Below are 112936 nucleotides of genomic sequence, written 5' to 3'. Positions count from 1 at the left end.
ACCCGAATGCGCGCCAGGTCGCGGTCGCGCAGGCCGATGCTGGCGCCGGTCTGGCGACCGACGACGAGGATCGCCCGGTCGAGCCGCATGGCCGCCACCGATACCGTCCCGTGCGCTTCTTCGGCACGAGCCGCGGGCGCCGCGGCGAGCATGGACAGCAGGACGGGAAGGCTAAGGCTGCGCACTGTTCGAACGAAACAACATCCAGCCGTCGCCACTACGCCGCGCGGAGGCGCCCAGCAAGGGCGCCAGTCGCTCGACCGCATGCGCGCGATCGCCGGTCACGGCGAGTGTACCGGTGAAGGGCGTGCTCGCCAGGTCCGGAGACACCTGCACCGATACGCCGAGACTACGCTCTAGCGCATCCGCCACCTCGGCGATCGGCGCTTCGTGGAATACCAGCATCCCGTGCCGCCAACTGCCGATATCGGCCGCCGCCACGTCGCGCACGATGATCTGGTCGCCCGTCACCCGCATTTCCATGCCGGCGTCCAGTCGCACCGCCTCGGCCTTAGGATTGTACAGGACGGCGCCCTCCGCCACGGCCACGCGCAATGCGCCGGCGTCGCCCGTGGTCACGTCGAACGTGGTGCCGACATCGACCAGCCTGGCACCGGCTACCTTGACCACGAAGGGGGCGTCCGCGTCGTGGCGCACCCGGAATATCGCTTCACCGCTCGCGAGCGTGGCGAGGCGCGGCGTGTCGGGATCGAGGATGAGCCGCGTATCGCCATTGAGGATGATCCTGCTTCCGTCCGCGAGCGTCATCGTCCGCTGCACGCCGGGCCGGGTTTCGATCGTGCGGGCGGGCGCGCCGCCATCCCACGCCGAATAGCCGAGAACGGCGGCCAGCATCGCCGCCGCGCCGCCGCCGAACGCGATGCGGCGCCAAGCCGGCCGCGAACGGCGATCGGCAATCGGCGCGGCGAGCGGAATGGCTTCGCGGTCCTCAACTGCGAACAGCGCAGCAATCGCCTCGTCGGTGTCGCAGGCGACGTCATAGGCGCCGGCATGGTCGGGATCTTCCTCCAGCCACCGCGTGAAATCCTCCCAATCGCTGAAATCGGGATCGCGCACCCGGATCGCCCAGCGCCGCGCCGTTTCGCGCACGGCCCCGGAATAGGGTTCGGGTTGGATCGCTTTCATGGGCATGGTCTCCGATAGACGCAGACGTTGCCGTCATTCCGCATCGAACCGCTCCTGCAACTCGGCCAAGGCGCGATAGGCCTTCTGCAATTCCTTCTCGACCGTGCTCAGGCTCACGCCCTCCTGCCGCGCGATCGCCGCCTGGGTCTCGCCTTCCAGTCGGTAGCGACGGAAAATGCGTTCGCAGCGACTTCCCAGTTGTCCCAGCACCCGCTCTGCCTCGCGCAGCCGTTCGCGGGCGATCAGGGCTTGCTCGCCGGAGGGGCGTGCCGCGGGCTCGCCCGGTCCGGTCTGCCACGCCTCTTCTCGCTGTTCGCGGCTCGTCGCGGCGCGGCGTCGATCCCGCAAGAGGTTCTCCGCCGCGCGAAAAAGATAGGGGACGGGGTCAGCCACCGGACCGGGCGGCCGGGATCCGATCCGGTGCCACAGATCCTGGAAAACGTCTTCCGCATCGTCGCGGGCACCACGCGCTGCAAGGAATCGCAGGAATCGATCCCTGTTCTGCAGCAGGATTCTATTCAGACCGGTGCTACCGTCGTCCGCCATGGCGTCCGCGCATATGTCAGAAGGATGACCACCCGACCAGCCAGGTAACGAGATCGCCGGCAGGCGCGCCCATCGGCGCCGCACGGACAGGCCCGGTCCCACATTGAAACGGTTTTAGCCCGCAATCGCCGTTTATACCCAAGATGGTAGATGTTCGCACCATGGTTAACCGCTATTAAACAAAGACAACTTGGCCGATGATCGAAGGGGGAGGTCGCAGTGCCAACGCCTGCCGTTCCGCGCCATATCGCATGTGCGAGCAACAGCGAACAACTCTTCAACACAGCCCTGAAATGGCTGGAGCAGGACGCGACACCGCGTGTGATCGTATCACGCAACCTGCAATTGCAGTGGGCGAACGAAGCGGCCAAGGCGCTCCTGGACACCGGCGCCGACATCGCCCTTCGCGACGGGGCATTGGCCCTGGACGGCCAATACCAGCAAAAGCAACTGGCCGATTTCGTCGAAACGTTGAGCAGTCACATGCGGACGCTGGCGGTCGAATGCCCGTCCGGCGGACACTTTCTCTTCCGTGGCTGGGCGTTCGAGGCCCGAAGACTCGCCTGCCTGTGCTTCGTGCGGGACGCCCCCGAGTTCACGCCGCACTATACCGATGTCGAAAAGGTATTCGGTCTTACCCATGCCGAGCACGGCGTGCTCGGCCTGATCCTGCACGGCAGCACGGTCGCCGACATCGCGCAGAGCCAGAATATTTCACCCGGCACCGTCAGGACGCACATCCGGCGGATTTATTCCAAGATCGGCGTTTCTTCCCGCGAAAGCCTTTTGTTCCGCCTGAGCGCCTTTCGCGTCCTCTGACCACAACGGCGCAAACGGGCAGGTCTCGACTGCGTGGGGGAAGCGGGGACATCCGCTCGACGGCCGATGCGCTCGTTGGTGGCCAGGTGCCCTCGCCAACGATATCATCGCGCGAATATAGGCGAAGGGGAAATCGGGGATGCGCGCATGAATCATTCGGGCGAACGAACCATGCGCAGCATCATGTTGCGGCTCGTGCCACTCCTCGGGCTGATCTACATGATCGCCTATATCGACCGTCAGAACATCGCTTACGCCAAGCTGCAGATGGTCAGCGCGCTGGGCCTCAGCGAAGCAGCCTATGGCTTGGGCGCCGGATTGTTCTTCATCGGCTATTTCCTGTTCGAGGTTCCGAGCAATCTCCTGCTCGAACGGGTCGGCGCGCACGTCTGGTTCGCGCGGATCATGGCTTCCTGGGGCCTTGTCACGATCCTGCTGGCCTTCGCCAAGAGCGCGGCCGCCTTCTATCTGCTGCGCTTTCTGCTGGGCGTCGCGGAAGCGGGGTTCTTTCCCGGTGTGTTGTACGTGCTGACCTTGTGGTTTCCGCAAGCGCATCGTGCCCGGGCGGTGGGCGTGTTCATGTTGTCGAGCGCCCTGGCGAACGCCGTGGGCGCCGCGATCGGCGGATTGCTGCTCGATCAGGACGGTACGCTGGGCCTCGCCGGATGGCAGTGGGTGTTCGTCGCCACGGGCATACCGGCGATCCTTATGGCACCGGTCGTCTATTTCCTGCTGCCGCCGACGCCCCATCACGCCAAATGGCTGGAGCCCGGCCAGAAGCAGTGGCTGGCGCACGAACTCGAGCGATCGGCCGAGGATGTGGCAGACGAAGGCAGCGCCTGGAAGACACTGATGGATCCGCGGGTACTGCTGCTCAGCGTGATCTATATCGGCTTTCCGCTCGCGGCCTATGGGTTGAGCTATTGGCTGCCGACGATCGTCCAGGGCTTCGGGGTGTCCAACACCACGAACGGGTTTCTGAACGTGATCCCCTGGTTGCTCGTGGCCCTGGCGCTATGGGGCGTCCCGCGCCACGCCGCACGCTTTCGAAACCAGACATGGCATGCCGTCGGACCGGCGCTGCTCGGTGCTCTCTGCCTCGTCCTGAGCGTCGTCATACCGGGAAACGCGGCGAAATTCGTCATCCTGTGCATCGCCGCGGCCGCCATCTTTTCCGGCCAGCCCGTATTCTGGTCCCTGCCGCCGCGATTCCTCACCGGCGCGCGGGCCGCGGCCGGTTTCGCCGCGATCAACTCCGTCGGCAACCTCGGCGGATTCGTCGCCCAGGCGGTGGTGCCGGCGATTCATGACCGCACCGGCAGCGATCTCGCGCCCATGCTGTTTCTCGCCACATGCCTGACGGCGGCTGGGTTCGGCGTACTCGCCATCGAGCGGCGCCTGCCACCGGTGCGCACGGTGCAGTCGCAAGAAGATTGAACCGGTGCATTGCGCAGCCGATCGCCGTCAGCGGCGCCATCCGTTGATGCGCAGCGGCAGACGCAGCACCCGGTCGGTCGCCGTCAGGAACAGCGTTGCGCCGCTTTCTCCGAAACAGCAATTGGGGATGGCGCGACCCGCTTCGATCCGGCCCAGCGGTTCCGCTTCCGGGGTCAGGATCCACATGCCGCCCGGCGCCGAGCAGAATAGCGTTCCGTCGGCCGCTACCTTCATGCCGTCGGGAAGCCCCGGCGCATCGGACCCCATCAGCGGCTTCGCATCGAAGAAGACCCGGCGCGCGACAGCCCCGCCCCGTGCATCGAGATCATAGGCCATGATCCGGGGCGCCTGCTCGTCGGACACGGAAACATAGAGCCGCCGCTCGTCGGGCGACAGAGCCACCCCGTTCGGCCGGCTGAGATCGCCGTCGATCAACAAGACTTCGCCGTCCGGGCTCCAGCGATAGACACCATTGAACCCGAGTTCCTTGAGCGGCGAATCGTCGCCGTCGATCAGGCCATAAGGCGGGTCGGTGAAATAGACGGCGCCCGACCGGGCGATGCACAGGTCATTGGGGCTGTTGAACCGTTTGCCGCGATAATGACCGACCAGAACCAGCTTCTCACGGCTGACCGGATCCAGCCGGGTCAACGCACGCATCCCGCTGTCGGCCACCATCACCGTGCCGGCGGCCTCATAGGCCATGCCGTTGGAGCCCGGCTCGCGAATGGTTGCCGGATCGGGATCGGCAACCCCCGAAGGCCACAGGAACCGCGACGCGCCGTCTGCCGGAGACCAGCGACGGATCATGTTTGCAGGAGGATCGGAAAAGAGCAGACACCCCGAATTGCGCAACCAGACCGGACCTTCGGCCCACCGGATGCCGGTGGCGATCGTGTCGATCGCCGCAGCGGGATCGATGATCGCGTCCAGTTTCGGCGAGAGCCGGCGCACCGACGCGCGCCCTTCTGCCGCCAGCGCCGGCGATGCCGCAAGCATCGCTGCGCCGGCCATAAAATTACGACGATCAAGCTGCATCCGTTCGCTCCACTGCCATTCCGGTCGGCCAATCACGCCTGGGTGCGAAATGTGCAACCGCAAGTCCCGTAAAATGATACCGGCCGCCTGCATATGCTCAAGGAGCGTGCCGCCTATATCTGGGCCGCACCCGGGGTATGCCGCTTCCTGCGGGCGGATATCGCTGAACGTGCAAGCAGCATCGCCGTCACGATGCAACCGCTGAAGAGAACGCCTTCCCCCACCCCGCTCACGATCGGGAAAATGCTCCCAAATCCGCCACTGAATCCATGCGCCGGATATATGCGGAGCCGGGAAGTCGGGAAGGTGCTTGCGAGCAGATCAAGGCTACCGCCCATCAGGCGCCCGCCCGCGAAGACGATGAGGAACGCGCCCGCCCCTCCGGCAAGCGCCGCAATCGCGATCTGTTGCCGCATCCGCATCGGCCGGCCGGCCCCAGCAACGAGCCATGCCGCCGCACCGACGGCGCCGCCGAGCACCAGTCCCTCCGGTGCTCCCGTGATGTCACCCGGCGACCGTCCGAGCAGCAGATCGAACGCGTCGATCCCCAGCAGCTTCACCATGCCGCCGACGAACGCTCCGCCGGCGGCGCCGCCAACGATCGTCCAGGCACGATTGCGCAGGAAGCCGGCGGCCGCGATGCCGAAGCTGACGCCTGCGCCCCCCGTGGCGGCGACCATGATGGTCAACCACAGCAGCACCAGCAGCGCCGAAATTCCTCCGGCTCCGGCGCCAGCGCGAGACGCGGCGACAAAGCCGTAAGCGATGCCGCCGATCAGTCCGGAAACCGACGCGCCGGCCGTTCCGGCGCCGCCGAGCAACAGAAAGTCACGCAGCGCATAGTCCGGGCGCGCGGTATCTTCGCTCGCTTCGATACCCGTCGGCGTGGCGGGCGGATCGTCCCGGTCGACCGCCGCGATGAAGCGATAGCCGTACTTTGGCACCGTTTCGATGAACCGCGGGCGGGCGGCATCGTCGCCCAGTTGCCGCCGGATCGTCCTGACGCACTGTGTCAGCGCCTCGTCGGTAACGGGCACGCCGCACCAGACCTCGTCGAGGAACCGGTCCCTGGAAATCAGTGTGCCGGGGTGGCGCAGCATCAGTGCGAGCGCGTCGAAATAGCGGCCGGTCAGTTCCACCGGCAGACCGTTGCGGCGCAGATGCCGTTCCTCGCAATCGAGAACGAATCCTTCGAACCGGAAGCTGCCCGAGGTCATTTTCAGGAATTCCTCATGAACTGCTCATGCCTTCAGCCGGTTTTTCACGCCTTGTGACCAGCCACATTGAACCATGGAGGCAGGACGATGGCAAAGCAAAGAACGGGGCGGCACGTGCGGTGGCATGTCTGGCGGGTGACGGGCTGGGGAACCGCCTGTCTGCTGCTGGCGCTCCCCCTGGTCGCGATGCGTTTCACCGATGAAGTCGCCTGGACCGCCGGCGATTTCGTCTTCGCCGCGTGCCTGTTCGGCGGCATCGGCGGCGCCTTCGAGCTGGCGGTGCGCCGATCCGCAAACCCATGGTATCGCACCGGCGCCGCGATGGCGCTGGCGACGATACTGCTGATCATCTGGATCAACGCCGCGGTCGGCATCATCGGCGACGAGGAAAACCCCCTCGACCTGCTCTACGGTTGCGTGATTCTCACCATCGTCGCCGGCGCGGCCGGTGCCGGCCTGCACCCGGCGGGGATGGCCCGTGCCTTGGCGGCCGCAGCGGTCGCGCAAGCCGCCATCGGCGCTATCGCGACAGTTGCGGGAAGAAGCGAGCCGCCGGGCCCCCTCGGCCTGATGCTGCTCAACGGATTCTTTCTGGCGCTCCTGCTCTGCTCGGCCCTCGCATTCCGGTCGGCAGCCAGACAAGATATGATAGCGAACCGTTGAGCGGACCGCCCCGGCCGTACCGCGCCGCCTGAGGACACATTCCGCCGGATGCGGAATGCTGTGAGGTCCAGCACGAGTTGCAGGCCGCTTCTCATGCGCGGTGGCGGCGGTTCACACCGGGGCAGTTTCCGTAGGCGATTCGAGCAGTCATCCGGCCAGCATGTCGAGCGACGATGTTTCCGATGCCTTCACCCGGCCGGCTTGTATTTCGGCAGCGTCGCCATCCAGTTGCGCAGGCGTTCGACCAAGCTCTTGCGCTTCGCTGTGCGATCGTCCGACGAATCGTGCAATTCGGTTGGGTCGGCCTGGTCCCGTCCGCGCCGTCGGGAACCGCAAGACCGGTGGCGTCGGCCACGGTCGGCAACAGATCGACGCCCTGGCCGACGCTTTCCTCGTCGCGGGTTCCCGGTTTCATATGGCCGCGCCAATACATGATCAGCGGCTGACGGATACCGCCTTCGTACAGGCTGGACTTGCGGCCGCGCAACGTTTGGACGCTGCCGGGTGCGGTGTGATCGCCGTTGTACTGTGACCTTGCGGGCCGATGCGGACGTGTAGCTCAGAATTCAAAGAGTTTCGCCGAAGAATACGGCGGCTTCGGAGGCTCTGGGCAGTCCCGACATCAGGCCAGTGGCTGGGGCGGCAGGACACGGCAACCCGCGCCCCAGACACTTTCGCTTGCAAGTGATGATTTAACCAGGGATGGTCGACGCCCTCGGCGCCCTGCTCGCACAAAACTCGGAACACTACGAGTCACATTCGTCACACCCCCTTTTGACCTGATGAGCGAAAGGCACGGAGCAGGGTATCGGCGGTCACGCAATCTGGCGATGAACCGATCTGGTCGTCGGCTTCGCCCCCGCATCCCGGTTATTTGAGACCATTTTTCGACTGCCCGAAACCGGACACCAGCCTGCGGAAGTTCGAACGGCGGAGGTTGTAAAAGCACTGCTCTTTCTTTCAGGATGCCTCTGCGAAATCCATTCTCGTCTCCCCGGCGGAGGCCGGGTCCACCGAGCCGCTTAGCTTAAGCGTTTGCTATTGCAGCCAGGTGGATGCTGAAAAGGTCAGCATGACGAAAGAGGCGTCCGTTTCACGCCTTTTGCAGAAGTCTCCTGAAAGGGGTGGAGGGGTGATCCCGGTAGCTGCGGCAAGCGCCGGCGCAAATACGCGCACCGCGATACCCCTCCACCATGCTGCGCATGGTCCCCCTCCCCCTCCGGGGGAGGATTAGGCCGCTTCCTTCGAACCGCCGCCGTGACAATAGGGCGAGGCAGGCCCCGGTCCCCCTACTCCCTCGCCACCGGCAGCAGGACCGCGCTCCGGCCCGGCCCGTGGACGATGCTGACCGTGGCCTTCCGGTAATCGTCCGGCTTGGCGTAGAAGATGTTGTCGACATATTTCTGCGGATTGCGGTCGTAGAGCGGGAACAGGCTCGACTGGATCTGCACCATGATCCGGTGACCGGGCTTCACCGTATAGTTCACCGTCGGCAGGCGGAATTTGTATTCCTGCACCTCGCCCGCCGGGATCGGCGACGGGTCGGCGAAGCTGTTGCGATAGCGGCCGCGGAAGATGTCCATCGCGATCGGTAGCTGATAGCCGCCCAGTTCGGGCTGGTCGGGATAGGTCGGCGGATAGACGTCGATCACCTTCACCACGAAATCGCCGTCGGTCCCCGTCGTCCTGGCGAAGATGTCGGCGACAGGCGCGCCTTCCAGCTTCACCGCCTTGGTCAGCACCGGCGTGCGATACGATACCACGTCCTGCCGATCGGTGACGAAGCGCTGATCCTGCACCAGCCAGGTACGCCAGCGGTCGTTTTCCTGCGGGATGGGCCGCGACAGGTAGGGCACCGGCTTGGCCGGGTCGGAGACATAGCTGTCCTCGCCCGCGGCCGCCTGCTGGAAGGCGAGCCCCTTGTCGGCCTGAAGGTAGAGCGGCGTGAGCGTCTTCGCCCCCGGCCAGTCGGCGAAATGATCCCAGTGATCCTCCGCCGGGTCATAGATCATCGCCGTGGGCAGCGGCTCATCCATCTTGGTGCCGCGCAGATGCTGGTTGAAGAACGGGATCAACCAGTTCCGGCGGAAGTTCGCGGTAGTGTCGCCGTTCCAGGTGAACGGCCCCATGGTGCGCCCTTCGCGGTTGATCTGGCTATGCCACCAGGGGCCGATGACGAGGTGGTTGTTCTCCTCATAGCCGGCCTTCTTCAGCGCCTCCCACGCGTGCACCGCGCCGTATATGTCCTCCTGGTCCCAGAAACCCTGCAGCCAGATGGTCGGAATCTTCGACGGATTCGCGACCAGCATCCTGTCCACCGCCTGATACTGCCAGAAGGCGTCATAGGCCGGGTGGGCGGACAGACGGTTCCACCACGGCAACTGCTTGAAACCATGCGCCTCGGCATAGGCGCCGGCCGAACCCGCCTTCAGGAAGTTGGAATAATCGTCATAGCCTTCGCGCGGGACGCTGGGGCCGCTGCCCGCGGCCGTGGTCTGGCCGGTGAAATAGTCGAGATTGACCTGGCGGAATGCGCCGTAATGGAACCAGTCGTCGCCCATCCAGCCGTCGACCATCGGGCTTTCCGGCGCCGCGACCTTGAGCGCCGGATGCGGATCGAGCAGCGCCATCGTGACCGTCCAGCCGTCATAGGACGACCCGATCATCCCGACCCTGCCGTTCGACTGGTCCAGATTCTTCACCAGCCAGTCGATCGTGTCATAGGCATCGGTGGTGTCGTCGGTCTTTTCCGGGTTGAGCGGCCCCATTGGCGGGCGCGTCATCACATAATCGCCTTCCGACCCGTATTTGCCGCGAATGTCCTGCCAGACGAGGATGTAGCTGCCGTCCGCCCAGTCGCGATTGCCGGACCAGACCGCGTCTTTCATATGCGGGCTGTTGTTCGGCACGAACCCGCTGGCATTATAGGGCGTGCGCTCCAGCAGGATGGGCAGGTCGTGCGCGCCCTTCGGGACCATGATGACGGTGTGCAGCTTCACGCCGTCACGCATGGGGATCATCACCTCGCGCTTCACATAGTCGAAATTACCCTCCGGCTGCTGCCAGTCGGTGGCGATGTCGGTGCCGGTCTGCACCATGTCGGGCGTGACCTGCGGCGTTTCCTGCGCCAGTGGCGCGGCGGAAACGAGCATGCAGGCGAAACCACCCAGCAGCGACGCGCGGAAACGATGAACCATGTAAATGCTACCCCCTTTTGCTCTCGATCGGATCACTCAGCTTAACCACAAGCCCGGCATTTGGCGAAACCGACAAGAAAAGGCCCGCCCCGTTGCGGAGCGAGCCCTCCATCATCCTTTGCCGTGCCGGATCAAGCCTGCCGCGTACCGGTCAGCGGGAAACTGCCGAAGGCACCGGCCGTCACCGTGCCGCTCATGGCGTCGCCCTCGACCGTCGCTTCGCAGTCGAGCGTCATGGGCATGGGGACGGTGATCGACACCTTCCAGGTCAGCCTGTTGCCGTCGACCCTGCCTTCGGAGATGTCGGTCGATCCCATCGCGCCGGAATAGCTGCCGGTGAAGGTGTCACCCGAACGCACCACGGTGAGCGTCGCCTTCTGATCGCCCATGGGCGATTTCGTAACCGTGTCCCAGGTGCCGTCCACTTCCGCCATGATCGTCTCTCCAATCGTTCCTCGCATCCGGCCGCCACGCGCCCGGACCGCCTGCACCTCGCCCCGGCGCCGGTCCCCTGTCAAGCGTCAGCGATCGACCCCGCACGCGGCATCCACCGGCGCCGGCCGTGCCGCAGCGTCCGGGCGGGCACGGAAATTTCCCGCACCCGCCGGTGCGGCATCACTCGGGCGTGCCGGCGCCCGCGCTGCCCTGGACCTCCACGGGCAAGCCGAGCTTCTCCAGTTGCGGCTTCACCGACGCGGCATCGCCGATCACCACCCAGGTCAGCTTGGACGTATCGATCACCTTGCGCGCCGCCGCATCGAGTTCATCGGCGCTCAGCGCGCGCAAGCGGCTGGCCAGCGTCTCGTAATAATCGTCGGGCCGGTCGAATCGCGCATTGGCCTCCAGCCCGTTCAGCACATCGGCGGCGGTTTCGAACTGGCCCGGCAATTCGCGGATCGACCCGTTGATGGTGCGCTGCAACTCGGCCTGGGTAACGCCCTTTTCGGTCAGGAACTGGTTGATGTCCTGTGTCATGGCGGCGATCGACGGACCGGTCTGGTTCGCCTGCACCGGCGCATAGATCAGATAGGGCACCTGCTTTTCCACCCGGTTGATGAACCCCGACACGCCATATGCCCAATGCTTTTCCTCACGCAGGTCGCTGTTCAGCCGCGACAGGAAGCTGGACCCGAGAATGTCGTTGGCCTGTTCCAGCGGCAGGATGTCGTCGGTCCCCTGCACCGGCAGCAACTCGCCGCCGAAGATCAGCGACTGCGGCGAATTGGGCCGGTCGATCAGCAGAACGCGGTTCTGCGCCGCAGGGGTTCCGGCGGCGAAATCCTTTTTCGGGACCGCACCCGTACCTTTCCAGTCGCCGAAGCTCGATTCCAGCAGCGGCATCACCTGATCGAGCGTCGTATCGCCGACCACATAGATCCGCGCCTTTTCCGGCCGGATCCAGGCATTGTGGAACTGCGCGATCTCCTGCGGCGTCAGCTTCGACACGACCGCGGGGTCGCCGGTGCCGCTGAACGGCACGCCATAGGGATGACCGTCGCCGTACAGGATCGGCGGCAGCGTGCGGAGCGCGATACCCACCGGCTGCTTCGCCTCCGACGCGATCCGCGCAAGCTGCTGGTCCCGCACCCGCTCGACATCGGACGGCCGGAAGGCGGGATTGCGCACGATATCGGCCATCAGGTCAAGCGACGGCGCAAGGTTCGGCGTCAGCGCCGTCATATAGACGCCGCTGCGATCCATGTTGGATCCGACACTGATGGTCGCGCCCAGATTTTCCTTTGCCTTGGCGATCTGGGCGGAATCATACCTATCGGTGCCTTCGTCCATCAGCGTCACCATGAAGGCCTGCAACCCCGACTTGCCGGCCGGGTCCGCCGCCGCGCCGGCATCGAAATCCATCGCCACGCGCACGATCGGAACGCCCCCGCGATGGGCGAAGACGACGGGAATGCCGTTGGACAGCTTCGCCCGCTCGATCGTCGGGAAGTCCAGGTCGGCGATGGTGCCGACCTCCGGCAGGTGCGACCGGTCGACGCCCTGCGGCGCGGGCGCAGGGGCGACGCTCGCACGCAACGATGCCGCACGCTCCGCCGGTGTGGCGAAATGCGCGGGCTTGCGCGCCAGCGGATGCTCGCTCGACAGCGGCGCGCGATAGTAACTGGGCGCGCCGATCTGCGCGGGCTTGCCGACGGCGCTCGCGGCCTCTTGATATTCGCCCCGCTCGCCCGGCGACAGCGTGTAGGAGAAGACGGGCCGTGACAGCCATTTCCGCGCCGTTTGCCGCACCTGCTCCGGCGTCAGCGCAACCTTCTGGCGGAGTTGCTTTTTATAGTAACCGGGATCGCCCGCATAGATCGCGCCCTGCGCCAGCGTCACCGCCTTGCCGCCGAAGCCGCCGACGGACTCCAGCCCGCGAATGGTGCCGGCGACCGTCTGCGTCTTGGCCCGCGTCAGTTCGGCCTGGGTCGGCCCTTCCTTCAGGAAGTCGGCGATGATCCGGTCGACGCGCTGCCCGACCTTTTGCGGATCCACGCCCGGTTTCACCACGGCGTTGACCTGGAACAGGCCGACGCGCTCGAACTGTTGCGCGCCCGCCGACACGCTGACGGCGATCTTCTCGTCCCGCACGAGTTGATTGTCGAGCCGCGAACTCGCCAGCCCGCCCAGCACGCTCGCCGCCAGATCCAGTGCCGGCGCGTCCTCCGACGTCATACCGGGAATCGCCCAGACCCGTGAGACGGTGGTGTTGGCAACCTGGTCCTTGAAATCACGGTGAACGGGCGCGTCGAGCGTCGGCACGCTTGCCTCTGCCGGGTGCGATTGCGGGCCGCGGGGAATGTCGCCGAAATATTTCCGCACCAGCGTCTTCGCGGTCGGCACGTCGATATCGCCGGCCAGCACCAGAACCGCGTTGTTCGGGCCGTAATGATTGCGGAACCAGTCCTTCACCGTTTCCAGGCTGGCGGCGTCCAGGTCCGCCATCGAACCGATCGTGGTGTGGTGATAGGGGTGCCCCTCAGGAAAGAGCGTGCCATAGATCTCGTAATCGATCAGGCCGCCGGGCTGGTTGTCCCCCTGCCGCTTCTCGTTCTGGACGACGCCGCGCTGGATATCGAGCTTTTCCTGCGTCACCGCGGGCAGCAGGTGCCCCATCCGGTCGCTTTCGAGGAACAGCGCGGTATCGAGCGCACCGCGCGGGACCGTCTCGAAATAATTGGTACGGTCGAAATAGGTCGTGCCGTTCATGTCCGTCGCGCCGATGTCCTGCATCGGCTTGAACCAGCTCTGATTGCTGTTTTCGGAGCCGCCGAACATCAGATGCTCGAACAGGTGGGCAAAGCCGGTCTTGCCCTTCGGCTCGTCCTTCGAGCCCACATGATACCAGACCGACACCGCCACCACCGGCGCCTTGTCGTCGGGGCTGACGATCACCTGCAACCCGTTGTCGAGCGTGAACGTCTGGTACGGGATGTCCACGTCGTCGACCAACTGCTGCACCGGCGCCGCCGGCTGCGGCAGCGCGGCATCCGCACCCTGCTGCGCGCCCTGCGCCGTGGCCATGGCGACCGGCGAGACGCCGAGGCTCAGCCCGGCGATCGCGAGCGCTAGACAATTGCGAAACATGAAAATTCCCCCAGATATTGGAACGAGCCGGAACGGACTGCAGGGACCATACCGGATGAGACCGCATTGACAATGATGCAAAGATTCGCACGCGCGCCCCTTGTGTTGTATATCTGCAACACTACCTTTTGGGCGAAACGAGCAGGGACATTCATATGAACCTCGAAAAATTCACCGACCGCGCAAAGGGATTCCTCCAGTCGGCGCAGACCGTCGCGATTCGCATGAGCCATCAGCAGATCGCTCCGGAACATCTTCTGAAGGCGCTGCTCGAAGACGATGAAGGCATGGCCGCGGGGCTGATCCAGAAGGCCGGCGGCGACGCCGGGCGCGCGACGAGCCAGGTCGACGCTGCACTCGCCAGGGTGCCGGCGGTTTCCGGGTCGGGCGCGCAGGCGACGCCCGGCCTCAACAACGACGCGGTGCGCGTGCTCGACCAGGCCGAGCAGGTGGCGACCAAGGCGGGCGACAGCTATGTCACCGTCGAACGGCTGCTGCTCGCGCTGGTGCTTGCGAAGAATAGCGCCGCCGGCGAGGCGCTCGCCGATGCGGGCGTGAAGCCGGAAGCGCTCAACGCCGCGATCAACGATCTGCGCGGCGGCCGCACCGCCGATACCGCCTCGGCCGAGGACCGCTACGACGCGCTCAAGAAGTTCGCCCGCGACCTCACCCAGGCGGCGCAGGACGGCAAGCTCGACCCCGTCATCGGCCGCGACGAGGAGATCCGCCGCACCGTCCAGATTCTCGCCCGGCGCACCAAGAACAATCCCGTGCTGATCGGCGATCCCGGCGTCGGCAAGACCGCGATCGCCGAGGGGCTCGCGCTGCGCATCGCCAATGGCGACGTGCCCGACAATCTCAAGGACCGGCAGTTGATGGCGCTCGACATGGGCTCGCTGATCGCCGGCGCCAAATATCGCGGCGAGTTCGAGGAGCGCCTCAAGGGCGTGCTCGACGAGGTGAAGGCCGGCGAGGGACAGATCATCCTGTTCATCGACGAGATGCACACGCTGATCGGCGCGGGAAAATCCGAAGGCGCGATGGATGCCGGCAACCTCCTGAAACCCGCGCTCGCCCGCGGCGAGCTGCACTGCATCGGCGCGACGACGCTCGACGAATATCGCAGATATGTCGAAAAGGACGCGGCACTCCAGCGGCGATTCCAGCCCGTTTTCGTCGACGAGCCGACGGTCGAGGACACCATCTCGATCCTGCGCGGGCTGAAGGAGAAATACGAGCTGCACCACGGCGTGCGCATCACCGACGCCGCGATCGTGGCGGCGGCGACGCTGTCGAACCGCTATATCTCCGACCGCTTCCTGCCGGACAAGGCGATTGATCTGATGGACGAGGCGGCGAGCCGCATCCGCATGGAGGTGGAATCGAAGCCCGAGGAGATCGAGGCGCTCGACCGCCGCATCATCCAGCTCAAGATCGAGCGCGAAGCGCTGCGCAAGGAAACCGACGAGGCTTCGCGCGACCGGCTCGGAAAGCTGGAGGACGAACTTTTCGAACTGGAGAGCGAGTCGGCGCAACTGACCGAGCGCTGGCAGGCGGAGAAGGTCAAGATCCAGTCGGAAGCGAAGCTGAAGGAGCAGCTCGACGCCGCCCGGCTCGAACTCGAACAGGCACAGCGTTCGGGCGACCTCGCGCGCGCGGGCGAGCTTTCCTACGGCACCATCCCGCAGCTCGAAAAGCAGATGGCGGAGGCGCAGGGCGCGACCGAAGGCGCGATGCTGCGCGAAGAGGTCGTCGCCGACGACATCGCCGCGGTCGTCAGCCGCTGGACCGGCGTGCCCGTCGACAGGATGATGGAGGGCGAGCGCGAAAAGCTCCTGCACATGGAAGACGCGCTGCGCCAGCGCGTCATCGGCCAGGACGACGCGGTGAAGGCGGTTTCGACCGCAGTGCGGCGGTCACGCGCCGGCCTGCAGGACCCGAACCGGCCGCTCGGCAGCTTCCTGTTCCTCGGCCCCACCGGCGTCGGCAAGACCGAGCTGACCAAGGCGCTCGCCGAATTCCTGTTCGACGATGCGAACGCGATGGTGCGCATCGACATGAGCGAATTCATGGAAAAGCACGCGGTCGCGCGTCTGATCGGCGCGCCTCCCGGCTATGTCGGCTATGAGGAAGGCGGCGTGCTGACCGAGGCGGTGCGCAGGCGCCCCTATCAGGTCGTGCTGTTCGACGAGGTCGAAAAGGCGCACGGCGACGTGTTCAACGTGCTCCTGCAGGTGCTCGATGACGGGCGGCTGACCGACGGTCAGGGGCATATGGTCGATTTTTCGAACACGATCATCATCATGACGTCGAACCTGGGGTCGAACTTCCTCACCAACCTGACCGACGAACAGAAGGTCGAGGATGTCGAGCCGCAGGTGATGGAGGTGGTGCGCGGCCATTTCCGCCCCGAATTCCTCAACCGGCTGGACGAGATCATCCTGTTCCACCGGCTGGGCGCGGAGCATATGGCGCCGATCGTCGACATCCAGGTCGGCCGGGTCCAGCGCCTGCTCGCCGACCGCAAGATCGTCATCGACCTGACCGACGCCGCAAGGAGCTGGCTCGGCCGTGTCGGCTACGACCCCGTCTATGGCGCCCGTCCGCTGAAGCGCGCGGTGCAGAAATACCTACAGGACCCGCTCGCCGACATGATCCTGTCGGGCCAGGTCAAGGACGGCGCGACGGTGAAAGTGGATGAGGGGGATGGACGGCTGGAACTCGGCGTGGATTGAGAACATCGGTTTGCGCATGCGGCGAAAAGGCGCCACGCGCCGACCAAGCCCTTCATGACGCAAATGGTTCAGGCGTGTTCCGATAGGAGCAATCGGTCGCGACTATTCTTGATGTTCCGGCCTGCTCGGTCGCGTAGCCCTTCGCACGTCGAGGCAGTGGGAAGCGATTGGTCGACTCAGCCTGGACCGCGCCATTTGGATAAACTGGTAACAAAAAAAGAGGCGACCTTCCGGGGAAGGCCGCCTCCTTTTTCAGCTTTCGCAACCGGATCAGAAATTAACCCGCGCACCGACGCGGAAGAACCGCCCCATGATGTTCGGCCCGGCCCAAGCGGGGTTGTACTGATTGATGCTGTAGCCACCGCTCGGATCGAACACCGGATCGATATCGAACACGTTGAGAACGTCCATGTACAGCGAGAAGCGATCGTTGACCTTGATGCTTCCCGACATGTCGACGTTCCACTGCGCACCGACTTCGCACTTCACCGGCGTGCCGTCGGAATAGGTGACGACCGATCCACCAATGCTGGCTTCGCAATCGCCCTTTACGCCACCGTAGTCGATCGATGCCAGATCGTATCCGTCGGTATAATACACCGTCGCAGAGAGCGAGAAGTGTTCCGTCTGCAGGGTGTTCTGCCAGTTGGCGCGCCAGCGCGGCGAGCCCGAGCAGGACGTGATGTTACATGGGCTCAGCGTGCCTGCATAGCTTTGCACGGTTCCATCGTCGAACACCTTCTCCAGCTTCTCGAGATAGGAGGCCGTCGCGTTGCTGATGAGCTGAATGTTCGGCCCGAGGTCGATACTGGCGTTCATGCCAAGATCGACACCCGACGCGATCTGGCTATCGGCATTCTGATAGGAATATTCAATGAAGCCGATGAGCGGAAGCGCGTTCGGGAACTGCGGGTCTTCCAGACCCGGACGAACCGTGATGCCTTCGACGTCGACGTTGCCATTATTGGCATAATAGAGATCGGGAATGTCGGAGTAGTCGACGCCGCCGATCAGACCCTTGATCTTGATATGCCAGTAATCGACGGTGAAGCTGAGGTTTGGCTTCGGCGAGAACACCGCACCGGCCGTCCAGCTCGTCGACTTTTCTGGGTCGAGCTCGGGATTGCCCGTCGACGTCAAACCAATCGAGTAGTTGCCCGTCGCATATTGGTTGGCGTCCGCCGCATCACCGGTAGGCGAGTGTGCTGCGCAGAACTCCACGAACTGCTCGCAGTCCACCTGCCGCGTAACATACCCGGTCGTCGGCAGACCATACGCCTCGTTGAAGCTCGGAATCCGGAAGCCCTTGGAGAAAGTGCCACGGATCGCCAATTCGGGGATCGGCTGGAACTTCGCACCGATCTTCGGCGAAAAGTTCTCCTGGCCCGACGAATAGCTGTCGAAGCGGCCCGAGCCGTTGATTTCCAGCGAATCGATAACCGGCGCGTTGATTTCAAAATAAGCCGAACGGACGTTGCGGCTTCCTTCCGCACCCACCGAGTTGACGCCGTAATAGCGATCATAGGGCGACGATTCGTTGGCCGGATTGGCGCTCGGATTATCGATCGATTCGTGACGGTAGGAAACACCCACCGCCGCCTGGAGCGGACCACCGGGCAGCTCGAACAAGGACTTGCTGAGCGTTGCATCGACCTGCCACAGGTTCGATTCCGACCGCGTCCTGTTCAGCGGCGCGATATAGTCGCGAACTTCTTCCGAATTCTGCGACTGATCGATAAAGTTATACGAACCGTCGGCGATGACGTCCTGCAGGCGGCCGGGGATCAGGTAATTGCCCTGCTCGATCGTCAGCTGGGTGTTCGATGCCACCGCCTTGACCGAGTAGTTCCAGTCGTCGCCGAACGAGCCGTCGACCCCGAGAGCGCCGCGCAGCGCGCGCGACTTGGAATAGATGCTGCGCGGTCGGTCATAGCGACCGATCAGACGTGCAAGATCGCCGTCCGCCGCATAGGGGTTATTCGGGTTGAGCCGTCCATTTTCCGCCGTGCAGCCGTTGTCGACGGGATTATCGCGATCAGTGAACGCACCACCTTCGCAAACATAGGCCGGCAGGAAAACCGGGTTGTAAGCCACAGCACCCGGAGGCGTGGTCTGGCTCGCGAAAGCCATCGGCGACAATTGGGTCTGCGTGCGAACCTGGTAGTAGTTAGCCGACGCATAGACCTGCGTCCGATCGTCGAGATTAGCGGTGACGCGACCGGCAAAGCCGAGACGCTCCTGCTCCGGCAGCAACTGGCTGTATTTATTGCGGTAGTCAGTTTGGCACTGGTCCGCACCATAAACGGGCCCGGAGTAATTTGCCCCGCTGAACTCGTACCCGTCTTCGGCATTGCCAGTGAACGGGCTGGTGCTGCTCTGCTGATCCCCGTTGAGCGTCACAGAGGTCAACGGCCCACAGTTGCCAATGAGTTCGTACGGCGAAAGAGCCGCCTCGCCCGGTGCCAGCGTCGTCGTCTCGCCCAGCGGATCGGTTACCGAAATGCCGGAGCCGTTATAGCGCCGGAAAACCGGCACAACCGTCGAGCCGAGACCGTTGAACGTGCCGTCGGCACCGATGCCGTTGGTCACATAATTCGGCATACATGCGCCAGCATCGTTACAAATGCGGCTCAGGTCGTCGGTGTTGAACGGATAACCGCGGTCGCGCGCATAGAGCGCCTGCGTCTTCTGATATTCGCCGGCGACGTAGACGTTGAAGCCTTGCTCGTCGAGGTCGCCGTAGCCGGCCTCACCCGAAATCCGGTACTCGCCACCGTCGCCACGCTGCGAAATGCCGCCCGACGCGTCGAGATGAACACCCTGAATCTGCTTTTTGGTGATGACGTTGATGACACCGGCAACGGCGTCCGCACCATAGGTCGAAGACGCACCGTCCCGCAACACTTCGATGCGGTCGATGATCCCTTCAGGAATGGTGTTGAGGTCAACGAAATTGCGCTGCCCGTCGTCCGCGAGCGGATAGGGAGCCATACGAAGGCCGTCGAACACGGTAAGCGTCGACTGCACGCTCAGGCCGCGCAACGACGGCGCGTTGGCACCCGTGGCGAAGTTGCTGCCGGTGTTCCATCCCTGGGCGATGGTGCCGGCGCCGTTCGCTGAAAGTCGTTGAACTGCATCCGACACCGTATTGATCCCGCGCTGTTCGAGAGATTCCGAGGACAGCACAGTTACGGGCGACGCGGTTTCGGTATCGGTGCGACGCAAAATCGAGCCCGTGACGATGATCTCATTGGCGCCCTGCTCCGGAGAGTCTTGGGTCGCCTGCGGGGCAACCGTCGCCTGTTCCTGATCCTGTTCGACAGGATCATCGGTGGCGCTTTGCGTCGACTGCGCAAGAGCCGGATTCACTCCCGACAGAAGGCCGGCGCCGATCAGCGCCACCGCCTGCAACGCCGTGGTGGCACGAAGTCGTTTGCGTGCGAACGTCTGGTAGGTTTTCACAGGTAGTTATCCCTCGCATTTATCCTTCCGGGCCCCCAAGGCTGGGTGGTGATCCGTCCGGATGTTTCCTTGGTCGCCTTCATCCGAATGCTGCACGGGCAAACGCGACATTGCTCCTTGATGAACGGGCCAGCATTGCGATGTAAAGCTCCGACTGAGCGCGGTCGGCATTCAGATTTAGAACTGTGCCAAAATTGCCACAACGAGTAATTCTGCTTCTGCCCTCGGGATAGATTTCAGTGCTCGTGCCCCTCGGCGTCGTTTTCCGATGGATTTGGGGGACAAATGCGCGTGCGGATACGGATACACTGCCGGCTTCGGCTACGCCGAATCGTCTATTCTGTTGAATAGTCCAGCGCGCCAACCCAGGGATCGAGTTTTTCTTCCGCCGCCTCGAAAGCGAACGCATATCGGCGCCATTTTCCCACGGATCGCCCATGAAGCGCCTCCTGGATCTGGGCATAGCTCGCCGTGGCGATCATCCCGCGCCCGTGCGCGGCCGGGCGGTGATCCAGGACATCCGCCACCCAGTCCACGCAGAGATGATCGAGAAGGCGGCGGAGGACCGGTTCGGGGTCGCCGACCAGCGATTCATAGCGCACGACATGCGGCGTGACGTCCAGCATCGCCACCGCCCGGCTCCAGCACCGCAATATCGCGTCATACAGAGTGGCGGTATCCTCGATCGTCAGGCAGTTCGCAGTGGCCCGGTTCCACGCGAAGTTCGCCATGAATGCGCTCAGCACCGCATCATAAGGATGGCGCTGCATGAAGATGACACGTGCGTCGGGAAACAGACGCCGAATGATCGGAAGCCGGGCCGCGTTGAACGGGGATTTGTCGATGATGATGCGGTTCTGCAGATCCGGCTTGCTTTGCCGCGCCGCCTGGAAATACGCGGCTCGCGCTCGGTCGAGATCCTGCCGGGCCGGCTCCCGGCGCCAGGGCGGGTCGCCCAGTTGCGCCTCGGCCGCGTCCAAGATCGGCATTTCTTCGAAAACCGCCAGTCCCGGATGCCGCATCAGCATCGTATCGAGCAGCGTGGTGCCCGATCGGGGAAAGCCGACCAGAAAGACGGGTCCCGCCGCCTGCCCCGTAACGCGCGGTGGCGCAGCCTCGGGCGGCGGGCCGATACCGGCGATGGCCTCGATCTCCTGTCGATAGGAAGCCGCTTGCTCGGCCGCCCGCGGGTGCGCGGCGGCGATGTGCCGATTGCGGTCCAGGAAGAAGCCGAAGGCCTGTCGCCACTCCCCCCGCCGATCGTGCAGGCGCGCCAGCACGTCACAGCGCCGCATCGCCGCGATCTCGTCTCCGCTGGCCCGTGCATGCTCGAGCGCAGCCCCGGTGTCTCCGCGCCGCATCAGCATGAGGGCCTTTGGATAATGCAGCTTGTCGGCCGGAACGCCGGCAGCATCGGCCGCCGCCATCAGGCTCGCCAGCCCCGCTATGTCGTTGTGCCGCTCCAGCAGGATCGCCAGTTCGACATAAGCGGCGGGATCGCCCGGCGCGCCGGCAATCACGTTGCGCAAAGCCTGTTCGGCCTCGTCGGCGCGGCCGGCATCCGCCAATGCAAGGCCCAGCTCCAGCAGCATGGAAGGATCACGCGGAAAGCGCGCCACCGCCCTGCGCAGGACATCGACCCGCCGCTCCGACAGGCCTGATCGCGCCAGTGCTTCGGAAAGATTGCGATATAGCGGACCGGCATCCGGATTGGCCGCCACGCCGTTTTCGAAGGCCGCGACTGCCGCCGCCGTATCGCCAAGCGCGGACAGACAATTGCCGAGATTGTTCCAGCTCTCGAAATCGTGCCGATGCGCCGCGAGCACGGCGCGATACAGGTCGGCTGCCGCCGCCGGCGCACCGATTTGCTGCAACGCATAGGCCCGCAGGCGCATGAGCCGCGGATCGCCCATGTCGGTCGCGCAGGCCTCGGCCGCTTCGGCCGGCCGCCCCGCGGCGATCAACGCCCGCGCCAGATTGGCACGCATCGCCGGATCGTGCGGCATCGCCTCGCTCGCACGCTGAAGATATGGTATCGCGGCGACGAAATCCTCCCGCCGGGCCGCCACGATTCCGGCCAGCGCGAAAAGCTGCGGCGCATCCTGGCCCGATCCGATCGCGGCCTCCAGCGCCGCATAGGCCTCGCGCAGGCGCCCCGCCCGCAATTGGGCGAGCGCCTGGCGCAACACCCCATCGACGCGCGCCTCGCCGCTCATCCCGGCGGCCGCGCGACATCGAAGGCGACCGTCAGGCGTTCTCCCTTCGCGAACGGCCGGGTGCCGTGCCACATGGTCGATGGAAACAGGACGAGCCGGCCGGGCTTCGGTTCGATCCTGCGTAACGGCTCCAGCGCCAGCCCCAGTTCGGTCGGCGGTTCGCCCAGCGTCAGCCAGCCGCTGTCCGCAGCCTCACCCGGCTGGCGCTCCGGTAGCGCGACATACAGTGCCGAACTCAGCCAGCCGGCGGGATGGACATGGTTCGCGTGGTGCCCCCCGCCCGCCAGTCGGACCGACCAGGCCCCCGAAAAGCGCACCGGCAGATCACGCCGGACGCCCAGCACCGGATGCTCTGCATCGACCGCCGGCAGGTCCGCGACATGGTCCGAAACGGCCGACGCGACGGCATCGCGAAGCTGCCGGATTATGGGGTCGATACGCTGAAACAGGTTGCCGTCCGTCTGCGATCCGCCGCGCACCGACTGGTCCAGATGCCGGCTACGCGCCCGGTGCAGGGCCTGCAGATGCGTGGCGACGTCGTCCAGCGAGGGAAGGTGCGGAGCCAGATCGACAACGCGCACCAGCTCCGCCCGCGCTTCAAGCCAGGATATCCGTTCATCCCCCGTCAGCCGCCAGGCGGCCGCAGCATAGGGATAGAATTGCAGGCCGGCGGCAGTGTCGAGCCACGGGTCGATTGCTCGCGTCGCCTCCGCCGGTCGCCCGGTGCGCAACAGATGGCGAACGTGGCGCAGCGCGATCGACGGATCGGGGCGGGCACCCGCCAATGCCGCGAACGCCGCGTCCGCTGCTGCATGGCGGCCGGTTTCGGAAAACAGAACGGCCTCGAAAACCAGCAGATATCCCTTGTCTCCAACCGCATCCCTTGCGGCGGCGATTGCCGCTTCCAGGGGCTCGTACAGCTCGGCCTGGACGAAAAGCTGCAACAGGGTGCTCCAGAGCGCATCGTTGGCCGGCCTTGCACGCAACGCTTCATAGGTGGCGTCGGCGAAGTCGCGGTGCTCGCCCATCATCCAGCGCAGTTCCGCCAGGCGCCGATGGCCGTCCGGCCATGCCGGCGAGCGCGCCACGATCGCGGATAACCGGGCAATGGCATCGCTGGACCGCCCCTCGGCAATCTCCGCTGCCGTCAGGCCCAGGATCAGGTCGGGGTCTTTCGGCTTCAGCGCACAGGCCCGTGCATATAGCGCGGACGCCGGCAATCCCGCCTCGAAGGCGATGCGGGCGCGACCATGCGCAATTCCCGGATCTTCGGGGGCTATGTCGGCCGCCCGCGCAAACGCTTCCAGCGCCTTGTCATGCGCGTCCAGTCCGCGGTGCAACAGGGCCGTCCATTGCCATAGCCGCGCGCTGCCGCTGCGGCGGGCTTCCGCCTCCACCGGCCCGATCGCGTCGGCTTCGCGCCACGCGGGCAGGGCCGCCCGCGCCAGCGCCTCCAGCGCGGCATGGCCCCGCTTGTCGCGCTTCATCGCGCTCCGGGCGCGCTCGAATTCAAGCTCCGCGGTCATGGCTCCCCAGCAGCGACGGTGATGGCTGCGATCCTAGGAGGCTTGCGGGGCGACGGGCAAGCACCAAGAAAAAGGGCGGCGGACTCGCGTCCACCGCCCCATTTCCCGGTTATTCGCCGATGGCTCAGAAGTTGAGCGTCACACCCGTGAAGATGTAGCGGCCCAGCGCATCGTACACGACCGGATAGGTGTTGCCGTTGCAGAAGCCGGCCGGGCAGGCCGAGCTGCTGACGAGCGGCGGATCGCGGTCGAGCAGGTTCTGAACGCCCAGGCGGAACTGATAATGTTCGGCGATGGACGCGGTCAGCGTCAGGTCGAAATAGCTCTGCGAGCCGATGCGACGGTTGAACTGCGAGAAGTCGCCGGACAGCGTCGGATTGTCGCTGGACGCGTCGACATGGACCGGTCCGAAATACCGCCATGCCGCCGTCAGGCCGATGCCGTCGGGAAGCGTGAAGCTGGCATAGAGCCGGTGGCGCCATTCGGGGATCGGCGTGCCGCACTGGTTGCCGTAATATCCGACACAGTCATACGGCGTCGAAACCCCGTCATTGACTTCGTAGGAATCGAGCCATGTGCCGTTGAAGCTCAGCGACAGCATGCCCAACGAACCCAGTTCCTTGGCATAGTTCGCACCGACGTCGACGCCGGCCGTTTTCAGGCTGCCGATATTCTGCGTCAGATCGGTCACGTAACCGTTCGGCGACCGCCACAACGAACCGGTCGAATCGCGATTGATCAGGTCGCAGAAGGGCGAATTCGGATCGTTGGTGCATTGGTTGAGGATCGTGTCCTGGCCGATCTGCGACACCAGGTTCTTCACCTTGATGTTGAAATAGTCGACCGTCAGCGAAAAGCCGTTCAGCGCCTCAATGAAGCTGGGTTCGATCACCACACCGACGGTGTAGGTGTCCGACTTTTCCGGGGTCAGATCGGGGTTGCCGCCGATCAGGCCGTTATACTGTTCGGACGGGTTCGGAATGATGTTGTCGCCAACTTCCAGGCCCTGCGCGATACAGCCGGTGTCGGCCGCGGTGATGTCGAAGCCCGCACACGGATCGGTCGAACCGTTGAGCGCGACACGCTGCGGCGCGAAGAACTCCTGGATGTTCGGCGAACGGACCGCGCGGTTATAGCTGCCGCGGAACCGGACACCCTGAACCGGCGCCAGTTCGCCACCGACCTTGTAGGTGTCGGTGTTGAACGAGCGATCGCCGACTTCATAGTGCGAATAGCGATAGCCGCCTTCCAGCGTGAAGTCGTAGATGAAGCTGTCGCGAACGATCGGAAGGCGCGCTTCACCAAAGGCTTCATAGACCCGGAACGAGCCGTTGACCGGCAACGTCGCCGCGCCCTGGCCGGCAAGGTCGCCGGTCTGGAAGGCGGTATCGGTGTCCAGGTTCAGCGCTTCCTTGCGATATTCCGCGCCGACGTTGATGCCGACACCCTCGTCCGACCAGGGCGAGATAACGCCATATTCGCCGAGCAGCGCCGTCATCGTCGCCGATGCGACCTGTTCCTCAACCTGCGCCCGCTGGAAGCCGGGAGTGGTGAGATAATTCACTGCTGCGTCGCTGACGCCGCCCTGGGTGAAGATATCATACGGTACGCAGTTCGGGTCGGTGCCGTCGAGTGCCGTGCGGCACACCGCCTCGCCCGTGGTCGGGTCTGTCACAACGTCCAGTGCGCGGCCCAGACGGTTGATCGAGAAGTCGTTGAAATAGGTCTCGGAGAAATTCGTCCGACCATATTGATAATAGGCGTCATAGGACAGACCCGTACCGATATCACCGCGCGCACCCGCAACGATGCGATAGGACGTGTGCTGCAGGTCGTCCTGGCGCGGGCCGCCCTCGACATTGCGGCGCAGGATCTGCAACGCACCGCGATTATAGGTGGCACCGGTCGTCGGATCGATGAAGTCGTACGCCGGCAGCGTACCGTCCCCGACCACATCCGGCGCGCCGCCCGTCATCGACGGCGGAGCCACCAGCGCACCCGTTACCGGATCGGTCGACGCCGTTACCATGTTGGTCGGCGAACAGACGATCGCCTGCTGCTGCGCGGACAGAAGCGGATTATCGCAGTTGATCGAGAAGGTGTTGCCGAAGTCGCCCGACGGCGCGATCTGGGCGACCGTGCGGTCGTCCATGAACATGCCTTCCATATAGGGATGGAACGCATCGCTGACCTCGTAATCGGCGAAGAAACCGGCCGTGTACCGTTCATCCGGGCGCTGGTAATAATTGGTCGGCGCATAGTTGTACGGCGTATAGCCCGGAATGAAGTTCCGGCCCTGCCCGGTCTGGTAGGTGTTGTTCGCGTTGCCGCTCGTGAGGAACGTGCCCCCCTGCGAAGTGGCCGATCCGCCGCACGACAGGGCGCCCGCCGTGTCGGACTGCAGCGCGCAGGCCGAATAATCGCGATTGTCCTGGGTGACGGCCTTGATCTTGCGATAGCCGAGATAGGCGGTGATGTGGCCGCGATCGTCATCGAAACCGGCGCCCATCACGCCCGTCACGTCGACTGTGCCGCCATCCGCGACATTGCCGTCGGGATAACCGATATCCGCGTCGTTCAGCGCGCCGCGGACGCCGCTGCCGGCACCGTTCTCATGCTGATAAAAGCCGTATTGCGCGTCCAGCTTCACACCGGTGAAGTCGGTGTCCATCACGAAATTGACGACACCGCCGACCGCGTCGGCACCATAAGTCGAGGACGCACCACCGGTCAGCACGTCGACCCGCTCGATGAGCGCGGACGGGATGAAGTTCACGTCCGCCGCGGAATCGGTGGGGTCGCCGGGAACCAGGCGCCGGCCGTTGATCAGCACCAGCGTGCGATTTGCGCCCAGGTTGCGCAGGTTGATCGTCGCGGTGCCGGTCGCGGCGTTCGACACGCTGCTGCCCTGATCGGCGAAGACCGAGGGCATTTCGTTCAGCAGGTCTTCGACGCGCGTCGTGCCGGTGCTCTGGAACTGTTCGCCGCTGACGACGGTGACGGGGCTGACATTTTCCAGGTTCGGGCGGGGAACGCGCGAGCCGGTGACGATGATCTCACCGGCGCCTGCCGGCGGCGACGCGGCAGGCTCTTGCTGCGCGGGCGTCGTCGCACTGGTCTGATCGCTCTGCTGGGTCGCATCGGTCGTCTGAGCGTAGGCGGGCGACGACAACAGCGCCACGCCGAGCACCAGCGACGCCGAACCGCCTTTTAGCGTTTGCAGCATCTTGGTTTTCATCATTGAAATGTCCCTTGCTGGATTCGGCATGACCGCAAAGGCACCGAATCGACTTCCCTGAACATCCGGACGGGGGAGCCCGGAATTTTTGAGGAAATGCGCCATTTTCCGGGACTCTGTAAACGGGCAATCGACGCGGGTGCGTGATTTGGGTGACCGCTGTCGCACAATTGCAACACGGCCCTGCTTGACAGCCATGCGATAAAGGCCCCTAATTTCCGCGTGATAGGACGGAGAAGCCCCATGACCCTGCGTTTCCTGCCGTTTCTGCTCGTTTCCGCAGCGCCGCATGGCACGCTTGCTGCAGCGCAAGAAAATGGTGGCCGTGCCGATATTCTTCGTGACGTCGTGGCCTGTCGGAACATCTCGGCCGAAAGCGGGCGGCTGGCCTGTTACGACCGCGCGGTCGAGCGTCTCGACCGGGCCGAACGCGCGCATGATGTCGTGGTGCTCGATCGTGAACAGATCGAGGCGCGCCGGCGCGCGAATTTCGGCCTGGCAGACAAGCCGGACCTCGCCGCCCGTGCGGGGGAAGCGGATCTCGACCGCATCGAAACCGTCGTCCGCGGCATCGGGTCCGACGCGAACGGAAAGCTCACCTTTTCCACCGATGCCGGCGGCCGCTGGGTCCAGATCGACAACCGCCCCAGCTTCGCCGTCGAAAACGGAATGAAGGTCGTGATCAAGAAGGCGATGTTCGGCAGCTATTTCGCCGATTTCGACGGCGCGACACCCCTGCGCGTCAAGCGCCGGGACTAGGACTGATCACACCGGCGGCGCAATCGCGACGCCCCGGCTCGCCCCGCAGCAGCGGATACAGGCCCGGCGCGGCATTCGGTCCCGTCGGCGGATTGCACCGCTTTCGGCGGATCGCCGCGCGATCAGCCGCCCGGCATCGGCCCGGTCAACAGCATCGGATCGATGCGCGCGTCGCGCCATTTGACGCTCCAGTGCAGGTGCGGGCCGGTCGCGCGGCCGGTCGCGCCCGTATGCGCGATCACCTCGCCCCGGGTCACATGATCGCCGACATCGACGGCGATGTCGGACAAATGGAGGAACGCGCTGTTCAGGCCCATGCCGTGGTCCAGCATCAGCAGCTTGCCCTCCAGCGTGAAGGGATCGCGCGCCGCCAGGATCACCGTGCCGTCCGCCGGCGCACGCAGGGGCGTGCCCGCTCCGACCGCGACATCGACGCCGGAATGATAGGAGCCGCGTTCGCCGCCCTTGTAGATGCGCTGCGATCCGAACACGCTGGAAATCCGGCCGGTCACCGGCCAGACGAAATCCTCGCGCCAGCCTTTGGCCCCGGTCCGCATCGCACGCGCGGCGTGGATCCGTTCCAGTTCCGGCTTGCGCAGGCGCAGGAATTCCGCGCTCGGCCGGCTGTGCTTGGGCAGGCTGTTCAGCCGCTGCAGGTCCCATTCGCGCTTGCCGATGGTCAGGTCTTCGGTCACCGTGCGGCCACCCTTCAGCGTGGCGACGAGTTCGGCGGCGCTGTCGGCATTGCGGTCGAAACCGACGAAGAACGTGCCGTCCGGCGCGACCGGAATTTCCTTGCCGTCGAAGGTCAGCGACACGGTGTCGCTGGGCGCGGTGCCGATCGCGGATCCGCCCTGCACCATCGTGCCGTCCAGTGTGAAGCCCCGGCGCACGGGAACGGCGGGCGGCGCCGGCGCAGTGGGCGTCGGCACCGGCGCGGGGGTGGGCACCGGCGCGGGGGTGGGCACGGGTGCCGGGTTCGCTGCCGATGCGCTGCGCCCGGCCGTCACCGCGCCGCCGGGCGGAACGACGGCGCACCCGCCGAGCAGGACGATCAGGACAGCGGTGACAGCGCCGTTCGCGCCCGCCATTACGGCCGCATCGCCTTGGTCGCGATGGCGGCGGAGGCATAGGCTTCCTGCTTCTCCACGCTCCAGTAGCGCAGATCGTCGAGCGCGATGGCATCGCCCGACACCCCGCACAGGACATGATCGCCGGGCTTCAGGACGCGAAAACCGTTCGCCATGAAGTGCAGCTTGGCGGTTCGGGCGCTGTTGGACATCAACATTTCAGGAACTCCCGATCAAGGTAGGCTGGGGACTGTCAGAGCAGGTTGGGCTGCTCCGGCTTCGTCGCCGGTTTCGGCTTTTTCCTGTCATAGGAGGTCGGGCCGGAGCGCTCAACCCGGGCATCGACCGTCCCGTCCTTGAAGTGCAGGCGCAGCGCCGCCGCCTTGCGCGCGTCGTCGGCCGTGGTCGCGACCGTGCCGCTCTCGCGCGCCTCGACCCAGGCATAGCCGCGCTCCAGCGGCTTTTCCGGATGCGCCGCCTCGAGCAGGCGTCCCGCGCTCGCCAGCCGGTCCTTCGCCGCCGCCAGCCGCTGGGCCAGCATCGCCGGCCGCAGCGCGCCTGCCGCGCGGTCGAGCTGCCGGTGCCCCAGCGCCAGCCGCCGCTCCAGCGCCAGGCCCAATGCGCGCGCCGCCTCGTCCGCGCGCTGGCGCTGCGGCCCCAGCAGCGCGTCGCGCTTCGGCAGCACGCGGACCAGCGCGTCCAGCCGCTCGCGCCCGCGTTCGTGATAGCGCCGCGCGCACCGCTCGCTCCTCAGCGTCATCGTCGCGAGCATGTTGCGCAGCTCCGCCAGCACCGGCACCGCCAGTTCGGCGGCAGCCGTCGGCGTCGGCGCGCGCAGGTCGGCCGCGTGATCGGACAGGCTGGTGTCGGTTTCGTGCCCCACGGCAGAAATGAGCGGGATCGAACAGTCGGCGATGGCGCGCACCACCACCTCCTCGTTGAAGCTCCACAGATCCTCGATCGAGCCGCCCCCGCGCGCGACGATCAGCAGGTCGGGCCGCGGCACCGCCCCGTCCGCGGGCAGCGCGTCGAACCCGCGGATCGCGCGCGCCACCTCCTGCGCCGATCCCTCGCCCTGCACCTTGACCGGCCAGACCACGACATGCGTGGGGCAACGATCCTCCAGCCGGTGCAGGATGTCGCGGATCACCGCCCCGGTGGGAGACGTCACCACGCCGATCGTGCGCGGCAGGAACGGCAGCGGCTTCTTGGCGGCGGTGTCGAACAGCCCCTCGGCGCCCAGCGTGGCCTTCAGCTTTTCGAACAGCGCCATCAGCGCGCCTTCGCCGGCCAGTTCCATGCGCTCTATGACGATCTGGTATTTCGACCGGCCCGGATAGGTGGTCAGCTTGCCCGTCGCGATCACCTCCAGCCCGTCCTGCGGCGCGAAAGGCACGGCCGACGCCACCCCGCGCCACATCACGCCGTCGATCACCGCCTTTTCGTCCTTCAGGCACAGATAGACATGACCCGACGCCGCCCGCTTGAAGCCGGAAATTTCGCCGCGCAGCTTCACATGGCCGAACTCGCCCTCCACCATCCGCTTGAGGCGGCCGGATAATTCGCTGACGGTGAACGCTGCGGCGTTGTCGCCGGGCATCGTCTCGGCTACCAGTCGGCGCGAAACACTATCGTCTGAAGGGGGGCCGGGCATGAATGTCCTGTTGATCGGTTCGGGCGGGCGTGAACATGCGCTTGCCTGGAAGCTGGCGCAATCACCCCGGCTCGACAAACTCTATGCCGCGCCGGGCAATCCCGGCATCGCACGCCACGCCGAACGTGTCGACATCGCCGCCAACGATCATCGCGGCCTGATCGATTTCTGCCTGCGCAATTCGATCGAATTCGTGGTCATCGGCCCCGAAGCGCCCTTGGTCGGCGGCCTGGCGGACAATCTGCGCACCATGGGCATCGGCGTGTTCGGCCCCGGCAAGGATGCGGCGCAACTGGAAGGATCGAAGGGTTTTACCAAGGATCTGTGCCGCCGCGCCGACATCCCGACGGCCGGCTATGCCCGCGTCGGCTCGCTCGACGGCGCACGCGCCGCGCTCGACGATTTCGGCCTGCCGGTGGTGATCAAGGCCGACGGGCTGGCCGCCGGCAAGGGTGTCACCATCGCCTATTCGCGCGAGGAGGCGGAGGCGGCGCTGGAGCCGATGTTCGGCCGTTCCGGCGGCGATGCGGTGATCGAGGAATTCCTGACAGGCGAGGAAGCGAGCCTGTTCGTCGTCACCGATGGGCACACCATCCTTCCCTTCGGCTCGGCGCAGGATCACAAGCGCGTTGGCGAGGGCGATACCGGCCCCAATACCGGTGGCATGGGCGCCTACAGCCCCGCCCCCGTCCTGACGCCCGAGCTGGAGCGCACCGCGATCGAGACGATCATCCGCCCCACGATCGACGCGCTGGCGGCGATGGACATGCCCTATTCGGGCGTCCTCTATGCCGGCCTGATGCTGACGGAGGCGGGACCGAAGCTGATCGAATACAATGTCCGGTTCGGCGATCCCGAGGCCGAGGTGCTGATGCCCCGGCTGGAGGACGATCTGCTCGATCTGATGATCGCGTGCGCTGCGGGCAAGCTCGCCGGCCGCCCGGAACCCGTCTTTTCGGACCGCACCGCATTGACCGTGATACTTGCCGCGAAGGGATATCCCGGCACGCCGGAAAAGGGCGGCGTCATCGCCGGCATCGACGCCGCGGAAGCGACCGGCGCGATCGTGTTTCAGGCCGGCACCAGCGCCGCCGACGGCGCGCTCACCGCCAGCGGCGGCCGCGTGCTCGCCGTCACCGCCATGGGCGACAATGTCACGCTGGCGCAGGGTGCGGCCTATGCCGCGATCGATGAAATCACCTTCGACGGCTTCCACCGCCGCGATATCGGCTGGCGCGAGGTGGCGCGCGAGGCAAAGTGAACGCCCGCTTGCATGTTCGGGGCGTCCGGCGGCGAATGACCATCTGAGGGCTGGACGCGGCGGTCATGGGCGCTAGGCTTGCGGGATTGTTCGCGTAGCGCCGGAGGCGGCATATGGACCGCAGTCTGCAATCGACATCACCAATGGGGGCAGCCGAACGAATGCTACCGATAACCATCACCCATCTCATCCTGATCCTCATCGTCGCGATCCTGGCGATCATCGGTCTCTGGTGGGGCGCGCGCCGGCGTCGCGAGCGACTGGCCGCCGACCGCAAGATGCAGGAGGAAGAGCGGCTGCAGTCCGTCCGCCCCGACGCGCCGGTGCCCCCGCCGTCGGTCGCGGAGGAAAAGGCTGCACACGAAGATGCCCCCGCCCCGGAAACGCGGACGCCGGCACCGCCGGTTTCTCCACCGCCCCCGCCGGCCACCGATACGGGCGCGGAAACGCCGGCCACCCGTCCGGAACCCGTTGCGGAACCGACGCCGACGCGGGCGGTGCCCGCCCCTTCCCCGGCGCCTGCGCCTGCGCCCGCACCAGCTCCGGCCGCGCCCGCGGCATCATCGGAAGGCGACAATCTGCTGCTGATGAAGGGCGTGGGACCGAAGCTGGCGGCGCGCCTCAACGAGCTGGGCATTACCCGCTTCGAACAGATCGCCGCTCTCTCAGAGGGCGATGCGCAGGCGCTCGACGCGCAGCTCGGCACCTTCAAGGGCCGCATGGCCCGCGACCGCTGGATCGAGCAGGCGGCGTTCCTCGCCAAGGGCGACCGCGCCGGATACGAAGCGAGGTTCGGCAAGCTGAGTTGAGGCCGGCCCCGGCTCGTCTCAGCCTCGCCGGAACGCGGCGAGAAAGAACGCCGCCGAGATCAGCCACAGCGCCGCGAAGAATCCGCTGGACGACAGCGCCCTGAACGAAGCGCCCGGCACCGCCACGACGGACGGTGCGGTTGCGATGGCGATGCCCAGCAGGATCTGCATGATCGCGACGCCCAGCATGGTCCGGGCCATGCCCGCGGGTCGGAACCAGGCGGCGAAGCTACCCAGCGCCGCCGCCATGATCAGCAGGAAGAAGCCGATACCGTTACCGTCGTCGCGAACGATCGTGGTCCAAACCGTCAGGAAGGCGGTCACGATCGCGACGGCGGCGCCCGCGCGATAGGCGCGGCTGTCGTTCGCCCGTTCGACCAGTTCGTAAAGCAGCCCCATCCCGCCGATCACGATCCCTGCGGCGACGAAGCTGCCGGCGGTCCAATGCCAGCCGTCGCTGATTTGCATCATCACCAGCGGTATCAGCAGCAACACCAGTGCCGCGCCCCATCGCACGATCCGCCAATGGTTTCCCGTCATCGCACCGGTCCGGTCGCTCGATCCAGTCATGTCGCTCCTCCCTGAAAGACCGCCGTCCGGTCTGGTATAAACGGGGATGAAAGGCATGAGCGCGATGCGAGGAATACCTGAGCAATGGCACCGATGCGGGCCGTGAGAGGGACTATGCCTCGTCGGCCGCTTCGCTCACCAGGATCTTGTCGATCTTGCGCCCGTCCATGTCGACGATTTCGAACCGCCAGCCCTGCTCCGTGAAGGTCTCCCCTTCGTCCGGCAGGTGCTTGAGCACTGCCAGCGCCAGACCGGCGACAGTGGCGTAATCGCGGTCCTCGCCCAGTTCGATGCCGAGCTTGTCGGCCAGCGCGTCGGCGGCCATCTGGCCGGACACGAGATAGGACCCGTCGTCGCGCTCGATCAGGTTCGGGGTCTCGCCCGGATCGGCGTCGGACCGAAAATCGCCGGCGATCGCGATCAGCAGGTTGGCCGGCGTGACGATCCCTTCGAAATGGCCGTATTCGTCGTGGACGAATCCCATCGGCACCTCCGCCTCGCGCAGGGCCGTGAGCGCATCCATGGCGTCGACTTGATCGGGCAGGATCGGCGCTTCGCGCATCAGCTTGCGCAGGTCGAGCGGCTGCTGGCGGAACAGCGCCGCCACGATGTCGCGCGCCTGGACCACGCCGATCACCGCGTCGACCGACCCTTCCGCCACCGGCAGGCGGGTGTGCGAGGTGTCGAGCAGCACCTGGCGGATATCCGCCTCTTCCAGGTCGACATCGATCCAGTCGACATCGGTGCGCGGCGTCATCACCTCGCGCACCGGCCGGTCGGCCAGCCGCACCACGCCCGAGATGATCGAGCGTTCATGCTCCTCGATAACGCCGGACCGGGTCGCCTCGGCCACGATCAGTTGCAGTTCCTCGGCCGTCACCCGGTCTTCGGAACCCCGGCGCATACCGAAGATGCGGAACAGCAGCGTGCTCGTCGAATCGAGCAGCCAGACGATCGGCGCGGTCAGCCGCGCCAGCCACAGCATCGGCACCGCGACCAGCGCCGCGATCGGCTCCGGCGAACGCAGCGCCACCTGTTTCGGCACCAGCTCGCCGATGATCAGCGAGACATAGGTGGTAAGGCCGATCACGATGACGAAGCCCAGCGTCTCGGCCGTATCCGCCGCCAGCCCCAGCCCTTCCAGCCGCTCGGCCGTCGGCATGCCCAGGCTCGCACCCGAATAGGCGCCCGCCAGAATTCCGATCAGGGTGATGCCGATCTGCACCGTCGACAGGAACTTGCCGGGATCGGCAGCGAGCTTCATCGCCGTTTCCGCTCCCCGCCTGCCGGTACGCGCCAGCGCCTCCATCCGCGCCCGGCGCGCGGAAACGATGGCGAGTTCCGACATGGCGAACACACCGTTCAGCGCGATCAGCGCGAGGATGATCACCACGTCGAACCAGGGATAGGGAGAGGTCGCGTCCATCGGCGTGTAATCCCCATAGCCGCATTCCTGTCGGTTCGACAACCGCCGCAACAGCATCTGTTCAGTGCGCAGGCGGAACAATCACGGTCATCCTCTCGTTTCCGTGGGGATTTCTGCACCTTGGTTGAGGGAGACTGTGCAAATGCGTATCGCTTCGAAACTGCTCGCCGCCGGCGCCCTGTCGTCGCTGGTTCTGACGGGCGCCTGCGTCACCGATCCCGTCACGGGCCAACGGCACATTTCAAAGGCGGCGATCGGCGGCATCGGCGGCGCCGTCGGCGGCTATCTGCTCGGCGATCTCGTCGGCGGCCACAGCGACCGCACGGAAAAGATCCTCGGCGCCGGCATCGGCGGCCTGGCCGGCGCGGGGATCGGCGCGTACATGGACAAGCAGGAACGCGAACTGCGCGAGCGTACCGCCGGAACGGACGTACAGGTGGTGCGCCAGGGCGACGACCTTCTGCTGCGCATGCCGTCGGGCATCACCTTCGCCACCGACAGTTCCACCGTCCAGCCGCAGTTCAAGCCGACGCTGGATCAGGTCGCGCAGGTGCTGGACCAGTATGAAAAGACCTATGTCGACGTATACGGCCATACCGATTCGACCGGCAGCGAAGCCTATAACCAGGCGCTGTCCGAACGCCGGGCGCAGTCGGTGGCCGACTATCTCTCGGCCGAGGGCGTCAGCCGCGCGCGGATCGGAACCCGCGGCTACGGCGAGACCCAGCCCATCGCCTCCAACGACACCGAGGAGGGACGCGCCTCCAACCGCCGTGTCGAAATCAAGCTGGTGCCGATCACCGAAGAGGATCTCGGCCAGCCCTGACACGGCTTGTCCGCTGGTCGCCCGCGCGCCTGTGTTCCTACCGGCGCGCGGGCAGCACGGGCACGCTATACCCCCGGCTTGCGGCCGTAGCGGCCCCAGGTGAAGCGCGACGACAGGGCGAAGTTCCACACCGCCGCGACGAGAATGCCGGCAAGCGCGGAAACCGCCCACGACCCCTGCTCGACATCGTGCAGGAAGGCGGCGATGCCGACATTGGCAACCGCGCCGACCGAACAGACGACGCAGAAGGACACCCAGCCGTCGATCAGCTCGCGCGCGCCGCGCAGCCGCCGGTCGCGATAGGTCAGGCTGTTGTTGAGGAAGAAGTTGAACGTCATGGCCACGACCGTCGCGATGATGGTCGCGGGGACGAAGGGCATCGGCGTGGCCGTATAGAGCAATCCCACCACGGCCATGTGCACGGCCGCGCCCAGCCCGCCGACGGCGGCGAACATGGCGAAGCGCACCGGCACGATCCGCCCGAACAACCCGTCATACAGCGCGATCAGGAATTCCAGCGCCACGACATGATCGAGCTTGCTTTCGCCGCGCACCCGCGTCTCGAAGATATAGGGCAGCTCGCGAAAGCGCAGGCGCCGCGGGCTTGCCGTCATGATGTCGAGCAGGATCTTGAACCCGATTCCCGACAGCTTCGGCACCAGGTCGCGCACGATCTGCGTGCGGATCATGAAGAAGCCGCTCATCGGATCGCTCAATTCCGCCTTCAGCACCGATCGCGACAGCTTCGTCGCCAATGCCGATTTGGCCACCCGGTCGCGGTCCCAGGCCCCCGTGCTGCCGCCCTCGGCGAAGCGCGAGCCGATCACGAGGTCGAGGCCGGGATCGGCCTCCAGCGCATCGGCCATGTCGCCGAGCAGCGTCTCGTCATGCTGCAGATCGCCGTCCATCACCGCCACCAGTGGCGCGGCCGTGGCGCACATCCCTTCCAGGCAAGCGGTCGCCAGCCCGCGCCGCCCGATCCGCTGGATCACCCGCACGCGCGGATCGTCGCGGGCCAGGTCGCGAATGGCGTCGGCGGTTCCGTCCGGGCTGTCGTCGTCGACGAAGATCACCTCCCAGCTACGCCCGTGCAGCGTCGCCTCCAGGTGATCGACGAGGATGGGAATATTTTCGCGCTCGTTGAACACCGGCACCACGACCGCGAATTCGAGCGGGCCGGTCATCCCAGCGCGTTCACGACTCTATCGCCCATCGCTTCGGTCGACAATTCCCCGCCCAGATCGGGCGTCCGCGCACCGTCCGCGAGCACGCGCGCCACCGCCTGCTCGACACGGCCGGCATCTTCTCCGCGCGCCAGCGAATGACGCAACAGCATCGCCGCCGACAGGATCGCGGCGCACGGATTGGCCTTGCCCCGCCCGGCGATGTCGGGCGCCGATCCGTGGATCGGTTCGTACATGCCCTTGCCGTCGCCGTTCAGCGCCGCGGACGGCAGCATCCCGATCGAACCGGCGCACATGCTCGCCTGGTCGGACAGGATGTCGCCGAACAGGTTGCCGGTCACGATCACGTCGAACTGCCCGGGATCGCGCACGAGCTGCATCGCGGCGTTGTCGACATAAAGGTGCGACAGCGCCACGTCGGGATAGTCGCCCGCCACCTCGTTCACCACGTCGCGCCAGAGCTGCGAGGTTTCCAGCACATTGGCCTTGTCGACCGAACAGAGCTTGCCCCCGCGCGTGCGCGCCGTTTCGAACCCGATCCGGGCGATGCGGCGAACCTCGTCCTCACCATAGGACATGACGTCATAGCCCTGGCGGCGGCCGTCTTCGGTCCGGCGCTGGCCCTTCTCGCCGAAATAGACGTCGCCGGTCAGTTCGCGCACGATGATCAGGTCGATCGCCTCGGCCACCTCGCGCTTGAGGGTCGAGGCGTCCTCCAGCCCCGGAAACAGCTTCGCCGGACGCAGATTGGCGAACAGTCCCAGTTCCTTGCGCAGTCCCAGGATCGCCGCCTCCGGGCGGAATGCCCGTGCCAGCGCGTCGAACTTCGGATCGCCCACCGCGCCGAACAGCACCGCATCGGCACGCTTGGCCAGGTCCAGCGTCTGCGGCGGCAGCGGCAATCCGGTTTCCAGATAGGCCGCGCCGCCCACCGGCGCCTCCTCGAACTGCAGTCCGGCATCCACCGCCTCCAGCACGCGCCGCGCCTGGGCGGTTACTTCCGGACCGATCCCGTCACCGGAAAGAACAGCGATCAACGTCATCGAAGGCCATACCCCTTGCTCGTTTCGCGTGCAGCCATGCCGCGCCGCCGGCGCTCACGCAACCGCCCTTTTCAGCCGCGTCACCAGCCGTTCGCGCGCCGCCAGTATCTCCGCCCGCCGGTCGATCAGCAGGTCGCGCGCCAGGAAGTGCCCGGTCAGCCGCAACCCGTCCAGGATCGCGGTCCAGTCCGCCTCACCGCCCTCGCGCAGGAACGCAGGACAGGGCAGCAGCCGCGCCTCATACCCCCGCGCCGCCGCCGCGCTGACGGCGGCGCCGCTTTTCGGGCTGACATAGAAGAGATCGTCCGCCGATCCGGTGACGGTGCAGCGGTCGAGCGAAAGGCCGAAACCAAGCTCCGCCAGCACCAGCAATTCATACCGCACCAGCGCCACCGCCCATCCGCGCGCGGCGGGTGCCGCCTCGACCGCGTCGAGCATCGCCGAAAGCGCCGAATAAAGCCGCGGATAGGGATGACGCTCCGGCAGCACTGCCGCGGTCAACACCGTCACCCAGTCGATCGCCGCCGCCGCCAGCGGCTCGCCATAGAGCGGCGCCCGGCTTTCGATCAGCTCGACCGTCAGGCCGGCAAGCTGTTCCTCGCTGCGCGCCCGCCACTCGCCCAGGACCGCGTTGCCGGGCTGGAGGACGGGCCGCAACCGGCGCGAATGGCCGCCGCGGATATAGCCGGCGAGCATCCCGGCATCCTCCGTCAGGGCCCGCACGACCGCATTGTGCTCGCCATGGGAGCGGACCGACAGGATGAGAGCGGGTGCGCGAAGCTGCATGGGGTGCCCGGATCGGGAGGCCATCCGAATATCACCCTCGTTTAGCCGCGCGGATCGCGCCCGTCACCCTCTGCGCAGCTTCGCGGCGAACCGCCGCATTCCGGACGCATGCACCGTCCGCTTGCCTCCCGCCACGGCCCCGTCGAACACCCGCAGCGCCGCCACCGCAGCCCGGTTGCCAAGCGTCGGGCGCAGCAGCAGCAGGTCGACGCACGCAATGCCCCCGCTCGCCATCTGGCGCTTGTGCTGCCCCTCGCCTTCGGTGAAGTCGAAGGCGGAAAAGCGCCCCTCGGCGAAAAGGTCGCGCAAAGCCTCGACCTGCAGCACCGCGCCCGGCGACAAGGCGTTGAAGGCGGGGTCGTGACCGACATATTCGTAGATCACCGTCCGTCCCTCGACCGGGCAATAGAGATAGGCCGCCGGCGTGTCGCCGACATAGAGCAGCCAGGCCCGCACCCGCCCCGCCGCCGCCATGCGCGCCATGCCATCCCGAAACGCCGTGTCCCCGGGCAGCCCGGCGTCGAGCAGCCGCTCCTGATAGGTGCGACGCGAAATCTCCCGGGCGGCGGTATGGAAGCGCTCGAGTTCCGCCGGCGTGCGGAAGCGGCGGATGTCGAGCGTACCGCCCGATGCCGTGGCCAGCTTCTTCGCCTTGCGCCGCGCCTGCGAGCGCGCATTGCCGGAAAGTCCCGCAAACCAGGCGTCGAAGCCCGCTTCGAGGTCGATGAAGTGCCGCATATATCGCTGCCGCACATGGACGATGCGCCCTTGCGCCAGCGACCGGAGCGCCGACACCCGATCCTCCGGCAGCGACGTGATGAAATGGCCGTCCGCCTCCGTCGGCAGCGCCGGCAGGGCGGGCAGGTGCTTCGCGCGCGCCATCTCCAGCGAAAAGGGCACGCGAACAAGCCGCCGCGGCAGCGTCAACAGGGTACGCGCGCCGATCTGGAAGCGCAGCGGCAATGCCGTCGCCGTCGTCACGACGCCCGCTCGGCCACCAAGTTGGACCAGAGCTGTTCGGCGCGGCGCAGACTGGTCCGCACCAGATTCGGGCCGAGCGGGCGATCGTCGCCGTCAAGCGGCAGGGACGGCCGATCAGCGAAAAAGGTCGTCGGCGCGACCATATGCCGCTCCGCCAGCATCGCGCACAATGCCTCGAATCGGCGGACATGCACCTTGTTCGGCGCCGTGCCCGCGCGGTTGGCGAGTTCGAAGCCATGTCCCACGATCGTCACCGCCGCATGTTCCTCGCGCACCGCATGGTCGAGCGCCGAACGCATCTCGACGGCGGACAGCGCACAGATCTGGAAGTGGCGGAGATTGCCGCGGCGGTCCTCGATCAACGTCACCGGCACCTCGGTGACGCCGCGGTGCCGCACCGGCGCAATCTGCCTTTCAGGAAGCGCGACCGCGCTCGGCCAGGGATGTTCGGAGCCGTTATGCGAGCTGTCGTAGCGAAAGCCGAGTTCGCCCAGCGCCCGCAACGTGTCGTCGGAGGCCGAATAGCTGCCGGAGCGAAAGGCGATGGGCGGCGGCGCGCCGGCCTGTTTCAGCAGTTCCGCGGCATGGGCGATCAGGTCCCGCTGCTCGGAAAGATCATGGTCGATCAGCTCGAACCGTCCGTGCGACGCCCCGCGATCCCCCGCCCGCGCACCCGCCCAATTGGGGTGGAGATGAAGCTGCACTTCCTGTCCGGCGTCGAGGATCGCGGCGACGATGCGGCGAAAGGGATCGAGGCCATAGACCAGCGCCGGCATGGGATCGACGAAGAAGCAGGCCTTCAGCCCGTGTTCGGCGAGCCGCGCCAACTGCCACGACACCCCCACGCCGCCCGGCTCGAACGATCGCCGGCAGATGGCGTCGAGCGGCAGCCCGGCGGCATGCTGGCGCCAGGAAAATTCGGTATCGACCGTCAGAAAGACGCGCGTCGCCATGCTGCCCGGCCTAGCGGCCGGAGGTGAAGATTATGCAAATGGCGAAGGTCGACCTTGAATCAGGGCTTCACGCCGTATTTGGCGTAGCGTTCGTCGATTCGCGGCGACATCAGCCGCGCCGCCGCCAGATCGGCCTCGCCCGCTTTCCTGTCGCCCTGCCGCAATTTGATGATCCCGCGCATGTACATGCTCGCGGGAAAGTCGGGCACCAGGTCGAGCGCGGCGTTGAGATCGGCCAGCGCGTCGTCGTAGCGATTCATCTTGAAATAGACCATCGCCCGGCTGTCGAGCTGTCCCGCGGGGGATTCGGCCAGCTCGATCGACTTGGTGCAATCCTTCAGCGCCGACGGCAGGTCGGTCGATGTCCTGCCCTTCACCCAGCATCGCTCGTTCAGGAGCTGCGTATTGCCGGGTTTCCTGGCGATCCGTTCGTCGATCGCGGCGATCGCGTCCTCCGGCCGGCCTGCCGTCGCCAGGATGTCGGCCTTCTGGGTGACGAGATTGTCCTTGTCGTCACCGCCCGACGCGATCCGTTCGTCGAGCAGCGCCACCGCCTTGTCGGTTTCCCCCATTTCGGAATAGACCGAGGCGAGCTGCATCGCGGCATTCGCATCGCCGGGCTTCAGCGCCTGCGCCGCCTCGATGTCCTTCAACGCCGCCTCGTGCTCGCCAAGGATCGAGTGCAGCCCGGCGCGCGCCAGATAATTGTCGGCGGTCGCGTTGCGCTCGATGACCGCGTCATAGTCGGCCAGCGCCCCCTTCCAGTCGTAGATGCCCCAGCGGAACCGCGCGCGGTTCAGGTAGGGCGGCGCCTCGTCCGGGTCGTTCGCAATCGCCTTGGCATAGGCGGCCTTCAGCGCGTCGAGACCGCCATCGGCCCGGTCCTTCTCGACCACCTGCCAATGCGCCGGATAGTCGGCGGGCGCGGTCCCGCGCAGCAGGTTCGCCTTCGCCTTGGCAAACGCCGCGCGCACGCTCGCAATGTCCGCCGGGGCGATTTCGCCGCCGCTCGAAAGGCTCTTCTCCTCGACCGTCATCACGCCGTTTTCGATGCTGGTGGTGCGGAGGAACTGCGTGTTGGCAATGTGTTCCGGCAGCGTCCGGTCGCCTTCGAAGGCGAATCCCTTGCCCTTGTCGGGCAATTTAACCGTCGTCCGCACGACCATGCTCGCCGGGCTGCCCAGATTGACCGGAAGGTCGCGCCAGTCCTGCCTGGCGCGGTCGACATCGAACGAGAATCCCGACACCGCATGGTCGAGATCCATCTGGTAGCGATTGTCCTTCTTGTCCCAGGGACTGCCGACGATTCCCGCAGCATGCACCGTCGCGATCGCGGCATCGGCGTCGTAATCGATCGAATGATCGGTCATCACCGCGTCGCCGACATAGTCGGAGATGATCGACTGGACCATCTGCTCGTTCTTGTCGTCGTCATTCTGCGTTTCGGCGGCATGGACCATATCGGCGATCGGACCGCGCAGCTTCACCGCGATCGCATAGACCGCCGGCAGGCCGAGCCCGGCCGACTGGTCGTAATCGATCGCCGCCTCGACCGCCGGACGCGCATCGGGGTGCAGTTCGATCGCGAGCAATCCCGATCCTTCGGTGCGCAGCGGCAGGACATGGTCGAAATCGGGCGTATCGGTCAGATCGGCGATCCGGTCGCCGGTGCGCGTCCCGTCGAGCCACAGCGTTTCTCCGCCGACCTGCGCGCGCACCAGCACATGGTCGAACGCCGCCGCGCTCGGCAGCCGCCTGCTGACGAGATCGCCGAGCTTGCTGCTGGCGAGCACCGGTTCGGCCTCGATCCCCATCTTGTGCAGCATCGCCAGCAGCAGCAACGACTTTGCCTTGCAGTCGCCATAGCGGAGCTGCCACGTCTTCGCGGGCGATTGCGGCGTGTAGTTGCCGCCGTCCATGCCCTTGAACAGATAGCGCACCTTGTCCTGCACCAGCCGCAACGCGGCCGCGGCGCGGACCTTGGGATCGCTGCTCGCCTTCTCGATCTTCGCCACCTCGCCCGCCAGGTCGCCGCCGTCGGCGATGGTGCCGTCGGTCATAAAGCGGCGCCATCACCCCGGACACCTGCGCCCAATCATCGAAGGTGCTGGCTTCCAGCAAGGGCACGCGATGGAAGCGCATCGGCGCGTCGTCCGGCATCTCCTTTTCCTTGGCCAGCGGCACCGGCATGTCGAGCACGTCATAGCCGTCCTTTTCCACCGGCTTGGCCTCTATCCCGTCAGCGAGCGACTTCCAGTGCAGGTCGAGCGTCTTCGGCCAGGACAGCCGCGTCCGCGCAAAGCGGATCGGCATCGGTTTTGCCATCATCGGCATCAACGCCTGCGCATTGCCGCCCAGCGCGTCGTCCTCGCGCGTGGTCGAAACGACCATGTGCAGCACGTCGCCGACGCGCAGCCCCTCGACCGTCATCGTCGCGGTCAGGACACCGTCCAGCATCAGCTTCTCCATCTGCTCCTCGCGGTGCAGGACGGAGAATTTCCCGCCCTTGGCGAGCAGGTCGATATGCTGGTCGCCGCGGATGATCTCGGCCTTGTGAACGATCAGGTCGCCCTGGTCGGGCTGCCACGGCAATTGCACGGTGCCCGCCTGGTTGAGCATCTGCATCGAATTGATGCGGATCGCGCTGTCGCGATATTCCCAGACCCTGCCGTCCTCGATCCGGTCCTGCTGATCGAAGGTCTGGAAGATCGGCGAATTGTCGTCGAGCGATGCCCCGTCGACCGGCGGCGCCGGCACGACCCAGTCGGGCGCGGGCGCATATTTGGGCGCATCGTCGGCCAGCGCCGCATGCGAAGTCGATACCAGCAGCAGCGCCGCCGCAACCCTGAGCTTCACGAACAATTCCCCCCGATGCGTTCGTCAGACAGCGTAGCGAAACCCTGCCGGGGGACAAGCGATTCGTGCGGCCAAGATGCTCAGCGCGCGTGATAAAAATCGTAAACCTGCTGCGCGACCGCGGTGCTGACGCCCGGCGCGCGCCGCAGATCCTCCAGGCTCGCGCCCCGCACCGCCCGCGCGGTGCCGAAATGCATCAGCAGCGCCTTCTTGCGCGCCGGGCCGATCCCCGGCACCTCGTCCAGGGGGCTTGCGCCCATCGCCTTTGCCCGCTTCTGCCGGTGCGCGCCGATGGCGAAGCGGTGGACCTCGTCGCGCAGCCGCTGGAGGTAGAACAGAACCGGCGAATTGGTCGGCAGCGTCAGCTCGCGCCCGTCCATCAGGTGAAACACCTCGCGCCCCTCGCGGCCGTGATGCGGCCCCTTGGCGACGCCGACCAGGCAGACATCCTCGATCCCCAGATCCTCCAGCACCTCGCGCGCGGCGTTGAGTTGTCCGCGCCCGCCGTCGATCAGCACCAGATCGGGCCAGTCGCCGGCATCGCGGTCGGGATCTTCCTTCAGCGCGCGGGCGAAGCGGCGCGCGAACACCTCGCGCATCATCGCGAAATCGTCGTCGGTCGCCGCCTGCCTGATGTTGAACTTCCGGTACTGGTTCTTGCGGAACCCTTCCGGCCCCGCGACGACCATCGCGCCCAGCGCATTGGTGCCCTGGATATGACTGTTGTCGTAGATTTCGATCCGGTCGGGCGGCTCGGCAAGCTCGAACAATTCGGCGACTTCGCGCAGCAGTTTCGCCTGTGTCGTCGATTCGGCCAGCCGCCGGTCGAGCGCCTCCTCGGCGTTGCGCTTCGCCTGGTCGAGCAGCCGCTTGCGCGCGCCGCGCTGCGGCACCGACAGCGCGACCTTGTACCCCGCGCGCTCGCCCAGCGCCTCGCCGAGCAGTTCGCGCTCCGCAAGCGTGCGGTCGAGCAGGATCGTTCTCGGCGGCGGCACCTGTTCGTAGAACTGGGTGAGGAAGCTCGCCATCACCTCGTCTTCCGGCACGTCGTTGGTATGCGCGGGAAAGAAGCTGCGATGCCCCCAATTCTGGCCGCCGCGGATGAAAAAGGCCTGGATGCCGATCGTGCCTTGCCTGGCGCCGAGCGCAAAGATGTCGGCATCGCCCACGCCCTCGGCATTGATCGCCTGGCTGCCCTGGATGAAGGTCAGCGCGCGCAGCCGGTCGCGCAGGATCGCCGCCAGCTCGAAATCGAGCGCTTCGCTCGCCGCCTCCATCTGCGCGCCGAGCTTCGCCTGCACCTCGGTCGATTTGCCGGCGAGGAAATCCTTCGCGTCGCGCACCAGCTCGGTATACTCCTCCTCGCCGATCCGCCCGACGCACGGCGCCGAACAGCGCTTGATCTGATAGAGCAGGCAGGGCCGGTCGCGATTGCTGAAGAAGCTGTCGGTGCAGCTCCTGAGCAGAAACAGCTTTTGCAGCGCGTTGAGCGTGCGGTTGACCGATCCCGCGCTGGCGAACGGTCCGTAATAATTGCCCTTCGCGCGCCGCGCGCCGCGATGCTTCTGGATGCGCGGGAAATCGTGATCGGCGCGCAGCAGGATGAACGGGAACGACTTATCGTCGCGCAGCAGGACGTTATAGGCGGGGCGGTAGCGCTTGATGAGCTGCGCTTCGAGCAGCAGTGCCTCGGCCTCATTGTTGGTCGTGACGATCGTCATGCTGCGCGTCTGCGCGACCATGCGCTGCAACCGCCTGGGCAGGCGACTGACCTGGGTGTAATTGTTCACCCGGTTCTTCAGTGCGCGCGCCTTGCCGACATAGAGCACGTCGCCGCGCGCATCGTGCATCCGGTACACGCCCGGCCGCGCCGGCAGCGTCTTCAATACGTTGCGGATCGCCGCAACCCCCGCCTCCAGGTCCGGCTTGCCGACGCCGCGCACGGTATAGGTCTGCTTTTCCTCGTTGAAACGCGACGAGGCATTGGGAAGGTCGGGGCGGTCGGCTTTGCTGCGCGGCATGGACGCTAATGTAGGAAGGAAACCGGCGTCGTCACGCCGTTTCCCTTATTCGTCTGCAAAGTCCGGGTTCAGCGGCTTTCGCCGTCGCGCGCACCCGTTCCGATCGCGTGCAGATCCTTGCCGACCTTCGTCAGCAGTTCGTCTGTCAACTGCCCGCCGGTCTTCGGCTGCAACTCGTGCAGGCTCATATCCTTGAAATCGTCGAAATTCTCGTCGGAACTCAGACCCGGCATATCCTTGTCCAGCACGGCCTTGGCGCGCGGGTCGGCGACGAGCACCCGGATCGGCGTATCGAGGTCGAACCCGGCTTCCGAAGCCTTGGCCTCGGCCTTGACTTCGGCCTGCATCGCGCTCTGATCGTCGGGGATCGCTTGCGCGGCAAGGGCGGGGCCGCCCGAAACGGAAAGAAGGGCGGCGGCTGCAGCGGCAAATCGCATCATGTCACTCATTCGGTCGGGACCGCTCGCCGGGTGGCTCACCCTTGTGCGGTCAATTTCATTCCAACGATGCCCACTACCGTAACAGCCATGAACATGGCCTGCACGGGGGAAATCTTGTCCCCGAAAAGGACGACGCCGCCGATGATGACGCCGATCGCGCCCAGCCCCGTCCAGATCGCATAGGCCGTGCCGGCGGGAATGCCGCGCATCGCGAGGGCGAGCAGCCCCATGTTCACGAAGGACAGAATGATCGGCACGGACGAGGCCTGCCACGTCGCCTGCATCGCCGCCCATTTCAGGCTGAGCGCCCAGCAGATTTCGGTGAACACCGCGATGAAGAGGATGGCCCATGCCATGGATTTCGTCTCCTGACACGGGCTCGAAAACCGTCACAGCGCCGGAAACCCGTAAAGAGACGCTGCAAAAAATTCCTCCCCTGCAAGGGGGAGGTGGCGGCCCGAAGGGTCGACGGAGGGGTGTGGCCATCGGCGGGAACGCCTCTCACCATGCTTCGCATGGTCCCCCTCCCCTTACCGGGGAGGATTCGCGATCAATTGAGGCGGTTCAGGCCCGCGATTGTCCGGTCGACCAGCGCCCGGTCGGCGTCGGTGCCGTGCTTTTCGGCAATGATCCGGCCGGCAGCGGCGGTCGCCGCCTCCACCGCCTTGGCGCGGACGTCGGCGATCGCCTGCCGCTCGGACGCGGCGATCTTGTCCTCGGCCATCTTGGCGCGGCGCTCGGTCAGTTCGGCCGCATCCGTTTCCGCCTTGGCGAGCATGGCCTTGGCCTCTTCCTGGGCGTGCGCGACGATCGCCTCGGCATCGCCCGCGCTCGCGGCGTGACGCGCCTTGGCATCGGCCAGCAGCGCCTCGGCTTCGGCCCGGATCGCCTTGGCCTCGTCCAGCTCCCGCCTGGTTTGGGCGATCTTGTCGTCCAGCGCCCTGGTCAGCTTCTGCGGGAACTTGAACACCGTCGCGGCAAGGATCAGGAAGATCGTGATGCCGACATAGACCCAGCCCTCGGCGCTGAGGCCGAGCATGGTGGGGCCGTGCTCGCCATGCGCCACGGCGCCGTCGGCTTCGGTGGTCGCGACTATGTGTCCGGTTTCGGCCGTCATTGCTTCCTCAAGCCAGCGCCGCGCGCGCCGCCGAATGGGCCTCGGCCTCGGCGGGGCGGGTGCCGGTCAGTTTTTCGACGATGGATGCCGCCGCGTCGGCCGCGACCGCCTCGATCTCGCCCACGGCACGGTTGCGCGCTTCGTCGAGCGACGCCTCGGCGGCTTCCATCTTTTCGTTGAGCACGGCGTTCGACCTGGCGAGTTCCGCCTCGATCGTCTTGGCGGCCGCCTGCCGTGCCTCGGCCAGCCGCGCGCGCGCCCGCTCCTGCGCGGATGCGACGCCGGCTTCATATTCGGCCTGCATCGAATCGGCATCCGCCTTCGCCCGCTGGGCCGAATCGAGGTCGCCCATGACCTTGTTCTCACGGGCGTCGATCGTGCGGCCCAGGCGCGGCAGCGTCGTCTGCACGATCACGAAATACAGAATCGCGAACGCAACGACCAGCCACACCATCTGGGGCAGGAAATTTGCCGGTTCAAACTGAGGCATGGGTCAGACCTCTATCCTTCGGTTCTCGCCCGCCTCAGCCCGCGAAGGCGAGGTAGAGCGCGACGACCGCGGCGATCAGGCCCAGCGCCTCGACCACGGCGAAGCCCAGGAACAGACGGCCGGCGATGCGCGGCTCGGCGTCCGGATTGCGGAATGCGCCGAGGACGTGCGAACCGAAGATGTAGCCCACGCCGATGCCGGCGAGACCCGCACCCATCGCCGCAAGGCCGGCGCCGATATATTTTGCTGCTTCTGCGTCCATTTTCGATACCCTTTTCGTGACGTCGGTTAGTGGAAACCAGGAAATTAGTGAAGATTGATCGCGTCGTTCAAATAAATTGACGCAAGGAGCGCGAACACATAGGCCTGGATCAGCGCGATCAGCAGTTCAAGCGCCGACAGCGCCACATTCACGCCCAGCGGAACGATGCCGAAGACATAGGGCAGCGCCCCGAACGATCCGAGCGACACGACGAAGGTGCCGAACACCTTCAGCAGGACGTGCCCCGCGGTCATGTTCGCGAACAGCCGGATGGCGAGCGTGAACGGACGTACCAAGAAGCTGACCACCTCGATCGGCATGATGAACAGCGCCAGCGGCCAGGCCATGCCCTTGGGCCAGAAGAAGGTGAGGAAACGCAGGCCGTGATTGATCAGGCCGACGAGCACGACGATCGCGAACACGATCAGCGCGAGCGCAAGCGTCACCGCGATATGGCTGGTCGGCGTGAACGACCCCACCCACGGGATCAGGCCCAGCAGGTTGCAGGCCAGCACGAACACGAAGACGGAGAAGATCAGCGGGACATAGGCCTTGCCCTTCGGCCCGACATTCTCGTCGACCACGCCGACGACGAAGTCATAGACATATTCGAGCGCGGCCTGCCAGCGGCCGGGCACGAGCTGCGGCTTCATCGTGCCGACGACGAGAAACACCGCGATCACCCCCAGCGCGATCAGCATCCACAAGGCGGAATTGGTGAAGGACACGTCCTGACCGAGCACGCTGATCGGGTGCAGCGTCTTGATCGCGAACTGTTCCATCGGATTGTTGGCGGACATGGGTCGTTATGGCCCTATTGTTCGTCGTTGGTGAAATCGGTGTCGAACTGCTTCGACGTGGTGAACGCACGGCGCAGCCCGGCGGCAAAGCCCAGGGCGAGGAACACGATCATCAGCCAGGGCGCGGTATTCAGCCATTTGTCGAGCAACAGGCCGATGACCGCGCCGACGATGACCGCCCCGACGAACTCGATTCCGACCGCCCAGCCGCGGGTTTCCGCGTTTCCTTCGGCGGCGGTGTGCGTGCGGCCATGGCGCTGCTTCGCCTTTGCCTCGGCGATGCGCTTTTCCAGGTCGTCCGGTCCGTTCTGGCGCTCGTCAGCCAACGTTCGCATTCCTGATATGAAAAAAGCCGCCGCGGCGAGGCGGCGACAACATTCATCGCGGGGATCTCCCCTCGACGCCGTAACCGTTTAGAAAGGGCGGAAAGCCAAGTCAACCGGCAGGCGCTTCACCGCCGCAACGCGGCGCCTTGCCGCTACGGCCGCCGGACCCGCGCGGTTCAACCGACGATTCGCGGGCTGGCGGGCGGAAATCGCCCCGGCGTCAGACGCAGCGGGAATCGCGCTCCGGCGCGCCGCTGCCGCGTTCTTTCCATGCGCCGCCCGGCGTCATGTACATCTCGCCCGGCTTGGTCCGCTCGATCAGGTTGCAGCCGGCGACGAACGCACGCTGCTCCACCGTGCCGCCGCCCTGTTCGGCCTGCTTGGTGTAGACCGCCTTGCGCTGGATGTTGATGCTGCTGACGATCTTCTGCAACTCGGGCGTGGGCGCGCCGACGATACCGACATAGCCGTCCGGTTTCTCGCCGATCTTTCCGGCCGCGCGCGCCTGGGCATAGGCCGGATTGCGCTGGGCATAGGCCGACGTCGCCATGCCGCCGACGGCGGATGCGGCGGCCAGGCCGATAATGATGTGTTTCGCGATGCGCATGATCAGAAAATCCCCGGATGGTCCTGGATGAGGTCCTTCGCGTCCTGGTCAAGACGATAGACCACTTCCTGCGTGATGTTGATGTTCAGATTGATCTCGATCGGCTTTTTCGGCGCGTTCACGGTCACGCACGCGCTCAGCAAAGCCGGGCCGGCGATGAACGCGGCCATCGATATCGGTCTCCACATGGCGCCGACCGTTGCCCGGCCGAGGCGATTTTTCAACATTATCTCGATCATGGCATGGCCTCGCTTTCGGTGGGCTGAACGGCTCCATCGTCGTTTTCGGACGACGGTCCGGCTGTGTTTTTAGGGTCTTGCGCCTGATTTTTCTGCTCTTCGATCAGGCTGGGCAGATTGCGTTCGATCAGGCGCTCGGGCTCGTAATAGGACTGGACCGAATCGATCAACTGCCGGAACGGCGCCTTGATGCGGATGTTGAAGCGCAGCGGCAGCTTCGCCAGCCGGTCGACGATGAAATTGCCCTCCGCCCCCTCGCCCTGATGCACGCCGGCGAAACGGATGCGCGTCACCATCTCGCCCGCCAGCGGCCCGTCCAGCGTGACGGTGAGCGAATCGTAGCGGATCGACTTCAGTGCATTAAACGCCAGGTTGCCCCAGGTGCCGAGATCCTCTTCGCTGACTTCCCCGATATAAGCGAGCGTCCCGCCCGCGCGCGTTTCGAGATGCCCGTCGACGATCCGGCCGCCGGATTCGTCGAATACCATCGGCAGCACGCCGTCGAAGGTGCCGGTTGCGTTGATATTGTCGAAGTCGAACTGCTGCAGGAACTGCGCCGCTTCCACGCCGCGCAGGCGGAAGGTCAGGCGCCGCTGCTGCTTCTCGCCGAAATCGAGCACGGTCGGCTCCAGGATCAGCGTTCCCCCGGCGAACGGCCATTCCCCGCCCTCGATCCGCACCCGCTCGCTGTCCAGCACCTGATAATGGATGACGCCGCCAATGGCGGCGATGCCGGGGTTCACCTCGGCAATCGTCGCAAGCTGGTCGGGCGCCGTCTTCAGGTTCAGCAGATCGGTGAAGTGAATCGTCGTCGACAACCCGGTGACGGTGCCGAACGCGGCGGACAGGTCGGTCCCCGTCGTTGCGAACGTGCCCGTGCTGGTGACGTCCTCGCTCGTCCACTCGATCCGCCCCTTGCCGGAGACAGCGCCGCGCACGTCCGCGATCACGCCGAAGGTCAGCCGGGTGAGCCTTTCGGGTTGGAAATCCTCGTCGAAGGCAATCCCCGGCACGTCCAGCACGGCATGGCCGGTTCCGGTGCCCAGGTCGTGCGCGATCGTGACGTCGCTCACCTTCACCCCGCCCTCCGGCGTCTTCAGCGTGCCGGCGGCGTCGATCCGGTTGCCGTCCAGCGTGAAGTGGAAATCGTCGCTCGCCAATTGCTCGAAACGGGGGTCCTCGGCCGCATCGTCCACCTTCAGGGCGCCGTCGAGCGTCAGGACGCCGTCCGCCAGCCGCCATGCGCCCGCAGCGTCGGACATCAGCAGGGGGACGCTCCCGATCTGTCCGCTCCCATCCGAAAAGCGCCCCGCGACGTCGCCGTCTCCCACGCGGCCGGTCAGGTCGGCCGCGATCCGCGTCACGCTTTCCCCGCCGATCCGCGCCGCGACATTCTGCAACCGGAACCCGTTGTCGGTCAGGCGGAATTCGGAGGCATCCGCCGTCAGCGCGAGTGGTGTTCCGCCGATGCGCCCGGTCAGGTCCGCATTCGCGATTTGCGCGCCGCCGCGCACGCCGGCGCCGGTGATGCGCAACAACGCCGCATCCTCGGGACACAGGGCCAGGCGCGTCGCGTCCAGCTCCAGCCCCGACACGGCCAGCCGGTCGAAGGACAGCGGCACGCAGGTGCGATTGATCACCAGCCGGCCGCCCCCGTTCCACCGGGCCGATACCGGCATCGTCAGGCCGGAGACGCGCCCGTCCGGGCCGATCGGACCGCTGATCGTCGCGCGCGTGGTGAAGCGGGTCGACCCGTCCGCCGCCGCCTCGAAATCGACCGGCGTCAGGGCCAGGCGGGCGCCGTCCGCGGCATAGGGCCGGAAGAGCGCCGTGCCCCTCACCGGCGCGCCCGCGCGCGCCTGATGCAGCCGGATCGCCGCCTCCGGCAGGTCGCCGCCGGCAAAGGCCAGCATTCCGTCGAGGGTCAGCCCCGCATCAGGCCAGCGATAGCGGATGCCGGTGCCGCCCGACAGCGTCGCGCGGGCGCCGCTCCGCGCCGTCATCGTCATCCGCGACACGCCGATGTGACCGCCTTCGTCTGTCTGCTCGGCGGAAAGTTCGGCCCGCACGTCCATTGCGCGCCCCGCGAGCACTGCGGCACGGACCAGCTTGTCGACGAGCGGGCCCGCCGGCGTACCATCGGCCGCCCCCGCCAGCCCGGCGACGCGCTGGATGGTCGCGCGCGACAGGGCGACGCCGCCGCCGTGCACGGCGCCGCCGAACCGGTTGCCCTTGGTCCCGGCGGCATAGCGCCCCGCGATCCGTGTCTCGCCGGCGTGCAGCCCTTCGCCCGCCAAGGCGTCGGAGGCCAACTCGACCGTCCCCGTCGTGCGTTCCGGTCCGCCCTCGAAGGTCACGGTGCCGCGCACGCGGTCCGCCGTCGCCGCCGCCACATCCGCCTTCGCGATCGTCAGGTCCGCACTGCCCTTCCACCGGTCGAGCGCCTCGCCCAGCGTGGCGTCGAGCGCCAGCGCCGGGTGGCTTGCCGCAGCGCCCTCGCACTGCGCCGCGGCGGCGCGCACCGGCCCTTCCAGGCTCGGCCGGCCGTCGCCGATCGTGACGTGTACGGCGGCGGCCAGTCGCTCGACAGTGCAGCCCGCGACGGCGAGTTCGGGCGCAACGGCGGCCAGCGTGCCGGAAAACCCGTCGTCCAGCTTGCCGGTGCCCGCGACCTTCAGCCCGACCACGCCATAAGGCGTGTCCAGCCGCATCCTGGCATCCTCGACCGCGACATTCAGGCTCGGCAGCGCAAAGGGCTTGCCCGTCGGCGGCGGCAGCAGGCGATCGATCGCGCCCAGCTTCAACTGTCCGTCGACCAGCCGCCCGCGCAGCCGCACATGGCCGGCGCGCAAGGCGGTGACGCTCGCCCCGCGAAGCGAGATGTCGGTCGACACCTCCACCCAGTCGGCGACGAGATCGGGATGATCCGGATCGCCGATCACCACGTCGGTCAGGCGCTGGCGGCTGAGCCCCAGATCGGCGATATGATAACGCGCCGGCACACCGCGCCTGGCCAGTTCGTCGCGCACGATCCGGTCGGCGATCGGTTTGCGCTGGAGCCAGACCCCGGCCAGCACGATGGTCAGGAACAGCGCGATCAGCAACAGGATCCGGACCGCCCGCGACGGCTTTCGGACCGGGCGTGCGAACGGCTCCGCGGCGCCGTCCTCCGCCTCCTGTGCCGCCGTAGCGTCGTCCTCCACGCAATCCCCTTATCTGTCGCGACCGCTTGTCCGCCGAAACGACAAAGCCTTACCGGCAGCGTGCTCGCACGAAAAGCCCGGCTTCGTTGCACGAAAGACCCGGCTGGCTTAATCGAGCATGACCATGGGGGGACAGGCGACCGATCATCAAGGGCATCGCGCCCGGTTGCGCCAGCGTCTGCTGGAACGCGGCAACGACGCGCTGCTCGATCACGAGCTGGTGGAATATCTGCTGGCGCTCGCCATTCCGCGCCGGGATACGAAGCCGCTGGCCAAGGCGCTGCTCACCGAATTCGGCGGCATCGGCGGGCTGCTGTCGGCCGATCCGCAGGCGATCGCGCGCGTGCCCGGCATGGGCGACAGCGCCACCGCCGCGATCAAGATCGCCCATGCCGCCGCCATCCGCCTGGTCCAGGCGCGCGTCGCCGACCGGCCGGTCCTGAGCAACTGGCAGGCGCTGCTCGATTATCTGCGCGCCGACATGGCGCACCATCCGATCGAGCGGGTGCGGGTGCTGCACCTCAACACCCGCAACATGCTGATCCAGGACGAAGTAATGGGCGAAGGGTCTATCGACGAGGCGCCGGTCCATGTGCGCGAGGTGATCCGCCGCGCCATCGATTTCGGCTCCGCCGCGATCATCCTGGTCCACAACCATCCCTCCGGCGATCCCTCGCCCAGCCGCGCCGACATCGAACTGACGCGTGCCGTGCTGGAGGCGGGAAAGCGCCTCGGCATCGCCGTGCACGACCATGTCATCATCGGCACCGAGGGTCATGTCAGCCTGCGCGCCCAGGGCCTGCTCTAGCGGCAGGTCCGACCAACTCCGAACGCCGCTCCCTTGTGCTCCCGCGAAGGCGGAAGCCCAGCCTGGGTCCCCGCCTTCGCGGGGACACAAGACGCCTTCGCCTCCAGGATGCCTCTGCGAAAGGCACGAAATGGAAACCTCTTTCGTCATGCTGAACGTGTTTCAGCATCCACTTGGCTGCAATATCAAATGCTTAGACTGAGCGGCTCGGTGGACCCCGGCCTTCGCCGGGGTGACGAGAATGGGTTTCGCAGAGGCATCCCTCCAGGATCGAGGATCATAGCAACCGGCACACGCAAAACGGCCGCCGGGAAGGCCGGCGGCCGCCTGCGACCCGAACGGTCGGCCTTACCTGGCCGAACCCGCCAGGAATGTCGTAAGCTCGGTCTTGCTCACGCCGCCGTCATGGTCGGCATCGGCCTGAGCATAGGCCTGCGTCATCCATTGCTGGCTGGACGCCGCACTGGGATCGAAGCCGGGCTCGCTGGTCGAACGCAGCGACGCCATCCAGTTGTTGAATTCGGCGGCATTCAGATCGCCCGAACCGTCGGCGTCATAGGTGCCGAACTGCGAATCGATCATCGCACCGACCTGGTCGGCCGTCGTACCGCCCTGGCTCTGCGTGTCCGCGCCGGTCGTGACACCGGTGCTGTCCTGCGTGGTGCCATCCTGCACCACTCCATCCTCGCCGGTGCTGTCCTGCGCGGACATGTCGCCCTGGGTGGCGGTGTCGACGCCGGTCTCGGTCGATTGCGTCGTATCGGCCGACGGATCGGCCGGCGGCGTTTGCGGCGCGCCCTGCGACATCGTGTCGGCCGCCGGGCTATCCTGCCCCTCGGCCGGCACATTCTGGGCCGATGCCGGCGCCGAAATCATCATCGCGCCCGCAAGAAGAGCATATTTCAACATCGTCAATCTCCTGGTCATCTTTCACGAAAGCCGAAAATGACGCATCGATTTAACCGATACTTCTATTTCGGCTCGACTACGGAACATCAACGATGGATTGCATCTATCTATTCTTCTACTTGTCATAAAATCGTGCCGCTTCGTCGTGATGCGTGCCGATCGTGCGACGAACGGAGGCGCCGGTCGCGATTGAAGCCTTCGCCGGGCGGTGCTAGCGCGCCTTCACCCCGAACTCCTTACAGGAAATCCGAATGGTTCCCCGCTACGCCCGCCCCGACATGACCGCGATCTGGTCGCCCGAATCCAAATACGCGATCTGGTTCGAAATCGAAGCGCATGCGACGCAGGCGCTCGCCGATCTGGGCGTGGTGCCGCAATCGGCGGCCGGGGCGCTGTGGGACTGGTGGGCGACCGGGCCGCAGATCGACGTCGATGCGATCGACGCGGTCGAGGCGGTGACCAAGCACGATGTCATCGCCTTCCTGACCTGGGTCGCCGAACAGGTCGGCGACGAAGCGCGTTTCATGCACCAGGGCATGACCAGTTCGGACGTGCTCGACACCTGTCTCGCGGTACAGCTTGCGCGCGCCGCCGACATCCTGCTCGCCGATCTCGATACGCTGCTCGCAACGCTCAAGCGCCGCGCCGAGGAGCATAAATACACCCCCACCATCGGCCGCAGCCACGGCATCCACGCCGAACCCGTCACCTTCGGCCTGAAGATGGCGCAAGCCCATGCCGAGTTCGCGCGTAACCGCGACCGGCTGAAGGCCGCGCGCGCCGATGTCGCGACCTGCGCGATCTCCGGCGCGGTCGGCACCTTCGCCAATATTGACCCGCGCGTCGAAGCCCATGTCGCCGAAAAACTCGGTCTCACCGTCGAGCCGGTGTCGACGCAGGTCATTCCGCGCGATCGCCACGCGATGTTCTTTGCCACATTGGGCGTCATCGCCTCGTCAATCGAGCGCCTCTCGGTCGAGGTCCGCCACCTCCAGCGCACCGAGGTGTTGGAGGCGGAGGAATATTTCTCGCCTGGTCAGAAGGGCTCGTCGGCGATGCCGCACAAGCGCAACCCCGTGCTGACCGAGAATCTCACCGGCCTTGCCCGCATGGTGCGCGGCTATGTCACGCCCGCGCTCGAAAATGTCGCGCTGTGGCACGAACGCGACATCTCGCACTCCTCGGTCGAGCGTTATATCGGCCCCGATGCGACGATCACGCTCGACTTCGCGCTCGCGCGGCTGAACGGGGTGATGGACAAGCTCGTCGTCTATCCGGCGCGCATGCAGAAGAATCTGGATCGCATGGGCGGCCTCGTCCATTCGCAGCGCGTACTCCTCGCTTTGACCCAGGCCGGCGTCAGCCGGGAGGACGCGTACAAGCTCGTCCAGCGCAACGCGATGAAGGTCTGGGAATCGGATGGCGCGCTGTCGCTGCTCGATCTGCTGAAGGCCGACGAAGCGGTGACCGCCGCCCTCCCGCCGGCGGAGATCGAAGCCCGATTCGACCTCGACTATCATTTCAAGCACGTCGATGTGATCTTCGACCGGGTGTTCGCCTGAACGCTGCGCATGAGGCGGATTCCCTTGCCCCGATCGGCATCGGTCGGATCGCCTCCAGGCCCGCGCCGAACGCGTGTCCGGTATTCGCCGGAACGACGCGATAGCGCGACTCCGGTCTACGACATCCGGTAAAAAAAAGGGGCGCGGAAGCCTTCGCCTCCGCGCCGCTTTCGCTTCGGCGGGAAAGCGGCCTCAGCCGCTCATCGCCTGCTTGATCTTGGAAAAGAAGCCGTCCGCCTGCGGACATTCCTCGCCGGTTTCCGTCTCGCGGAACGCCTCGAGCAGTTCGCGCTGCTTCGCCGACAGCTTGCGCGGCGTCTCGACTTCCAGATGCACCACCATGTCGCCGCGGCCGCGCCCCTGCAGCACGGGCATGCCCGCGCCGCGCTTGCGGATTTCGCGGCCCGATTGCGTGCCCGCCGGAATCTTGATGACGTGGTCCTCGCCGTCGAGGCCGGGGATCGCGATCTCGCCCCCCAGCGCCGCGGTGGTGAAGCTGATCGGCGCCCTGGCGTGCAGCGTCGTGCCGCTGCGCTCAAACAGGGAATGCCGCTTGACGTGCAGGAAGATATAGAGGTCGCCCGACGGCGCACCGCGCGCGCCGGCCTCGCCCTCGCCCGACAGCCGGATGCGCGTGCCGTCGTCCACGCCCGGCGGGATGTTGACGGTCAGCGTCTTGGTCTGGTCGACGCGTCCCTCGCCCCGGCAATCGGGGCACGGATCGGCGATGATCTGGCCCGCCCCGTGGCAGTTGGGACATGCCCGCTCCACCACGAAAAAGCCCTGCTGCGCCCGCACCGCGCCCGCGCCACCACAGGTCGGACAGGTCTGCGCCCCCGTCCCCGGCCGCGCGCCGGAGCCGTCACATGTGTCGCAGATGCCGGAAACATCGACGGTGATCTCGGTGGAATCGCCGTGGAATGCCGTGTCCAGGCTGATTTCCATGTCATAGCGCAGATCGGCGCCGCGCCGCTGTTGCCGGCGGCCTCCGCCGGCGCGGCCGCCGCCCATGAACTCGCCGAACACGCTTTCGAAGATGTCGCTGAACGCGCCGAAATCCTGCGCGCCGCCGCCTGCGCCGCCACCGCCCATGCCCTGCTTGAACGCGGCATGGCCGAACCGGTCGTACGCGGCCCGCTTCTGCGGGTCCTTCAGAACCTCATAGGCTTCGCTGACGGCCTTGAATTTCGCCTCGGAATCGGGGCAGCCGCCATTCTTGTCCGGATGATATTTCATCGCGAGCTTGCGATAGGCGGATTTGATCGTCGCCTGGTCGGCGCCCCGCTCACAGCCCAGCAATTCGTAATAATCGACTTCAGTCATAATACCCCGCCCGGAAGCGCCCCTCGACTTCGCTCGGGACGAACGGGAGGAGGAGAGTCCCCGTCCCGTTCGGTTCGAGCGAAGTCGAGAACCGCTTCACGGCCTCTTACGACTTGTCGTCGTCATTCACTTCGGAGAACTCGGCATCGACGACTTCCTCGTCGCCGCCTTCGCTCCCCGCGGCCGCGCCATCGGTCGCGCCTTCGGCGCCGCCCTCGGCCTGCTGCTTCTCATAGATCGCCTGGCCCAGCTTCATCGCCACCTGGGCGAGCGCTTCCGACTTCGTCTTCATCTCGTCGGGATCGTTGCCTTCGACCGCGGTCTTGGCCTCGGCGATCGCCGCCTCGATCTCGGACTTGAGGCCCGCATCGACCTTGTCGCCATTGTCGGCGAGCTGGCGCTCGGTGGTGTGGATCAGGCTCTCGGCGTTGTTCTTCGCCTCGGCGCCCTCACGCCGCTTCTTGTCCTCTTCGGCGAACTTCTCGGCGTCCTGCACCATCTGCTCGATGTCGGAATCCGACAGACCGCCGGAGGCCTGGATGCGGATCTGCTGTTCCTTGCCGGTGCCCTTGTCCTTGGCCGACACGTTGACGATGCCGTTGGCGTCGATGTCGAACGTGACCTCGATCTGCGGCACGCCGCGCGGCGCGGGCGGAATGCCGACCAGGTCGAACTGGCCGAGCAGCTTGTTGTCCGCCGCCATTTCGCGTTCGCCCTGGAACACGCGGATCGTCACCGCCTGCTGGTTGTCGTCGGCGGTCGAATAGGTCTGCGACTTCTTGGTCGGGATCGTCGTGTTGCGATCGATCATCCGGGTGAACACACCGCCCAGCGTCTCGATGCCGAGGCTCAGCGGCGTCACGTCCAGCAGCAGCACGTCCTTGACGTCGCCCTGCAGCACGCCCGCCTGGATGGCGGCGCCGATCGCCACGACCTCGTCCGGGTTGACGCCGACATGCGGTTCCTTGCCGAAATAGTCCTTCACGACCGAACGGACCTTGGGCATGCGCGTCATGCCGCCGACCATCACGACCTCGTCGACCTCGCTCGCCTTGACGCCGGCATCGGCCAGCGCCTTCTTGCACGGGTCGAGCGTGCGCTGGATCAGGTCCTCGACCAGCTTTTCCAGGTCCGAACGGCTGATCGTCTTGACCAGGTGCTTCGGACCGTTCTGATCGGCGGTGATGAACGGCAGGTTGACCTCGGTCGACTGCGCCGAGGACAACTCGATCTTCGCCTTTTCGGCGGCTTCCTTCAGCCGCTGCAGCGCCAGCTTGTCCTTGGTCAGGTCGATGCCTTCGGCCTTCTTGAATTCGTCGGCGAGGAACTGGACGACCTTGGAGTCGAAATCCTCACCGCCCAGGAAGGTGTCGCCGTTGGTCGCCTTCACCTCGAACACGCCGTCGCCGACCTCCAGGATCGAGATGTCGAACGTGCCGCCGCCAAGGTCATAGACCGCGATCGTCTTGTTCTCGTTCTTGTCGAGACCGTAAGCGAGCGCGGCCGCCGTCGGCTCGTTGATGATGCGCAGGACTTCCAGCCCCGCGATCTTGCCGGCGTCCTTGGTCGCCTGGCGCTGCGCGTCGTTGAAATAGGCCGGCACGGTGATCACCGCCTGCTCGACCGTTTCGCCCAGATAGCTCTCGGCGGTTTCCTTCATCTTCTGCAGGATGAAGGCGCTGATCTGCGACGGCGAATAATCCTCGCCGCCCGCCTTGACCCAGGCGTCGCCATTGCCGCCCTTGACGATGGTATAGGGCACCAGTTCGGTGTCCTTCTTCGTCACGGGATCGTCATAGCGGCGGCCGATCAGGCGCTTCACCGCGAACACCGTGTTATCGGGATTGGTCACCGCCTGGCGCTTGGCCGGCTGGCCGATGAGCCGCTCGCCATCCTTGGCGAATGCGACGATCGAAGGCGTGGTGCGCGCGCCTTCCGCGTTTTCGATCACCTTGGGCTTGCCGCCCTCCATCACTGCGACGCAGCTATTGGTGGTGCCGAGATCGATACCGATTACTTTAGCCATAGTCCCTCTTGTGGCCCCCGGTTGAAACAAAAATGTCCGTGACGCGCCCCGAAATCGCGGCGCGCCATGATGTCAGGGGGCGATATAGGTGGGGTAATTCTTGCCGCAAGATCGCACCGCCGTTACTGACCGGCAGATCATTCCCAAAACGGGAGATACCCCCCTTGCCCCGCCTTCCCGCCCTGTTCGCCCTCGCCCTCGCCCTCGCGGCCTGCCACCGGCAACCGGAAGAGGTTCGCGCCGGCGATGCGTGGCTGCGCCTTCCCGCGGTGGCCGATCGGCCGGGCGCCGCCTATTTCAAGGTTACCGGCGATGCGCGGGACCATGTCCTGGTCAATGTCAGCACGCCGGTCGCGCGGCGCACCGAATTGCACGAAAGCATGAAGACGGGCGAAGGCGCCGCCGCCATGTCGACGATGAAACCCATCGACAACGTGCCGCTGCCGCCCGGCGGCACGATCCGCTTCGCGCCCGGCGGCAAGCACGTCATGCTGTTCGGCCTGGAAAAGGGCCTGCATGCCGGGGACCGGGTGCGGCTGGTGCTGGGCTTCGGCGACGGCACCGATCTGGAGACGGAGGCGAAGATCGTCGGCCCCGCCGACCCCGCGCCTTATTGACCGGTTCGCGGCGCAGGCGCGGGCAGCCGGCCCCGCCGCACCGCCAGCCACAACAGCGCCGCCCCCACGCCGCAACCGACGATCAACCCGGCAAGCGATGCTTCCGGCCCGAATGCGCCGCCCGACAGCCATTCCGGCGCCCCTTCCCTCGCCTGCGTCAGAAGCGGCCCGCCGGCAAAGCCGCCGGTGCCCGAAACCGCCGCGCCGAACAGCCAGCCTTGCGTGAAGTTCCAGCCGGCATGCACGCCGACCGACACCCAGGCGCGCCCCGTCAGGATATAGAAGGTGGCGAGCATCACGCCCGCTTCCACCGCGATGCACAGCGCCGCGAACCAGCTCGCATTCGGGTTGGACAGGTGCACCAGCCCGAAGACGAAGGCGGAGATGCCCAGCGCCCACCACGGGCCGAAGGCGCGCCACAGCAGCCGGAACATGATCAGGCGAAAGGCCAGTTCCTCCCATGCGCCCGACTGCACCGAAAGGCCGATCGCGCCCCAGATACCGGTTACCGGCTGGGCGGATATATCGACCCAGCCGCCCAGGCCGAGAATGGCGACCGCGATCGCCATCATCCCCGCGCCCACGGCCAGCCCGCCCGGCAGTTCATGCCATGCCGGCCGCAGCGCGAGTTCGCTCGCGCGCCGATCCTCGCCCAGCCGAACGACCAGCGCATATCCGGCCAGGCTGGCGACCGCACCCAGCGCGAGCCCGAACGCCGCGGCCAGCCCGCCGGGCTCCTGAATCGATCGCATCATGATGTCGGGGGAAAAGGGCTGCTCCAGAATCGCCGCCATGATCCGGAACCCGATCGCGGCGAAGATCCCGAACAACAGGATCGACCCCAGCCAGAGCGTCAGCATCCAGCCGAGACTACGCAACCAGCGCAGCTTCCCCGCCTGCAACACCCGTTTTTCGCCCAAGGCTATCGCTTGCGTCACCCGTCCCCCCAAATCTTTCCGGCACCATAGCGGGTGCCGGCCGATCCTCGTCCGTCTCCGGCCGCAGCGCAAGGCCTCGCACGGCAGGTTGAAGAACTCGTGAACCGCTCGCGCCACCGGCCCGTGCGCCACCCCATGATTTCATTATCCGGTTCCTGCGACTGCCCGCCCGTCCCGAAACGGGACATAATGGCGCCGGCGCCGGAGTTGCGCCCAATCCCGCAGAGCGGGTCGCCTCTGCCGTTTCAGGAAAGGTAGCCCCGATGAAAACCCTGACAGCCGCGATTTCCGTCGCCGTCCTGGCGACGATGTCCGCCACACCCGCCCCCGCGCGACAGGCCGGCCAGGCTCCCCCGCGCCAAAGCGTGCTGGTGACCGCACCGCAACCAATCGGACTGACCCAGTGGGACCGCATCGTCCAACGTCGGCTGAGCGCGAAGATCCGCTATCCCCGCATCCTGCTCAACATGCCGGGGCGGACCGGCATTGCGCGCGTGAAATTCAACTGTTCCGAATCCGGCCGGCCGGTCAACGTCGCGCTTTCCGAAGGTTCCGGCAACCGGATGCTCGACAACGCCGCCCTCAGCGCCGTGAGGCGGATCGACACGCTGCACCCGCTACCTGCGGGTTTGCCCACCGATCAGCGGTTCGAAGCGATCATCCTGTTCGCCGACACGCCGGCCGATCCGCGCTTCAGGGCGATCGAGCGCGAGCGCCTCGCCCGCAACGCCTGGTACCGGGAGCCCGTGCAACTCGGCAGTCGTCACCCGTTCAGTGGCGGTACCGACTGACGGAACCGTCGATCGCCTCGTCGTGCTCCAGGCAAAGCCCCTGGTGCACGGCGAGCGCGACGAGGTGGCAGCGATTGGTCGCACCCAGCTTCAGCCGCATGCGGGCGACATAGGCCTCGACCGTCTGCGGCCGGATGCCCAGCCGCAATGCGATCTCCTTCGACGACCGGCCGATACAGACCTCGGCCAGGACATCGCGCTCGCGCGCCGTCAGATGGCTTGTTTCCAATTGTTCGATCATCGTCCGTGCCTTCGCCCAAGCGCACCGTCCCATCGCATTCCCCTTTTACCACGATCCTCGGGCCCGGGCGCGCACTCTGCGGCAAAGCGAGTGTATTAATCGACCGACACGCAGCGGGGTTGCCTATCCCTCGATTGCTGGCATGACGAGCGGCGATGATGCCCGATTACCGCCCGCTCACCGCCGGAGAGGCGTCGCTCGCCCGTTCGATCTTCGGCGGCGCGATCGATTACGAGCGGGTGCGGATCGCCAACCGCAAATGGGCCTTCTTTCAGCCGCGCAACGTCACCATGGCGCCGACCGGCACCATTCACTTCCACCCGCGGGGCGATCGCTACCGCATGGATTTCGCGCAGGCCGGCCCGGCGCTGCAGGGCCTGTTCGTGCACGAGATGACGCATATCTGGCAGACGCAGGCGCGCGGTCGCTTCTACCTGCCGCTGATGCGACACCCCTTCTGCCGCTACGACTACACCCTCGTTCCCGGCCGCCCGTTCGACGGCTACGGCCTCGAACAGCAGGCCGAAATCGTCCGTCACGCCTTTCTGCTGCGCGGCGGCGTCGCCGTTCCGGATGCGCCGGACGCGGCAGCGCTGGAGGAACTCCTGCCCTTCCGGACCTGACGCGCGGCTCTGCTTACGGCGCCTCGACCAGCCCTGCCCGGACGCCGGCGGCGAGCTGCGTGCGCAGATTGCGCAGGATCGGGTCCGGCACGCGCGGCCGCTCGGCCGCCGGGTCGCCCTCGCGCAGGCGTTCGCGATCGCTTTCGGGCGGTTCCACGCGGCGCACCCGCACCGGCGCGGTGCCCGCGCGCAGCATTCCCAGTTCCTGCGCCGCGCCGCGCGACAGGTCGAGGATGCGACCGCGCGCGAACGGCCCGCGGTCGTTGATCCGCACCACGATCCGCTTGCCGGTGTCGAGATTCGTCACCTCGACATAGGTCGGCAGGGGCAGCGTCTTGTGCGCGGCGGTTATCCAGTTCGGCCGGAACTTCTCGCCATTGGCGGTCATGTCGCCGGATTCGCCGCCATACCAGCTTGCATAGCCCAGCACGTCGTAATCCGGGTCGATTTTGGGCGTATAGACCTTGCCGCGCACGGTATAGGCGTTGCCGATCTTCACCGGCAGGTCGCTGACCGGCTTGTAATCGCGTCCGGCACAGGCCGACACCAGCAGCAACGCCGCGCCGGCGGCCGTGCGGCGCCTGAACGCCCGCCATTTCCTCCGCTGAAGAACACCCACCCCGGTCATGCGCCCTCGCTACCGGGTCCGCCGGCGCGATGCCAGCGTGCATATCGGCCCTATGGCACGAACCACCGTCCGGGCTATGAGCGGTCATCGTGCCCACGCTGCTCACCCTTTTCGTCAACGCGCTGCCGCCGCCGGCCCGGCGGCGCCTGGTGCGGGCCGATCCCGGTATGCTGCGGACCGCACGCGCCACGCGCGCGATGTTCGCCTTCCTCCTGACGCTGGCCGGCGCGCTGCTGGTCGGTCGAATCGGCGGCGCACCGGTCACTTCCTTCCTGATCGGCTTTCCCGTCACCGTCTTCTGCTGCGCCGCGATCGGCGATGACGAGACGCGGGCGCGGGCCGGCAAGATCGCGGCGCTGGCGGCGGCGGCCGGGATCAGTTTCACCGTGTCCGCGTTCATCCATACGCCGTGGATCAACCACGCCGTCTTCGTGCTGGTCATCGGCGCTGCGGCCTATATGCGCCAATATGGCGGGCCGTGGATTCCGGTCGGCCTCGCCGCCAATGTCAGTTATTTCTTCGGCGCCTTCCTGAAGCCCGATCCGACGACGCTGCACTGGCAATGGGCGGGCGTGGTGATCGGCGCGGCCTCGGCGCTCGTCATCCACCAGCTCGTCGTGCCGCATCGGCCGTGGCGGCGGATGCGCTGGTCGGCCGCTGCGATCCGCATGCGCCTGGCGGACCTGCTGCGCGTCGCCGCCGCGCTGGAGGCGCCGGGCGAAAGCCTGGCCGTGCGCAAGGCGCTGCGCCGCGTCGCCGACGCCGTGACCATTGCCGAAACCGAGCTGGAGAATCTCGACGGCGGCCGCCTCGCCCACCGCCCGCTCGCCGAGGCGCTGATCCGCGCGCTCGTGCTCGCCGAACGGCTGGCGCTGCAGACGAAGGGGGTGATCGGCGCGGGGCTGCACAGCGATCAGCGTCAGGCCGCCACGCGCCTCGCCGCCGCGCTGACGGCCAATGCGCCGCTACCGCGCGAAGGCGACCTCGCCGACCTCGCCGATGCGGTCGACGAACTCGAAGGGGCGCTACGCCTGCCGCCCGATCACGACGCCGCGCGCTCGGTCGCGCCACCGGCGACGCCGCCCACCGCCGCCATTCTGCGTCCCGCCGTCCAGTCCGCCGCCGCCGCCGCGCTCGCCATCGCCGGCGGCGCCGCGCTCTCGCCCGACCGCTGGTATTGGGCGGTGATCACCGTGTTCGTGATGTTCACCGGCACCTTTTCGCGCGGGCAGGCATTGATGAAGTCGCTTCAGCGCACCTTCGGCACGCTCGCCGGCATCCTCGTCGCCATGGGGATCGTCTGGCTGCTTCACGGCGACACCCGCGCGGCGCTCGTGCTGATGCCGATCGCGATCTTCTGCGTCTTCTACGCCTTCATCCAGGCCTATACCTGGATGGCCTTCTGGATCACGGTCGTCGTCGGCCTGCTGTTTTCGGTCACCGGCCGGTTCAGCGATCAGTTGATGGTGCTCAGGCTGGAGGAAACGGCGATCGGCGCCGCCGCCGGCGTCATCGTCGCGACACTGGTCCTGCCGCGCCGCACCGATGTCCATGCCCGCGACCAGTTCAACGCGCTGGCGGAGGCCGTCGGCAAGGTCATCGACGAAGCGCTTCCCGGCGGCGCGCTCAACCGCCTGACGCTCACCGCCGCGATCCATGATTTCGAGGGCAAGCTCGCCAGCCTGCGCGATGCGATCGAACCATTGCGTCTCGTACCGCTCAGCCGCGCCACCGAACAGCGCAGCCGCCTCCACCGCCAGCTTGTCCTGACCAGCTACTGGGTGCATGAAGTGGCGCTCGCCGCGCGCCACCTCGACAGCGCCGGCGTGGCCCGGGCGCCCGCCCCCGCGATCGAAGCGGCAACGGCGCTCAAGGAACGGCTGGCGCGGCTCCGCGATGCCGGCCACCGACCCGATGCGACCGCACCGCCCCGCGACAACCCGCCCCAGCGCGAGCCGTCCGACCCCGCCCGCGCGCTGGAAGCCGCGTGCCACGGCGTCGCCGAAGCCCTCACCGCCGCCGCCCGCCTCCTCACCGACCGCAGCCAGCAGACCCGCGCGTTCCGGTTCTGAGGTCCCGGATAGAATTTCTCGCGAAGAATTCCGGGGCGCACGCCTCCCCGATCCGCGCCCGACGGGCGATGCTTCAGGGCATTTCCCGGCACGGTGGAGTCGTGTTCCTGCGAAAGGGCGATCCACCCGACCGGGAAATAGCCTGAGTTCAGCCGCCGGTTTCGATGCGCGCCGTCAGGGCGGCGATCTGGCGGTCGCGTTCTTCGATCGCCGCTGCCAGCTCGCCGACTTCGATGCGCAGACGCATCATTTCCGAATGATAATGGTCACGGTCGGCCGCGATGCGATGCACGCGTTCGAGCGCGTCGGCATATTCCCTGCGAAAGGCCTGCGAGTCCGCGAGCGCCTCCAGCAGAGCACGATTCTGCCTTTGCAGTCCGCTACGGTTCAGCCGTTCCTTGATCTTTTCGCCGGCGACGATCTTGACCAGCCAGCCAAGGATTTCGCCGCCGCTCACGGCGGATCAGGCCTTGGCCTGGCTGCGCAACTCTTCACCTTCGGCATCCAGCCGTTTGATCGTGTCGATCAGCGTGATCGCCATCGCGCGTTCTTCCGCCAGCGCCCGATCGAGGTCATCGACGGTCGAGCGGAACCGGGCGAATTCGGCCGCGGCCGAATCGCCTTGCGCTTCGCCGCTATCCGCTTCGGCGGCGGCGACTGCTTCACTGCTCATCCGCTGTCTCCTTGCGCATCAAATAATCCGAACGCGCCTGCAATTCAACGAAGATGGCGATTTGCAATCGACCGGGAACTTCCCAAATGACCGGTTTGCGCCGGACGCACCTATCCTGTCGGCGATTGACATCTGCGAACATTGCAGGAACACATGCCTTCATGAGCCTCACCCACATCTCCGTTCGCGGCGCGCGCGAGCACAACCTGAAAGACGTGTCGGTGGACATTCCCCGCGACACGCTCACGGTCATCACCGGCCTGTCGGGCAGCGGCAAGTCGAGCCTCGCCTTCGACACCATCTATGCCGAGGGGCAGCGCCGCTATGTCGAGTCGCTGTCGGCCTATGCCCGCCAGTTCCTGGAGATGATGCAGAAGCCCGATGTCGATCATATCGAAGGGCTCTCCCCCGCCATCTCGATCGAGCAGAAGACGACCAGCCGCAATCCGCGCTCGACCGTCGCCACGGTGACCGAAATCTACGACTATATGCGCCTGCTATGGGCGCGCGTCGGCGTCCCCTATTCGCCCGCCACGGGCCTGCCCATCTCCGCCCAGACCGTCAGCCAGATGGTCGACCGCGTGCTTGCCCTGCCCGAAGGCACGCGTCTCTACCTGCTCGCCCCCGTCGTGCGCGGCCGCAAGGGCGAATATCGCAAGGAACTCGCCGAATGGCAGAAGGCCGGCTTCCAACGCGTGCGCATCGATGGCGATCTGTACGAGATCGAGGAAGCGCCCAGGCTCGACAAGAAATACAAGCACGACATCGAAGTGGTAGTCGACCGCCTGGTGGTCCGTGAAGACATCGCCACCCGCCTCGCCGACAGCTTTGAAACCGCGCTCAAACTGGCCGACGGGCTGGCCTATGTCGATCTTGCGGACACCACGGTGGCGGAGGCCATGACGTCCGCTGGCGCCGGACCCGCCGAAACCCGATCCGCTGACCCTGGGTCTGCCAGAACCCGACCCGCTAGCCCTGAGCCTGTCGAAGGGCCGTCCTCCTCTTCTCCCGACGCTGCAGGGAAGAACGATGCTTCGACAAGCTCAGCACCAACGGGGATAGGAGCAACGCGGCCGGGAATAGCACCAACGGGATCGGGGATAGGCGCGATGAAGGGCGCCGGCATCCCCGACAACCGCATCGTCTTCTCCGAACGCTTCGCCTGCCCCGTCTCCGGCTTCACCATCCCGGAGATCGAGCCGCGCCTCTTCTCCTTCAACGCGCCGCAGGGCGCGTGCCCGGCCTGCGACGGGCTCGGCGAGCGCATGGAGTTCGACCGCGAACTCGTCATCCCCAATGACGAACTCTCCATGAAGAAGGGCGCGATCGTCCCCTGGGCCAAATCCAACCCGCCCTCGCCTTATTATATGCAGGTGCTGGGCAGTCTCGCCCGCGAATTCGGCTTCAGGCTGGAAACCCCGTGGAAGGATTTGCCCGAGGACATCCGCGAGATGATCCTCACCGGCACGCGCGGAAAGCCCGTCACCCTCACCTTCGTCGACGGCCGCAAGTCCTACGACGTGAAGAAACCCTTCGAAGGCGTTCTCGGCAACCTGAACCGCCGCCTGATGAAGACCGAAAGCGCGTGGATGCGCGAGGAGCTGTCGAAATACCAGGCCGCGCACCCGTGCGAGACCTGCGGCGGCGCCCGCCTCAAGCCCGAAGCGCTGGCGGTGAAGATCGACGGCCGCGACATCGCATATGCCAGCCGCCTCTCGGTCGTCGACGCGCTTTCCTTCTTCAAGACGCTGCCGGACGCGATGACCCCGCAACAGCGCGAGATCGCCACCGCCATCCTCAAGGAGATCGACGAGCGTCTCGGCTTCCTCAACAATGTCGGGCTCGACTATCTCAACCTCGACCGCAACTCGGGCACGCTGTCGGGCGGCGAGAGCCAGCGCATCCGCCTCGCCTCGCAGATCGGCTCGGGGTTGTCGGGCGTCCTCTACGTTCTCGACGAGCCCTCGATCGGTCTGCACCAGCGCGACAACGACATGCTGCTCGAAACATTGAAGCGCCTGCGCGATCTCGGCAACACCGTCCTCGTTGTCGAACATGACGAGGACGCGATCCGCTCGGCCGACTATATCCTCGACATGGGGCCGGGCGCCGGCGTCCATGGCGGCGAGCTGGTGGCCGAGGGCACGCTCGAGGACATCCTCAAGGCAAAGGGCAGCGTCACCGCCGATTATCTCAACGGCACCCGCGAAATCGAAGTCCCCGCAAAGCGCCGCAAGGGCTCGGGCAAGAAGGTCACCGTCGTTGGGGCGACCGCCAACAATTTGCGCGACGTCACCGCCAGCATCCCGCTGGGCACCTTCACCTGCATCACCGGCGTTTCCGGCTCGGGCAAGTCGTCGCTCACCATCGACACGCTCTACGCCTCTGCCGCGCGCAGCCTGAACGGCGCGCGCATCCTGGCGGGCCGCCATGAAAAAATCACCGGCCTCGACCATCTCGACAAGGTCATCGACATCGACCAGTCGCCCATCGGCCGCACCCCGCGCTCCAACCCCGCCACCTATACCGGCGCCTTCACCAACATCCGCGACTGGTTCGCCGGCCTCCCCGAGGCGCAGGCGCGCGGCTACAAGCCCGGCCGCTTCTCGTTCAACGTGAAGGGCGGCCGGTGCGAGGCGTGCCAGGGCGACGGCGTGCTCAAGATTGAAATGCACTTCCTCCCCGACGTCTATGTCGAATGCGACGTCTGCCACGGCGCGCGCTACAATCGCGAGACGCTGGAGGTGAAGTTCAAGGGCCAGTCGATCGCCGACGTGCTCGACATGACGGTCGAGGGCGCGCACGAATTCTTCAAGGCCGTGCCCCCCATCCGCGACAAGATGGCGATGCTCGAGGAAGTCGGCCTGGGCTACGTCAAGGTGGGGCAGCAGGCCACGACCCTGTCCGGCGGCGAGGCGCAGCGCGTCAAGCTCGCCAAGGAACTAAGCCGCCGCGCCACCGGCAATACGCTCTACATCCTCGACGAGCCCACCACCGGGCTCCACTTCGAGGATGTGCGCAAGCTCCTCGAAGTGCTCCACGCGCTGGTCGAGCAGGGCAACACGGTCGTGGTGATCGAGCACAATCTCGACGTCATCAAGACGGCGGACTGGATTCTGGATTTGGGCCCCGAAGGCGGCGTGAAGGGCGGCGAGGTGATCGCCGAAGGAACACCCGAGGACATCGCCGCGAGCGAGCGGAGCTTTACCGGGCGGTATCTGGCGCCGTTGCTGGAAAAGGGGAAGGTGAGCGTGGCGGCGGAGTGACCGTTACAGATTGTCGACCGTTTGTTTCCCGATCACTTTTTGATCCAAGCCGCCTTATTACCTTTAAGATCAGGATGCCTCCGAATAAATTCTCTGTCTCTTAATCTATAGAGAACTTCTTTCATTTGGTTTTCGCTCTTAATGCCAGTTAATTCTCGGGCTTGTCGATTTGTAATCTGATCATTGGCCTTCATATATTCCATCACCGCCTCTTCTGGAGTTGCAAGTGGCGCATGAGCAATTGTGACTTTTACGTGGTTGTCTAAAACCTCTATTGTTGGGGGCTTTAGTCGACGATCTTTCATCTTCTGATAAGCTGTATTCAAACCCTCTCCAAGATCTTGGTTCGGAGGATTAGGATACCGTCGTAATGTACGTACTATCTTAGGATTACGACTGTAACGCACATCCAAAATGTTATCGACGTTCACAAAAGCTGGTAACGATCCGGGGCTGAGAATTTCAATTCTATTTTGGTATATTATTATCTGTATATCGTCAGAGATGGAGTAGTCTCTGTGAATTATTGCATTGGTTATGATTTCCCATATTGCCTCAGGGGGATAATCGACCTTTGAGAACCCTTCTGGCGTCAAAATACTTATATTAGAGAGGATGTCAGATACTCGGCCTACTACACTGTTTATCTGACGATACAGTGGACCACCAATTGTTTCGTTAATTTTTAGATGTTCTCGTTCTGGTTCATCATTACGAGTGTCATAGAATACAATTCTGCACTCACATCTGGTAGGAATTGATCCTTGTGGTTGATCAGAAAGCAATAGTGCGCCAGCAACGACCGGCACCCAATCCGATCTATCAACAAGACCCTCGTTTACACAGAATGATAAACCATCTGGAGCCTCTGCTATCCCGCTCATGAGATCTTTGGTCTCGTTGCTATCTACAATTAATTCCGGCCTCTGCCCGTTCAGCTTATTGTTTTCGAAACTCACCGCGCCCTTGGCGAATGCCAATTGAGTGATATCCGCCGGGTTTTTCACAGGCAAACTGCTTGCGCCGACACGCCGATACACAGTGCCGTCAGCGACAGCGTGTACATGCTGCGTCTTATCAATGAAGACTCGCAGCAGTACGCCTTCCTCATCCTCAACCGAGAAAAAGGTGTACCTGAAATTGATCGCTGGGTTTATTTCGTAGAGCGCGTGAAGGATGCCGTTGGCCTCCTCCTGATTTTCGAATAAATCGATGCGCTTTTTAGCATCGGATTCCTCAGAACTATCCTTTATACCAAAGGCGATTTCGCCTCCTTCGGTGTTCGCAAACGCAACCGCCAATTTTTGTGCGGTTTTTCCCTTGGAGAGTTTCGATTTTCGATCGAAGAAGTCATCTTCGTTCCGGGAAGCTAGTGCGAGAACCTGTTCGCGGTTGAGCTGAGTAATTTCCTGCATGTGTCTGACTAACCTCCCTTTTGGGATGGTATTGATCCGGAAGACTCAATCAACCCAGCGACGCGAAATTGAGGTTCGGCAAACCGAATTTTATCTCACCTCTACGAACCGTTCGCCCGCTTCCAATAGCGCGGCGGTCCGCTCCCAGCGCGGCTCCAGCCACGCCATCAGCGCCCGGTTCGTCGCATTGCCGCAGCGCAGCCACAGAAACGCGAAGCGATCCGGCAGGCGCAGCGTCACGAAATCCTCGTCCTTGCTCACCAGCACCGCGCCATCGGCTTCGGCGCGCGCGGCGATGGCGGCATCGCTCGCCGAGATCATGTCGATCTCGCTGACATGGACGGCCTCATGCCCCTGATCGCGCAGCCACCGGGCCAGTGCCGGCGGAAGCTGCGCGTCGATCACGAATTTCATTCGGCGGCGGCGACGATCGGATGGTCCGCAGCGCTCGCGGCATAGCTCAGCACCGCGCGCACATCATCCTCGCTCAGATAGGGAAAATCGGTGACGATCTCCGCCATGCTCGCCCCGCCCGCCAGCATTTCCAGCACGTCCGTCACCCGCACGCGCGTGCCCGTAACCACGGGCCGCCCGCCGCAGACTTGCGGGTCCACCGATATGCGCGGAAAACCGGTCAGGGTCATGTACGAAATGTGTTGGCAAATGCTGACACCGTCAAGCGGGATGTAGGCATATGCTGAACCCGCAGCGCGCGCCGCATCGCGCTCGGTCAGCTTCGCGAGGATTTCTCGTAAACCCGCATCACGCCCGCCTTTCCCGAAGGCGCGCCCGACATGACGCCGCTCGGTTCCCTCCGCCCGCCGCCACCCCGCCGTGGAACACGGTGACCCGCTGACCCGTTCGTTCCCCAATCAACACTCCGATCGGAAAGCGACCCATGCCCAAGAAAAAATCCCGCGCAAAGCGCGCCACCCTCGCCACCCGCACGCGCTCGGCCGCCACCCGCACGCGCACCGCGCTGATCGGTCTCGGCGTCTTCACCGTCGGCGCGGGCGCGGCCGGGGCGCTCGCGCTGTGGCGCCGGGCGCGCCGTCCGTCCGAAGGGCACGCCGCGCCCGATCTCGCCGCCGACGCCCATCCCGACGGGTCCGAACGCGCGCCCGACGCCTTCCGCCCCGACCCCGACGGCCCCGTCGCTAAGGCCGACCGCGAGAGCCTGCGCCCCGCCACCGTCCCGGCACCGGGCCTCGACAACCGCGCCGAGGAACTGAACGGCACCGCCCCCGGAAACGCCTGACGCCGCCTTCGGGCGCGGGCAAGGACAAGAGACCGCCATGCAGCACCGCATCGTCAGCTACGTCGCCGACGCCCTCGCCCGCGACGAGCGCAGCGACGCCGATCTCGACAGCTTGCGCGCCGCCGCCCGCGACAAAGTGGACGGCGGCACCTGCGAACGGGTGGAGGTATTCGACGACACCGACACGCTCGTCTTCCGCTATCCGCCGGAATCGAACCCGCCCTCGCACCCCAGCCGCTAGGGCGCGCTCGCCCCACCTCCCGGAGCACCCCGCCCCCACCGTTCACCCTGAGTCTGTCGAAGCCTGTCCTGAGCGCCTGCCTCGGCAGGCAGTCGAAGGGCCCGTTCTTCTTCCGTCGACCGCCATATCCCCGAACCCCGAACATCCGCATTCCGGCGCTCCGTTGGACGCGAGCGGCCGATCCTGCTATACAGGACCCATCGCCGGCAGCCTGTTCTCGTAAGCGCCGGTGGCTGAGAGACCATCCCGCGCTCCCGCTTAAGCACGAAAGGAGCGTCCTACCCATGGACATCACCTACCTGCGCAGGCGCCACCGCGCCTCCCTCGAACGCGCCGATGCCGCCGCCAACCCGACGGCCCGCGCCTCGCACGCCAGCCTCGCCGGCCTCTATGCCGAATGGATCCGGCAGTTGCAGGACGAGGCCGCCGGCCGCCCCACCGAGCATAAATATCCGCTGCGCCGTGTCTGACATGCGCCGATCGCGATTGCCGCGACGCGTGAACTGGTGTAGGATAGCCGCCGCTACAGTCGCAAATTGACGGTCTTTGGCGCTTTGCGGCTCCTTCTTCCTTCTTTCCCTACGCCTTGGCAGACGATTGGACTCCGACACCCGGGGTCCGCTTAATTCAAGAAGGAATACCCAATGGCCACCACCGGCACCGTCAAGTTCTTCAATGCCGACAAGGGCTATGGCTTCATCCAGCCCGACCAGGGCGGCAACGACGCCTTCGTTCACATCTCCGCGGTCGAAGCGGCGGGCATGCGCACCCTCGATAAGGATCAGCGCGTGACCTACGACCTCGAAAACGACAAGCGCGGCAAGCAGGCTGCCTGCAACCTGCGCGCGGCGGACTGATCGGAACGGGGCGGCCCGCGCCGCGCGGCCGCCCCCGACCCTCCGCCGACCCGGCCTCTCCGCGCCGCTTTCAGGACACGATCATGACCGAAGCCGAACTGTTCCGAAACCGCGCCGCCCATGACCGTGAGGCCGCGGACGCCGCGACGCTCGATCCGGTCCGCGACCGCCATCTCCGCTCGGCCGCGGTCTGGACCAGCATGGCGAACCGTTCCGAACGCGTCGCCGAACAACGCGAACGCAACGAGGCGGAAAAAGCCGCGAATCGAACCGCCGAATACGCGAACCGAATCGCCGAATAGCCGCCGGCCCCGCGCCGCCGGTCGACCTGCCGGCGCTCCGCACCGAAACCTTCCGCCTGCCGAGCGCACCCTCCGGCCCGGCCCCGCACCGGCACCGTTCTATCGTTCGGCCGGCGCCCCGATTCTCCACCGCCGTCGCGATGCCGATGCGCATTCGCCCGCTGTCGCGGTCCGGCACGGGCTTGCCGAAAGACTGCCGACGCGTCGTTAACCACGCTATACTTGCGGACCTTTCGTCTGGTATGAACGCACGGTGGTATCGCCGATCATCGCGCATGGCCGATGCCGCCGGGTGACGCCACGCCCGCTCGCGCTCGCTTTTGGGGAAGCATCGTGCAGGAACGTACCTGGCTTGCTTATCTGCTTATCGCGGCGATCCTGGTCGCCGCCGTTGTCCTGATCGCCGTCTTCCGTGCCAAAACCCTTGAGGGCCGCGCCATCCGGCGTGGCCAGGATGCGGTGCGCGCACGGCGTCGTTATCGGTGGTGGAGCCGTGGGCGCTGACGATCGCGCGCACCGGCCTGCCCGCCCTGATGGAGCCGGCCCCGTCGGCCATGGCCGTGTATCGCGCGTCGCAACCGCCGCCGGCGCTCAGAAATCGCTTTCCTGTAGCCGCCAGTCTGGCCTAGGCTTCGGCGCGCGTGCAGCGGCTGCTGCCTCGTATAATGTCATCGACGCGCAGCTTTCTTCAGGATTCACCGCGAATTCAGGGAAGTTGCGCCACACCGCCACGCTGCCCTCCATCGGAGATCCCGCATGATCCGCATCCGCTCCCTTTTCGCCGTCACCGCCGCTGCCGGCCTGCTTGCGGGCTGCGCCACGATCTCGCGCACCGTGGGGCAGAGCTGGGATACCGCGCTCGTCGGCGGGCAGGAGGTGCCGGGACCCGGCGATCCCGACGGCACCGGCACGGTGGAGGTCACGGCCGACGCCACCACCAACACGATCTGCTACGAACTGACGGTGCAGAACATCTCGCGCCCCACCGCCGCCCACATCCATCGCGGTCCGCGCGGCCAGGCCGGCCCGGTCGTCGTCCCGCTTCAGGCCCCGGTCGACGGCGCGTCGAAGGAGTGCCTGAAGGTCGGCAAGCAGCTCGCGGCCGGGCTGATCGCCGATCCCTCGGCCTATTATGTCAATGTGCACACCGGCGATTTTCCCAACGGCGCGATCCGCGGTCAGCTTCCGCCGCGCTGATCCCGTCCGCCGCCGTCAGTCGGACTTGGTCAGCTTGGTCCGATTCCTGGACGCGCCCTTCTCGTGCCGGGGGCCTGGCTGCCCCTGATCGAGCCGGTCGTCGGGCCGCTTGGCATCGCCTTCGCGCTGATGCTCGGTGGAAAGATTGGAATCGGGTTCGGTCTTGTCGTCGGAACCGGTCATGGCGGGCTCTCCTCTCTTCGCAAGAAACCCCGCCCGGGGCTTCACGTTCCCGCCAGATCGCGCAGCGCCTGCCCCGAAACGCGCTGCACCCGCCATTCGTCCATCCCGGCGGCCCCCATCTTGCGATAGAAATCGATCGCCGGCTGGTTCCAGTCGAGCACCGACCATTCGAACCGCCCGCAATCCCGCTCCACCGCGATCGCCGCCAGATGGCGCAGCAGCGCCGTCCCCACCCCGCCGCCGCGCGCCTCCGGCGTGACGTACAGATCCTCCAGGTACAGGCCCTTCTTCCCCGTCCAGGTCGAAAAATTGTGGAAAAACAGGGCAAAGCCGATCGGCCGCCCCTCCGCCTCCGCGATCACGGCCTCGGCCGACCGCTCCTCGAACAAAGCGTGGTGCAGCATCGCCGTATCCGCCACCACCGCATGGGGCTCCCGCTCGAAGGCGGCAAGCTCCTTCACCAGCGCCAGGATGGCAGGAACGTCGCCGGGTTCGGCGGGCCGGATAGAGGTCATGGCAACTGGGTCTCCGCATCGACAAAGGGTCGCGGCCGTCGCCGCGCCGCGTACAAGCATCCCGCGACGATCATCGTCGCGCCGGCGAGCGTATAGCCCGTCACCCGCTCGCCGAAAAAGACATGGCCGAACAGCGCCGCCCACACGAACGAGCTATATTCGGTCGGCGCCAGATAACTCGCCTCGCCCCGTGCATAGGCCCAGGCGAGCAGCATCAGCGAAATCATCCCCAGCACGGCCGCGATCACGATCTTCGGCCAGGCGTCGGCCGGCGGCAACACCGCCGCCCAGGGCGCGGCGAGCGCAAGTCCCGTCAGCACGAACAGGCTCTGCCAGAACGCGATCTCGGTGGGGCCCGCGCGCAACGCCTGCTGCCGCGCAAGGATCAGGTTGTAGGAATAGCAGATCGCCGACCCGAGGATCGCGACCGAACCCAGAAACGCCGCATCGCCCAGATCCGCCCGCGACTGCCCGAACAGGATGATGCCGATCCCCGTCAGCGCCGCCAGCGACCCTGCGATGCTGGCTCTCCCCACCTTCTCGCCCAGCAGCAGCGCGGCCAGGAAGATGGCGAGCAGCGGCGCGATATAGCTCAGCGAGATCGCCTGCGCCATCGGCACGCGCGCCAGTCCCCAGAAGAACAGAAAGGACATCACCAGCGCGACCATGCCGCGCCTGAGGTGCAGCACCATCGCCTCCCGCGACGGTGCCGTGGGCCGCCGCGCGAAATGCACCGCCGCGCCCAGCGCGACGATGACGATTCCGCGCCAGAACAGGGCATTGTAGGTGCCGATCGTCAGCCCCAGCCCCTTCATCGCCGCGTCCATCATCGAGAAGGTCGCGATGCCGAGCACGCCGACGGCGAAGGCAATGGCGGGTGACGCGGCGCGGGACATGCCGCCGCCCTGACCGATCAGGCCGGGCCGCGCAACATCCGGCGATACGGCAAACACGCCCTCAATGTTCGGTATCGGACTGACAAACGTCTGGAAAGTCGTCGGCCTGATCGGGATGGCTGCGGCACCACCTCATACTGTTCAGCCAGGAATTCTTTTCCCGTTCGCGCTCCGCTCGCTGCCGCTCGAACGCACGCGCGCCGCGAGACGATATGTCAGCTTGCGTCATTTCCGGGACCTTCAGCGAATCGCGTTCCCGCAGCGCACATGCCGCACAGGACAGGAGCAATGCCGGCAGCGCCATCTTTACGAAGCGGTGTGACACAACCTGCTCTCTTCTCAAGACAAGAGCATCATACCCCGCGACCGGCCACATTCAAAATAGCGAGCGCCAGGCGCCGGTGAACGTGCCGGCCCCGCCCGCTTCATTCCGCCGCCTCCATTGCCGCGGTTTCGCCCGCCTCGATCTCCGCCGCTTTCGCCTCGACCAGCGCGACGATGTGGTCGATCATGTCCGCGTCCTGCACATGATGGTCGGTGACGCCCGACAGATAGACCATGTGCTTGCCGGCGCCGCCGCCGGTGATGCCGATATCGGTCTCGCGCGCCTCGCCGGGGCCGTTCACCACGCAGCCGAGCACCGACAGCGACATCGGCGTGCGGATATGCGCCAGCCGCTCTTCCAGCGTCTGCACGGTGCGGATCACGTCGAAACCCTGTCGCGCGCAGCTCGGGCAGCTCACGACGCGGACGCCGCGGTTGCGGATGCCGAGGCTCTTCAGGATTTCGAAGCCGACGCGCACCTCTTCCTCGGGCTCCGCCGACAGCGATACCCGGATCGTGTCGCCGATGCCGAACCACAATAATGATCCCATGCCGATCGAGGATTTCACCGTCCCGCCGATCAGCCCGCCCGCCTCGGTAATGCCCAGGTGCAGCGGGCAGTCGACCGCCTCGGCAAGCTGCTGATAGGCGGCGACCGCCAGGAACACGTCGGACGCCTTCACCGCGACCTTGAATTCGTGGAAGTCGTGATCCTCGAGGATGCGGATATGGTCGAGCGCGCTTTCGACCAGCGCCTCCGGGCACGGTTCGCCATATTTTTCCAGCAGGTCCTTCTCCAGACTGCCGGCGTTGACGCCGATGCGGATGGCGCAGCCATTGGCCTTTGCGGCATTCACGACTTCCTGCACGCGCGCGGCGGACCCGATATTGCCGGGGTTGATGCGCAGGCACGCCGCGCCCGCGTCCGCAGCCTCCAGCGCGCGCTTATAGTGGAAATGGATATCGGCGACGATCGGCACATTCGTTGCGCGGATGATCTGTTTCAGCGCCGTGGTCGATTCCACGTCGGGGCATGACACGCGAACGATGTCCGCGCCCGCATCCTCGCACCGCCGGATCTGGTCCACCGTCGCCTTCACGTCGGCCGTCGTCGTGTTGGTCATGGTCTGGACGGAAATCGGCGCATCGCCGCCCACCGGCACATTGCCGACCATGATCTGCCGGCTTTGACGGCGCACGATATCGCGCCAGGGTCGAACGGACATGAATTTTCTCACCATTGCTCGCGCGCCCGTCATATAGCCATGCGGGCACCCGGGCGAAAGGGCGCCCCGCGCGCCGCATCGTCGTTGCGGGACCGTGCACCCCGCCTTACAGGCGGGATATGCACCCGGCGCGGCATTTCGGCATGGACTGGCTACGGATCGGCGCCTTCGCGCTCCTGATCCTGTATCACATCACCATGGCCTTTTCGCCCTGGCCGTACCGGATCAACATGGAAGTCACCGAATCCTGGGTCGTGATCCCGATGTTCGCGGTCAATCCGTGGCGGCTGATCCTGCTGTTCGTGGTCTCGGGCTATGCCAGTTCGGCGCTGCTGGCGAAGTTGCGCCGTCCGGGGGCGTTCCTGAAATCGCGCACCCGGCGCCTGATCCCGCCGCTCATCTTCGGCATCATCGTCATCGTGCCGCCCCAGGCCTGGATCCAGCTCATCACGCAGAAGGGCTATACCGCCGGCTTCGGCAGCTTCCTCCTCCACGATTATTTCAGCTTCCGCTCGATCCGCGGCGTGCTGGTGCCGGGCTGGAACCATCTGTGGTTCGTCGCCTATCTGTTCGTCTATACCGCCGGGCTCAGCCTGCTCGCACTCCTGCCGGCGGGGCCACGCCTGCGCGCCGCCGCCATCGCCGAAAGGGCGCTTGCCGGCCCCCTCGTCTTCCTGCTGCCGGCGGCCGCCCTTGCCGCCTTCCGCCTCGCCATCCTGCCCGACATGCGAGAGAACACACAGCTCCTGATCGACGACTGGCCGGGGCATGCGGTCTATTTCAGCGCCTTCCTGTTCGGCGTGCTGCTGCGCAATTCGGCCGCCTGCTGGCAGGCGATCCGAACGTGGTGGAAGGCGGCGGCGGCGATCGCGATCCTCGCCTACATCCTCTATGCCGTGCGAGAGGGCTGGCTGGTCGGCACCCCGCTCAGCCGCTCGCTGTTCCACACCATCGTCGCGACGCGCGCGATCCTCGCCTGGACGGCGATCATCGGCCTGATCGGCATGGCCGACCGCTTCCTCGATCACGATTGGCCGGGACGAAAGACCTTGGCGGAGGCGGTCTTTCCCTTTTACATCATCCACCAGACGATCATCGTCGTCGTGGGATGGCTGTTGCTGGAGTCCGATCTATCGCTACTCGCCCGCTATTTGCTGCTCGTCGCCGCCACCGCGGCCGGATGCTGGATCTTCTACGATATCGGCCGCCGCATCGCTTGGCTGCGCCCGCTGATCGGGCTACAGGCCCATCCGGCCTGGGTGCAGATGGCGCGGCCATCGGCCGCCGAGGCCTGATCGCCCTAACCGCCGCAATCATCGGAAATTTCCTCATGCCCAATCCCGCCGCCGCCCAGGACACGAAGCCCGAATGGACGCTCGTCATCCATGGCGGCGCCGGCATCATCAAGCGCGACACCATCACGCCGGAGCAGGAGGCGGAGGTCGACGCCGGCCTGAACGCCGCCCTGGACGCGGGCCAGAAGGTGCTGGCCGGCGGCGGCGCGGCGCTCGACGCGGTGGAAGCGGCGATCCGCGTGCTGGAGGACGATCCCAATTTCAACGCCGGGCGCGGCGCGGTCTTCACCTGGGACGGCCGCAACGAACTCGATTCCGCGATCATGGACGGCGCCGACCGCTCGGCCGGCGCGGTGGCCGGCGTCGGCACCGTGCGCCATCCGGTGACGCTTGCCCGTGCGGTGATGGAACACAGCCCGCACGTCATGCTGTCGGGCAAGGGCGCGGAGCAGTTCGCCCGCGAACAGGACCTGGAGATCGTCGACCCGAGCTGGTTCTGGACCAAGCACCGGCGCGAACAGCTCGACAAGATGAAGGAAAACGACAAGCTCGGCTGGTTCGACGTCGACCTGAAATACGGCACGGTCGGCGCGGTGGCGATGGATAAAGACGGCCATGTCGCCGCCGCCACCTCGACCGGCGGCCTGACCGGCAAGCGCTGGGACCGGATCGGCGATTCGCCCATCATCGGCGCCGGCACCTATGCCGACGACCGCGCCTGTGCGGTATCGGCCACCGGCGCCGGCGAATATTTCATCCGCGAAGGCGTGGCCCACGAAATCTGCGCCCGCGTCCGCTTCACCGGCGAAACGCTCAAGCAGGCGGCCGACAAGGTGATGGCGGAAGTAAAGGATCTGGGCGGCACCGGCGGCGTCATCCTGACCGGCCCCACCGGCGAAATGGCGTGGAGCTTCAATACGCCAGGCATGTACCGCGGCAAGGTGAGCTCCGACAGCGATCGCATCGTCGGCTTCTACGAGGACGCACAGTAACCTGCTGCATTGCAACATGGCGCCGGCCGCACTAGCGACAGCGCCCATGCGTTATCTCGTCCTCGCCGTCGCCGCGCTGTTCGCCGCCCTCGCCCCCAATTCCGCCAGCGCCTATTGGGAATATGGCCATGAGAGCGTGGCGGAAATCGCCTATCGCAACGTAACGCCGCAGACGCGCGCGGCGATCGACCGGTTGCTGCGCCGCGCCGACCTGCTCGACACGCCGGAATGTCCGGCAAGGACGGTCGCGAGCGCGGCGGTCTGGCCCGACTGCATCAAGAAGCTGGGCGAGCGGTTCAGCTACAGCTTCGCCTGGCATTATCAGGACATCGACGTGTGCAAGCCGTTCGATCCGAAATCGGCCTGTGCCAACGGCAATTGCGTCACCGCGCAGATCCGGCGCGACATGAGGCTGCTCCAGGATACGTCGGTTCCGCTGCGCGAGCGGGTTCAGGCGCTCGCCTTCCTGATCCACTTCGTCGGCGACCTGCACCAGCCGCTGCATGTCGGCGAGCATCATGACATGGGCGGCAATGCGGTCCACACCAATTACGGCGCCTATGCGCCCGACCGGCTGAACCTGCACAGCGTCTGGGACGGCTATCTCGCGGAACGCGCCATCTCCACGCCGCCCTCACCGATTCGCCACTATTCGGATGCGGAAAAGGCGCGGATCGCGGCCGGCGACATCGACGACTGGGCAAGGCAGAGCTGGGAGATCAGCCGCGACAGCGTCTATCCCACCGCGCTCGGCGGCAGCCCGTGCGATCTGGGCAAGGACGCGGCGCGTGACGGCCATCTCGACAATGACGAGATCGCAAAGCTGGTGCCGATCGCCCGCCGCCAGGTGATCCGCGGCGGCCTCCGCCTCGCCAAGCTGCTCGACAAGGCGCTGGGCTGACCGCCGCCTTACGTTTGCACGTCAGGCCAGCCCCGCTCGCGCCACCCCGGCACCGTTCGTGCTGAGCCTGTCGAAGCACCGCCCTTATTCCAACCTCCGGATCAGTCGAACCCGCGCTCCAGATAGCGCTCCGCCACCGCGCAGTGCATCGCCACGCCGCGCGCCAGCACGTCCTCGTCGATCATCATGCGGGTGTTGTGCAGCGCCGGGTTGGTCGCGGGATCGCTGCCCGCGGGCGCGGCGCCAATAAAACTCATCGCGCCGGGGATTTCGCGCAGCACGTAGGAAAAGTCCTCTGCCCCCATCATCGGCGCCGGCATCGTCATCCACGGCTGATCGCCGCCCATCGATTCCGCGATGTCGCGCACCATCGCGGTCGCCCGATCGTCGTTGACGGTGACGGGATAGCCCGCCTCGATCTCCGCCTCGCCCTCGCACTCGTGCGCCGCCGCGATCTCGGATACGATCCGGCGAAACGCCGCGCGCGCCTTTTCCCGCGTCTCTTCCGACAGGGTGCGCAGCGTGCCGAGCAGCTTCGCCTGACCGGGGATCACATTGTGCGTCGATCCCGCCTCGATCTTCGTGATCGTCAGCACCGCCGGATCGCTGACCGGCACGCGCCGCGCGACCCAGGTCTGCAGCGCCGTCACGATCTCGCAGGCGACCGGAATGGGATCGATGCTGTCATGCGGCATCGCGGCATGCCCGCCCCGGCCGCGAATCGTGGCGTAGAGCGTGTCGGTCGACGCCATCAGCGGCCCCGGCCGGCTGACGAAGGTCCCGGCCGGCAGGTTGGGATAGACGTGGAGCGCAAAGCCCGCATCGGGCGCGACCTGTTCCAGCAGCCCGTCCTCGATCATGAAGCGCGCGCCGTGATGCCCTTCCTCGCCCGGCTGGAACATGAACACCACCGTGCCGGGAAGCTCGTCCCGCTTCTCGCACAGCGCCCTGGCCGCCCCCACGAGCATCGCCGAATGCGCATCATGGCCGCAGGCGTGCATGATGCCGGCATTCTTCGACGCGAAGTCGATCTCGTTCTCCTCCTCCATCGGCAGCGCATCCATGTCGCCGCGCAACAGCACCGTGCGACCATTGTCGCCCCCGCCGCGCAACACCGCCATGAAGCCCGTGGTCGAGGAGCCTTCGTGAATTTCCAGCGGCAAACCCGCCAGCGCCTGTTTCAGCTTCTCGGTCGTGCGCGGACAATGGAGGCCGATCTCCGGATCGGCATGGATCGCGCGCCGCAGCGCCACCACGTCGGCCAGCCCGGCCTCTCCGGCGGCGGTCCAATCGGATCTGGTCTGCATCTCGGCGCTCATCGAAGGCTCTCCTGAAACGATATTGCGTGCATCCTAACGCAGCCAACGCGCGAGGTCATGCCCGCGATCACTTCTTCAGGCTCCAATGCCATTCCACCTCGCCATCGGTCTTGCGCCGCGCCAGCAGGAGGAAGGCGACCGTCACGACAGCCATCGCAAGCAACCCGGTCAGGGTCCCGGCGACAGCGTGGCGCAGGCAATTATCGCCGCGACGAAGGCAGCGGTTGCCACCAGTCCCTGCCACGTCACCGGCACCACGCCCCAGCCGAAGCGCTTCGGCGCGAACCAGTATCCGGGGCGCACCGCATAGGATTTCGCGATCCTGTTCCTCAGTCCCATAACCTAATCCTCCTGTTCCGTCGGCGGCCGGCCGCGCTTGCGCCGGTCCGGCGGCGCCAGCTTCACCCCGCGGCGCGCCAATGCCTCGCGCAAGAGGCATTCGACCTGCGCGTTGACGCTGCGCAGGTCGCCCGCCGCCGAACGCTCGACCGCCGCGTGGAGCGCGGGATCCAACCGCAGGGGAAACGCCTTTTTCGGGGGTGCCGCCAATCCTGCTTCCTATTGGTATAACGAGCCCGAATTGACGACGGGCTGCGTGTCCCGCTCCGAACACAGCACCACCATCAGGTTCGACACCATGGCGGCGCGGCGTTCGTCGTCCAGTTCGACGACATTCTTCTCGGAAAGCTGGGCGAGCGCCATCTCGACCATGCCGACCGCGCCTTCGACCAGCTTGGACCGTGCCGCGACGACGGCCGACGCCTGTTGCCGGCGCAGCATCGCCTGGGCGATTTCCTGCGCATAGGCGAGATGCGTCAGCCGGCATTCGTCGATATAGATGCCGGCAACCGCCACCCGATCCTGCAACTCGTCGCGCAGTTCGTCGCTGATCAGCATCGGATCGCTCCTGAGCGTCTTTTCGTCGGCATCGAAATCGTCATAGGGATAGCGCGATCCGATGACGCGCACCGCGCTTTCGATCTGGATATTCACGAACTGCTTGTAATCGTCGACGTCGAACAGCGCCTGCGCCGTGTCCGACACGCGCCATACGACGTTCGACGCGATCTCGATGGGATTGCCGCGCAGATCGTTCACCTTCAGCCGTTCGGAGGTGATGTTGTGCACGCGCACCGAAATCTTCGACTTGGTCATCCACGGCCAGGTCCAGCGCAGGCCGGTGGTACGATCGGTGCCGCGATAATCGCCGAACAGCAGGATCGCCGCCGCCTGGTTCGGCTGCAACAGATAGAAACCGAGCGCGACGAACGTGGCGCCGATCGCGCCCACGCCGATCACGATCGGCCCCCAGGGCATGAGCCGCGCATTGAAGATTCCGATCGCCAGCACGGCCAGCGCCGCCAGCAGCACCACCAGCATGCCATAGCCGTTCGCCGTGGCCGCCGCCCCCTCCCTGCTCGCCCGCAGCGCCACGGGCCGGGAAATCTCGTTTGCCATCCTTCCCTCCTTAATTATGATGTCACTTTTATATCATCTGAGGATGGTACGCAATCGAAACCGGAAGCAGGCTCCGGCAAAGCTTCCCGTCCGACCAAGCATCATCCTCCCCTGCAAGGGGGGGTGGCAGCCCGAAGGGCTGACGGAGGGGTGTCCCCGCCAGTCGTAATACCCCTCTATCGCGGTGCGAGCAGTCCTTCGGCGCGGGTGCTATCGGCACTCGTCGCCGCCCGATCGGCGCCGGAATCACGCCAAAGAAAACGCCGCCGGACCAGGGTCCGACGGCGCCTCTGCAATCGCCTGGATGGCGCGTGGCGCTATTCCAGCACCACCGTGACCGCGCGGCGGTTCTGCGCCCATGCTTCGGGGTCGGAGCCCAGCGCGATCGGCCGTTCCTTGCCATAGCTGATCGTGTTGATGCGCGAGGAATCGACGCCCTGCGCAGCCAGGTAATTGGCCGTGGCGTTGGCGCGGCGTTCGCCCAAAGCGAGGTTGTATTCGCGCGTGCCGCGTTCGTCGGCATGGCCTTCGATCGTGACGCGCACATTCGGATAGCGCGCCAGCCACTGCGCCTGGCTGCTCAGGATGCCCTGCGCTTCGCTGTCGATATTGTACATGTCGGTATCGAAATGGATCGTGTCGCTGACGACCGACTGCTTGAAGTCTTCGGCCGAACCGGGAACGACCGTGGTGCCGGTCTGCGACGGCTGGGTCGGCGTCGTGTCGGTGGGCGCGGTTTCCGCGGGCGCCGGCGGCAGCACCTCGGGGCGCTTCTTGGCGCAGCCCGCAGTGGCGACGAGCGCGGCGGCAACAATCAACTTGCTGGTCATTCTGGCCATTTTGTTTCTCCTCTGTTTTTGATCGTTACGGCCCCGCTCCGACGAGACAAGGCATGAATACCTATCGATGGTCTTGTCAACGTCCTATTCGCGCAAAGGTCCCCAATCCGGGTCCGATCCGCCCAACGGCGTGGGAATGTGCCGCTCGTTCCGGCCGGTCAGGTCCACCGACCAGATTTGCGCCGGCCCCGATCCGCGCGCGTTGCGAAAGAAGGTCAGCACGCGGCCGTTCGGCGCCCAGCTCGGGCCCTCGTCGCCCCAGCTCTCGGTCAGGATCTTCTCGCCGCCGCCATCGGGGCTCATGATGGCGATACGGAAATCTCCGGTGATCTTGGTGAAGGCGATCAGGTCGCCGCGCGGGCTCCATGTCGGCGTGGCATAGCGGCCGCCGCCGAAACTGATCCGGTGCTCGCCCGAGCCGTCGGCATTCATCACGTAGAGCTGCTGCGTGCCGGAACGGTCGCTTTCGAACACGATGCGCGATCCGTCGGGCGAATAGCTGCCGCCGGTATCGATACCCGGCGCATCCGTCAGCCGCTGCGGCGATCCGCCGGTGGCGGATATGCGATAGATGTCGGTATTGCCGCCGCGCGCCATGGAAAACAGCACATAGCGTCCGTCCGGCGAGAATCGCGGCGCGAAGGCGAGCGCCACGTTCGACACCAGCCGGCGCGACCGTCCGCTGGTCAGGTCATAGGTATAGATGGACGGGCGATCGTTCTCGTAGCTCATATAGACGATCTTCTGCTGGTTGGGCGCAAAGCGCGGCGTCAGCACGATCGACTGGCCATTGGTGAGGAAACGGTGATTGGCGCCGTCCTGATCCATGATCGCCAGCCGCTTGATGCGGTGATCCTTCGGCCCCGTTTCGGAGACATAGACGATGCGGCTGTCGAAATACGGCCCCTCGCCCGTCAGGCGCGAATAGACCGTGTCGGCGCATTTGTGCGCCGCGCGGCGCCAGTCCCTGGGCTGCACCACGAAACCCTGCCGCGTCAGCTCGGTGCGCGCGAACACGTCGTACAGGTAGCAGCCGACCGTCAGCGTGCCGTTGTCATTGGCGCGGACGAATCCCTGGACCAGCGCCTGCGCGCCGGTGCCGCTCCAGTAATCGAAGGCGGGCGCCGTCACCTGCGGAAAGGAAACCGGCCGCAACAGGCCGGACCCGAGCGGCCGGAACAGGCCCGAATTCTTCAGGTCATTGCTGACCACCTCGGCCATCTGCCGTCCCAGGTCGGTGGTCGATCCGGCCGCCGTCTGCGCCGGCGCCGCCGCCGGCATCGGCGGGATGGCGATGGGCATCGGCTCCGAAATGCCGCCGACGACGTCGACTTCGACCTGCGCGGCGGCGGGCGCTGCGATCAAAAGCGCGGCAAGCGGGGCCAGCATGGCCGCGAGCCTGGTTACTATCTTCGGCATCTTGTCCTCCGGCATCGCCCTTATCCGGGCAGCTTGTACGTCAAAATGATGTCTTCCCAGCCGCCTTCATAATATTGTTTCGGCAGATTGTACGGCGCGCAGGCGATGAAAGCACTCGTCGCCAGTTCCGCGACCCGGCGGGCATAGCGCCGGTTCTCGCCGCCCACGCCCGTCTGCCCGCGCAGTTCGGGGCGGGCGGCGAGCGATCCGTCGGGATTCATCCGGATACGCAGCTTCGTGACGATCTCGTTCGCGCCGGGGCCGGGGTTGGTGACGCGATTGGCGCAGGGCTGCACCTGCCGCCTGATCGCGTCGGCGAGATTCGCCACCACGGCCGACCCGATCTTTTCCGCGCGCGGCGTCTCGCCCTTGCCGGTGCCGGTATCGGTGATCCCCTTCAGGAAGTCGTCGCCCAGGCGCGATCCGCGGGCACGCTTGTCGGAACTCTTGTCCGACCCTTGCGCCTTCTTGGGCTCCGGCTTCGCTTCGGCGCGCTTGCCGGTTTCGCGCTTGGCCGGCTCCTTCTTCGCCGGTTTTTCGGGCGCGGGTTTCTTCGGCGCGGGCTTTTCGCTTTCGGCCGGCTTGGGCGCGGGCTCCGGCTCCGCCTCGGGCTGCGGCGTGGCGGGCGCCAGATCGGCGGCGGCATCCGCCGGTGCGGGCGCGTCGCTCGGATCGCCGATCTCGGGCGCCAGCGAGGCCGCCGGGTCCTCGGTCGCGACCGGCGCCGCCGATTCGAGCGCGATCTCATCGACCAGCGACACGTCCAGCGGCTTCGATTCCAGGTTCAGGGGATTGGGCGTCGACAGAAAGCCGACGGATAGCAGGCCGAACAGCACCACGTGCGCCGCCACGGCCACCCCCAGCGCGGCCTTGTCCCCGCGCATCATGGCGCGCGCTCCGTCACTGCTGGTCGGATCCGACCGTGACCAGCGCGACGCGGTTCAGGCCCGCCCGGTTGAGTTCGCCCATCACCAGCATCACCCGGCCGTAATCCAGGCCCCGATCCGCACGCAGATAGACCTGCGGCGGCTCGGCCCCGGCCGCGCCCGCACGCCGCGCCAGCACGTCGGGAAGCATCCGATCGGTCACCGCCTCGTCATCGACATAGATGCGGCCGCTGTCGTCCAGCGACACCTGAATCGGCTTCTGGCTCTGTTCCAGCGGCTTGGCCCGGCTTTCCGGCAAGTTCACCGGCACGCCCGCGGTCAGAAGCGGCGCCGTCACCATGAAGATGATCAGCAAGACCAGCATCACGTCCACCAGCGGCGTCACGTTGATCTCGGCCATGGGCGCGCGCCGCCCCTTGCCGCGCGACGAAGGCAGGTTAACGGCCATGGCCTAGGCTCCCGTCTCCAACTGCCGGCTCAGCGTGTTGTGAAAGCCGTCGGCGAAGCGGTTCAGCCGCGCCTCGACCCGGTCGATGCCGTGGCTGAAGCGGTTATAGGCGATCACCGCGGGGATGGCCGCGAACAGGCCGATCGCGGTCGCGAACAGCGCCTCGGCGATACCCGGCGCAACGACGGCGAGCGACGAACTCTGCTCGCCGGCGATCGCGGTGAAGCTGCGCATGATGCCCCACACCGTGCCGAACAGGCCAACGAAGGGCGCGACCGAGCCGATGGTGGCGAGAATGTTGAGCCGGCCGGACAACTGGTCCACCTCGTTCGCGACCGCCGTCGCCATGGCGGTGCCCAGCCGTTCGCGCGTTCCTTCGCGGTCGATCGCGCGGCCCTTGGTCGAACGCCGCCATTCCGTCACGCCGGCGGAAAAGACGCGCGCCACGGCGATGTCGCTGTCGCCGCGCATACGGTGGAATGCGTCGATGTCCTCGGCCTTGCGGAATTCGCGTTCGAACTTGTCGATCGACTTGCGCGCGTTCTTCAGGCGAAAGAGAAAGGTGAAGATGATCGTCCAGGTCCAGATGCTGGCGAGGAGCAGCCCCAGCATCACGAACTTCACGACCCAGTCGGCCTGCAGGAACAGCGCGACCGGCGACAGGGTCGCGGCATCGGTTTGCACGAATAGGTCCATCGAGTTCTATTTCCCCTTCGTAATCAATGGCGTGAACGCCGCCACCCAGTCCTTCGGCTGTCGCCTCGGCCGGCCGCTGGGCGCGACGAAGACCGCTTCCACTGTCGCGTCGAGCAATATCGCATCCCCGCGCATGACTCTCTGCTGAATGTCGACGGCCGCCGCACGCACGCGCGACACCCGACTGACAACCAACAGCGCGTCGTCGAGTTTCGCAGGCGCAACGAAATCCAGGTCCATGTGGCGCACGGCATAGGCGCCCTCGCCCGCTTCGAACGCCGCGCGCTGGTCGATACCGGCGCAGCGCAGCATGTCGGAGCGCGCCCGCTCCATGAAGCGCAAATAATTGGCGTGATAGACGATGCCGGAAAGATCGGTGTCCTCGAAATAGACGCGCACGGGAAAGCGGTGCTCCTGCCCCGCAAAGCGGCCCGTCACCGGTTGATCCAAATCCGTCATCGCCGACGGCGTTAGCGAAGGTCGGCGCGCGAAGAAAGGGCTTCACAGCACATGGCGAACCGCCGACCCTCCGGCGCGCCGCACCATCGCTATTGGCTTTCGAGTTGCACGCCGCGCCGCGCCCGATAGGCTGCGCCGCCATGACCGATCCCGCGCTCCGCATCACCAAGCTTTCCAAGGCCTTCGACAAGCCGGTCATTCGGGATCTCGACCTCGAGATCGCCTCGGGGCAACTTTACGCGCTGCTGGGCCCGAACGGCGCGGGCAAGACGACGACGCTGCGCATGGTCGTCGGCCTGACGCCGATGGATCGCGGCAGCATCGCGATCTACGGCATCGACACCCGCGCCGACCCGCTAGCGGCAAAGGCGATCACCGCATGGCTGCCGGACGAACCGATGCTCTACGACAAGCTGACGCCGGCCGAATATCTCGCCTTCGTCGCCGGCCTCTGGTCGATCCCGCCGGCCGAGGCGGCGGACGAGGCGGAGCGGCTGCTGCGCTGGCTCCGGCTGTGGGACGTGCGCGATACACGGTGCGAGGGCTTTTCGCGCGGCATGAAGCAGAAGGTGGCGCTTGCCGGCGCGCTGATCCACAAGCCGCGCCTGCTGATCCTCGACGAACCGCTCACCGGCCTCGACGCCGAAATGGCGCGCGCGGTGAAGGACACGCTGCGCGCCCAGGTCGATGCCGGAGCGACCGTCATCGTCACCACCCATATCCTGGAGGTCGCCGAACGCCTCGCCGATCGCATCGGCATCATCGCCGACGGCCACCTCCATGCCGAAGGCACGCTCGACGAACTGCGCAGCCTGGCCGGGTCGGACGACATGACGCTGGAGGACACCTTCATCCGCCTGACGAGCGAGCCCGCATGACCGGCTGGCTGATGCGCCGCCTGCCGGCGCCGTCGCTCGCCTGGCTGCTGCTCCACGAAATCCGCGTCGGCTTCCGGTCGCGGGCGAAGCGAACGCGGCTGGTCGTACTGCGTTACGTGCTTCTCGCCGGCCTGATCGCCTTCGGCATCTTCACCGGCTATCTCCTGCGCGCAACGCCGATCCCGGAAAACCCGACCGCGCTGGTCGCCGCACTCACCGCCGTCATCCTGATGTTCAGCTTCATGGTAACCCAGGCCATGCTGGGCGCGCAGCGCACGCTCTATGAAAGCGGCGACCTCGACCTGATGCTGTCGGCGCCGATCGGGGCGCGCACGGTGATGCTGGCGAAACTGCTGGGCATCGCCGCGACGATCATGCTGTCCTTCGCGGCGTTCATCCTGTCCTTCATCCTGCCCATCGCCGTGTTCGGCCATCCGAAGCTGTTCGGCACGATCATCGTGCTGGTTTCATGCGCGCTCGTCGCGGCTTCGCTCGGCCTCGGCCTGACGCTCCTGCTGGCCCGCATCTCCGGCCCCAGGGCGGCGCGCACCGTGGGCCAGATCGTCGCCGGTCTGCTGGGCGGCGCGCTGTTCCTCGCCTCGCAACTGATGAACGACCATGACGACCGCGAATCGCGCATGGCCGTCATCTTCCGCCATATTCGCGACAGCGGCGTCACCGATGGCTGGTGGGGCGGCCTGCCGGGCCGCGCCACCTTTGGCGAGCCGGGTCCGATGCTGGCGATGCTCGCTGGCGCGATCCTGGTGTTCGTGATCACCGGCTATCTGTTCCAGCGCTGGTTCGTGCGCGGCGTTCAGGATGCCGCGAACCATGGCGGCCGCGGCAAGGTGTCGCGAAAGGGGATCGCCCGCCATTTCCGCCCCACCCTGTTCGGCGCCGTCTTCCGCAAGGAATCGCGGCTGCTGCTGCGCGATCCGGCCATCGCCTTTTCGATCGTCCTGCGCCTCGTCTATCTTGCGCCGCTGATGTTCGTCGGGTTCAGGAGTGCGAACGGCGTGCCGGTCTCGCCGATGCTGTCCTTCCTCAGCGTCGCGATCGCGGGGCAGTTGGTCGGCAGCTTCACCTGGCTCGCCATTTCGGCCGAGGACTCGCCCGACCTCATCACCATCGCGCCGGTCGAAAAGGCGCTGGTGGACCGCGCCAAGCTCGCTTCCGCCCTCGCCATCGCCGCACCCATCGCGCTGATCCTGCCGATCGCCATCCTGACCGAGACCCTGCTCGGGGCGGTCGTTACGGTCGTGTTCACCGGGCTCGGCGGTGTCGCGGCGGGCGGCATTGAGCTGAAATTCGCCAAGCCCGCCGATCGCAAACGCTTCGCCCAGCGCCGCCAGGGTTCGATCCTGACCCGCATCCTGACGCTGATCGCGACCGGAATTATCGGCCTGCTCTCGGGCGCGATCGTCTATTTCCTACCCTGACCCGCCCCCGCAAGCGGAGGAACCCAGCGCCGAAACATAAGCGCTAAACCAAACCGCTTGCCCTGAGCTTGTCGAAGGGCTGTCCTGAGCGCCTGCCTTGGCAAGGCAGTCGAAGGGGGCTGCTGTGTTCTTCTCCCGCAGAAAGGGCAGAACAAAGCCAAACTCAGCCCAACCGCCTCGGATACGGCGCATCAGATTTCAGCGCCCGATCCCTGATCGAACAGCCCGTCCTGTGCGCCCTGCGGCGGTTCGATGCCGAGATGCTTCCACGCCGGCCCGTTAAGGCAGCGCCCGCGCGCCGTTCGCGCCACCAGCCCCAACTGGATCAGATAGGGCTCAATCACTTCCTCGATCGTGTCGCGCGGTTCCGACAGGCCCGCGGCCAGTGTCTCCACGCCCACCGGCCCGCCGCGATAGATGTCGGCGATCATGCCCAGATAGCGCCGATCCATCGCGTCCAGCCCCAGCGAATCGACCTCCAGCCGGTTGAGCGCGGCATCGGCGACCTTCGCGCCGACCGTCTCCTCGCCCGCGACATTGGCGAAATCGCGCACCCGGCGCAGCAGCCGTCCGGCGATGCGCGGCGTCCCGCGTGAGCGCCTGGCGATCTCCGCCGCTCCCTCGGGCGCGACGTGCAGGTCGAGCAGCCCCGCCGCACGCGTCACCACCTTCTGCAACTCGGCGACCGAATAGAAATTCAGCCGGACGGGGATGCCGAACCGGTCCCTGAGCGGCGTCGTCAATAGTCCCTGGCGCGTCGTGGCGCCGACGAGTGTGAACTTCGGCAGGTCGATCCGCACGCTCCTGGCCGACGGCCCCTCGCCGATCATCAGGTCGAGCGCGCGGTCCTCCATCGCCGGATAGAGCACCTCCTCCACCGCGGGCGCGAGCCGGTGGATCTCGTCGACGAACAGGACGTCGCCTTCTTCCAGATTCGTCAGCAGCGCCGCGAGATCGCCCGATTTGGCGATCACGGGGCCGGAGGTCGCGCGAAATCCCACGCCCAGCTCGCGCGCGATGATCTGCGCCAGCGTTGTTTTGCCGAGGCCCGGCGGACCGAAGAACAGGACATGGTCCAGCGCATCGCCGCGCGCCTTCGCCGCGTCGATGAAGACGCGCAGATTGTCGCGTGCGCCCTGCTGCCCGACGAATTCGTCGAGGCTTTTGGGGCGCAGTGCGGCATCCACGTCCTCGGGGCGGCGCTGGCTGGTCAGGATGCGGTCGCTGTCGGTCATCCCTCCCCTCCCACTTGCGGGAGGGGTCGGGGGAGGGACGGAGAAAACGCATTAGACATACGACCCGTCATGCCTTCCCCCCGGCCCCGCCCGCAACGGGTTCCACGAAGCACTGCGTCCGCGCGGCTCAAGCGGGAGGGGAACATCACTTCGCCGCCTTTCTGAGCGCGAGGCGGACCAGCGCGTCGAGCGATGCCCCGGCGCCCGCCTCGTCTTCCGCCGCCTTCACCGCCGCCGACGCCTCGGCCGACCTGAAGCCCAGGTTGAGCAGCGCCGATACCGCATCGGCCGAGGCGCCCGCGGCGGGGGCGCTCGCCGCCGGCCCTGCTCCGAACGCCGCCGCACCCACCTTGTCCTTCAACTCGTTGACGATGCGCTGGGCCAGCTTCGGCCCGACGCCGTTGGCGCGCGCGACCATCGCCTTGTCGCCGCCCGCGACCGCGCGGTGCAATTCGTCGGGCGCGAGCACCGACAGGATCGCCAGCGCGACCCGCGCGCCGACGCCCTGCACGCTCGTCAGCAGCCGGAACCAGTCGCGTTCCTCGGCCGTGGCGAAGCCCATCAGCCGGATCGAATCCTCCGCGACCAGCATTTCGGTATGCACGGTGACGAACTCGCCCACCGGCCCCAGCGTCTCCAGCGTACGCACCGACGCGCCGACCAGATAGCCGACGCCGTTCACCTCGATCACCGCATGATCGGCCCCGCTCGATTCGAGCCGCCCCTTCAGGTGCGCGATCATCGCCGCGCCTCCGCGAAAGTTGGCGACACGTCCCCCCTCGCCCTCGCTTGCCCCAAAGCGAGCGAGCGGCAGGTGCGGCGACAGAAGGCGAAGCGGATCATCACCCGCGGCACATAAGCGGAACGATACGGTATAGGAAAGGCAAAAGGCGCGCGACCGGATTGGAAGATCGGTTTCGACCCCGTGTGTTCGTCATTCCCGCGAAGGCGGGAATCCATATTCGCTGGCGGCGATATTCTTTCGACCGGGTTCGAGCATCTGGATCGCCGCCTGCGCGGGATGACGGTCGGGCAGCTTGTCCGTCGCGACCGCGGCGATCAGGCGCGCACCCTCGCACTGGCCAGGTGGTGCGCATGACATATCGCCACCGCCACCGCGTCGGCGGCATCGGCGCCGGCGATCTCCGCGCCAGGCAGCAGGCGCCGGACCATCGCGTGGACCTGGGTCTTGTCGGCATTGCCGACGCCGACCACCGCCTTCTTCACCAGCCGCGCGGCATATTCGCCGACGTCCATGCCGCCGCGCGCCGCCGCCGCCAGCACGACGCCGCGCGCCTGGCCGAGCTTGAGCGTGGATTGCGGATTGGCATTGACGAAGACCTCCTCCACCGCCGCGGTATCGGGCGCGTGGTCGGCGACCAGCGCCGACACCATCGCGTAGAGATGCGCCAGCCGGCGCGGCAGCGGCGCCTTCGTCTCGGTCTTGAGATGTCCGTTGGCGAGGTGCGACAGCCGATTGCCCTCGGCGCGGATCAGTCCCCAGCCGGTGGTCCCCAGCCCGGGATCGAGGCCCAGGATGATCACATTCCCCTCCCGCTTGCGGGAAGGGTCAGGGGAGGGAAAATGTCGCGCGACGGGAACGGCGTCGGACCTGCATCACGCCCTCCCCCAACCCCTCCCGCAAGCGGGAGGGGAGCGCTCAACCCAGCTTCTCCATGACCTCGTCGGGGACGTCGTAATTGCCCCACACGGTCTGCACGTCGTCATCGTCGTCGAGCGCGTCGATCAGCTTGAACAGCGTCTGCGCATCGCCCTCGCTTACCTCGACCATGGTCTGCGGGCGCCATGCGAGCTTCACGCTTTCCGCCTCGCCCAGCGACTTTTCCAGCTCCGCCGCGACCTCGTGCAGCATTTCCTGCTCGGTCCAGATCTCGTGGCCGTCGTCGCTGGAGGCGATGTCGTCGGCGCCCGCTTCCAGCGCCGCCTCGAGCACCTTTTCCTCGCCGCCGACGCTCGCCGGATAGGTGATCAGGCCCAGCCGGTCGAAACCGTGGCTGACCGATCCGGCCGTGCCCATATTGCCGCCATTCTTGGTGATCGCGGTGCGCACGTTGGTCGCGGTGCGGTTGCGGTTGTCGGTCAGCGCCTCGACGATCAGCGACACGCCGCCGGGGCCGAAGCCCTCATAGCGGATTTCCTCGTAGGAATCGGTGTCGCCGCCCGTCGCCTTGTCGATCGCGCGCTGGATATTGTCCTTGGGCATGGACTGCGCCTTGGCCGCGTTGACGGCGGCCCGCAGGCGCGGGTTCATGTCGGGATCGGGCATGCCCATCTTCGCCGCGACGGTGATTTCGCGGGAAAGCTTGGAAAACATCGCCGAGCGCTTCTTATCCTGCGCGCCCTTGCGGTGCATGATGTTCTTGAACTTGGAATGACCTGCCATTGGAAACCTTAGCTGTTCGAGCCGAAGATCATCCGGCTTGTTCGGTAACTGGCGCCGCCTGCAACCCCCGCCCGTTCGTGCTGAGCTTGTCGAAGCACTGCCTTTCGTCGAACAGAAAGGACGGGACAGCCCTTCGACAGGCTCAGGGCGACGGAGGGCGGTCTGGCTTGCGCGCCGTCTCTTTCGCCTTAGAAGAAATAGCGGCCATTCGACAAGCGCGGGCCGAACGCCGCGATTCGATATCCGTTCGCTTCGGGCGCGGTCGAGAAGCATCCGCGCCGCCGACGGGAACCAGTCCTAACCGCCGGCCGTCACCGCCGTACCCGACACCGATACCATCAGCATCGAGCCGCGCTCGCCGATCACCTCGTAATCGATGTCGATGCCGACCACCGCGTTGCCGCCCAGGTCGGTCGCCTTGGCGGAAAGTTCCTTGAACGCTTCCTCGCGGGCATCGCCCAGCGCGCGTTCATAGCCGCCCGAACGCCCGCCGACGATGTCGCGGATGCCGGCGAACAGGTCGCGAAAGATGTTGGCGCCGATGATCACCTCGCCGGTCACGACCCCGTGATAGCGGTCGATCGTCCTTCCCTCGATGCTGGGGGTCGTCGTCAGAATCATCGGTGCCTCCTCGTGCTACTGTGGAAAGGTTGCGCAATATAAGTTCGCACGGCAATCAAACGGTTGATGGCAATCGATGAGCGTGGATCACATGGCTGATATCATTCCCAGTTTGCTCAGAACGCTGATTATGGACGCTTCCATCGCGGAGGAATTGCTGAAGCAGTCCGATAATCAGGCCCATCGGCGAAATCTGATCCGAAGCAATTTTGCGGTTTTGGAGGGCGTAGTCTGGGAAATGAAAGAAAGTGTTCGGGAGGCTGCGGATCATCTGGGTGAACTCACGTCTTTAGCCGATCTCGCCTTCAGAGATAGAATTTACGCCGTGAACGACAAGGGCGATCTGGTCGAACGATTTCAACCAATGGGGCTTTTGACGGCAATCCGATACACTGGGAAACAAGCGCAAAAGATTGCGCCGGAACTCGTTATAGATTTCTCGGGCGAGGGTTGGTCCTGCCTCCGGTCTGCGATCAAAGTCAGAAATCGTATCATCCATCCAAAAACAGGTGAAGATTTGTTGGTTACGTCGAAGAATCTCGGCGATCTGTCATTGGCTTTGAAATGGGTACTAACGATCACCGAAGACACGATGAAAGCCATGATTGTCGTCCGAAGAGAATTTAATGAGAAATTGACAGAGCTTCTTTCACTATTGAAGGCAGGCGATCCAGAGACTCTTCGATTGTACCAACAAATTTATCAAGATAGCCGGTGACTCAGGTATTGATATTACAACATTCCTAAAGCATGCATGTACGTTTCGAGAATCGCTTCTTCTTCCTGATATTCTTCTTTCTTTTTCTTTCTGATCGCCAGGATTTTTCGGATAGCCTTCGCATCGTAGCCCCGGCTCTTGGCTTCAGCCATGACGTCCTTAATGTCATCGCTGATACCCTTCTTTTCTTCCTCGAGACGTTCGGCGCGTTCGATCAGAAGTCGAAGCTCATCCGCCGCCACGTTGCCTTCACCTGCATTCTCATCAGCCATCGAAGCCATCAAAGTCTTCCGTCCTTTACTTGAAGTCCATGAATTGATCGCCAGCGGCGAACCGGACCGCGGCATTAAGCGAGCCGGCCGCACTGCTCAAGAGCGATATGCGCCTCAGCGCGCGGGGTCGGTCATCGACGGCGGATCGCTCGCCGGAAAGCTCGCGGCGAGCGCTTCGTCCAGTTCCGCGTCGGAGGGATTGCGCTCCATGCTCGCTTTCATCCGATCGAGCTGTTCGGGCGTCGCGTCGCCCTGGTGCTTCGCCTTCCATTCGGCATAGGGCATGCCATAGATGATGCGCCGCGCGGTGGCCTTGTCGATCGGATCGCCGGCCTTCTCGCTCGCTTCCCGGATCCAGTCGGACAGGCAGTTGCGGCAGAAACCGGCAAGCCCCATCAGGTCGATATTCTCCGCATCGGTGCGGTGGCGCAGATGGCCGACCAGGCGGCGAAAGGCATCGGCCGCGATTCGGTCGTCCAGCGTTTTCAGATCGGCCATTTCATCCCTCCACGGTTGATTGATCAGCGATATGGGGTAGAGCCGGGCCCGCACAAGCCAAGGACTTTCTCCCCATGACCCAGGTCACCCCGCCCCGCTCCCGCAAGGTTCGCGTCCTGGCCACGCTCGGCCCGGCCAGCAGCACGCCCGAGATGGTCGAAAAGCTGTTCAAGGCCGGCGCCGATGCCTTTCGCATCAACATGAGCCACGGCGACCAGGAATCGAAGGTGCCGCTGATCCGGGCGATCCGCGCGCTGGAAAAGACGATGGGACGGCCGACCACGATCCTGGCCGACCTTCAGGGTCCCAAGCTGCGCGTCGGCAGGTTCGAAGACGGCAAGGTGGCGCTGAAAAAGGGCGCTGTCTTCGTCCTCGATCGCGACCCCGCCCCCGGCGACGAACACCGGGTCCAGCTTCCCCACCGGGAAATCTTCCAGGCGATCGAAACCGATGCGCGCCTGCTGCTCGACGACGGCAAGATGGTGTTGCGCGTCACCGAGCATGACGAGGACCGCATCGTCACCGAGGTGGAGGTCGGCGGCACGCTGTCCAATGCCAAGGGGCTGAACGTGCCCGACGTGGTGCTGCCGATGGCGGCGCTGACCGACAAGGACCGGTCCGACCTCGCCTTCGCGCTGGAACAGGGCGTCGACTGGGTGGCGCTCAGCTTCGTGCAGCGCCCGGAGGATCTGGCCGAGGCCCGCAAGCTGATCCAGGGCCGCGCCGCCCTGCTCGCCAAGATCGAAAAGCCCAGCGCGGTGGCGCGGATCGAGGAGATCGTCGAGCTGTGCGACGGCGTCATGGTGGCGCGCGGCGACCTCGGCGTCGAACTGCCGCCGCAATCGGTTCCGCCGCTGCAGAAACGCATTGTGGAAACCGCCCGCCGGCTCGGCCGGCCGGTGATCGTCGCGACGCAGATGCTCGAATCGATGATACAGTCGCCCACCCCCACCCGGGCCGAGGTTTCCGACGTGGCCACCGCGGTCTATGACGGCGCCGACGCGATCATGCTGTCGGCCGAAAGCGCGGCTGGCGACTGGCCGGTGGAATCGGTGGCGATGATGAATTCGATCGCCGAGGCGGTGGAACGCGATCCCGCCCACGGCGACCGCGTCCACTTCACCGTGCTGCATCCCGATCCCACCACCGCCGACGCGCTCGCCGAAGCAGCGAAATCGATCACCGCAACCGTCACGGCGAAGGCGATCATCTGCTTCACCCTGTCGGGCTCCACCGCCCGCCGGATTGCGCGCGAACGCCCGTCGGTGCCGATCATGGTGCTGACGCCGAAGAAGGAAACGGCGCGCCGGCTGGGCCTCTTATGGGGCGTGCACGCCGTGCACACCCGCGACGTCGAATCGTTCGAGGAAATGGTGGCCAAGGCCAAGCGCATGGCACTGCGCCACCACGTCGCCGAAGCCGGCGACCGGGTCGTGCTGTGCGCCGGCGTTCCCTTCGGCACGCCGGGCAGCACCAACGTGCTGCACGTCGTTCGCCTGCTCGGCAACGAACTCACGAACTATGTCGAGGAACGCTGACCGCACGAAACGCCGCGCAGCGCCGACGTCCCGCGCCCAACTTCACTAAACCCGTCGTTCCTGCCAAGGCAGGAACCCATGGCTCTCGCCGCATCCACACCGCCCGAAGCACCACAGATCAGCCCCACCTGCGCAAGAGCGGCAGCGCCGGACGCGCTCGCCGTCCGGCAGGACCGGCGCCGGCCGGCCGCAGAAACCATTTTCCTACACCCACCGGTCCATGCCACCACCGGCACTGCTCTTTGATATCGGTTATACTTCCCGCGCTCACGCACGCCCGCGTTGAGGTGCGACTCTGTGCGACCTTTGGCGGTTTTCCGCAGCGTTCGGGAAAGCAGCGAATCCCCCCTCCGGCACCGCCCCTCCTCCCCTCCCTTTCAAGGGAGGGGAAATGGATGGCAGGCCCCCACCCCGTCTCCGTCGTCCCGCGCGGCGGCGCCCTCAGAGCAGGCCGGCACGCTCCAGTTCGGCGCGAAAGGCCGCGGCGTCGGTGAAGGGAACGGCGTGGATGCCGGCTTTGGCCGCGGCATCGACATTCGCCGGATTGTCGTCGACGAACAGCGCCTCGCCCGCGCTCAGGGCGAACCGGTCGAGCGCCAGTGCATAGATGGCGGGGTCGGGCTTCACCAGCCTTTCGTCGCCAGACACCACGATGTCGCGGAAACGGTCGAACAGCTCGGACCACTGGCTGCGGAACGGCGGAAAGAACTCGCCGGAAAAATTGGTGAGCGCGAACAGCGGTACACCGGCCGAATCGAGTTCGCGCACGATTTCGAGCATCCCCGGCACCGGCCCGCCGATACTCTCGCTGAAGCGCGGACCCCAGGCGGCGATCAGTTCGGCATGATCGGGATATTCGGCGATCAGCTCCGCCGAGGTTTCGGCGAACGGGCGGCCGGCATCATGCTGGAAATGCCATTCCTGCGTCAGGACATCGCGCAGAAACGCGTCGAGCGCCCGATCGTCGTCGATCAGGCGCTCGTACAGAAATCGCGGATGCCAGCGAAAGAGGACGTTGCCGATATCGAAGATAACGGCGTGCGGTCCCCCCGCCATGCGAATCAGCCCTGGCGGGCCTTGAACTTCCGCACGGTCTTGTTGATGACATAGGTGCGCCCGCGGCGGCGGATCACGCGATTGTCGCGGTGACGGCCCTTGAGCGACTTCAGGGAATTGACGACCTTCATGACAGGCTCGCTTCTCGAATATTGTGAATGTCGGTAAAGAACGGCTCGCCTATCGTCCGGGCGACGCCAAGTCAAGCTGCCGCCGCGGCGCGATCCCACTGGTGACGCAACGCCGGGTGCGCTACCACGCGGGGACACGATCAGCCGGTCATTCGGCGCGACAGGAGGGTTTCACATGCGTATCAGGATGATCGCCGCGCTCGCAGCGCTCGCTCTATCGACGGCTGGCTGCGCCGCCGGAACCGGCATGGCGCCGGTCGACGTCACCCGTTACCATCTCGACCCGCCGATCCCGCGCGACGGCTTCGCGGTGGAACCGCTGAAGACCGGCGACACCATCAGCCCGGAATATGAAAGCTATGCCCAGGCGGTGCGCCGCGAGCTGTCGGCGCTGGGCTTCACCCAGCAGACGGACGGCGCATCGGAATATATCGCCGCCATGTCCTTCACCCGGGCGCCGCTGGGCGTGATCGAAAAGCGCTCGCCCTTCCGCATCGGCCTGGGCGGCGGCTCGTTCGGCGGCGATGTCGGCGTGGGCGGCGGCGCCAGCGTCGGCATCGGCGGAGGCACGCGCCAGGTGATCGGCACCGAACTGGCCGTCCAGCTCCGCCGGCGCAGCGACAACACCACCGTCTGGGAAGGCCGGGCCGTGACGCGGTCGATCCTGGGCGACGAGGACGCCCAGCCGCAGATGGTCGCCGACAAGCTCGCCAGCGCGCTGTTCAAGGGGTTTCCCGGAGAGTCCGGCATCACTATCACGGTCGAATGACCATCCAGATCAATTCCGCATTCGACGGCGGCAATATCCGCCTTCTCTCGGTCGACGGCGACCGGGTCGACCTCGAAATCGTCAAGGACAGGGATTCGGACTTCTTTCAGTGGTTCCACTTCCGCGTCGCCGGCGCGAAAGGAAAGACGCTGACCTTCCGCATCCTGAACGCCGGGAAATCGGCCTATCCGTTCGGCTGGCCGGGCTATCGCGCCCGGGTCAGCACCGATCGGCAGACGTGGCGCATCGCAGAAACCGACTATGCCGACGGCGTTCTGCGCTTCACGCACAGCTTCGAGGACGATCTCGCCTGGTTCGCCTATTTCGCGCCCTATACGGTCGAACGGCATAACCAGCTCGTCGCCGACATGGCGCGCCGGGACGGGGTGCGGCACGTCGAGCTTGGCAAGACGCTTGACGGCCGCGCGCTCGACTATCTGACGCTTGGCGACGGGGCGAAGCAGGTCTGGCTCTACGCCCGCCAGCATCCCGGCGAGTCCATGGCGGAATGGTGGATGGAAGGCGCGCTGGAAAAGCTGACCGATCCCGACGACGAGACGGCGAAGGCGCTGCGTTCCAGGGCGACCTTTCACATCGTGCCCAACATGAACCCGGACGGCAGCTATCGCGGCCATCTGCGCACCAACGCTGTCGGCACCAATCTCAACCGGGAATGGGACACGCCGTCGATGGAACGCAGCCCCGAGGTCTTCCTCGTCAAGGCGAAGATGGACGAAACCGGCGTCGACGTGGCGATGGACATTCACGGTGACGAGGCGATTCCCGCCAACTTCCTCGCCGGGTTCGAGGGCATCCCCTCCTGGACCGACGAGCTGGGCGATAAGTTCACCGCTTACGCCCGGCGGCTGGAAGCGGCCTCGCCCGACTTCCAGACCGAAAAGGGCTATGAAAAGTCCGCACCCGGCAAGGCCAACCTGTCCATGTCGACCAACCAGGTGGCCGAACGCTTTCACGCGCTCAGCATGACGCTAGAAATGCCGTTCAAGGATCACGATCCCAATGCGGACGCCGAATTCGCCTGGTCGCCCGAGCGGTGCAAGACGCTGGCGCATGCCGGGCTCGCGGTGCTCGCGGACATGATCGACGAGATCTGAGTGGATATTCGCGAGGGCGGGCTCGACGCGCCGCAGATCATCGACCTGCTCGAACTTCATGCCGAGGCGATGCGCGCGAACTCGCCCCGCGATAGCTGCCATTTCCTCGACCTGGCCGGCCTGCGCCAGAAGGGCGTGACGTTCTGGAGCGCGTGGGACGGCGACACCGCACTCGGCTGCGGCGCGCTCAAGGAACTGGACGCAGGCCACGGCGAGATCAAGTCGATGCGCACCGCCCCGGGCCATTTGCGCCGCGGTGTCGGCGCCGGCCTCCTGTCGCACATCCTCTCGGTGGCGCGCGATCGGGGCTATACCCGCCTCAGTCTGGAAACCGGCAGCGGCGAGGCGTTCGATCCGGCGCGCCACCTCTACCGCATGTTCGGTTTCAACGACTGCGGGGCGTTCGGAGGCTATGCGGAAGGCGATCCGTTCAGCCGGTTCATGACGCGGACGCTGTAGGGCAACGTGCAACCTGCGTTCAATCGCCCCCGACGCCCCGATACCCGAACCCGACTGCCCCATAACCGAACCCGATTACCCAGTAACCGGACCCGATTGCCCTATACCCGGACCCCGATTTCTCCATACCCGGACCCGATTTCCCTGAGCCTGTCGAAGGGCCGTCTTTCCCTTCAAAGCCGGGCAAGAAGAACAGGACTTCGACAAACCGGCACCAGCTGATGACAGGCGAACGCGAAACCGTCACAGCATCTATGCTATGGTGCCTCCCCCGACCCACAATGGAGGAGACATTCCCATGAGCCTATTGAACGACGCGCTGGGTGCGGCCGGCGGCAGCGGATTCGACATTGGCGCGCTCGCCGCGAAGGTCGGTCTCAGCGAGCAGCAGGCGAAAATGGTATTGCAGGCACTGGCGAAGTTCGCCAACCAGCCGGGAGACACGGCCGAACAGGCGTCGGCGGAAACCGGCGTGGAAAAGAGCAAGGTCGAGCAGCTTCTCTCGGCGGTCGGCGGCGAAGGCGCGGTCGCGAAGCTGGGCGGCGCGCTCGGCGGCGGCGGGCTGGGCGGCCTGTTCGGCTGATCCGCAAGCCGCATGGGACAGGGACGGCCGGTCCCGCGTTCGCAGATGCGGATATGACCGGTTCAAATCGCGCGGCTTAGCGATTAAGCCCGGCCCGATCTTTCGACAGGAGCCCCATCCCATGCCTACCCTCGTCCTCATCCGCCACGGCCAGTCCGAATGGAACCTCGAAAACCGCTTCACCGGCTGGTGGGACGTCGACCTGACGACCAAGGGCGTGGCCGAGGCGGGGGAAGCGGGCAAGCTGCTGGTGGAGAAGGGCTACGACTTCGACCTGACCTTCACCAGCTTCCAGAAGCGCGCGATCAAGACGCTCAACATCGCGCTGGAGGTCATGGATCGGCTCTGGCTGCCGACCGAGAAGGACTGGCGCCTGAACGAGCGGCATTATGGCGGGCTGACCGGCCTCGACAAGGCGGAAACGGCGGAAAAGCATGGCGACGAGCAGGTGCATATCTGGCGCCGCAGCTTCGACACGCCGCCGCCGGAAATGGAACCGGGCAGCAAGTTCGACCTGAAGAAGGACCGCCGCTACGCCGACATCGACATCCCCTCGACCGAAAGCCTGAAGGACACCATAACACGCGTCCTGCCTTATTGGCAGGAGCGGATCGTACCGGAACTCCAGGCGGGCAAGCGCGTCCTCATTTCCGCCCACGGCAATTCGCTGCGCGCGCTCGTCAAGCATCTGTCGAACATTCCCGATGACGAAATTACGGGACTCGAAATCCCGACCGGTCAGCCGATGGTTTATGAACTGAACGACGACATGACGGAGAAGGACCGCTTCTACCTCAGCGAGCGCTGAGGGAGCGGACGCCGAATCGGACGCTGGCGCAGCCGCGATCGGAAGCACGAGGAAAACCGGCGGGGCGCACGAGCCGCTGCCGGTTTTTCGCATTCTTCAGCCCCTGCGGCCTACGTGCTTGACTGGATAGCCGAACCCAGGCCCAAATTTTTCCCGGTTTGCTAATGACAATGGTTCGCAATATCACTATTGCGGCGTCCAGAGCTTGCCAAAAGGGGAACCATGAAACGCCTGCCGCATCTTCTCGTCGCCGCGTCCCTTCTCGCCCCGGCGACAACCGCCGCCGCGCAGGACCGGGACCAGGATCGGCAGTCGCGCAAGGACATCATCGTCACCGGTCGCGGGCAAGAAGACACGGCGGGCACGAAAACGAGCACGCCGCCGATGCAGGTGCCGCAGCCGGTCACGGTCATCGATGCCGAAACCTATCTTTCGCAAGGCGCGCTCAGCGTGTCGGACACGCTGCGCTACGCCGCCGGTGTTCAGGCCAATTCCTACGGGCTCGACAGTCGCGTGGACAGCAGCTTCGTCCGCGGCGTGAATCCGGTACAGTATCGCGACGGCATGCGCGACATCTATGGCAATTATGTCAGCACCACGGCCGATCCCTATAACTTTTCCCGCGTCGAGCTGGTCCGCGGCCCGGCCTCGGTATTGTTCGGCCAGGGTTCGATCGGCGGAATCGTCAATCTGGTGTCGAAGACACCGGAATTCGAAACGTCGGGCGAAGCATCGGTCGTCTATGGCTCCTATGACCGCAAGGAATTCATGGGCGACGTGACGGGCGCCATCGGCAGGACCCTTGCCGCGCGCCTGGTGACCCGCGTCCGCGATGCCGATACGCAAACTGATTACGTTCCCGATGACCGGGTGCTGGTCTCGCCCTCGCTCCGCTGGCGGCCGAGCGACGATACCGACGTCACGCTGATCGGCCTGTATCAGGAGGATGACGGCGGCTCGACCGCGCAGTTCCTGCCGGTGATCGGCACGCTCTATCCCAACCCGAATGCGGAAAACGGCCGCATCCCGTTCGACCGATTCATCGGCGATCCGGACTGGGATCGCTATGACGGCCGGCTCGCCCAAGGCACCATCCTTGTCGACCAGCGACTGGGCAACCGCGCCAAACTCAGCCTGAAGGCGCGCTATATCGACAGCGACCAGCAGTATTTCACGCACTATCCCGACAGTTACCAGAATCCGACCGACCCCTATGTCGATGCCGATCACAGGATCGTGGGGCTTTACGGGGACGGTACGATTTCCGGCCTCAATATCTTCACCACCGACAACAATGTGCAGGTCGATTTCGACACCGGCAGTGCGGTGGAGCATGTCCTGCTCGCCGGAGTGGATTACAGTTGGTATCGCATTCGCCAGCGTAGCGCGGGGGGATATGAAGAGATCGACATATACGATCCCGACTACGCCGCGCTGACCCCGCCCGAATTTGGCGATACGATCAGCCGCAGCAGCCAGCACCAGCTCGGCTTCTATGTGCAGGACCAGATTCGGCTGTGGGACCGCGTTTCCGTCGTCCTCGGCGCACGCCACGACGACGTGACGACGAAGAGCCCCGGAAGCCCGGACGAAGACGCGGACGCAACCTCGCTCAGGGCGGGGATCATCGGTGATCTCGGCGCAGGGTTCGCGCCGTTCTTCAGCTATACGGAAAGTTTCCTGCCCGTCGCCGGGCTCGACAATGCGGGCGATCCCTACAAGCCGTCGCGCGGCAAGCAGTTCGAGGCGGGCCTGAAATGGCAACCCGATCCCGCCACCCGCCTGACCGTGACCGGTTTCCATATCACCGAGAGCAACCGCCTGATCGACGACCCGACCGATCCCACCAACCAGATCCAGGCGGGCGAACTCACGTCCAAGGGCGTGGAATTCGAAGGCTTTCGCAGACTGCCCGGCGATTTCGAGCTGATCGCCAATTTCAGCTACACCGATGCCGAGCTGACCGAAACCGACGATCCCATCCAGCTCGGCAGGCAGTTGAACAGCGTGCCAAAATATAACTGGTCGATCTGGACGACGAAGAGTTTCGCCATGGATGAGGGCGTCAAGCTGCGCCTGGGTGCCGGCGTCCGCCACCGCGGCGAAACCGTGTCGCGCAGCGCGATCTGGACGGTGCGAACGCCTGACGCCACGCTGGTCGACGCGTTGGCGGCAATCGAGTGGGATCAGTGGCGGCTTTCGGTCAATGCGAACAACCTGCTGGGCAAGGAATATTACGGGGCCTGCCTGGCGCGCGGCGACTGTTTCCTCGGGGCGAAACGCAACGTCTTCGCCACGCTGACATGGCGCTTCGGGCGGTGAAGATGGACGCAACCAGCAGCTTTGCGACCCGGACAGCGCCGAACCGGCGGCGCTCCGGCTGGCGCTATCGCGCCAATGTGGCCGCGCGAACGATCGCAGCTCTGGTGGGCGGCTATGTCGTCGCCGCCCTGTTCGCCTTCGCCACCGCCCGGCTGATCCCGCTTGCCCGGGTGGAGGCGGTCATGCCCGGCACGCTCCTCGCCTTCCTGGTGGCGCCCGGTGTCGCGATTTGGGCATTCCTCGCACGCAGCGCGACGCGTGCCCTGGCCGGCGTCGTCGGTGTCGCGGCGATCCTGGCGTTGTTGGGCTGGATGGCGGGTCCGCCGGTATGAAGGTGCGCGACGGTGTGCGCCAGACCATGGCCTGGCTGCACGGCTGGACCGGCCTGCTGCTCGGCTGGGTCCTCTATCTGATGGCCTTTGCCGGAACGATGAGCATGTTCCGCGGAGCGATCACTCGCTGGACCCACCCGGAGAGCACGGCGACAGCCGCTCCGGTGTCGGCGGTCGCCGCCGCGATCCGATGGCTGAAAAGCCATGCCGGCGATGCGCCCGCCTGGTATCTGACCGCCCCCGATGCGCGTACGAACACGGTGCACGCCACCTGGTTCGACGGCAGCGGCTTCATTGTCCGGGCGCTCGATCCCGTCACCGGTGCCCCCGCCTTGCGCCAGTCGCTGGGCGGCGATTTCTTCTACCGCCTGCATTTCGAACTGGAAATTCCCTATCCCTGGGGCCGGCTGCTCGCGGCATTGGCGGCGGCCTTCATGCTGCTGGCGTTGATCACCGGGATCATCGCCCACCGCCGCTTCTTCCGGGATTTCTTCACGTTCCGTCCCGGCCGCGGCCAACGCGCCTGGCTGGACGGCCACAACGCCATGGGCGTCCTCGCCCTGCCCTTTCACATCATGATCACCTTTACCGGCCTGGTCACGTTCACGTCGCTGGTCATGCCGTGGGGGATCGTCGCCGATTACGGCAAGGACACGGCGGCCATGTACCAGGATCTGCTGCCCGGCGCCGTGACCCGCCCCGCCAGCGGTGAGGACGCGCCGCTGGCGCCGGTCCTGCCGATGCTCCAGGAAGCGCAACGGCGGTTCGGCGACGGACATATCGGGCGGGTCACGATGACGAATCCCGGCGATGCCGCCGCGACGCTGACCATATTCCAGAGCGACGGGGACCGGCTGGCGACGACGCCGCACATCCTGACCTTCGATGCGGCGACCGGCGATATCCTGGCGGATGTCGCGGAGCATCGGCCGGCGCTGCAGAGCTATGCCATCCTTTACGGTCTCCACATGGGCCGTTTCGCGGGACCGCTGCTGCGCTGGCTGTATTTCGCGGGCGGCCTGGCGCTGACCGCGGTGATCGGATCGGGGCTGGTACTGTGGATCGTGAAGCGCCGGGAACGGGCGCCGCTGTCCCTCGCCAATCGCGCGATCGAACGGATCAACGTCGGGGTCATCGCCGGTATGCCGGCAGCCTTTGCAGGCTTTTTCCTCGCCAACCGGTTGCTTCCGCTCGACCTTGCCGGTCGCGCGGGCTGGGAAGTGACCTGCGTATTCGCTGGCTGGGCCGTCGCCGGTCTGATCGTGCTGGCCCTGCCTTCGCGGCGGAGTTGGCCTGCGTTATTGGCTGCCGGTGCCGTGGCGTGGGCGGCGGCGGCGCTGATCGACATAGGGCGGATCGCGGCGCAAGGGGCGTCGGCTGACGCCGCCACCGTGCCGACGGACGCCGTATTGCTGGCAACCGCAACGGCCCTGGCTATCGCGGCGCGATATGCCGCGCGGACACCGGAGGCACGATGCCGCTCCTGATCCTGCTGCTGCAACTGGGCGGTTTCGCTGCCCTTGCCACGGCGATGCGGGCGACGCCCGCACCGTTGCGCCGGGCGACCACTCCGCCGCGGATCCGCCTGGCCCGGATTTCGGGGTACGGCCTGATCACGCTGTCCTTGCTGCCTGTAGCAATGGCGGACTGGCCGGCCTATCGCCTGATGGAGTGGGCCGGTCTCGGCTCGCTTGCCGGGTGGATGATCATGGGCGGGTTGACCATTGCCCGCCGCCGGACCGTTTCACGGCGACCGGGGCGGCCTGCCCGCTAATCGTTCGACGAAGCGGCAGGCAAGGTCGCCGGCCCCGGATCCCCGACGACGGGCTGCGGCCCCGCGTCGGTGGCGTCGAGCATCGAATCGCCGCCCAGTACGCGATAGAGATTGACCAGGTTGGTGCCCTTTTCAAGGACGGTCGCCACCAGGTTTCTTTGTGCCGAATAGAGCGACCGGCGCGCATCCAGGCTTTGCAGGAAACTTTCGATTCCGCCCCTGTAGCGGGCATAGGACAGGTCGTAATTATCCTGTGACGCCGTGACCAGATCGCGGGTCGCCTGAACCTGTTCGGTTATCGTGCCGCGCCGCGCCAGCGCATCCGCCACCTCGCGGAACGCCGTCTGGATCGTCCCCTCGTAATTGGCGAGCGCGGCATCGCGGTCGGCCTTCGCCTGGGCGAGATTTGCCGCGTTCGCGCCACCGTCGAAGATCGGAACCGTGGCCGAGGGGGCGACCGACCACGAGAAGCCGTCATCGTCGAACAGATTGCCGAGCGCGGTGCTGGCGAAACCCACCAGACCCGTCAGCGTGATCCGCGGGAAGAAGGCGGCCCGGGCGGCGCCGATCTGCGCGTTCTGCGCGCGCAGTTGATATTCGGCCTGCACGACATCGGGCCGGCGCAGGAGGATCGAGGAGTCCAGCCCTGGCGGAACCTCGTTCAACCTCTGCACCGCCACGTCGATCGAATCCGGCAGCGCGGCTTCGTCCACCGGGCCGCCGACGAGCAGGCGCAGGAGATTGACGTCCTGGGCAACCGCGGTCCGGCTGGATGCCAGATCGGCTTGGGCCTGGGCGAGGATCGTCTGCGCCTGGCGCAGATCGGTTCGCGGCGCCACCCCGCCTTCCAACCTGGCGCGCGTCAGATCCACGGACTTCTGCGCGCTCTCGACCGTCTGGCGCGCGATCTTCAGCAGGCTCATATCGGCGGCGTGGTTCAGCCAGGCCGTGGCGATGTCGCCGACCAGCGTCAGGCGCGTTGCCCGCGCGCCCGCCGCCGTGGCGAAATACTGGTTCAAGGCGGCGTCGCTCAGCGACTTCACCCGTCCGAACAGGTCGATCTCGAACGCGTTCACGCCGGCCTGTGCGGTATAATATTCGTCGGCTCCCGCGGTGGCCCCGCCGTTCCCGGCGCCGGAGCCCGTGCCCTGATTGCCGCCGGCGGCGCTCGCCCCATCGCCGCCGCGGAAGGTCGCGCCGGCGCTTGCATCGACGCCGGGCAAGCGGTCGGCGCGCTGAATGCGATATTGCGCGCGGGCCGAGGCGATGTTCGCCGCCGCCTGCCGCAGGTCGCGGTTGTTGACGAGCGCCTGCTCGATCAGCCGCTGCAGGCCCGGATCGCGAAACACCTGCCGATAGGTGACCTTCGGCAGGCCCGCTTCGCTTTGTCGAAGATAAGGCGATCCCGACGGCCAGGATGCCGGGATCGGCGGTTCCGGCCGCACATAGGTGGGCGCCATGGAGCAGGCGGAAAGCGCCGCCAGCGATACGATGGAGACGATTTTGCGCATCACGCGGCTCCCTCCCCGGCGGGCCGACCCTGCTGTTCTTCCGTCTCGCCGCTGTGCAGCTTTTGCAGCATGCCGCGCGTCGAACGGCGAACCAGCACGAAGAATAACGGGATGTAGAACAGCGCCAGAATGGTCGCCGTCAACATGCCGCCGATCACCGCCGTGCCGATGGCGATACGGCTGTTTGCGCCGGCGCCGGTCGAAATCGCCAACGGAATGACGCCGGCGATGAACGCGACCGACGTCATCAGAATGGGCCGCAGACGGATGCGGGCCGCCTCGACCGCGGCGTCGATGACGCGCTTGCCCTGCTTTTCGGCCTGTTCGGCGAATTCGATCATCAGGATGGCGTTCTTGGACGCAAGGCCCATGGTGGTCAGCAGACCGATCTGCAGGTAAACGTCGTTTTCCAGACCGCGCAGCGTCACCGCGAAGACCGCGCCGACAAGGCCGAGCGGAATGACGAGAAGCACCGCAACCGGGATCGACCAGCTTTCATACAGCGCGGCAAGGCACAGGAACACGACGAGCAGCGACAGGCCATAGAGCAACGGCGCCTGGCCCGAAGAAAGGCGCTCCTGATAGGACAGTCCGCTCCACGCGATAGAGGTGCCGGACAACTGGCCCGCATGGCTGGCGATCGCCTCCATCGCCTCGCCGGAACTGACGCCCGGCGCCGCCTGCCCCTGAATCTCGTAGGACGAAATGCCGTTGAAACGGGACAGCGAGGTCGGCGCCTTCGTCCAACTGCTTTCGGCGAAGGAGCTGAACGGCGCCATGCTGCCATCGGACGACCGAACGAACCAGTTCGACAGGTCTTCGGGCGCGTCGCGATAGGGCGCGTCGCCCTGAACATAGACCCGCTTCACGCGGTCGCGGTCGATGAAGTCGTTCACGTACCTGCCGCCCCAGGCCGTGGACAGGGTGGTGTTCACCTGGCTGGCATCGAGACCGAGCGCATTCAGCTTCTGCTCGTCGAGATCGACGTGCAGCGTCGGCACCGGCGGAAGCTCGCTCGGCCGAACGCCCACCAGTTTCGGATCCTGCGCCGCCATGCCGAGCAGCTTGTCGCGCAGCGCGCGAAATTCGTCCTGCGGCATGTTGCTGGTATTCTGAAGCTGCATGGTGAAGCCGTTGGACTGGCCCAGGCCGCGGACGGGCGGCGGCACGAGGGCATAGACCTGCGCGTTACGAAGTTGCGAGAAAGCACCCATCATGCGGTTTGTGATCGCCGTGGCACTGTCGCCCTCGCCCTCGCGCTGCGACCAGTCGGAAAGGGCGACGAAGCCCAGGCCGGTATTCTGTCCGCCTGGCGAGCCGCCGCCGCCGATGCCGCTGGCGGTGAACACGGTATCGGTGTTGCCGCCCTCCTGCTGCAGCATGAAGTTCTCGATCTTCTTCTGCACCTTCAGGGTTTCAGACTGCGTCGTTCCGGGCGGCAGGCGGAACTGCACGATCGCCGCACCCTGATCCTCGGTGGGGAGGAAGCCCGACGGGAGCCGGAGGAAGAGGATCGCCAGGATCGCGACGACGCCGGCGTAGATCAGCAGGAAGATCAGCTTGCGGTCGACCACATATTTGATCGACTGCGCATAGCGCTCCGTCATCGTGTTGAAGCCGGAATTGAACTTGTCGCGCGCGCCTTCGAAGACCCCGGCGACCCTGGGCATGCGGCGTTTCACCCAGTTGCCGGCTTCGTCCTCCTTGCTCTTCTGCTTGAGCATGGTCGCGGTGAGCGCGGGAGTGAGGATCAGCGCGACCGCGACCGAAAGGACCATCGCCGAGACGATCGTGACGGAGAACTGGCGATAGATCACGCCCGTCGACCCGCCGAAGAACGCCATCGGCAGGAACACCGCCGACAGGACGAGCGCGATGGCGATCAGCGCGACCTGGATCTCGCTCATCGATTCGATCGTCGCCTCGCGCGCAGTCATGTCGGGATTTTCTTCCATCACGCGCTCGACATTCTCGACCACGACGATGGCGTCGTCGACGAGCAGGCCGATGGCGAGCACCAGCCCGAACAGCGTCAGCGTGTTGATCGAAAATCCCACCAGCGCGAAGATCGCGAAGGCGCCGAGCAGCACGACGGGAACCGCGATGGTGGGGATCAGCGTCGAGCGCCAGTTCTGCAGGAAGACGAACATGACGAGCACGACCAGCACGATCGCCTCGAACAGCGTCTTGACCACCTCTTCCACCGACAACCGGATGAAATCGGTGGTGTCGAACGGAAAGGCGTATTCATAGCCGGGGGGGAATGCCTCGGCGCGGCCCTTGATCGCGTCCTTCACCCGTACCGCGGTGGAGAGCGCGTCCGCACCGGGCGCGAGCGAAACCGCGATGCCCGCGCCGGGATGCGCGTTCACGCGGCTGAGCACGCCGTAGCTTTCAGCTCCCAATTCTATCCGCGCCACATCGGAAAGCTTGACGGTCGCACCGGACCGTTCGCTCTTCACGATGATATTGCGAAACTGCTCCGGCGTATGCAGGCGCGACTGCGACGTCACGGTCGCCGTCAAGGCCCGGTTCTCCGGCATGGGCTGGCCGCCGATCTCACCGGCCGCGACTTCGGTATTCTGCGCCTGGATCGCGGCGATCACGTCACCGGGGACAAGCGAATAGGAAACCAGCTTGTTCGGGTCGAGCCAGATGCGCATCGCATATTGCGAACCGAACACGCGCACATCGCCGACCCCTTCGATCCGACCGATGGGATCCTGGAAATTCGACGCGAGATAATCGGAAATGTCCTGGTTGGTGCTCTTGTCGGTGACGTCGTACACCGCTGCGATCAACAGAAAGTCCGAATTCGCCTTCGTGACCGTCAGACCTTGCTGCTGCACCTGTTGCGGCAGGCGCGGCAAGGCCTGCTGCACCTTGTTCTGCACCTGGACCTGGGCGATGTCGGGATCGGTTCCCTTTTCGAACGTGGCGGTGATCGTCGCCTGCCCCTGCGAGCTGGACGAGGAACTGAAATACATCAGTCCGTCGATGCCGGTAAGCTGTTGCTCGACGACCTGCGTCACGCTGTTTTCCAGCGTTTCCGCCGAAGCGCCCGGATAGGTGGCGCGAATGTTGACCTGCGGCGGCGCGACATCGGGATATTGCGCGGTCGGCAGCGTCATAATGGCGCCGATGCCGCCGAGCATCACGATGATCGCGATCACCCACGCAAAAATGGGCCGGTCGATGAATATCCTGGAAAGCACGGCCTATTCCCCGCCGGACCGCTGTTCACCTTCGCCGCCAGCGGCGGCCTCGTCCGCATTCGGCTGCTGCGGCTTGGCGGCGGGCGTGCCGACCTGCTGAGGGGAATCGGCCGGAACCGCCTTTACGGTCGCGCCCGGCTGAATCTTTTCCGTGCCCTGCACGATCAGCTTGTCGTCCGGCTTCAGGCCGGACGTCACCACCCATTTGTTGTCCGTCATGCGCGGTGCAGTGACCTTGCGCTGGACCACCTTGTTGTCCGGACCGACGATCAGGACCGAGGCGTCCCCCTTGGCGTCGCGGCTGACGCCCGCCGGCGGAACCAGAAAGGCGCGCTGATCGATCGCCTGCGCGAACATCGCCTGCACATACATGCCGGGCAGCAGCACGCCTTCCGGATTGGGAAAGCGGGCGCGCAGCGTGACCGTTCCGGTACTCTGGTCGACCATCGCCTCCGACAGTTCGACCGACCCGGTATAATCGTACATGCTACCGTCTTCGAGGCGCAGCCGGACGCGGGCGCTCGTCGGTACGACGCCTTCCTCGCGGGCCAGCGCGCGGCGCAGGTTGAGCAATTCCGTGCTCGACTGCTGGATATCGACATAGATCGGATCGAGGCGCTGGATCACTGTCAGGGGATCGGCCTGATTCTGCGTCACCAGGGCGCCCACGGTCGCCAGGGTGCGCCCGATCTTGCCGGAAATGGGAGCAGGCACCTTGCTGAAGCGCAGATTGATCTGCGCCGTCCGCAGCGCGGCCTTGCTCTGCGCGACCGCCGCTTCGGCCTGGCGCGCCTGTGCCACCGCGTCGGTATAGTCCTGCTGGCTGACCGCCTCCATCTCGGCAAGCGGTTTGTACCGCCTGGCAAGGGCCTGCGCCGATTCCAGTTGTGCCTGCGCGCTCTGCAGATTGGCTTGCGCTTCACCGACTGCCGCTTCGTAAAGACTCGGATCGATCTGATAGAGCGTCTGCCCACGCTTGACCCATTCGCCCTGGTTGAACAGCCGCCGCTGGATCACACCGGAAACCTGCGGCCGGACTTCCGAGGTTTCGTAGGCCGCGGTCCGGCCGGGCAGCGTAGTGACCATCGGCACATCGGTCGGACGTACCTGCACATAACCGACGGTGACCGGCCCCTGCGCGGCTGC

At 65.9% G+C, this 112936-nt stretch carries 110 protein-coding genes and 1 pseudogene (2 of these 111 cut by a window edge); 38 read left to right on the top strand and 73 right to left on the bottom strand.

What is annotated here, in order from left to right; translation table 11 throughout:
- The 3 genes in view from RPR59_RS05420 to RPR59_RS05410 are tightly spaced (at most 33 nt apart) and all read right to left on the bottom strand, a layout consistent with a single transcriptional unit that may run on beyond the window.
- A protein-coding gene (locus RPR59_RS05420; RefSeq protein ID WP_313917466.1) for a TonB-dependent receptor crosses the window boundary here: on the bottom strand, positions 1–185 show its 5' end (the start). The gene continues 2224 nt to the left of window position 1, outside the view; 185 of the gene's 2409 nt are visible here — the first part of the coding sequence; it begins with the start codon at positions 183–185; its stop codon lies off the left edge, out of view.
- Positions 172–1146, bottom strand: a complete 975-nt coding sequence (locus tag RPR59_RS05415; protein ID WP_313917464.1) for a FecR family protein — start codon at positions 1144–1146, stop codon at positions 172–174. The genes RPR59_RS05420 and RPR59_RS05415 overlap by 14 nt, the downstream gene beginning before the upstream one ends.
- Before the next feature lie 33 nt (positions 1147–1179).
- Positions 1180–1692, bottom strand: coding sequence for an RNA polymerase sigma factor (locus RPR59_RS05410; protein WP_313917462.1), 513 nt, complete (start codon positions 1690–1692; stop codon positions 1180–1182).
- Between the two features lie 219 nt (positions 1693–1911).
- Here RPR59_RS05410 and RPR59_RS05405 point away from each other — a divergent pair, with 219 nt between their 5' ends.
- Together RPR59_RS05405 and RPR59_RS05400 are read left to right on the top strand one after the other, a co-directional pair.
- Entirely contained in the window at positions 1912–2511 is a 600-nt protein-coding gene (locus tag RPR59_RS05405) for a helix-turn-helix transcriptional regulator (protein ID WP_313917460.1), read from the top strand.
- A 171-nt stretch (positions 2512–2682) separates the two neighbouring features.
- On the top strand, positions 2683–3948 hold the full coding sequence (locus RPR59_RS05400; RefSeq protein ID WP_313917458.1) for an MFS transporter: 1266 nt from the start codon (positions 2683–2685) through the stop codon (positions 3946–3948).
- Between the two features lie 27 nt (positions 3949–3975).
- Here the strand turns inward: RPR59_RS05400 and RPR59_RS05395 are convergent, their stop codons facing one another.
- Positions 3976–4986 (bottom strand): SMP-30/gluconolactonase/LRE family protein, encoded by a 1011-nt coding sequence (locus RPR59_RS05395; RefSeq protein WP_313917455.1) that lies wholly within the window; start codon positions 4984–4986, stop codon positions 3976–3978.
- Between the two features lie 113 nt (positions 4987–5099).
- Complete coding sequence (locus RPR59_RS05390) at positions 5100–6203, bottom strand: winged helix-turn-helix domain-containing protein (protein WP_313917453.1); 1104 nt, start codon at positions 6201–6203, stop codon at positions 5100–5102.
- Positions 6204–6290: 87 nt separating this feature from the next.
- Between RPR59_RS05390 and RPR59_RS05385 the strand changes: the two genes are divergently transcribed.
- Positions 6291–6866, top strand: a complete 576-nt coding sequence (locus RPR59_RS05385) for a hypothetical protein (protein WP_313917451.1) — start codon at positions 6291–6293, stop codon at positions 6864–6866.
- 91 nt (positions 6867–6957) lie between these two features.
- Here the strand turns inward: RPR59_RS05385 and RPR59_RS05380 are convergent, their stop codons facing one another.
- The 4 genes from RPR59_RS05380 to RPR59_RS05365 form a co-directional block, all read right to left on the bottom strand.
- Positions 6958–7353 carry a sulfatase-like hydrolase/transferase gene (locus RPR59_RS05380; protein WP_313917449.1) on the bottom strand — a complete coding sequence of 132 codons (396 nt, stop codon included), beginning with the start codon at positions 7351–7353 and terminating at the stop codon, positions 6958–6960.
- 802 nt (positions 7354–8155) lie between these two features.
- Positions 8156–10063 (bottom strand): CocE/NonD family hydrolase, encoded by a 1908-nt coding sequence (locus RPR59_RS05375; RefSeq protein WP_432280291.1) that lies wholly within the window; start codon positions 10061–10063, stop codon positions 8156–8158.
- Between the two features lie 131 nt (positions 10064–10194).
- Positions 10195–10497 (bottom strand): hypothetical protein, encoded by a 303-nt coding sequence (locus RPR59_RS05370; RefSeq protein WP_313917447.1) that lies wholly within the window; start codon positions 10495–10497, stop codon positions 10195–10197.
- A gap of 181 nt (positions 10498–10678) precedes the next feature.
- On the bottom strand, positions 10679–13648 hold the full coding sequence (locus tag RPR59_RS05365; RefSeq protein WP_313917444.1) for a M16 family metallopeptidase: 2970 nt from the start codon (positions 13646–13648) through the stop codon (positions 10679–10681).
- 155 nt (positions 13649–13803) lie between these two features.
- Here RPR59_RS05365 and clpB point away from each other — a divergent pair, with 155 nt between their 5' ends.
- Positions 13804–16383, top strand: coding sequence for an ATP-dependent chaperone ClpB (gene clpB / locus RPR59_RS05360; RefSeq protein WP_313917442.1), 2580 nt, complete (start codon positions 13804–13806; stop codon positions 16381–16383).
- A gap of 270 nt (positions 16384–16653) precedes the next feature.
- Here the strand turns inward: clpB and RPR59_RS05355 are convergent, their stop codons facing one another.
- From RPR59_RS05355 to RPR59_RS05340, 4 genes are all read right to left on the bottom strand, one after another.
- Complete coding sequence (locus RPR59_RS05355; protein ID WP_313917440.1) at positions 16654–19845, bottom strand: TonB-dependent receptor domain-containing protein; 3192 nt, start codon at positions 19843–19845, stop codon at positions 16654–16656.
- 335 nt (positions 19846–20180) lie between these two features.
- Complete coding sequence (locus tag RPR59_RS05350) at positions 20181–22061, bottom strand: tetratricopeptide repeat-containing sulfotransferase family protein (RefSeq protein ID WP_313917438.1); 1881 nt, start codon at positions 22059–22061, stop codon at positions 20181–20183.
- Positions 22058–23587: a putative 2OG-Fe(II) oxygenase gene (locus RPR59_RS05345; RefSeq protein ID WP_313917437.1), complete on the bottom strand. Its 1530-nt coding sequence runs from the start codon at positions 23585–23587 to the stop codon at positions 22058–22060. The genes RPR59_RS05350 and RPR59_RS05345 overlap by 4 nt, the downstream gene beginning before the upstream one ends.
- 124 nt (positions 23588–23711) lie before the next feature.
- A complete protein-coding gene (locus RPR59_RS05340) occupies positions 23712–26828 on the bottom strand; it encodes a TonB-dependent receptor domain-containing protein (protein ID WP_313917435.1) in 3117 nt (1038 codons plus the stop codon).
- A gap of 240 nt (positions 26829–27068) precedes the next feature.
- On the opposite strand from RPR59_RS05340, the gene RPR59_RS05335 reads away from it, so the two are divergent.
- The gene (locus tag RPR59_RS05335) at positions 27069–27584 is read left to right on the top strand and encodes a hypothetical protein (RefSeq protein ID WP_313917433.1); all 516 of its coding nucleotides are present in this window, start codon (positions 27069–27071) and stop codon (positions 27582–27584) included.
- 122 nt (positions 27585–27706) lie between these two features.
- Here the strand turns inward: RPR59_RS05335 and RPR59_RS05330 are convergent, their stop codons facing one another.
- The 3 genes from RPR59_RS05330 to xseA are packed head-to-tail and all read right to left on the bottom strand — an operon-like array spanning position 27707 to position 30254.
- Positions 27707–28675: a M23 family metallopeptidase gene (locus tag RPR59_RS05330; RefSeq protein ID WP_313917430.1), complete on the bottom strand. Its 969-nt coding sequence runs from the start codon at positions 28673–28675 to the stop codon at positions 27707–27709.
- Positions 28675–28872 carry a DUF2093 domain-containing protein gene (locus tag RPR59_RS05325; RefSeq protein ID WP_313917428.1) on the bottom strand — a complete coding sequence of 66 codons (198 nt, stop codon included), beginning with the start codon at positions 28870–28872 and terminating at the stop codon, positions 28675–28677. The genes RPR59_RS05330 and RPR59_RS05325 overlap by 1 nt, the downstream gene beginning before the upstream one ends.
- 35 nt (positions 28873–28907) lie before the next feature.
- Positions 28908–30254 carry an exodeoxyribonuclease VII large subunit gene (xseA, locus tag RPR59_RS05320; protein ID WP_313917426.1) on the bottom strand — a complete coding sequence of 449 codons (1347 nt, stop codon included), beginning with the start codon at positions 30252–30254 and terminating at the stop codon, positions 28908–28910.
- Positions 30255–30306: 52 nt separating this feature from the next.
- On the opposite strand from xseA, the gene purD reads away from it, so the two are divergent.
- On the top strand, positions 30307–31569 hold the full coding sequence (gene purD, locus RPR59_RS05315; RefSeq protein ID WP_313917424.1) for a phosphoribosylamine--glycine ligase: 1263 nt from the start codon (positions 30307–30309) through the stop codon (positions 31567–31569).
- 161 nt (positions 31570–31730) lie between these two features.
- Positions 31731–32378, top strand: a complete 648-nt coding sequence (locus RPR59_RS05310; protein WP_313917421.1) for a helix-hairpin-helix domain-containing protein — start codon at positions 31731–31733, stop codon at positions 32376–32378.
- Between the two features lie 18 nt (positions 32379–32396).
- Here the strand turns inward: RPR59_RS05310 and RPR59_RS05305 are convergent, their stop codons facing one another.
- A complete protein-coding gene (locus RPR59_RS05305; protein ID WP_313917419.1) occupies positions 32397–32948 on the bottom strand; it encodes a hypothetical protein in 552 nt (183 codons plus the stop codon).
- A gap of 112 nt (positions 32949–33060) precedes the next feature.
- Complete coding sequence (locus tag RPR59_RS05300) at positions 33061–34374, bottom strand: hemolysin family protein (RefSeq protein WP_313918337.1); 1314 nt, start codon at positions 34372–34374, stop codon at positions 33061–33063.
- Between the two features lie 142 nt (positions 34375–34516).
- On the opposite strand from RPR59_RS05300, the gene RPR59_RS05295 reads away from it, so the two are divergent.
- Positions 34517–35200 carry a YiaD family glycine zipper/OmpA-like lipoprotein gene (locus tag RPR59_RS05295; protein ID WP_313917417.1) on the top strand — a complete coding sequence of 228 codons (684 nt, stop codon included), beginning with the start codon at positions 34517–34519 and terminating at the stop codon, positions 35198–35200.
- Between the two features lie 65 nt (positions 35201–35265).
- Here the strand turns inward: RPR59_RS05295 and RPR59_RS05290 are convergent, their stop codons facing one another.
- The 18 genes and pseudogenes from RPR59_RS05290 to RPR59_RS05205 form a co-directional block, all read right to left on the bottom strand.
- Entirely contained in the window at positions 35266–36384 is a 1119-nt protein-coding gene (locus tag RPR59_RS05290; RefSeq protein WP_313917415.1) for a glycosyltransferase family 2 protein, read from the bottom strand.
- Entirely contained in the window at positions 36381–37427 is a 1047-nt protein-coding gene (gene leuB, locus RPR59_RS05285) for a 3-isopropylmalate dehydrogenase (protein WP_313917413.1), read from the bottom strand. The genes RPR59_RS05290 and leuB overlap by 4 nt, the downstream gene beginning before the upstream one ends.
- Positions 37428–37481: 54 nt before the next feature.
- Positions 37482–38213 carry a DNA repair protein RecO gene (gene recO, locus RPR59_RS05280; protein ID WP_313917411.1) on the bottom strand — a complete coding sequence of 244 codons (732 nt, stop codon included), beginning with the start codon at positions 38211–38213 and terminating at the stop codon, positions 37482–37484.
- A gap of 63 nt (positions 38214–38276) precedes the next feature.
- Entirely contained in the window at positions 38277–39194 is a 918-nt protein-coding gene (locus RPR59_RS05275) for a GNAT family N-acetyltransferase (protein ID WP_313917409.1), read from the bottom strand.
- Complete coding sequence (locus RPR59_RS05270; RefSeq protein WP_313917406.1) at positions 39191–40147, bottom strand: polysaccharide deacetylase family protein; 957 nt, start codon at positions 40145–40147, stop codon at positions 39191–39193. Before RPR59_RS05270 ends, RPR59_RS05275 begins: the two co-directional genes overlap by 4 nt.
- Before the next feature lie 59 nt (positions 40148–40206).
- Entirely contained in the window at positions 40207–42207 is a 2001-nt protein-coding gene (locus tag RPR59_RS05265) for a tetratricopeptide repeat protein (RefSeq protein WP_313917404.1), read from the bottom strand.
- A gap of 199 nt (positions 42208–42406) precedes the next feature.
- Positions 42407–42766 (bottom strand): annotated as a pseudogene (locus RPR59_RS05260) (DUF3857 domain-containing protein); the annotation flags it as partial.
- Between the two features lie 317 nt (positions 42767–43083).
- Entirely contained in the window at positions 43084–45024 is a 1941-nt protein-coding gene (gene uvrC, locus RPR59_RS05255) for an excinuclease ABC subunit UvrC (RefSeq protein ID WP_313917402.1), read from the bottom strand.
- A gap of 68 nt (positions 45025–45092) precedes the next feature.
- On the bottom strand, positions 45093–45461 hold the full coding sequence (locus RPR59_RS05250) for a hypothetical protein (protein WP_313917400.1): 369 nt from the start codon (positions 45459–45461) through the stop codon (positions 45093–45095).
- Positions 45462–45499: 38 nt separating this feature from the next.
- Positions 45500–45820, bottom strand: a complete 321-nt coding sequence (locus tag RPR59_RS05245; protein WP_313917397.1) for a DMT family transporter — start codon at positions 45818–45820, stop codon at positions 45500–45502.
- A 194-nt stretch (positions 45821–46014) separates the two neighbouring features.
- Positions 46015–46581 carry a F0F1 ATP synthase subunit B family protein gene (locus RPR59_RS05240; protein WP_313917394.1) on the bottom strand — a complete coding sequence of 189 codons (567 nt, stop codon included), beginning with the start codon at positions 46579–46581 and terminating at the stop codon, positions 46015–46017.
- Positions 46582–46588: 7 nt separating this feature from the next.
- On the bottom strand, positions 46589–47071 hold the full coding sequence (locus RPR59_RS05235; protein ID WP_313917392.1) for a F0F1 ATP synthase subunit B family protein: 483 nt from the start codon (positions 47069–47071) through the stop codon (positions 46589–46591).
- A gap of 34 nt (positions 47072–47105) precedes the next feature.
- The gene (gene atpE, locus RPR59_RS05230) at positions 47106–47333 is read right to left on the bottom strand and encodes an ATP synthase F0 subunit C (protein ID WP_284054911.1); all 228 of its coding nucleotides are present in this window, start codon (positions 47331–47333) and stop codon (positions 47106–47108) included.
- Positions 47334–47377: 44 nt separating this feature from the next.
- Positions 47378–48133: a F0F1 ATP synthase subunit A gene (locus RPR59_RS05225; protein WP_313917387.1), complete on the bottom strand. Its 756-nt coding sequence runs from the start codon at positions 48131–48133 to the stop codon at positions 47378–47380.
- 14 nt (positions 48134–48147) lie between these two features.
- Positions 48148–48459 (bottom strand): AtpZ/AtpI family protein, encoded by a 312-nt coding sequence (locus tag RPR59_RS05220; RefSeq protein WP_313917385.1) that lies wholly within the window; start codon positions 48457–48459, stop codon positions 48148–48150.
- Positions 48460–48679: 220 nt separating this feature from the next.
- Positions 48680–49066 carry a YdbL family probable chaperone protein gene (locus RPR59_RS05215; protein WP_313917383.1) on the bottom strand — a complete coding sequence of 129 codons (387 nt, stop codon included), beginning with the start codon at positions 49064–49066 and terminating at the stop codon, positions 48680–48682.
- Between the two features lie 2 nt (positions 49067–49068).
- Positions 49069–49236, bottom strand: a complete 168-nt coding sequence (locus tag RPR59_RS05210; protein WP_313917381.1) for a YnbE family lipoprotein — start codon at positions 49234–49236, stop codon at positions 49069–49071.
- 65 nt (positions 49237–49301) lie between these two features.
- Positions 49302–52508 (bottom strand): intermembrane phospholipid transport YdbH family protein, encoded by a 3207-nt coding sequence (locus RPR59_RS05205; RefSeq protein WP_313917379.1) that lies wholly within the window; start codon positions 52506–52508, stop codon positions 49302–49304.
- A gap of 118 nt (positions 52509–52626) precedes the next feature.
- Here RPR59_RS05205 and radC point away from each other — a divergent pair, with 118 nt between their 5' ends.
- A complete protein-coding gene (gene radC / locus RPR59_RS05200; protein ID WP_313917377.1) occupies positions 52627–53316 on the top strand; it encodes a RadC family protein in 690 nt (229 codons plus the stop codon).
- A 348-nt stretch (positions 53317–53664) separates the two neighbouring features.
- On the opposite strand, the gene RPR59_RS05195 is transcribed toward radC, so the two are convergent.
- Positions 53665–54225, bottom strand: coding sequence for an EF-hand domain-containing protein (locus RPR59_RS05195; RefSeq protein ID WP_313917375.1), 561 nt, complete (start codon positions 54223–54225; stop codon positions 53665–53667).
- A gap of 251 nt (positions 54226–54476) precedes the next feature.
- Between RPR59_RS05195 and purB the strand changes: the two genes are divergently transcribed.
- Positions 54477–55787 (top strand): adenylosuccinate lyase, encoded by a 1311-nt coding sequence (purB, locus tag RPR59_RS05190; protein WP_313917373.1) that lies wholly within the window; start codon positions 54477–54479, stop codon positions 55785–55787.
- A 192-nt stretch (positions 55788–55979) separates the two neighbouring features.
- On the opposite strand, the gene dnaJ is transcribed toward purB, so the two are convergent.
- Positions 55980–57113, bottom strand: a complete 1134-nt coding sequence (gene dnaJ, locus RPR59_RS05185) for a molecular chaperone DnaJ (RefSeq protein ID WP_313918335.1) — start codon at positions 57111–57113, stop codon at positions 55980–55982.
- Between the two features lie 103 nt (positions 57114–57216).
- Complete coding sequence (gene dnaK / locus RPR59_RS05180) at positions 57217–59136, bottom strand: molecular chaperone DnaK (RefSeq protein ID WP_313917370.1); 1920 nt, start codon at positions 59134–59136, stop codon at positions 57217–57219.
- Between the two features lie 164 nt (positions 59137–59300).
- On the opposite strand from dnaK, the gene RPR59_RS05175 reads away from it, so the two are divergent.
- Positions 59301–59753 (top strand): copper chaperone PCu(A)C, encoded by a 453-nt coding sequence (locus tag RPR59_RS05175; RefSeq protein ID WP_313917368.1) that lies wholly within the window; start codon positions 59301–59303, stop codon positions 59751–59753.
- Here RPR59_RS05175 and RPR59_RS05170 read toward each other — a convergent pair.
- Complete coding sequence (locus tag RPR59_RS05170; protein WP_313917366.1) at positions 59747–60691, bottom strand: CPBP family intramembrane glutamic endopeptidase; 945 nt, start codon at positions 60689–60691, stop codon at positions 59747–59749. The genes RPR59_RS05175 and RPR59_RS05170 overlap by 7 nt on opposite strands.
- Positions 60692–60954: 263 nt before the next feature.
- Here RPR59_RS05170 and RPR59_RS05165 point away from each other — a divergent pair, with 263 nt between their 5' ends.
- On the top strand, positions 60955–61482 hold the full coding sequence (locus RPR59_RS05165; protein ID WP_313917364.1) for an energy transducer TonB family protein: 528 nt from the start codon (positions 60955–60957) through the stop codon (positions 61480–61482).
- Here RPR59_RS05165 and RPR59_RS05160 read toward each other — a convergent pair.
- A complete protein-coding gene (locus RPR59_RS05160) occupies positions 61463–61756 on the bottom strand; it encodes a response regulator transcription factor (protein WP_313917362.1) in 294 nt (97 codons plus the stop codon). The genes RPR59_RS05165 and RPR59_RS05160 overlap by 20 nt on opposite strands.
- Before the next feature lie 125 nt (positions 61757–61881).
- On the opposite strand from RPR59_RS05160, the gene RPR59_RS05155 reads away from it, so the two are divergent.
- Positions 61882–62346, top strand: coding sequence for a vgr related protein (locus RPR59_RS05155; protein WP_313917360.1), 465 nt, complete (start codon positions 61882–61884; stop codon positions 62344–62346).
- Between the two features lie 13 nt (positions 62347–62359).
- On the opposite strand, the gene RPR59_RS05150 is transcribed toward RPR59_RS05155, so the two are convergent.
- Positions 62360–62974, bottom strand: a complete 615-nt coding sequence (locus RPR59_RS05150) for a septal ring lytic transglycosylase RlpA family protein (RefSeq protein WP_313917358.1) — start codon at positions 62972–62974, stop codon at positions 62360–62362.
- 89 nt (positions 62975–63063) lie between these two features.
- Between RPR59_RS05150 and RPR59_RS05145 the strand changes: the two genes are divergently transcribed.
- The gene (locus RPR59_RS05145; protein WP_313917356.1) at positions 63064–65046 is read left to right on the top strand and encodes an FUSC family protein; all 1983 of its coding nucleotides are present in this window, start codon (positions 63064–63066) and stop codon (positions 65044–65046) included.
- Between the two features lie 148 nt (positions 65047–65194).
- On the opposite strand, the gene RPR59_RS05140 is transcribed toward RPR59_RS05145, so the two are convergent.
- Together RPR59_RS05140 and RPR59_RS05135 are read right to left on the bottom strand one after the other, a co-directional pair.
- Positions 65195–65503 carry a hypothetical protein gene (locus RPR59_RS05140; RefSeq protein WP_313917354.1) on the bottom strand — a complete coding sequence of 103 codons (309 nt, stop codon included), beginning with the start codon at positions 65501–65503 and terminating at the stop codon, positions 65195–65197.
- A 6-nt stretch (positions 65504–65509) separates the two neighbouring features.
- Positions 65510–65719, bottom strand: a complete 210-nt coding sequence (locus tag RPR59_RS05135) for a hypothetical protein (RefSeq protein WP_313917352.1) — start codon at positions 65717–65719, stop codon at positions 65510–65512.
- 161 nt (positions 65720–65880) lie between these two features.
- On the opposite strand from RPR59_RS05135, the gene uvrA reads away from it, so the two are divergent.
- Positions 65881–68985, top strand: coding sequence for an excinuclease ABC subunit UvrA (gene uvrA, locus RPR59_RS05130; RefSeq protein ID WP_313917349.1), 3105 nt, complete (start codon positions 65881–65883; stop codon positions 68983–68985).
- A gap of 32 nt (positions 68986–69017) precedes the next feature.
- On the opposite strand, the gene RPR59_RS05125 is transcribed toward uvrA, so the two are convergent.
- The 3 genes from RPR59_RS05125 to RPR59_RS05115 all read right to left on the bottom strand — a co-directional run bounded on the left by RPR59_RS05125 (position 69018) and on the right by RPR59_RS05115 (position 71044).
- On the bottom strand, positions 69018–70400 hold the full coding sequence (locus RPR59_RS05125; protein WP_313917346.1) for an RNA-binding domain-containing protein: 1383 nt from the start codon (positions 70398–70400) through the stop codon (positions 69018–69020).
- Positions 70401–70490: 90 nt separating this feature from the next.
- Positions 70491–70814 carry a DUF5615 family PIN-like protein gene (locus RPR59_RS05120; protein ID WP_313917344.1) on the bottom strand — a complete coding sequence of 108 codons (324 nt, stop codon included), beginning with the start codon at positions 70812–70814 and terminating at the stop codon, positions 70491–70493.
- Entirely contained in the window at positions 70811–71044 is a 234-nt protein-coding gene (locus RPR59_RS05115; protein ID WP_313917341.1) for a DUF433 domain-containing protein, read from the bottom strand. The genes RPR59_RS05120 and RPR59_RS05115 overlap by 4 nt, the downstream gene beginning before the upstream one ends.
- Positions 71045–71298: 254 nt before the next feature.
- On the opposite strand from RPR59_RS05115, the gene RPR59_RS05110 reads away from it, so the two are divergent.
- From RPR59_RS05110 to RPR59_RS05080, 7 genes are all read left to right on the top strand, one after another.
- A complete protein-coding gene (locus RPR59_RS05110) occupies positions 71299–71658 on the top strand; it encodes a hypothetical protein (protein WP_313917339.1) in 360 nt (119 codons plus the stop codon).
- A gap of 37 nt (positions 71659–71695) precedes the next feature.
- The gene (locus tag RPR59_RS05105; protein WP_313917338.1) at positions 71696–71899 is read left to right on the top strand and encodes a hypothetical protein; all 204 of its coding nucleotides are present in this window, start codon (positions 71696–71698) and stop codon (positions 71897–71899) included.
- 284 nt (positions 71900–72183) lie between these two features.
- The gene (locus RPR59_RS05100) at positions 72184–72369 is read left to right on the top strand and encodes a hypothetical protein (protein ID WP_313917336.1); all 186 of its coding nucleotides are present in this window, start codon (positions 72184–72186) and stop codon (positions 72367–72369) included.
- Between the two features lie 174 nt (positions 72370–72543).
- On the top strand, positions 72544–72756 hold the full coding sequence (locus RPR59_RS05095; RefSeq protein ID WP_313917334.1) for a cold-shock protein: 213 nt from the start codon (positions 72544–72546) through the stop codon (positions 72754–72756).
- 83 nt (positions 72757–72839) lie between these two features.
- Positions 72840–73058, top strand: coding sequence for a hypothetical protein (locus tag RPR59_RS05090; protein ID WP_313917332.1), 219 nt, complete (start codon positions 72840–72842; stop codon positions 73056–73058).
- Between the two features lie 333 nt (positions 73059–73391).
- Complete coding sequence (locus tag RPR59_RS05085) at positions 73392–73562, top strand: hypothetical protein (RefSeq protein WP_313917330.1); 171 nt, start codon at positions 73392–73394, stop codon at positions 73560–73562.
- Between the two features lie 252 nt (positions 73563–73814).
- Positions 73815–74255 (top strand): CHRD domain-containing protein, encoded by a 441-nt coding sequence (locus RPR59_RS05080; RefSeq protein ID WP_313917327.1) that lies wholly within the window; start codon positions 73815–73817, stop codon positions 74253–74255.
- A gap of 15 nt (positions 74256–74270) precedes the next feature.
- Here RPR59_RS05080 and RPR59_RS05075 read toward each other — a convergent pair whose 3' ends face one another.
- From RPR59_RS05075 to ispG, 4 genes are all read right to left on the bottom strand, one after another.
- The gene (locus tag RPR59_RS05075) at positions 74271–74438 is read right to left on the bottom strand and encodes a hypothetical protein (RefSeq protein ID WP_313917325.1); all 168 of its coding nucleotides are present in this window, start codon (positions 74436–74438) and stop codon (positions 74271–74273) included.
- A 41-nt stretch (positions 74439–74479) separates the two neighbouring features.
- Positions 74480–74953 carry a GNAT family N-acetyltransferase gene (locus RPR59_RS05070; protein ID WP_313917323.1) on the bottom strand — a complete coding sequence of 158 codons (474 nt, stop codon included), beginning with the start codon at positions 74951–74953 and terminating at the stop codon, positions 74480–74482.
- A complete protein-coding gene (locus RPR59_RS05065; RefSeq protein WP_313917321.1) occupies positions 74950–75906 on the bottom strand; it encodes a DMT family transporter in 957 nt (318 codons plus the stop codon). The genes RPR59_RS05070 and RPR59_RS05065 overlap by 4 nt, the downstream gene beginning before the upstream one ends.
- A 368-nt stretch (positions 75907–76274) precedes the next feature.
- Entirely contained in the window at positions 76275–77399 is a 1125-nt protein-coding gene (ispG, locus tag RPR59_RS05060; protein WP_313917319.1) for a flavodoxin-dependent (E)-4-hydroxy-3-methylbut-2-enyl-diphosphate synthase, read from the bottom strand.
- Between the two features lie 119 nt (positions 77400–77518).
- Between ispG and RPR59_RS05055 the strand changes: the two genes are divergently transcribed.
- From RPR59_RS05055 to RPR59_RS05045, 3 genes are read left to right on the top strand one after another with little or no spacing between them, the layout of a single operon-like run.
- Positions 77519–78694, top strand: coding sequence for an acyltransferase family protein (locus tag RPR59_RS05055; RefSeq protein WP_313917316.1), 1176 nt, complete (start codon positions 77519–77521; stop codon positions 78692–78694).
- 35 nt (positions 78695–78729) lie between these two features.
- Positions 78730–79686 carry an isoaspartyl peptidase/L-asparaginase family protein gene (locus RPR59_RS05050; RefSeq protein ID WP_313917314.1) on the top strand — a complete coding sequence of 319 codons (957 nt, stop codon included), beginning with the start codon at positions 78730–78732 and terminating at the stop codon, positions 79684–79686.
- Positions 79687–79732: 46 nt separating this feature from the next.
- Positions 79733–80587, top strand: a complete 855-nt coding sequence (locus tag RPR59_RS05045; RefSeq protein WP_313917312.1) for a S1/P1 nuclease — start codon at positions 79733–79735, stop codon at positions 80585–80587.
- A gap of 101 nt (positions 80588–80688) precedes the next feature.
- On the opposite strand, the gene RPR59_RS05040 is transcribed toward RPR59_RS05045, so the two are convergent.
- From RPR59_RS05040 to ybgC, 10 genes are all read right to left on the bottom strand, one after another.
- On the bottom strand, positions 80689–81906 hold the full coding sequence (locus RPR59_RS05040) for a M20 metallopeptidase family protein (RefSeq protein ID WP_313917310.1): 1218 nt from the start codon (positions 81904–81906) through the stop codon (positions 80689–80691).
- A 168-nt stretch (positions 81907–82074) separates the two neighbouring features.
- Positions 82075–82245, bottom strand: coding sequence for a hypothetical protein (locus RPR59_RS05035; protein WP_313917308.1), 171 nt, complete (start codon positions 82243–82245; stop codon positions 82075–82077).
- A gap of 3 nt (positions 82246–82248) precedes the next feature.
- Entirely contained in the window at positions 82249–82455 is a 207-nt protein-coding gene (locus RPR59_RS05030) for a type II toxin-antitoxin system antitoxin (protein WP_313917306.1), read from the bottom strand.
- Positions 82456–82464: 9 nt separating this feature from the next.
- A complete protein-coding gene (locus RPR59_RS05025) occupies positions 82465–83364 on the bottom strand; it encodes an SPFH domain-containing protein (protein WP_313917304.1) in 900 nt (299 codons plus the stop codon).
- Positions 83365–83681: 317 nt separating this feature from the next.
- The gene (pal, locus tag RPR59_RS05020; protein WP_313917302.1) at positions 83682–84203 is read right to left on the bottom strand and encodes a peptidoglycan-associated lipoprotein Pal; all 522 of its coding nucleotides are present in this window, start codon (positions 84201–84203) and stop codon (positions 83682–83684) included.
- Between the two features lie 84 nt (positions 84204–84287).
- Positions 84288–85622 (bottom strand): Tol-Pal system beta propeller repeat protein TolB, encoded by a 1335-nt coding sequence (gene tolB, locus RPR59_RS05015; RefSeq protein ID WP_432280290.1) that lies wholly within the window; start codon positions 85620–85622, stop codon positions 84288–84290.
- 20 nt (positions 85623–85642) lie between these two features.
- Positions 85643–86509 (bottom strand): cell envelope biogenesis protein TolA, encoded by an 867-nt coding sequence (locus RPR59_RS05010; protein ID WP_313917300.1) that lies wholly within the window; start codon positions 86507–86509, stop codon positions 85643–85645.
- 13 nt (positions 86510–86522) lie between these two features.
- Entirely contained in the window at positions 86523–86957 is a 435-nt protein-coding gene (gene tolR / locus RPR59_RS05005; protein WP_313917298.1) for a protein TolR, read from the bottom strand.
- 3 nt (positions 86958–86960) lie between these two features.
- Positions 86961–87653 (bottom strand): protein TolQ, encoded by a 693-nt coding sequence (gene tolQ, locus RPR59_RS05000; protein WP_313917296.1) that lies wholly within the window; start codon positions 87651–87653, stop codon positions 86961–86963.
- A gap of 6 nt (positions 87654–87659) precedes the next feature.
- The gene (gene ybgC / locus RPR59_RS04995) at positions 87660–88112 is read right to left on the bottom strand and encodes a tol-pal system-associated acyl-CoA thioesterase (protein ID WP_313917294.1); all 453 of its coding nucleotides are present in this window, start codon (positions 88110–88112) and stop codon (positions 87660–87662) included.
- 140 nt (positions 88113–88252) lie between these two features.
- Between ybgC and RPR59_RS04990 the strand changes: the two genes are divergently transcribed.
- Both RPR59_RS04990 and RPR59_RS04985 read left to right on the top strand, forming a co-directional pair.
- Positions 88253–88990 carry an ABC transporter ATP-binding protein gene (locus RPR59_RS04990; protein WP_313917292.1) on the top strand — a complete coding sequence of 246 codons (738 nt, stop codon included), beginning with the start codon at positions 88253–88255 and terminating at the stop codon, positions 88988–88990.
- Positions 88987–90429, top strand: a complete 1443-nt coding sequence (locus RPR59_RS04985; protein ID WP_313917290.1) for a putative ABC exporter domain-containing protein — start codon at positions 88987–88989, stop codon at positions 90427–90429. The genes RPR59_RS04990 and RPR59_RS04985 overlap by 4 nt, the downstream gene beginning before the upstream one ends.
- Positions 90430–90620: 191 nt before the next feature.
- Here the strand turns inward: RPR59_RS04985 and ruvB are convergent, their stop codons facing one another.
- From ruvB to RPR59_RS04960, 5 genes are all read right to left on the bottom strand, one after another.
- Positions 90621–91664, bottom strand: a complete 1044-nt coding sequence (gene ruvB, locus RPR59_RS04980; protein ID WP_313917288.1) for a Holliday junction branch migration DNA helicase RuvB — start codon at positions 91662–91664, stop codon at positions 90621–90623.
- 145 nt (positions 91665–91809) lie between these two features.
- Positions 91810–92406 (bottom strand): Holliday junction branch migration protein RuvA, encoded by a 597-nt coding sequence (gene ruvA, locus RPR59_RS04975; RefSeq protein WP_313917286.1) that lies wholly within the window; start codon positions 92404–92406, stop codon positions 91810–91812.
- Between the two features lie 317 nt (positions 92407–92723).
- Positions 92724–93209, bottom strand: coding sequence for a crossover junction endodeoxyribonuclease RuvC (gene ruvC / locus RPR59_RS04970; RefSeq protein ID WP_313917284.1), 486 nt, complete (start codon positions 93207–93209; stop codon positions 92724–92726).
- A gap of 115 nt (positions 93210–93324) precedes the next feature.
- Positions 93325–94068 carry a YebC/PmpR family DNA-binding transcriptional regulator gene (locus RPR59_RS04965; RefSeq protein WP_313917282.1) on the bottom strand — a complete coding sequence of 248 codons (744 nt, stop codon included), beginning with the start codon at positions 94066–94068 and terminating at the stop codon, positions 93325–93327.
- Positions 94069–94365: 297 nt separating this feature from the next.
- Complete coding sequence (locus RPR59_RS04960) at positions 94366–94689, bottom strand: heavy metal-binding domain-containing protein (RefSeq protein WP_313917280.1); 324 nt, start codon at positions 94687–94689, stop codon at positions 94366–94368.
- Between the two features lie 91 nt (positions 94690–94780).
- Here RPR59_RS04960 and RPR59_RS04955 point away from each other — a divergent pair, with 91 nt between their 5' ends.
- The gene (locus tag RPR59_RS04955; protein WP_313917277.1) at positions 94781–95407 is read left to right on the top strand and encodes a hypothetical protein; all 627 of its coding nucleotides are present in this window, start codon (positions 94781–94783) and stop codon (positions 95405–95407) included.
- 14 nt (positions 95408–95421) lie between these two features.
- Here the strand turns inward: RPR59_RS04955 and RPR59_RS04950 are convergent, their stop codons facing one another.
- Together RPR59_RS04950 and RPR59_RS04945 are read right to left on the bottom strand one after the other, a co-directional pair.
- Positions 95422–95688, bottom strand: coding sequence for a DUF2312 domain-containing protein (locus RPR59_RS04950; protein WP_313917276.1), 267 nt, complete (start codon positions 95686–95688; stop codon positions 95422–95424).
- A gap of 105 nt (positions 95689–95793) precedes the next feature.
- Positions 95794–96177, bottom strand: coding sequence for a DUF1244 domain-containing protein (locus tag RPR59_RS04945; protein ID WP_313917273.1), 384 nt, complete (start codon positions 96175–96177; stop codon positions 95794–95796).
- Positions 96178–96251: 74 nt separating this feature from the next.
- On the opposite strand from RPR59_RS04945, the gene pyk reads away from it, so the two are divergent.
- Positions 96252–97715 (top strand): pyruvate kinase, encoded by a 1464-nt coding sequence (gene pyk, locus RPR59_RS04940; protein ID WP_313917271.1) that lies wholly within the window; start codon positions 96252–96254, stop codon positions 97713–97715.
- A gap of 441 nt (positions 97716–98156) precedes the next feature.
- Here the strand turns inward: pyk and RPR59_RS04935 are convergent, their stop codons facing one another.
- The gene (locus tag RPR59_RS04935; protein ID WP_313917268.1) at positions 98157–98771 is read right to left on the bottom strand and encodes an HAD family hydrolase; all 615 of its coding nucleotides are present in this window, start codon (positions 98769–98771) and stop codon (positions 98157–98159) included.
- 5 nt (positions 98772–98776) lie between these two features.
- Complete coding sequence (ykgO, locus tag RPR59_RS04930; RefSeq protein WP_313917266.1) at positions 98777–98902, bottom strand: type B 50S ribosomal protein L36; 126 nt, start codon at positions 98900–98902, stop codon at positions 98777–98779.
- A 175-nt stretch (positions 98903–99077) separates the two neighbouring features.
- Here ykgO and RPR59_RS04925 point away from each other — a divergent pair, with 175 nt between their 5' ends.
- The 9 genes from RPR59_RS04925 (at position 99078) to RPR59_RS04885 (ending at position 107064) form a co-directional block, all read left to right on the top strand.
- Entirely contained in the window at positions 99078–99671 is a 594-nt protein-coding gene (locus RPR59_RS04925; RefSeq protein ID WP_313917264.1) for a DUF4136 domain-containing protein, read from the top strand.
- Positions 99668–100786 carry a M14 family metallopeptidase gene (locus tag RPR59_RS04920; RefSeq protein ID WP_313917261.1) on the top strand — a complete coding sequence of 373 codons (1119 nt, stop codon included), beginning with the start codon at positions 99668–99670 and terminating at the stop codon, positions 100784–100786. Before RPR59_RS04925 ends, RPR59_RS04920 begins: the two co-directional genes overlap by 4 nt.
- Positions 100787–101245 (top strand): GNAT family N-acetyltransferase, encoded by a 459-nt coding sequence (locus tag RPR59_RS04915; protein WP_313917259.1) that lies wholly within the window; start codon positions 100787–100789, stop codon positions 101243–101245.
- Positions 101246–101543: 298 nt separating this feature from the next.
- Positions 101544–101828, top strand: a complete 285-nt coding sequence (locus tag RPR59_RS04910; RefSeq protein ID WP_313917258.1) for a hypothetical protein — start codon at positions 101544–101546, stop codon at positions 101826–101828.
- Positions 101829–101949: 121 nt separating this feature from the next.
- Complete coding sequence (gene gpmA, locus RPR59_RS04905; protein WP_313917255.1) at positions 101950–102636, top strand: 2,3-diphosphoglycerate-dependent phosphoglycerate mutase; 687 nt, start codon at positions 101950–101952, stop codon at positions 102634–102636.
- A 222-nt stretch (positions 102637–102858) separates the two neighbouring features.
- Complete coding sequence (locus RPR59_RS04900; protein WP_313917253.1) at positions 102859–104958, top strand: TonB-dependent siderophore receptor; 2100 nt, start codon at positions 102859–102861, stop codon at positions 104956–104958.
- A 2-nt stretch (positions 104959–104960) separates the two neighbouring features.
- Entirely contained in the window at positions 104961–105290 is a 330-nt protein-coding gene (locus RPR59_RS04895) for a ketohydroxyglutarate aldolase (protein WP_313917251.1), read from the top strand.
- The gene (locus tag RPR59_RS04890) at positions 105287–106777 is read left to right on the top strand and encodes a PepSY-associated TM helix domain-containing protein (RefSeq protein ID WP_313917249.1); all 1491 of its coding nucleotides are present in this window, start codon (positions 105287–105289) and stop codon (positions 106775–106777) included. Before RPR59_RS04895 ends, RPR59_RS04890 begins: the two co-directional genes overlap by 4 nt.
- Positions 106765–107064: a DUF3325 family protein gene (locus RPR59_RS04885; protein WP_313917248.1), complete on the top strand. Its 300-nt coding sequence runs from the start codon at positions 106765–106767 to the stop codon at positions 107062–107064. Before RPR59_RS04890 ends, RPR59_RS04885 begins: the two co-directional genes overlap by 13 nt.
- Here the strand turns inward: RPR59_RS04885 and RPR59_RS04880 are convergent.
- The 3 genes in view from RPR59_RS04880 to RPR59_RS04870 are tightly spaced (at most 3 nt apart) and all read right to left on the bottom strand, a layout consistent with a single transcriptional unit that may run on beyond the window.
- Complete coding sequence (locus RPR59_RS04880; protein WP_313917246.1) at positions 107061–108575, bottom strand: efflux transporter outer membrane subunit; 1515 nt, start codon at positions 108573–108575, stop codon at positions 107061–107063. The genes RPR59_RS04885 and RPR59_RS04880 overlap by 4 nt on opposite strands.
- Positions 108575–111790 (bottom strand): efflux RND transporter permease subunit, encoded by a 3216-nt coding sequence (locus RPR59_RS04875; RefSeq protein WP_313917244.1) that lies wholly within the window; start codon positions 111788–111790, stop codon positions 108575–108577. Before RPR59_RS04875 ends, RPR59_RS04880 begins: the two co-directional genes overlap by 1 nt.
- A gap of 3 nt (positions 111791–111793) precedes the next feature.
- On the bottom strand, positions 111794–112936 hold the 3' portion of the coding sequence (locus tag RPR59_RS04870) for an efflux RND transporter periplasmic adaptor subunit (RefSeq protein WP_432280289.1). The gene runs 144 nt beyond the window's last position; 1143 of the gene's 1287 nt are visible here — the last part of the coding sequence; its start codon lies beyond the right edge, outside the window; the stop codon is at positions 111794–111796.

It is taken from the genome of Stakelama saccharophila, assembly GCF_032229225.1.
Taxonomy (GTDB): Bacteria; Pseudomonadota; Alphaproteobacteria; order Sphingomonadales; family Sphingomonadaceae; genus Sphingomonas; species Sphingomonas saccharophila.
The sequence above is the reverse complement of the archived record's forward strand: the minus strand, read 5'-3'. Positions and strand labels throughout refer to the sequence as shown.

What these genes read in the sequence shown, in the direction of transcription:
- atpE (WP_284054911.1), bottom strand. Translation starts at nt 47,333, where the DNA reads ATGGACGCAGAAGCAGCAAAATATATCGGCGCCGGCCTTGCGGCGATG.
- RPR59_RS04985 (WP_313917290.1), top strand. Translation starts at nt 88,987, where the DNA reads ATGACCGGCTGGCTGATGCGCCGCCTGCCGGCGCCGTCGCTCGCCTGG.
- RPR59_RS04910 (WP_313917258.1), top strand. Translation starts at nt 101,544, where the DNA reads ATGAGCCTATTGAACGACGCGCTGGGTGCGGCCGGCGGCAGCGGATTC.
- RPR59_RS05035 (WP_313917308.1), bottom strand. Translation starts at nt 82,245, where the DNA reads ATGGGACTGAGGAACAGGATCGCGAAATCCTATGCGGTGCGCCCCGGA.
- RPR59_RS04935 (WP_313917268.1), bottom strand. Translation starts at nt 98,771, where the DNA reads ATGGCGGGGGGACCGCACGCCGTTATCTTCGATATCGGCAACGTCCTC.
- RPR59_RS05365 (WP_313917444.1), bottom strand. Translation starts at nt 13,648, where the DNA reads ATGTTTCGCAATTGTCTAGCGCTCGCGATCGCCGGGCTGAGCCTCGGC.
- RPR59_RS05290 (WP_313917415.1), bottom strand. Translation starts at nt 36,384, where the DNA reads ATGACCGGCCCGCTCGAATTCGCGGTCGTGGTGCCGGTGTTCAACGAG.
- RPR59_RS04925 (WP_313917264.1), top strand. Translation starts at nt 99,078, where the DNA reads ATGCGTATCAGGATGATCGCCGCGCTCGCAGCGCTCGCTCTATCGACG.
- RPR59_RS04895 (WP_313917251.1), top strand. Translation starts at nt 104,961, where the DNA reads ATGGACGCAACCAGCAGCTTTGCGACCCGGACAGCGCCGAACCGGCGG.
- RPR59_RS04880 (WP_313917246.1), bottom strand. Translation starts at nt 108,575, where the DNA reads ATGCGCAAAATCGTCTCCATCGTATCGCTGGCGGCGCTTTCCGCCTGC.
- tolB (WP_432280290.1), bottom strand. Translation starts at nt 85,622, where the DNA reads ATGCCGAAGATAGTAACCAGGCTCGCGGCCATGCTGGCCCCGCTTGCC.
- RPR59_RS04990 (WP_313917292.1), top strand. Translation starts at nt 88,253, where the DNA reads ATGACCGATCCCGCGCTCCGCATCACCAAGCTTTCCAAGGCCTTCGAC.
- RPR59_RS05040 (WP_313917310.1), bottom strand. Translation starts at nt 81,906, where the DNA reads ATGAGCGCCGAGATGCAGACCAGATCCGATTGGACCGCCGCCGGAGAG.
- pal (WP_313917302.1), bottom strand. Translation starts at nt 84,203, where the DNA reads ATGGCCAGAATGACCAGCAAGTTGATTGTTGCCGCCGCGCTCGTCGCC.
- RPR59_RS05340 (WP_313917435.1), bottom strand. Translation starts at nt 26,828, where the DNA reads ATGATGAAAACCAAGATGCTGCAAACGCTAAAAGGCGGTTCGGCGTCG.
- RPR59_RS05055 (WP_313917316.1), top strand. Translation starts at nt 77,519, where the DNA reads ATGCACCCGGCGCGGCATTTCGGCATGGACTGGCTACGGATCGGCGCC.
- RPR59_RS05160 (WP_313917362.1), bottom strand. Translation starts at nt 61,756, where the DNA reads ATGGGACGGTGCGCTTGGGCGAAGGCACGGACGATGATCGAACAATTG.
- RPR59_RS05335 (WP_313917433.1), top strand. Translation starts at nt 27,069, where the DNA reads ATGACCCTGCGTTTCCTGCCGTTTCTGCTCGTTTCCGCAGCGCCGCAT.
- RPR59_RS05325 (WP_313917428.1), bottom strand. Translation starts at nt 28,872, where the DNA reads ATGTTGATGTCCAACAGCGCCCGAACCGCCAAGCTGCACTTCATGGCG.
- gpmA (WP_313917255.1), top strand. Translation starts at nt 101,950, where the DNA reads ATGCCTACCCTCGTCCTCATCCGCCACGGCCAGTCCGAATGGAACCTC.
- RPR59_RS04950 (WP_313917276.1), bottom strand. Translation starts at nt 95,688, where the DNA reads ATGGCTTCGATGGCTGATGAGAATGCAGGTGAAGGCAACGTGGCGGCG.
- RPR59_RS05410 (WP_313917462.1), bottom strand. Translation starts at nt 1,692, where the DNA reads ATGGCGGACGACGGTAGCACCGGTCTGAATAGAATCCTGCTGCAGAAC.
- RPR59_RS05080 (WP_313917327.1), top strand. Translation starts at nt 73,815, where the DNA reads ATGATCCGCATCCGCTCCCTTTTCGCCGTCACCGCCGCTGCCGGCCTG.
- RPR59_RS05330 (WP_313917430.1), bottom strand. Translation starts at nt 28,675, where the DNA reads ATGGCGGGCGCGAACGGCGCTGTCACCGCTGTCCTGATCGTCCTGCTC.
- RPR59_RS05095 (WP_313917334.1), top strand. Translation starts at nt 72,544, where the DNA reads ATGGCCACCACCGGCACCGTCAAGTTCTTCAATGCCGACAAGGGCTAT.
- RPR59_RS05295 (WP_313917417.1), top strand. Translation starts at nt 34,517, where the DNA reads ATGCGTATCGCTTCGAAACTGCTCGCCGCCGGCGCCCTGTCGTCGCTG.
- RPR59_RS05350 (WP_313917438.1), bottom strand. Translation starts at nt 22,061, where the DNA reads ATGAGCGGCGAGGCGCGCGTCGATGGGGTGTTGCGCCAGGCGCTCGCC.
- RPR59_RS05250 (WP_313917400.1), bottom strand. Translation starts at nt 45,461, where the DNA reads ATGCGATTTGCCGCTGCAGCCGCCGCCCTTCTTTCCGTTTCGGGCGGC.
- RPR59_RS05215 (WP_313917383.1), bottom strand. Translation starts at nt 49,066, where the DNA reads ATGCGCATCGCGAAACACATCATTATCGGCCTGGCCGCCGCATCCGCC.
- uvrC (WP_313917402.1), bottom strand. Translation starts at nt 45,024, where the DNA reads ATGCCGCGCAGCAAAGCCGACCGCCCCGACCTTCCCAATGCCTCGTCG.
- purB (WP_313917373.1), top strand. Translation starts at nt 54,477, where the DNA reads ATGGTTCCCCGCTACGCCCGCCCCGACATGACCGCGATCTGGTCGCCC.
- RPR59_RS05195 (WP_313917375.1), bottom strand. Translation starts at nt 54,225, where the DNA reads ATGTTGAAATATGCTCTTCTTGCGGGCGCGATGATGATTTCGGCGCCG.
- recO (WP_313917411.1), bottom strand. Translation starts at nt 38,213, where the DNA reads ATGCAGCTTCGCGCACCCGCTCTCATCCTGTCGGTCCGCTCCCATGGC.
- RPR59_RS04920 (WP_313917261.1), top strand. Translation starts at nt 99,668, where the DNA reads ATGACCATCCAGATCAATTCCGCATTCGACGGCGGCAATATCCGCCTT.
- RPR59_RS05225 (WP_313917387.1), bottom strand. Translation starts at nt 48,133, where the DNA reads ATGTCCGCCAACAATCCGATGGAACAGTTCGCGATCAAGACGCTGCAC.
- xseA (WP_313917426.1), bottom strand. Translation starts at nt 30,254, where the DNA reads ATGCCCGGCGACAACGCCGCAGCGTTCACCGTCAGCGAATTATCCGGC.
- RPR59_RS04960 (WP_313917280.1), bottom strand. Translation starts at nt 94,689, where the DNA reads ATGATTCTGACGACGACCCCCAGCATCGAGGGAAGGACGATCGACCGC.
- RPR59_RS05135 (WP_313917352.1), bottom strand. Translation starts at nt 65,719, where the DNA reads ATGAGCAGTGAAGCAGTCGCCGCCGCCGAAGCGGATAGCGGCGAAGCG.
- RPR59_RS05305 (WP_313917419.1), bottom strand. Translation starts at nt 32,948, where the DNA reads ATGACTGGATCGAGCGACCGGACCGGTGCGATGACGGGAAACCATTGG.
- RPR59_RS05070 (WP_313917323.1), bottom strand. Translation starts at nt 74,953, where the DNA reads ATGACCTCTATCCGGCCCGCCGAACCCGGCGACGTTCCTGCCATCCTG.
- clpB (WP_313917442.1), top strand. Translation starts at nt 13,804, where the DNA reads ATGAACCTCGAAAAATTCACCGACCGCGCAAAGGGATTCCTCCAGTCG.
- RPR59_RS05265 (WP_313917404.1), bottom strand. Translation starts at nt 42,207, where the DNA reads ATGACCGACGGCACCATCGCCGACGGCGGCGACCTGGCGGGCGAGGTG.
- uvrA (WP_313917349.1), top strand. Translation starts at nt 65,881, where the DNA reads ATGAGCCTCACCCACATCTCCGTTCGCGGCGCGCGCGAGCACAACCTG.
- RPR59_RS05090 (WP_313917332.1), top strand. Translation starts at nt 72,840, where the DNA reads ATGACCGAAGCCGAACTGTTCCGAAACCGCGCCGCCCATGACCGTGAG.
- RPR59_RS05395 (WP_313917455.1), bottom strand. Translation starts at nt 4,986, where the DNA reads ATGCAGCTTGATCGTCGTAATTTTATGGCCGGCGCAGCGATGCTTGCG.
- RPR59_RS04885 (WP_313917248.1), top strand. Translation starts at nt 106,765, where the DNA reads ATGCCGCTCCTGATCCTGCTGCTGCAACTGGGCGGTTTCGCTGCCCTT.
- RPR59_RS05075 (WP_313917325.1), bottom strand. Translation starts at nt 74,438, where the DNA reads ATGACCGGTTCCGACGACAAGACCGAACCCGATTCCAATCTTTCCACC.
- RPR59_RS05245 (WP_313917397.1), bottom strand. Translation starts at nt 45,820, where the DNA reads ATGGCATGGGCCATCCTCTTCATCGCGGTGTTCACCGAAATCTGCTGG.
- RPR59_RS05345 (WP_313917437.1), bottom strand. Translation starts at nt 23,587, where the DNA reads ATGACCGCGGAGCTTGAATTCGAGCGCGCCCGGAGCGCGATGAAGCGC.
- leuB (WP_313917413.1), bottom strand. Translation starts at nt 37,427, where the DNA reads ATGACGTTGATCGCTGTTCTTTCCGGTGACGGGATCGGTCCGGAAGTA.
- RPR59_RS04955 (WP_313917277.1), top strand. Translation starts at nt 94,781, where the DNA reads ATGGCTGATATCATTCCCAGTTTGCTCAGAACGCTGATTATGGACGCT.
- RPR59_RS05110 (WP_313917339.1), top strand. Translation starts at nt 71,299, where the DNA reads ATGCCCAAGAAAAAATCCCGCGCAAAGCGCGCCACCCTCGCCACCCGC.
- RPR59_RS05045 (WP_313917312.1), top strand. Translation starts at nt 79,733, where the DNA reads ATGCGTTATCTCGTCCTCGCCGTCGCCGCGCTGTTCGCCGCCCTCGCC.
- pyk (WP_313917271.1), top strand. Translation starts at nt 96,252, where the DNA reads ATGACCCAGGTCACCCCGCCCCGCTCCCGCAAGGTTCGCGTCCTGGCC.
- RPR59_RS05120 (WP_313917344.1), bottom strand. Translation starts at nt 70,814, where the DNA reads ATGAAATTCGTGATCGACGCGCAGCTTCCGCCGGCACTGGCCCGGTGG.
- RPR59_RS04890 (WP_313917249.1), top strand. Translation starts at nt 105,287, where the DNA reads ATGAAGGTGCGCGACGGTGTGCGCCAGACCATGGCCTGGCTGCACGGC.
- RPR59_RS05125 (WP_313917346.1), bottom strand. Translation starts at nt 70,400, where the DNA reads ATGCAGGAAATTACTCAGCTCAACCGCGAACAGGTTCTCGCACTAGCT.
- purD (WP_313917424.1), top strand. Translation starts at nt 30,307, where the DNA reads ATGAATGTCCTGTTGATCGGTTCGGGCGGGCGTGAACATGCGCTTGCC.
- tolR (WP_313917298.1), bottom strand. Translation starts at nt 86,957, where the DNA reads ATGGCCGTTAACCTGCCTTCGTCGCGCGGCAAGGGGCGGCGCGCGCCC.
- RPR59_RS05100 (WP_313917336.1), top strand. Translation starts at nt 72,184, where the DNA reads ATGGACATCACCTACCTGCGCAGGCGCCACCGCGCCTCCCTCGAACGC.
- RPR59_RS05370 (WP_313917447.1), bottom strand. Translation starts at nt 10,497, where the DNA reads ATGGCGGAAGTGGACGGCACCTGGGACACGGTTACGAAATCGCCCATG.
- RPR59_RS05385 (WP_313917451.1), top strand. Translation starts at nt 6,291, where the DNA reads ATGGCAAAGCAAAGAACGGGGCGGCACGTGCGGTGGCATGTCTGGCGG.
- ruvA (WP_313917286.1), bottom strand. Translation starts at nt 92,406, where the DNA reads ATGATCGCGCACCTGAAGGGGCGGCTCGAATCGAGCGGGGCCGATCAT.
- RPR59_RS05400 (WP_313917458.1), top strand. Translation starts at nt 2,683, where the DNA reads ATGCGCAGCATCATGTTGCGGCTCGTGCCACTCCTCGGGCTGATCTAC.
- ykgO (WP_313917266.1), bottom strand. Translation starts at nt 98,902, where the DNA reads ATGAAGGTCGTCAATTCCCTGAAGTCGCTCAAGGGCCGTCACCGCGAC.
- RPR59_RS05150 (WP_313917358.1), bottom strand. Translation starts at nt 62,974, where the DNA reads ATGACCGGGGTGGGTGTTCTTCAGCGGAGGAAATGGCGGGCGTTCAGG.
- RPR59_RS04900 (WP_313917253.1), top strand. Translation starts at nt 102,859, where the DNA reads ATGAAACGCCTGCCGCATCTTCTCGTCGCCGCGTCCCTTCTCGCCCCG.
- RPR59_RS05050 (WP_313917314.1), top strand. Translation starts at nt 78,730, where the DNA reads ATGCCCAATCCCGCCGCCGCCCAGGACACGAAGCCCGAATGGACGCTC.
- RPR59_RS05270 (WP_313917406.1), bottom strand. Translation starts at nt 40,147, where the DNA reads ATGGCGACGCGCGTCTTTCTGACGGTCGATACCGAATTTTCCTGGCGC.
- RPR59_RS05010 (WP_313917300.1), bottom strand. Translation starts at nt 86,509, where the DNA reads ATGATGCGCGGGGACAAGGCCGCGCTGGGGGTGGCCGTGGCGGCGCAC.
- RPR59_RS05375 (WP_432280291.1), bottom strand. Translation starts at nt 10,063, where the DNA reads ATGGTTCATCGTTTCCGCGCGTCGCTGCTGGGTGGTTTCGCCTGCATG.
- RPR59_RS05155 (WP_313917360.1), top strand. Translation starts at nt 61,882, where the DNA reads ATGCCCGATTACCGCCCGCTCACCGCCGGAGAGGCGTCGCTCGCCCGT.
- RPR59_RS05165 (WP_313917364.1), top strand. Translation starts at nt 60,955, where the DNA reads ATGAAAACCCTGACAGCCGCGATTTCCGTCGCCGTCCTGGCGACGATG.
- ruvB (WP_313917288.1), bottom strand. Translation starts at nt 91,664, where the DNA reads ATGACCGACAGCGACCGCATCCTGACCAGCCAGCGCCGCCCCGAGGAC.
- RPR59_RS05310 (WP_313917421.1), top strand. Translation starts at nt 31,731, where the DNA reads ATGCTACCGATAACCATCACCCATCTCATCCTGATCCTCATCGTCGCG.
- ispG (WP_313917319.1), bottom strand. Translation starts at nt 77,399, where the DNA reads ATGTCCGTTCGACCCTGGCGCGATATCGTGCGCCGTCAAAGCCGGCAG.
- RPR59_RS05240 (WP_313917394.1), bottom strand. Translation starts at nt 46,581, where the DNA reads ATGACGGCCGAAACCGGACACATAGTCGCGACCACCGAAGCCGACGGC.
- RPR59_RS04945 (WP_313917273.1), bottom strand. Translation starts at nt 96,177, where the DNA reads ATGGCCGATCTGAAAACGCTGGACGACCGAATCGCGGCCGATGCCTTT.
- ybgC (WP_313917294.1), bottom strand. Translation starts at nt 88,112, where the DNA reads ATGACGGATTTGGATCAACCGGTGACGGGCCGCTTTGCGGGGCAGGAG.
- RPR59_RS05415 (WP_313917464.1), bottom strand. Translation starts at nt 1,146, where the DNA reads ATGAAAGCGATCCAACCCGAACCCTATTCCGGGGCCGTGCGCGAAACG.
- RPR59_RS05115 (WP_313917341.1), bottom strand. Translation starts at nt 71,044, where the DNA reads ATGACCCTGACCGGTTTTCCGCGCATATCGGTGGACCCGCAAGTCTGC.
- RPR59_RS05025 (WP_313917304.1), bottom strand. Translation starts at nt 83,364, where the DNA reads ATGGCAAACGAGATTTCCCGGCCCGTGGCGCTGCGGGCGAGCAGGGAG.
- RPR59_RS05300 (WP_313918337.1), bottom strand. Translation starts at nt 34,374, where the DNA reads ATGGACGCGACCTCTCCCTATCCCTGGTTCGACGTGGTGATCATCCTC.
- RPR59_RS04965 (WP_313917282.1), bottom strand. Translation starts at nt 94,068, where the DNA reads ATGGCAGGTCATTCCAAGTTCAAGAACATCATGCACCGCAAGGGCGCG.
- dnaK (WP_313917370.1), bottom strand. Translation starts at nt 59,136, where the DNA reads ATGGCTAAAGTAATCGGTATCGATCTCGGCACCACCAATAGCTGCGTC.
- RPR59_RS05210 (WP_313917381.1), bottom strand. Translation starts at nt 49,236, where the DNA reads ATGGCCGCGTTCATCGCCGGCCCGGCTTTGCTGAGCGCGTGCGTGACC.
- tolQ (WP_313917296.1), bottom strand. Translation starts at nt 87,653, where the DNA reads ATGGACCTATTCGTGCAAACCGATGCCGCGACCCTGTCGCCGGTCGCG.
- radC (WP_313917377.1), top strand. Translation starts at nt 52,627, where the DNA reads ATGACCATGGGGGGACAGGCGACCGATCATCAAGGGCATCGCGCCCGG.
- RPR59_RS05105 (WP_313917338.1), top strand. Translation starts at nt 71,696, where the DNA reads ATGCAGCACCGCATCGTCAGCTACGTCGCCGACGCCCTCGCCCGCGAC.
- RPR59_RS05235 (WP_313917392.1), bottom strand. Translation starts at nt 47,071, where the DNA reads ATGCCTCAGTTTGAACCGGCAAATTTCCTGCCCCAGATGGTGTGGCTG.
- RPR59_RS05390 (WP_313917453.1), bottom strand. Translation starts at nt 6,203, where the DNA reads ATGACCTCGGGCAGCTTCCGGTTCGAAGGATTCGTTCTCGATTGCGAG.